This window comes from Cellvibrio japonicus Ueda107 (assembly GCF_000019225.1).
GTDB lineage: Bacteria > Pseudomonadota > Gammaproteobacteria > Pseudomonadales > Cellvibrionaceae > Cellvibrio > Cellvibrio japonicus.
On the sequence record NC_010995.1, the window covers coordinates 1,120,172 to 1,235,514 of the forward strand.

Genomic DNA, 115,343 nt, shown 5'->3' on the forward strand with positions numbered 1-115,343 from the left:
CAAAGGGATGGAATATCCGCTCGATATTTTCCGGGGCTATGCCCTCACCGGTATCGATAAGGGTAAATTCCGCCACCTGGCTGCGGTAGCGCACCTTAAAGGTAATGCTGCCCTGCGCGGTATATTTAATCGCGTTGGACAACAGGTTAATTAAAATCTGGCGCAAGCGTTTTTCATCGGTCTTTACCAGCTCGGGCAATTTATCGCGGCATTCAAAGATAAAATCCAGTCCCTTAGCTTGCGCCTGCAAGCGAAACATATGTACCAGCTGTTCTATCAGCACATTGATGCGAACCTGGTCCTGGTGCAGGTCGAGCCGGCCCGCTTCGATTTTGGAAATATCCAGCAAGCCTTCAATCAAATCGGCCAGGTGTTCGCCGCTGCGGCGAATCACACCCAGGGCTTCGCGCCGGTGCGCTGGCATGCTGGGGTCCATTTCCAGCAATTGCGCATAGCCCAGTACGGCGTTCAGCGGTGAGCGCAATTCGTGGCTGATGCCGGTGAGGTAGCGGCTCTTGGCGAGGTTGGCCGCTTCGGCTTGTTCCTTGGCAATTTGCAGGGCGCGGTCGGTGCGCTCGTGGGCTTCGATTTCCTCCATCAACAAACGGGTTTGCCGCTGTGATTCTTCTTGTGCGACTACGCGGCTTTCGTGAGCCAGTACAAACAGCCAGCTCACCACACCGGTAATAATCACCAACAGGAAAAATACTTTCCAGAGTGTGGCCTCTAACAGCGCGGCGGTTTCGGGCGCATCGATCGGTGTCTGGAAATAAATCAGTGAGAGCAAAATAGCCGAGAGACCGTTGATGACCAGCACCAGGATAATGAAATGGCCAAGGCGGGAATTGATGTTGGCACTAAAGTGCTGTGGCAAAAAGCGTTTGAACATCAGTGCCAGCTGTTGTGAATAATTAGCGCCGGGCTTGCAATAATCCTGGCAGCGCGCATCCAGTGAACAACAGAGCGAACAGATATGGCCGGCATAAGCGGGGCAGTGGGTCATATCTTCGCGCTCAAACCTATGTTCACAAATACAACAGGTCACTGTGCCCTGCAGGCTTTCGAGGTCACTGGTATCGACCACCAGCGGACGCGCCAGGTAATAGCGGCTTTTGGTGGCCCAGGCAATGCAGGGCGCGGCAGTCAGCGCGGCGGCCAGGGTCAAAAAGTGTGACAGCGCCTGCGCAATAGCGCCGCAAATACCGCTGTGGAACAGGATGCCCAATACCGAGGCGATCAGCATGGCGCCCACACCGGCGGGATTAATATCGTAGAGGTGGGCGCGTTTGAATTCGATATGGCGCGGGCTCAAGCCCAGCGGTTTATTGATCACCAGGTCGGCCACCAGCGCGCCCAGCCAGGCAACGGCAACGATGCCGTAGTAGCCGAGGGTTTGCTCCAGGGCGCGGTAGACCCCCAGCTCCATCAACAGCAGCGCAATCGCAACATTAAACACCAGCCAGACAACCCGGCCGGGATGGCTATGGGTCAAACGCGAGAAAAAATTCGACCAGGCAATGGAACCGGCGTAAGCGTTGGTCACATTGATTTTAAGCTGGCTGATAATGACAAAAATGCCCGCCACACAGAGCGCAACCTCCGGTGAACTGGCAATGTAGCTGAAGGCAACCATATACATACGCGTCGGATCGGCAGCATCCTCGCCGGTGATGCCGTGATTCACGGCCAGCACCGCGAGAAACGAACCGGCCAGGATTTTAATAGTGCCAATCACAATCCAACCCGGCCCGCCTGCAATGAGTGCCGCCCACCAGCGCCAGCGCTGGCCCGGCTTGGGGGTGGGCAGGAAGCGTAAAAAATCCACTTGCTCGCCAATTTGGGCAATCAATGAAAACACCACCGCAGAGGCGGCGCCAAAAAATAAAATATTCAATCCCTGGTGTTGGTTATCGCTGCCGGCAAACTCGGTCCAATTTTCCACAGAGCTGGCATCGGCATAGATGATGAACACAAAGGGTATGAGTTGCAGCAGCACCCAGAAGGGTTGGGTCCACAACTGGAAACGGCTGATAAAGGTAATGCCGTGGGTAACCAGTGGAATAATCACCACTGAGCTAATGAGGTAACCCCAGGCGAGCGGGATATCAAATAATAATTCCAGGGCCATGGCCATGATGGCGGCTTCGAGGGCGAAAAAAATAAAGGTGAATGACGCGTAGATCAGGGAGGTGATGGTGGAGCCGATATAGCCAAAACCCGCACCGCGCGTCAGCAGGTCTATATCGACACCGTATTTGGCGGCGTAGTAGCTGATCGGGATAGCCGTGAGAAAAATAATCAGGCTGACCGCGCAAATGGCAGCAACGGCATTACTGAAACCATAGTGCAGGGTGATTGCTCCGCCAATCGCCTCAAGCGCAAGAAAGGATATTGCACCCAATGCCGTGGTGGCGACGCGCGCATTGGACCAGCGGCGCGCGCTCTTGGCGGTAAAGCGCAGGGCGTAATCTTCCAGGGTTTGGTTGGCAACCCATTGGTTGTAATTACGCCTGACGCGGAATATGTGCTGCTTGGCAGTCATAGGGCTGGCGCATCTCGGTTAGTCAATGTCCATCCTGGCCGCAGATCCTGCGAAACTCCTGCTTAATGTATGTAAGGGGCGCTATAGCTGAGCCCTTGAGGTTTTTGCGCTTTTGTTGTGCGCTGCTCCGGTATGTTTGTTTGATTTGGTGCAATTTTTCCGACGTCACGGTTTTTTCGGTTGTGCTGGTGTGGCACTGAAACCGCTTTCCTGCTGTTCCTCCCATTTACTCTCAAATGCTGTACCAACTTTTATGTTCGCTGGCATGGCGCGCTGGCAGAGAGCAACCTTTCCTTGGCAGAAGAAAATACGTAGCTGCTGCGCCAAGGGCTATGCGTTAAATGACGTAGTGCTCTGGGGCATTTATCGAATGGTGCGCCCGGCTGCGCATCCCTAGAGTGACCAGTGTGGCGAACGGCCAGCTTCAGGCCGATCGTTGAATGACTCAGTGGAATGGCTTTGCGACCGCTTGTGTACCACATCCGTTAATTCAACACTCTGGGGATAAACCATGAAAACGACCATGCTAAACGCGCGACCCTTTTTAAATTGGAGATCGGGCATGAAACAATGCCTGCTTGGCCTTGCCGCCTCTGTGGCTTTTTCATCCGCGGTGATGGCAGAGGTCAATACCACCGGCCTGGCGGTGACTGATACTACCGTCAAGGTGGGCATACTCCACTCGGTAACCGGCACCATGGCAATCAGCGAAACCGGCTCTGTACAAGCCGAGAAACTGGCGATTGAGCAGATCAACGCGATGGGCGGTGTGCTCGGCCGCAAAATTGAATTTATCCAGGAAGACGGCGCCAGCGATTGGCCTACCTTTGCGGAAAAGTCCAAAAAATTATTAGTGAACGATAAGGTGGCGGCCGTGTTTGGCTGCTGGACCTCGGCATCGCGTAAAGCGGTATTGCCGATTTTCGAGCAGTACAACGGTATGCTCTATTACCCGACCTTCTACGAGGGACTGGAACAATCGCCCAATGTGATTTACACCGGCCAGGAAGCCACCCAACAAATTATTGCCGGTATTGACTGGGTGGTAAAAAACAAGGGCGCCAAGTCTTTCTACCTGTTGGGTTCTGATTATATTTGGCCGCGCACCTCTAACAAGATTGCGCGCAAACACATTGAAAAGCTGGGGTTAAGCGTGGTGGGCGAGGAGTACTACCCATTGGGCCATACCCAATTCAACTCAGTGATCAACAAGATTAAGTTGAGAAAACCTGACGTGATCTATGCCATTGTGGTCGGCGGTTCCAACGTGGCTTTCTACAAGCAATTGAAAGCCGCCGGTATCGATATGACTAAAGAAAAGCCCCTGCTGCTGACCATTTCCGTGACCGAGGATGAAATCCTGGGCATTGGCGGTGAGAATATGGTGGGTGCTTATGCCGCCATGAAATATTTTCAAAGCCTGCCCAACGACAACAACAAGAAGTTTGTGGAAGCCTTTAAAGCCAAATACGGTAAAGACATCGTTATCGGCGACGTAACCCAGGCGGCCTATCTCGGTCCCTGGCTGTGGAAGGCGGCAGTAGAAAAAGCCGGCTCCTTTGATATCGATAAAGTTCGCGCGGCATCACCCGGCATTGAGCTGACCACTGCGCCAGAAGGCTATGTGAAGATTCACCCCAACCATCACCTCTGGTCGAAAACCCGCATAGGCCATGCACGCACCGATGGCCAATACGATGTGGTGTTTGAAACAGAAGAATTGATCGAACCCAACCCCTTCCCCGAAGGTTACCAATAATCGCCCTGAACACTGCCAGCCGTGCGGCTGGCAGTGTGCTTTGCAGCCCGCTGTTGTGTTGTTAATAAATTGTTGTGTTACCGATTAACTGCCAATTCGCCATCGAGGGGGCACCGCCATGTTCGCTGAATACAGCACTTCGGAATTGTTATCGATCTTCGCCATGCAGGGCGTGGCCGGTCTGATTCTGTTTTCGGTTTTTGTGTTAATGGCCCTGGGCCTTGCCATTATTTTTGGCCAGATGGGTGTGATTAATATGGCGCACGGCGAATTTATGATTCTCGGTGCCTATGTGACCTACCTGACCTCCAATGTGTTTGCGAGTTATTTTGCCGACCTGTTTAGTATTTACTTCATCATCGCCATGATCCTGGCCTTTATCGCCGCTGCCCTGCTTGGCGCCCTGGTGGAATGGGCGATGATTCGCCATTTGTATAACCGCCCCCTGGATACCCTGCTGGCGACCTGGGGTTTGAGTTTGATTCTGCAACAACTGTATCGCAGCGTATTCGGCGCGCGCGAAGTCGGTGTCACCCTGCCGGATTGGCTGATGGGCTCCTATCAATTAACCGATAGCATCGAATTGCCTATCAACGGTTTGTTTGTGATGTGCCTGGCGCTGGGGATTTCCCTCACCATCGCCGTTTTAATGTACCGCTCGCGTTGGGGCACACAGGTGCGCGCAGTGGTGCAAAACCGGGCGATGGCCGGTGCTGTCGGTATTAATACCGCGCGCGTGGATCGCATGACCTTTGCGCTGGGTTGCGGTATTGCCGGTGTGGCGGGCAGTGCCTTTACCATGATCGGTTCCACCGGCCCGACATCCGGTCAACTGTATATTGTCGATACCTTCCTGGTCGTTGTCTTTGGCGGTGCATCGAGTTTGCTCGGTACTATTGCCTCGGCCTTCAGTATTTCCCAAGCCCAGTCGGCGATGGAGTTTTTCCTGAGCGGCTCCATGTCCAAGGTGCTCACGCTCTTGTTTGTGGTGTTCATCCTGATGTTGCGCCCACAAGGTTTGTTCACCTTGAAAGTGCGTCGTTAAAGAGGAGTCTTGCATCATGTCTTATCAAGGTTTGGGTTCACTCATGCCCAGGAACGACATACTCGGTTTTATCGTCCTGGCGCTGATCCTGTTGGTGGTTCTCCCTTTGTCGCTGGATATTTTCCGCCTTAACCTGGTGGGCAAATACCTGACCTACGCCTTCGTGGCGGTAGGCTTGGTGCTGTGCTGGGGGTACGGCGGTATCTTGAGCCTGGGGCAGGGGGTATTCTTCGGGCTGGGCGGTTACACCATGGCAATGTTTTTAAAACTGGAAGCCTCCGACCCTGAGAGCACCAAAATCCAATCCACACCCGGTATCCCCGATTTTATGGATTGGAACCAGATTACCGAATTGCCATTTTTCTGGGAGCCCTTCCACAGTTTCGGATTCACGCTCCTGGCGATTATCCTGGTGCCTTGCCTTTTTGGTTACATCATTGGTGTGGCTATGTTCAAGCGCCGCGTCGGTGGTGTGTATTTTGCGATTATTACCCAGGCACTGGCGGCTATCCTCACCATTCTGATTATCGGCCAGCAGGGGTACACCGGGGGTGTCAACGGTATTACCGATTTGCGCACCCTGCAGGGTTGGGATATACGCACCGACAGCGCCAAATATTTTTTCTATTACCTTTGTGTGGTGCTGTTGTTCGTATGCCTGTTTATCGCGCAATTTATTCGCAAGAGTAAATTGGGGCGCTTACTGGTGGCCATGCGCGATAAGGAAGATCGTGTGCGCTTCTCCGGTTATGACGTGTCCAACTTCAAGATCTTTGTGTTCTGTATCGGCGCTGTCTTTGCCGCGGTTGGCGGTGCCATGTTTACCCTGCAAGTGGGATTTATGTCGCCGACCCTGGTGGGCATTGTGCCTTCGATTGAGATGGTGATTTTCTGTGCGGTAGGTGGGCGCTTGTCAATTGTTGGTGCCGTCTACGGTGCCTTGATCGTTAACTACGCTAAAACCTCGTTCTCGGAAAGTTTTCCCGAGCTGTGGTTGTTTGCCATGGGTGGATTGTTTATCGCCGTCGTCATGGCCTTCCCCAATGGCCTGGCCGGTTTATACAACACCTATGTGGGGCCGAAAGTGGACGCCTGGCTGGCCGGCCTGGGTAAGCAAAAATCCGCTGTCTTACCAAGGCCACCGGAAAATCCCGGTTTGGGGAATAACCCGGCACCGGTAAAACCTGCGGCACCTGTCCCGTCTTCATCCTTACCCCAAGGAGTCCTCCATGAGCCCCAGTAATACCGACTTTGTGCTGGCGGTGGAAAACCTCACCGTTTCCTTCGATGGATTTAAAGCGGTCAACGATCTCAGCTTTTATGTCGATGAAAATGAAATCCGGGTGATTATCGGCCCTAACGGGGCCGGTAAAACCACGGTGCTGGATTTGATCTGCGGGCGCACCAAAGCCACAGAGGGTTCGATCAAATTCCGCAACCGGGAACTCACCAGGCTGCGCGAACATGACATTGTAAAAGCCGGGGTAGGGCGCAAGTTCCAAAACCCGTCCATCTATGGTGACCTGACGGTGTTTGAAAACCTGGAGATTTCATTTCCCCGCGGGCGCTCGGTATTTGGTGCGCTGATGTTCAAACGCGATGCCGAGGTGATCAGCAAGGTGCGCGAAGTGGCCGGGAAAATTTTCCTGGCCGATTTCCTCGATACCCAGGCAGAGCTGCTAAGTCACGGGCAGAAGCAATGGCTGGAAATTGGCATGTTGCTGATGCAAGACCCGCAGCTGCTGATGCTGGATGAACCGGTTGCCGGTATGTCGGTGGGTGAGCGCCAGCAAACGGCGGAACTGTTGCGCAGCATCATTAAGGATCGCTCGGTGATTGTGATTGAGCACGATATGCAATTCGTTGCCCAGATCGCCGATAAGGTGACAGTGTTGCACCAGGGCAGGATCCTCGCCGAAGGTTCGGTGGATAAAGTGAAAAATGATCCCAAGGTGGTTGAAGTTTACCTCGGCCATTAATGCTGACAGTGGAGAGCCTTTTATGTTAACCGTCTCGGATTATCGTGTGAGTTATGGCCAGAGCGAAGTGCTGCACGGACTGAATTTCACGGTTAAACCGCGTGAAATTGTCGCTGTTATGGGGCGCAATGGCATGGGTAAAACCACCTTGATGAAATCGCTGATGGGGGTTATCCCGAGCAGCGGCGGCAGCGTCAAACTGGAAGATAAGGAAGTAAGCCAGTTAAAAAGTTTCCAGCGGGTTGCCAACGGTTTTGGTTTTGTGCCGCAGGGGCGAATGATCTTCTCCAGTATGACGGTTAAGGAAAATATCGAAACCGGTTTGACCACCACCAAACGCAAGAGCGTGCCACCAGAACTGTACGATATGTTTCCGGTATTGCTGGAAATGCGCAATCGGCGCGGCGGCAACCTGTCGGGTGGACAACAGCAACAATTGGCAATTGCGCGCGCCCTGGCGAGCGATCCCAAATTGCTGTTGCTCGATGAGCCGACAGAGGGCATACAGCCATCGATTATCCGCGAGATGGCGCGCACCCTGAAAATGATTCGCGACCAGCGCGGCCTGTCCATTGTGGTATCAGAACAGGTATTGAGTTTTGCTCTGGATATTGCCGATCGGATTTTGGTGATCGAAAAGGGCGAGATAGTTCACGAGGAATTGCGTGAGACAGTTAATGAAGCCAAGGTGGCTTCCTATTTATCGGTATAACCGTTTGTTGCATAAACACTCACCCAGATAGGGCTGTTTTTGACCGGTCAGCGCGTCTCTCGGGCGCTGACCGGTTTTTTTACGCGGGTAATTTACGCATCGCCATTGTCACGCGGCGGGCGTTGATGTGGTTCGGGCATATTGTCGGGGCGGCAGGCCAGTGTCGCGGTATCGGTGTTACGCGGTGGTGTCGCGCACTGGCCGGCCAGGGTTTCACTGTTGCGCCCGGTAAAACTGCACACATCACCCTCGGCAAGTCCGCTACAGGCATTGATGGCTTCTGGCGGTGGACCAAAGCCATGGTCTTCCCGCGGCGGGCGCTGTTGGTCGGCGGCATATACTGTTGTTGCCAGGCAGTTGAGCAGGATACCGGCGATCCCGATCACTTTTACCCATCTTGTCTTGGTGTTCATAAATAACCTCGATGTTTGTTTAAGTCACCGATGAGACTTGGGCCCTGGGTTGAGGTTCATCACCTATGGCAAGAGTCACAGTCTTTGCACAATCGCATCATGAATCAACGACACAGAAACCGGGCATGTGTTTGTCTATACGTTAAATGGCGTAGTGGCGCTGGCTATTTGTCGTATTGTTGGCCCGGTGATGCGCGCGGATACTGGCATGGTCGAGTGACACCCTTGTCCAACCCTCACCAGGAGTCAGTACCATGGCTGAAACAATTATCAAAATAGATTTGAAAAAATCGCCTTACGAAAATCCTATGATTCACAACCGCTGGCATCCGGATATTCCCATGGCTGCAACGGTGAAACCCGGTGATGATTTTATTATCGAGTGCTACGACTGGACGGGCGGCCAGATTGCCAATAATGATTCGGCGGACGACGTGCGCGATGTGGATTTGTCTCAGGTGCATTTCCTGTCGGGCCCTGTCGGTGTGGAGGGAGCGGAGCCGGGTGATTTGCTGGTGGTGGATATCCTCGATATTGGTGCCTTCCAGGAAAGCCTGTGGGGCTTTAACGGTTTCTTTTCCAAGAAGAATGGCGGCGGCTTCCTGACTGAACATTTTCCTGAAGCGCAAAAATCCATCTGGGATATTAACGGGATGTTTACCAAATCCCGCCATGTGCCCAATGTGGAATTTGCCGGATTGATCCACCCCGGACTGATTGGTTGCCTGCCTTCCAAGGAGATGTTGCAGGAGTGGAACAAACGCGAAAAAGAACTCTACGATACCGAGCCTGATCGCGTACCGGCGCTGGCGACCTTGCCCTATGCCGATACCGCACACATGGGCAAGATGGCAGCTGACTCAGCCAAGTCCGCTGCCGCGGAAGCAGCGCGCACCGTGCCGCCGCGCGAACATGGCGGTAACTGCGACATTAAGGATTTATCGCGCGGTTCCAAAATTTATTTCCCGGTCTATGTCAAAGGCGGTGGCTTGTCTGTCGGCGATTTGCACTTTAGCCAGGGCGATGGCGAGATCACCTTCTGCGGCGCTATCGAAATGGCCGGTTGGATTCATTTGCGCGTGAGCCTGATCAAAGACGGTATGGCCAAGTACGGGATTAAAAACCCGATTTTCAAACCCAGTCCTATGGCACCCAAGTATGACGATTACCTGATCTTCGAAGGGATTTCTGTGGATGAATATGGCGAGCAACATTACCTGGATGTACATGTGGCCTATCGCCAGGCGTGCCTGAATGCCATCGAGTATTTAACCAAGTTTGGTTACTCAAAAGCCCAGGCTTACGCGATCCTCGGTTGCGCGCCGGTGCAGGGGCATATTTCGGGAGTGGTGGATATTCCCAATGCCTGCGCCACCCTGTGGTTGCCGACGGATATCTTTGATTTCGATGTGAATCCCAGTGCAGAGGGGCCGACCAGGAAAGTAACTCCGGGCATGGATGTCCCTCTCTCGCCAGACAAGTCATAAACAGCGCGTGCTGCTGTATTCCCATGGGCATGTTGTAGCGGCGCCCGTAAGGTACAGCAGCATTTCACTGCTTGTTAAGCAATAATCTTCCAGTGGGATTTTGAGGGGAAAAAATGCCTGTCTACGACTACAAGTGTGCTGACCATGGTTTATTTTATGAATTGGCCTCGATGGAGGATTCCAATAAGCCTATGGCGTGCCCGAACTGTGGCAAACCCTGTGCCCGCGTCATTATGCTGGCCCCGGAGTTCCTGGCCATGAAACAGGAATTGCGCGCAGCCCATACGCGCAATGAAACGGCACAGCATGCGCCGGTATTGTCGACACCGGATTATCGCGCCGAGCAACAAGCGCGGCGCGAACACAAACATGGGAAGGGTTGTGGTTGCGGTGATAAACCTATCCGTAAATCCAACCTGATTTACACAGCCGAAGGCAATAAAATGTTTCCGTCCATGCGGCCCTGGATGATTAGTCATTAAGGTTGCCGCCAATGCAATAGGCCCCTGCCAAGGGGCCTATTGCATTGGGGCACTTAACAATAAACGGTGTAACAATAAAAAGGGGCTATTTAATGGGAATCGCAGCAGGGGCGGGCGCGCAGCTCGTCCACATAGGCGCTGAGGCTGGCAAATAATTCGGGGAGCATATCCGTAGACTGCATGCACTTGGCTGTTCCCATAATGCCCTGGTAGCAACAGTGCATGAACAGGGCTGTTTGGCGCGGGTTGAGATCGCGGCGCACAAAGCCATCTTCCTGGCCCTTGGCGAGGGCAGCGGTTACGGCACCGATAACTGTTTCTACCAGGTTTTTCAGCCGCTGCTGGAAACCTTGGTCCAACGCGCACATTTCCTGGGTCAGGTTATTGACCGGGCAACCATTAAATTCAGCTTCTTCCTGTAAATGTTCGGTTTTCCACGCAAATAATTTTTGCATGGCCGTGAGCGGGTCGCGCTCTTCGGCGATAAAGCTGTTCCAGGTGTTTTGGAAGTCGCGCATCAGGATTTCTTCCACCACGGCATATCCCAGCGCCAGCTTGTTGGGGAAGTGATGGTAGAGGGCGCCTTTGGCGAGGTTGGTTTTCTGCAGGATGGCTTCGATGCGCATACCCTGGTAGCCGTTGAGATAAATCTCCTCACTGGCAGCTTCCAGGATACGGGTGCGGGTTTGTTCAGCGTTGCGTTCAGTGGCCATGGACAGGGCTCGGGTTAGAAACCAATCCACCAATGCGCAGCCATTGCCAGACACAGAGACAGGCTGCCCATCAGGAAGAAAAATTGTGCCACGGAACGGACACGGCGATGACGCATTTCTTCTTGCCAGGCAAACCCCTGTAAGTCGTCACGGGGGCAATCGTAGCTGGGTGCTACCGCTTTTTTCATGATGGTCCCTCCTGGCAGGGGTATTGCGATACGGGTGGTGTCGGCTGTGCGCGCGCTGGTGTCGGTATTCGCCGCTTCCGGCTGGCTATCGGTTGTATAGGCGTCAATCGTGGTGGATTTCATGAGCTGGCTCCCTTCATTGACTAACCGCGATGGATCAGTAACCGCGTCTCAACAGGCAAAACCTGTGTGAAACAGGGCGGCATTAAATTACAGACCAACCAGTCTGTCAAATAACATCTTGTAATGAAATGTTGATGCCTAAAGGTTATTCGGATGCCTGTGTGGCCCATTATTTGGTGTTGTCTCCGGCGTTAGCTATGCTGCCGGCTATTATTGGGTGCTGGCATGGGCAATGGACTCCAGCGTTATCTAGTGATTTCTTCCATTTGCGGGATTTTTATGCGACACCATGAGATACATACGTCACAGCGGTTGGGTTGGTTGCGTGCCTCTGTGTTGGGGGCGAACGATGGCATTATTTCTACGGCCAGCCTGATGATGGGGATGGTCGCGGCGGGAACCTCGGCATCCTCGGTATTGTTGACCGGGGTTGCCGGTTTGGTGGCGGGTGCCATGAGTATGGCCGCGGGGGAATATGTATCCGTACACTCCCAGGCCGATACCGAGAAGGCGGATATCCGCCGGGAAATTCGCGAACTGGAAGAGGACCTGGATGCGGAGCACCGGGAGCTGGAGGAAATTTATGTCGCACGGGGGCTAACCCGTAATCTGGCGAAAGAGGTGGCGCGCCAGATGATGGCTCACGATGCCCTGGCGGCCCATGCCCGCGATGAACTGGGAATTACCGAGCATTCCTCTGCCCGCCCGCTGGAAGCGGCATTGGCTTCGGCTGCCAGCTTTGCCCTGGGGGCGACAATCCCCTTGCTGGTGGTGATGTTTGCGCCTATCCAATGGATGCAGGGGGTTTTGTTAGGTGTGTCCCTGGTGGCTTTGGCATGTTTGGGGGGCTTGGCGGCGCGGGTAGGGCGGGCATCGGTATTACAGGGAGCCTTGCGGGTTTGTTTCTGGGGCGCCGCCGCCATGGGGCTGACGGCGCTGGTGGGGCATTTCTTTAGTGTATCTGCCTAGGAACCTGATTATCCGGGGCCTGTTAACGGCCTGCAAAGATAATGTTGATGACCTCGCTCATGGCCTGGTTGATTCGCTCAAAGCGCTCGGTGTTACCGAGTAGGCTGGCAGCGTCCTGGCTATAAGTGGAGCCGTCCAGGTCATCCGCGCAGTTTTCAACCAGGGCGCTGGCAGACGCCAGTGTTGTCTCCAGGTGGAATTGGAAGCCCCACACCTTATCGCCGTAGCAGAACGCCTGGTGGGCACAGGCCTGGCTGCGTGCCAGCCATTGGGCGCCGGGGGGAATTGCAAAGGTATCACCGTGCCAATGGAAGACCTCCGGGTAGCGCTCCAGTACCAGGGCAACCGGGTTTTGTTCAGCACCGGGCACCAGGCTGAGTGGAAACCAGCCGATCTCCTTATGGGGATTGCGTGTAACCGGGCCGCCCAGCACATCGGCAATCAACTGTGCGCCCAGGCAGATTCCCAGCACAACCTTACCCGCCTGGATCGCCTCCCTGATCAGTTTTTTCTCCTCGGCCAGCCAGGGGTGGATAGCCTCATCGTAAATTCCCATGGGGCCGCCCATAACGATCAGTGCATCGAAGCTATCCAGTGCAGGCACCGGGTCTCCGCGATACCAATGGGTCGTAAACACCGGATAGCTACGTGCGTCAAAATCCTGCGCCATACTGCCGATATCTTCAAAGGGGACATGCTGTAACGACTGGATACGCATAGAAACTCCTTGATGAGGGAAGAAAAGAAGCGGAAAAGTACCCACATTCTAACGCTGGAACCCCATGATTGTCTGACGATTCGTGTATACTCGCGCAACATTTGAGCCGCCAGCCGCTGGATGATCGATAGGCTTCCAGCCGGCCTCTGCCATTCATTTTGCAGCCTGCCTGCACAGATCACCGGGTGACAAGATTGATCGGAAAATTTTTTAAGAAACTCATCGGATCGGGTGACTCTCCATCGGATGCTGCCAAGGCACCGGGAAAAACACAGAAGACCGCAGACCAGGGCAAGGGTGGCGGTAATCGCGACGATAAGCATCCGCGTAACAAGAACCGGGGCAACAAGGGGCGTGGGGCCAGGCAAGCCGGCGCCAGGCAGGCGGGCGTCTCGCCACCGGCTACCGACAGGTTGCCGCGCTCCGAGAAACCTGGCGCTGAGGGCTCCAGGGCCGAGAAACCCAGGGATAACCCTGCCAACCCGCGTCCGCCACGCCATACCAGGGTTGCCAAACCACCGGTGCCGGCAGCGCCCTGGGATATCAGTGAGTTTGCTGTAGAGCCTGTCGATGGCAAAACCCGCTTCCATGACTTCGACTTGTCCCCCGAATTGATGCACGCCATCGCCGATGTGGGATTCAAATATTGCTCGCCAATCCAGGCTCAATCCCTGCCCCATGCCTTGCAGGGCAAGGACGTGGTCGGCAAAGCCCAAACCGGTACCGGCAAAACAGCCGCCTTCCTGGCCGCGATTATCGATGACCTGCTGAAAAACCCGATCACGGAAAAACGCTATGCCGGCGAGGCGCGCGCACTGGTGATTGCGCCCACGCGCGAACTGGTGATCCAGATTGCCGAGGATGCCAAGGCACTGTGCAAATATACAGATTTGAAAATACACACGCTGGTGGGTGGTATGGACTACACCAAGCAGCAACGCCGCCTGCATGAAACGCTGGTGGATATCCTGGTGGCGACTCCCGGTCGATTGCTTGATTTCTGTGGCAATAAGGATGTGTACCTGGACCAGCTTGAAGTATTGGTTATCGACGAAGCCGACCGGATGCTTGATATGGGCTTTATTCCCCAGGTGCGCCAGATCGTGCGCCAGACACCGCACCGGGAAGATCGCCAGACCCTGTTTTTCTCCGCTACCTTTACCGATGATGTGCACAACCTGGTGCAACAGTGGACCTACAAGCCGGTTACTATCGAAATCGAACCCGAGTCGGTCGCCAACGCGCGTGTGGATCAACATGTCTATCTGGTCTCTACCGAAGAAAAATACACACTGCTCTATAACCTGATCCAGCAGGAGCATGCGGAGAGCATGATTGTGTTTGCCAATCGCCGCGATGAATGCCGCGATCTCTACGAAAAGTTACTGCGCCATGGCATCAAGGCGGGACTGCTCTCTGGTGAGATTACCCAGAATAAGCGGGTGTCCACCCTGGATGCCTTCAAGAATGGTGATATTAAGGTGCTGGTGGCCACCGATGTGGCGGGTCGCGGTATCCATATCAGCGGTATCAGCCACGTAGTGAACTTCACCCTGCCGGAAGAGCCGGAAGATTATGTGCACCGGATCGGCCGCACTGGCCGTGCGGGCAAGAGTGGTACCTCCATCAGCTTTGCCTGCGAAGACGATGCCCTGCGCCTGGAGCCCATCGAAAAACTACTGGGCAAGCCCATTAAATGTGAGCAGCCGCCCGAGATCCTATTGCTATTGCCGCCTGAGCTGCCGGCCTTGCCGCCGCGCTCGCGCCACCAGGAACGTTACAGCAATCGCTCGGTGGGCAATCGCCCTGGCGGCAATCGCAGCCGCCGTCCACGTCATTAATCTGACTGACCCCGCCGCGGCGGGGTCTTGCGTTTCGGAATATTGAATGTCATCGCATAAGTCTGCCTGGATATCACTGCATCTGACGGCCTTCCTGATGGGGGCCACCGGGCTTTTTTCCAAAATTATTGCCTTGCCCGCCTGGGATATTACCGGTTATCGCACCTGGATTGCCGCGCTGGTACTTTTTGCCTGGGTCGCCTGGCGCGAGCGCCATATCCGCCTTAACAGTGGCCGCGATTATTGGCGCATGCTGGTGTTGGGCATACTGTTGGCATTGCATTGGGTGAGTTTTTTCTACTCCATGCAGGTGGCCAATATTGCGGTGGGGATGCTGTCGCTCTATGCCTATCCGGTGGTCACGGTGTTCCTGGAGCCCTGGATCAAGCGCACCCGGCTGGATTGGCGCGATGTGGTCAGCGGCTTCCTGGTGGTAATAGGTATTTACTGCCTGGTGCCGGAGTTTGATATCAGCAACAACATGACCCAGGGGGTCATCTGGGGCGTCATTTCTGCACTGACTTTTGCCGTGCGCAACCTCCTGCTCAGCCATTGGTTCAGCGGTCAATCGGCATCCCGCTCCATGAGTTACCAGGTATTGATTGTTGCACTGGTGATGACCCCGGTGATCTGGCTTTCTCCCCATCAACCCACCAGCCAGGATTGGTGGCTATTGATATTGCTGGGGGTATTTTTCACCGCCATTACCCACAGCCTGCTTGGCCATTCACTGCGTTATCTCAAGGCCAAGACGGTCGGCCTGGTCACATGCCTGCAGCCAGTTTATGCGGTGGGTTACGAAATAGTGATCCTGAATGAATATCCTGACCAGGCTACCCTGATCGGGGGGGCTATTATTATCGGTGCGGCGATTTACGAGTCGGTGCGCGAACATCGCCGCGGTTGATTCCCTGATATCTGCCGGAGGTATGTATGGCACAGGTAATGCCCGTGGTCTTTGTTCCCCATGGCGGTGGCCCCATGCCGCTGTTAGGCGATGCCAATCACCACAGCCTGGCGGCGTTTTTACGCAACCTGTCCCATAGCCTGCCTGAGCCGCAGGCGATCCTGGTGATTACGGCGCATTGGGAAGCGCCCCTGGCGAGTATTTCCAGTGCAGCAGCCCCGGGCATGCTCTACGACTATTATGGCTTTCCCGCGGAATCCTATGAGTTTCACTACCCGGCGCCGGGCAGTCCGGCACTGGCGCAACAGGTTCTTGATTTATTGCGATTGCAGGGGATTGCGGCGCAGCTGGACGCTGAGCGCGATTACGACCACGGTACCTTTGTACCGCTGATGTTGGCTTATCCCGCGGCACAAATTCCCGTAGTACAGCTATCACTGGTGCATTCACTCGAACCGGCACTTCATATTGCCATTGGCAAGGCCTTGGCTCCCTTGCGTGAGCAAGGCGTACTGATACTGGGGTCGGGGATGAGTTTCCACAATATGCGTGCATTCTTTTCGGGCGACCCCGCGGTCACTCCCAAGAGCCTTGCATTCCACCAATGGTTATCCGGGACCATGGGCGAGACCGATGTCGCCGTTACCGAGCAGCAATTGGTGCACTGGCAGGCGGGACCCCAAGCCAGATTCAGCCATCCGCGCGAGGAACACCTATTGCCATTACTGGTGTGTTTTGGTGCGGCCAGTGCGGCGGGGCAGCCTGCACAACAGGTTTATGAGGGATTGTTTTTCAATACCTGGATTGCCGGTTATCGCTGGGGCTAAATGCGTTCTGGCGGATTTTGGCTACACTCAATAAACCCTTGTGGTCGTTTGTTGAGTAAATAAATAATGAAAAGAATCCTGATCGTTGAAGATAGCGATATGGTGATGAAAGTGTTGCGCCATTTAGTGCAAAGCGCCGCGCTGTCTTACGAAGCCCTCTATGCCACCAGCCTGGCGCAAGCCCGGGAAATATACGACCAGTTCCCCGGCGAATTTTTTGCAGCATTGGTTGATCTCAACCTGCCCGATGCCGCCAATGGTGAAATTGTGGATTTCACCATTGGCCATAAAATTCCCACGATTGTGTTGACCGGCAGTTACGATGAACAGCGTCGCGAGCAGCTCTTTGCCAAAGGTATCGTGGATTATGTTACCAAAGAGGGGCGTTATGCCTACAGCAAAGCGGTAGGAATGATCCATCGCCTGGAAAAAAACCAGCAGATCAGCGTGTTGGTGGTGGATGATTCCGATGTGTCGCGCAAGCATATGGCCAATTTGTTCAGGCGCCATTTGTTCAGGGTATTGGAGGCGGTTGATGGTGTAGATGCTATCAAAGTCCTGCTCGATAATCCGGACATTAAACTTTTGATCACTGACTACAACATGCCGCGCATGGATGGCTTCGAGCTGGTGCGCAACCTGCGTTACAAATACGACAAAACCGACCTGATCATGATCGGGGTATCGGGTGAAAGTAGCGAGGCATTATCGGCCAAGTTTATCAAGCATGGCGCCAATGATTTTTTACGCAAGCCATTCCACCCGGAAGAGTTTTACTGTCGGATTATCCACAACATTGAAGCGCTGGAATTAATCGAACAGATCACCTATAGCGCCCAGCGCGACCATCTCACAGGCCTGTATCACCGCTCCTATTTTTTCAATTCGGCACGCGAACTCTATCGCCAGGCACAGGAAAAATCGGCTCCCCTCTCATTGGCAGTGATCAATATTGATCACTTCAGTGACATTAACCGCCGCTATGGCAACTATGGGGGCGATCAGGCATTGAAATACATTGCTGGCCGGCTTGAACAGATGTTGGGGCGCTTCCTGTTGGCACGTGCGGATAGCGATGATTTTTTTGTGGTTATGCCTGGCCTGGATCATGAAAAGGCGGTCGCCTTTTTAAGCAAGGTCAAGCAGTTGTTGGCCGCTGAGCCACTTTCTATTCAGGGCGAAATGCAGCACTTCTATTTCAGTGCTGGCGTGACTGCCCATTTGGGCAGCAGCCTGGATGAACAGATTGCGCTGGCCATCCAATACCTGGATCGTGCCAAGGAAGCCGGTGGTAATGTCATCGTCGATGATGGTGACGACGACGAGGATAATTAATGGCTGGTATCCAGATGGCGCAATTCATCCACCCAATAGCGAGTGGCACCTGCCACAGCAATCGGGGTGACCACTATATTGATCAGTGGAATCATGCTCCCCAGCAAAATCAACCCACCATAGGAGTAGCTGGTCAGTGGCAAGCGGTTGAGCTTACGGCGCAGGGGGCGGAAGCCAGTTTTATGGTTGTCTGCGGGATAATCCACATACTGCACCGCCATACACCAACAGCTCCACAGGGTTGCAATAAAAACGCCGAGCAGGTTCAGGCCAGGAATAAAAAACAACACAATAAAGACCAGTAATACCAGCAATCCCCTGCTGATAAAATACCAGAGTTTGGTCAGCTCCCGCTTGAGCGTGCGGGGAATCAATTCGCCCCAGGGTTCATCGGGTGGCTCCACGCCGGTGAGGTGTTTCTCCAGCCTGCCGGCCAGTATTCCGAAAAAAGGGGCAGCAATAAAATTGGTGATGACATTAAAGCTATAGCCGTAAATCACCAAAAATAAAAAGGCGACCAGGGGCCAGAGTATCCAGGTAAACCAATGTAGCCAGCCGGGTGTCCATTCCAGGATTTGTACAAAGAAATCCTGGAATGCATTAAACAGTGCGATGGTTAGCACGACAAAAATCACCAGATTGGCGAGTAGGGGAATCAAAATAAAACGGCGAAACCCCGGTTTACTGATCAGCCGTGCGCCTTCGAGGAAATAATCAATAGCATTGCCAGGCGAACCCTGCATCTTGTGCCTCCTTAATCTTTTGTTGTCGATGAAATCCTGTAATCAAGCAATTCATAAATAATGGCGATAAGCACACCGGCACAGGCGCCATACACATGTGAGTTTACAGCGACGGGAACGGGGAGCATCGCTTGCAAATCAGTGGCCTGATAACCGGGGCTTTGCTCTTGTACCAGCTTGGCAATCACAATGGCGAAAGCGGCCAGGCGCAACCAGAGGGGATGGGCACGGCTGTGAATGATACCCGCCAGGATCAAGCCATGCATTACCCCGGAAAAACCGGCATAGCTTCCATAATCACTGTCCAACAACCACATTCCCAGGCCGACAGACAAGCTACAACTAAGCACCAGCAGGGCAAAGCGCTGCCAGGGATAATCCAGGAACAGCGCATAACTGCCCACCAGCAAGGCAGCCAGGTTCATCAGGGTGTGGCTCCACCCATAGTGAACCAGGTTGGCCGTAAGCAGCCGCCATAACTCGCCATCGCTGACCCGCACTTTTTCCAGTTTTAGCCATTCGAACAACCAGGTATCCAGGCCTGTCAGCACCAGCATTAACAATGCCAGTCCCAGCGCCAATAACTGGCTGGGGCCGGGGCGCACAATGGCTGTGAAGAGTGGATGTTTCTGGTGGGGAGCCTCAGGCATGGGCATTCGTCCGGGAAGTCGCGAGGGGGCATCTTAGAGACCATTCCCCTGGCTGGCAACGATTCTCTCTGCTTCACCCTCAGTTAGGTAAGGGCTGTATTTTACTGACTTATCTTTAGTGAACTGTGACACAGGCGGTTCTTGGTTGACTGGACAAAAAAGTAGTTTCTGTTATCTTTGGCGCCACTTTTGGCTTGAGCCAAAGATTCATGGTGGTCAAGCTAGGATTTTTTGTACCTCTGTCTTTTGAAAAGGAAACAACATGGGATCGTTATTCGTATCCAGGAAAATGCTTGCTGCATTTTTCTTTCTCGCTATTAACTTCGTATCATCAGTCGCCATTGCATCGGTAGAGGTCGGTGTTACTTGGCTCAAGTCCAGGCAAGGTGCGCATGGTGAGTTTTACTCACCACAAACTCAATCCAGCCCTCAGCTTTCTACATTGGAAAGTCTATCAACACTGGTTTTTTTAAATAAGACGACGGGTATCAATCTGGTAGCGGCAAATGAGTTTGTTGCTCCATCGCCAATCAATAACAGTACAGAGCATTTGGCAAAAACCATTCTAATAAAACATGGAGTGGGTGCGGCGTATGCTTGGGAGTTGTCGTCTTTGGCTCAGCGCCAAATGCCTTACTCCGGCTTTGGTTATGATGTTGGTTATGAAGCTGATCCTTTAAGTACAGCGCTTGCGCTTGAGGTCGTTGCCAAAGTGGGTTCTGAAAATCCAGGAATTGGTTATGCAATTCAATACCTGCTGGATACACAAAAACCTGATGGTAGCTGGTCGCTTGAAAACAACATATCGAATATCACTCTGACTGCACAGGTCATGAAAGCCGTGTGGGGGTTTAGAAATATTTATGCGGTCAGTGGTGCGTTGCAGAAAGCCAATAATTACTTGTTGGCTGAACGTGTGTCAGGCGGACTTTGGCCTGAACTCAATACAAGTGCCCATGCGTTAATTGCGTTATTAAATTATAACAATGATCGTTCGGGATTGACTGCCAGTGTTAACGCCTTGTCTGCTGCTCAGTTAAACGATGGCAGCTTTAATGGAGATGTTTATACAACAGCGCTCGCGTTATATGCGTTGCATCTGGCCACATTACCCGCTCCCGATGAAATTACATTGTCTGGTAAATTAATTGATGGACAAAGTGGGAATCCATTGGTTAGTGCGACAGTAGAAATCACAGGTGTTTCCAATGAATCCCTGTTGACTGATACAACAGGTGCATTTGCTTTCAAAAACCTGGCAGCGGGTAGCTATTTTGTTAAAGCATCCGCACCGGGGTATGGTTCCATAACGTTAACGACGCTGGTTTTCAAAGGCTCCAAGCCTAATTTGGGGGTATTGAAATTAACAAAGCTGGCTGTAGATCCCGTCACGGGTAATCCTGTCACTACAGGTACGGTGCGTGGAGTAGTGACGGATCGTCGTACAAGCTCACCCATTTCTGGTGTTGTGGTTGGTATTCCTTCACTGGGATTATCGGCTACCACTGATGCCAGTGGTGCTTACCAAATCAGTAATGTCGCTGCGGGGAATTTGTCGCTGATTGTTGCCAAATCCGGTTATACCGACGTGTCTGCTACTGCGCAATTAACGGCACAACAAACGCTATTATTTTCCCCGTCATTGCAAGAATATATCGCGCTGGGAGTGAGTATTAGTGGTGTAATTTCTGAATATAGTACAGACACTCCTCTTGTCGGAGCCAGAATAGATATTTTAAAAGAGGGTGTTGTTGTTGCTTCAGCACTCAGTAACGTTACTGGTCAATATGCAATAAAAGATATAGCGGCAGCCGATATTGAAATTAAAGTTTCTTTAGTTGACTATCATCCGGTTTCAGCATCTGCCAAACCGAAGGACGGCAACAGGCTTGAATTCTCACCAAAACTAACACCGGTTTCTCAGCCACCTGTGCTTACGACAGGTGGGATTATCGGTACAGTAGTCGATTCTGTGACTGGTCGAGGTATTGAAGCTGTTTCAATCATAGTAACTTATGATTCCGGTGCGGTAATAAATCATGTCACAGGAATGGATGGTGAATTTTCGATAACTGATATGGCATCAGGGAACATCACTATTGAGTTGGCCAAGCCTGATTATCAATCCATGCAGGCGCAATTAGCTATCGAAAGTGGCTTGATTCAGGATCTTGGAAATATTCAATTTAACCCGGTATCTGCTATTACTTCAGGCAAGCTTTTGGGGTATGTAACTGATGTGCGTACAGCATTGCCAGTTAACGCTGCCATTGTTTCAGTCAAAAACACGGTAACAAACCAATTGCTTGAAGTTATCAGTGGTAATGATGGAACATTTAACTTCCCCGTAGTACCTGCCGGAGACTATGCAATCACGATTAAGGCAACCGGATACACACAAATTGATTTCACGTCCATTATTTCAGCGGGTGATGACATTGATTTGGGCAATGTGTTGATGCGTAAGCCAGGCATTGATGCCTTGATTCCAGATGTTGCTGTACTTGCCATTGATCGCTCTGCTTTAGTGTCCGATGTGGCAAGTTTTACCGCATCAGGAACTATCGATGTAACTCTGATAAACAGGGGCAACGCGAGTGTAGAAATCCCCTTCATTATTTATGCGTTTGAGGATCTGAATAACAATGGTGTTTATGATGCTGCTGATACCTTGTTGGGGCAAGTCTCCCCTGTAATCAGTTCGGCGTTGCCGTTAACTGTCGATGGTACGCTTAACACATCTATTGCAGTTTCTGGCAATCTTTCCTTCCGTGATGCGCCGATTAGTATTCTGCTGGATGCGACTAACGTGTTGGTTGAACTATCTAAAGCGAATAATTTGAGTTCCACCGCAGGTTTATGCAGCAATCAGCAAAAGCCCAATGTAGATTTGGCTCTGTGTATGGATTCCTCTGGCAGTGTTAGCGCAGCTAATTTCCAATTGCAATTGGAAGGAACTGCGCAAGCGATTGAAAATGTTGTTCCGCGTGATGGTACGGTTCGTGTTTCTGCCTTGCAGTTTGCTAGCGCTGCAACTGTGGAATTGAATCCAACAATCATTGAAGAAGATAATGTCCAGGCAATTGCCGATAAAATCCGGGCTATTCGGAAAACCGGTGGTGGGACTTCCATTCATGCCTGTATTGATAGCGCAACAACCTTAATAGCCAATGCCTTACCTGCAAGCTCGATGCAGATTATTGATGTCTCCACAGATGGGCAATCTACCCAATCCCAGGCTGTTGCAGCATCAAACCGCGCTAGAGCAGCGGGTATCGATGTGTTGAATGCGATTGGTGTCGGAACGGGAATCAGTACGGCATTGCTGAATGCGATTGTATTCCCCCAGCCTGTTGGCGGTGACCGAGGGTTTGTGTTGACGGTAAGAAATTACCAGGAATACATGGATGGGATTACCAACAAGATTCAGCGTGAGACCAAAATCGCTGACCTTACATTAGGTGGAGCCAGGCTTATTGATAATGGTTTTGGCTCCAATCCTGATGCCACAGTAACAATCGGTAATGCCGGGGCGACAACGATCACAGAATCGATTGTAGTAAGCATTTATGACGCACAGCCTGAATCGGGCGGTCAGTTGATTAACTCGCAAGTGATTGAAACCGATTTACCCTCTGGTAGTCATTTGGATGTTGCTTTCACCAATATTGATCCTGCCCAATTCGTCACAGGAAAAATGGTTGTTGTTGCAAAATTGTCGGGTGATTTCCCTGAATGTAATAGCAGCAACAATCGCCAGGAAATTCCGGTAGCGTCCAAGCGTGGTGCTATTGACTTGTCACTCAATGCCAATAAGTTTGGCCCTAATGTTGATGTACACTTCTTGAAAGTGGTTACCAACCTCGGGGCACTGAATGGCCATTACTCAGTTTCTTTAATCATTAAAGATGCTGCTGGTATTGAGGTGCATTCCTTTGCAGCGAATGAAGTTAACAACTTGTTGCCCAATACATCCGCTAATCTGCCAGATCAATGGAATACCGGATTAACGGCTGCCGGACATTATTCTGCTACGGCATCCCTGTTTGATGCGCAAGGTGTATTGTTAGATAGTGATACGGAAGCATTTGTGATTTCTGAGTTGGATGACAATGGCCAAACCGGAAGTGGTGATCCGTTGGGTCGTGTTTCACCATTTACTGATAAACCTCAATACCATATAGACGACCGGGTTGTGGTCGGGTATTCCATTGAAAATATCACCAAAACTCACACCATCAATAATCCAACAGTGTCATTAATCGTAAATTCACCAACCGGCGTAACGGTTTATGAAGATACGATTCCTTATACATCTTTACTGCCAGAACAATTATTGCAATGGCAACAAAGTTTTGATTTGAACAGGGCAGCAACCGGAACCTATCAGGTTATTGCAACACTCAAGGATGCCAGTAATGTTGTGTACGGCGTGGGTGCCAGCACATTTGTTGTTGAAAGCAATCCTGAGTTGGCGTTACGTGGTAATGTCATTGTCAAATTTACAGAGATTGATTCTGGTGGTGAGCAACAATGTGATTTTACTGTAATTAACTCTGGTAGCTCTTTGCTGCAAAACCAGAACATTCGGTATAGCGTTGTCAATGTGGATGATCAGTTGGTTAAATCCGATGAAACAGATTTGTTGAGTCTTGGAATTGATGAACAAATTTCGCATGTCAAAAACTTCTTTGCATCCGGTTTCTCAGCGGGTACTTATGCTTGTGTAATCGAAGTCCTTCGTGGCTCGGGTGCTGTTGTTCTGGCTACGGCAACCTTCACAGTTAAAGAGTCGTCCATTCAATTAATCGGTGATGTTTATGTGGGTGAAAAGGCTCGCTTGCTGGTGCTGATGGATGCTTCATTAACTGAACGCGCTTATTTGGAAGACCTGCTCACCCATGCCGGATGGTTCTACACCATTGTGGATAATGCGGCAGCCTTTGCAACGGAATTGAACCAGGGTGGTTATGGTGTCTACGCACTGCTCAGTGAAAACATCACACTGGATCAAACTACGCAAAACCTGCTGGATATGAACGTGGCAGCGGGCGATGGCTTGATCGTGGCAGGGGCAACGGATCGCCGCCATCAAACACTCGAACAAGCGTTGGGCATTAAAGCCCGTGCGAATGAAGCTTATGCCAAAGGTATTGCTGTACAAGACAGTGAACTTGGCCTTGCCTGGGAGCATGTGTTTAACCAATCTGTCCGTGTACTGAATTTCACCGCGAATGGTGCAACCATCATTGGTGAGTACCGCAATGACTTGCCGGGTGCCGATCCGCAAACGGTTCTCGATGCCTTGGGTGCCGCCGGTCGTTACGGTAATTTTGTGTGGGATAACTTCACCTCATTGTCATCCACAATAGAGGGGCGTATTGCTGTGGGTGGCAATTTGAGCCTGCAAAATTTCAGCGTGGGTGACAAGCTCGATCCAGGCAAACTGCACGATGTTGTTACCGTGGGCGGCAATGTGACTTTCCCATCCGGTCGCATCTATTACGGTAATTTGATTGCCGGTGGCAGCGTGGCGGGCGTGGGCGATGCTGTGCGCTTTGGTATGGCGCCGGGAGCGGTGATTCAAGGCAATGCTGCCATGCCAATCAACTTCACTGGTGAGCGCGAATACCTGCAAGAACTCTCAAGCAATCTGGCGAATTTGCCAGCTAATGGCACCGTAACCATGCAGTGGGGCGGCTTGGAGTTGAAAGGCGATTGCAGCAGCAGTTCACAAGTGTTCAATGTCAATGGTGCAGACCTCGGCATTGCCCATACCTTTGCCGTGAGTTGTATTCCTGCTGGTGCGACGGTGGTGTTCAACGTGTCTGGCCAGAACGTCAGCATCAAGAGCATGGGGATGCAATCGCTCTCGGCTTTCCGTGACAAAGTGCTGTTTAACTTCCCGCAAGCAACCGCCTTGAGCATGACTTCTGTCGGCATCGAAGGCAGTATCCTTGCGCCCTTTGCCCAGGTTGATCAACCCGCAGGTCGTATCGATGGACAAGTGATGGTGAAATCCTGGTATTCCACCAACTGGGGTTATATGTCCATTCATAACCGTTTCTTTGGTGGTGACTTGTCGGCGGCTATCGGGCCAGCTAGTAAAAATGCGCTGTCGATTTATCAATACGAGCAAGGTAAATCGGTATTTGTAGGCTTTGATTTGCTGGCTCAAGCAACTGCCCTGGGTGTTGGCAATGACAATCCATTCGCACACCTGTTGTTGTCGGCATTGGAGCATGTGAATCCAGTACCGATTACCGCCAGAGCTGGAAAAACCATTCCGGTAGTAGTGACCTACGAAAACACTGGTGGCCAAGTAGCAACAGGCCAGGTGAAATTATCGTTGGGTAATAACATAAGCGTTATCCAGGCAGGTAATTTCAATCCTGTTGCCAACAGTACTGACTGGACATTACCGCTCAACCTGGATGCCGGTACAAGCCAGAGCCAGCTTATCTATGTGAAATTACCTGCTAGTGGCAGCAGTGGTATCCAGTTGCAACTACAAACGGGTACGGCTCCTGATTGGGCAATCCGGTTTGAAAAGTATCTGGATTTATCCCTGTAGCAAATTCCGTTTGACCAACCCTGCTAGAAGCAGGGTTGGTCAATACCCCATTTTCTTTTTTGAATATTGTTAACAGTAAGGCCAAAGGTAAACACTATGACCCAAGGAATACAAACTATCACCATGGACAGCTTTCGTGGTGGCTTCTTTACCCGCGCAATTGCAACACTGACCTTATTCTTTTTTACCTTTGTGTTCTATGCCAACCCGGTAGCAGCAGCGGTTGCCAACGAGCTTAATAATGAAGATCAGCGTGAGGCCGCACTGGAAGCGGCGATAGAAACTACGCCTGAGAAAAAACTCAGCCATCGGTTGGCAAAACTGCGCGATAAAATTGTGCTTGAATTACCGCAAGCGATTGCGCAACGGGATGCAGAGCAAAACTGGTTCCAGCGTGCTTTCGCCAGTATTTTCAGTGATGGCCCACTCACCAGTAGTGAATTGACTGAATTGCAGAGCCTAAAAGCCAGTATTGATGATGCTTATCAGGAAGCTATCACCGCTTTTGAAACCGAGGCCGCGCAATTTGAACAAGATGCCACTGCCGCCGGTAATGAATTAAGTGCAGACGTAAAACAACTGATCCAGTCACGCCATGCCGAAGCACTGGAACATATCAAAAATCGTTACGCGCAAACCCAGCAGCAATTAACGGTATTGATCAACGCGCAATCCGCCAGTGCCCAAGAGCAAGCATTAGAACAATTAAACCAATCACTGGAACAAGAGCAATTCAAACCTACGCATACACCTGCTACGCCAGATAGTCTTCCGTGGAAAGCCCCGGATGAATCTGTGCGTGAGCCGGTGGACAACCCACAGGATTTGCAGGTCAATTTAGGTATTAATCCCTACGCTAAATATGCTCAACTGGCACAAGCCGGTGACACTGATCCTGGTCTGATTGCACAAGCGATGGCTAATGCTGCCAATGCTGAATTGCAAGCCGCATTAACGGAAAATATTGAAGTCCAGTTGACACCGGAAATCAGAGCGCTTGCTGCTGAACTCAATAATAACAGCATCGAGATTTACACCTGGGTACACAACAACATCCGTTACATTCCCAGTCATGGTTCCATACAGGGTGCACAGCACACTCTGGAAACCAAACAAGGTAACGCGATTGATACAGCGAGCTTGTTGATCGCGTTGTTACGTGCAGCCAACATTCCTGCGCGTTATGCCTACGGCACTGTAGAAATGCCAGCAGAAAAAGTAATGAACTGGGTGGGTGGTGCGCAAGTACCCGAAGCCGCTCAAGGTATATTGGGTATGGGTGGTGTACCTACTATAGGAATAATTGAAGGTGGCAAGATTGCCAAATTCAAATTGGAGCATGTGTGGGTAGAGGCATACGTTGATTACTTTCCCAGTCGTGGCATGGTGGAAAAAGTCGGTGATAGCTGGATTCCGATGGATGCGAGCTTCAAGCAATACGATTTCACTGAAGGTATGAATGTGGCAGAGCAGATGCCGTTTGATACCGAAGCTCTTGTTAACACTATTCAAAACAAAGCTATTGTAAATGAGGAGGAGGGCTGGATACAGAGTGTACCACACGCTGATATTGAGATTCAGTTTGCTCAATTTCAGGAGCAGTTAAAAAGTTATATTGAAAACCAGAATCCCGAAGCAACATTGGGTGATGTTTTGGGATTGCAGAAAATTAAAATTCTCCCACCAAGGCCACTAGCTGCTGGTTTGCCCTATAACCGCATTATTACCAGCCAAACTTTCAGTGAAGTACCTAACAACCTTCGTCATAAATTTAAATACACATTGGCTACTGAGAATTACGGTTATTCGGATTCGCCATTTATTACTATTGAAGAACCCACAGTAAAACTGGCGGGTAAAACTCTGGCATTAAGTTTTAAGCCTACTGCAAAATCGGATGAAGACATTATTAAGGCTGCGATACCTACACCTGATGAGAATGGCTCTGTTGATCCAAAAAAACTTCCTAAAACATTACCAGGTTATTTGATTAATATGACCGCAGAGTTCACAGTTAACGGTGAAGTTGTTCATTCCGGTGTTGCTGGAAAAATGGGGGGTGAGCTTTATGAGACTATGGGTTTGTGGAGTCCGAAGGATAGTTGGGAGAGCAGTGTTAATCATCCAATAATCGGTGAATATCGAGCTATTGGTTTGAACTTGCAGGGTATAGCAACTCATCAAGTTGCCAAATTAAAACAAGACCTTGAAAATGTAAAAAATAAATTACAAGGTTCGGATGCTGATCAATTAAATTCAATTTCTCGGCATGAGCTGTTGGGGAATTTATTATTTGGAACCGTTTTGAATTATTTTGCTTTGAATGATCTGCAAGATCGATTGGCTGCACAGAATTCAAATATGTTGACATATCGTTTGCCAAGTTACGGAACATTTAGCACTGTTGTATCTCCACAATATTGGTTTGGTATTCCAAGGAATGTTGGTGTTGGTGGCCTAAATATGGATATTGATCATGTTAAGCAACATCGTGTTAGTAAAAGTAACAATAATTTAGATGCCATTACTTTTAGTAAGAATGTAGGTAGTAGATGGAGTGCTATGGAGCATTTAGTTCCAGAACAAATGTTTGGAGCAGAGTCGAACAATGTTCAGGGGGTTAGTGCTATAAAAGCGTTAACAGTTGCCTCTAATCAAGGACAAAAAATTTGGACTATATCCAAGTCAAATTTAGGAATTGCCTTAAATAGAATAAATATCAATGCTGCGGCAAAAAATGATATCCGTAATGCTGTAAACGCAGGGAAAATTGCTACTGTACATGAGGGGCGTGTGTCTGTAGGTAATTGGATCGGTGAAGGGTATACATTAATTGATCCTAAAACTGGTGCCGGTGCTTATATGATATCAGGTGGTGCAAATGGTGGTTTTTTAAGTGATGAGTGGTCATCGTATTTGACAATAGGTGGGTTGTTAATTGGAGTTGCGGGGTTATTATTCACTGCGCCACTGCTAATATTTGCATCTGCTATTATTTCATTGGTGCTTGCGCTTGATGGTTTTTTAAAATTCGAGGAGCAAATTGAAGGAACAAAATGTGAGAATAGTGGAGCATTGGAACTGTATGCGGGGTTAGTTATAGGTGCTGCGATATTAGGATTTCTACTTGCTGGGCTTGCTGGGTTTGCAATTTTAGCTTGGATTGGCTTCCTTGGTGGAGGTGCTATCGCTGGATCATTTTTGCCAAAGAAAGGTATTTGTACTTAATAGGTTTATTTTATGTCAAATTACTTTTTTTACATAAGTGTTATTCTTTTTGCCATAGCCGTATATGGACTGTGGTCAGGAAAGACTTGGTATGGCGGTAAGGTATATTATAGAGAAACTGCAAGAATGAATTACTATTTGGGGATTCTTTCATATATTGCTATTGCAGTGTTTGCATATCTTTTTGGGCGTGAATTGTAATGCTCAAGATTTTTGTTGCAGCTATTGTAATTTTGCTGATTTTAATAGTGCTGGTTTCATTGTTTACAGGAAAATTTTTACCAATTTATAAGCGTCCCATATCGAGAGATAAAGATAGTTTTGTTTTTTACTCAATATTGGCAGTTTTTATTTTTCTTATATTGGTTTTTATTAAAATTTTTATGAAAGTATAAATATTAATAAAATGGATAGGTCTGCTTCCTTTGTTTTTGGCTTGGTAGCTCTTATTTGGGGGGCTACTGAGTTTTTTTGGGGATCAGCCTTTACTTTGAGTTTAAAAACACCAGCCAATTTGATCCATAAATATGGTTCTTTTCGATAGCAACATTAGCTCTGTCGATATTTTTCACATTGCTTGGACCAATGGGAATATTAGTCTCGATTATGATGTCAGTGTTGCTTCAGAGTTTAACCACCTATATAGGAAAAGAGGTTAAAGATGCCTGTTGAATATGAGCTAAAGGTTAAGAATTTAGATAAATCTGAATTACTACCTCAGATTTTTTGGGGTAGTTTATTTTTACTATTAGGAGTACTTTTTTCCTTTATAAGTATTATTTTGATATTTCCATTTTTATTGGGAGTTGCATCATTTTATGGTTATATTTTTTTTAGAAAATCCAACGAAAATGAGATGATAAAAATAGAAAATAATATATTGAAAGTTTATAAAAATAATAAGATTTTTTTTCAAAAAATATAAAAGAAATAAGTGATATAGATATTGATAGTTATTCTCCCTACGTTTCTTTAAGAGGTCAAACGATGATTGTTTTTTATTTTTTGACAGGCGAATCGTTATCGGTGAGTTATGTTAATTATGAATATAAAGATCTAGAAATTCTTAAAAAGATTGTCATATGTAATAAATAACGGAAGAAATCACCATTAAATATAGTGTGGCGGAGAAAATTGGTTTGGTTTTGCTCGTAATGTCAGTTTCAGTGGTTTATCCATGGGCATGGATAAACTGAAACAGCACCGTGTGAGTAAAACCAATAATAATCAGGAGGCGATTGCATTCAATCAAAGAATTGGTGCGCGTATGAGTGCAATGGAACATTTGGTTCCGGAACAAATGTTCTCGACTGAGACTGACAAGGCGCAAGGGATCTCAGCCGTTAAAGCATTGGCAATTGCATCGCAGCAAGGGCAGAAAATTTGGACAATTAACAAAACCAACCTAAATCTTGCTCTCAGTAGAGTTAATCTCGGTGCTGATGCGGAAAACGATATTCGCAATGCAGTGAATGCAGGGAAAATTGCGACTGCACATGAAAATCGAATTAATTTCAATGGATGGGTTGGAGAGGGTTATATTTTGATGGATCCAAAAACGGGTGCTGGTGCCTATATGATTTCGGGAGGAGGTAATGGAGGGTTTTTAAGCAAAGCTATGTTTTGGTTGGGTGCTTTTATTGGCTTTTTAGAAAGCAAACCCATCCGGGGATTATTATTTGATGGGTTGTTGGCGGGAATCGGGGCTATCGTAGGAGCTGTTTTAAATATAGTAGAACTTATGTCTAAGTGCCATATGGGGTTCGCAATTGCGGTAACTATTATTTTGTTAATTGTGACTATAATTTTTGAAGCGTTGCTTATAATGTCGGGAGTGGGGTTTTTCTTGGGATTACTTTTGGGAGTGTTATTGGGGCGATTGGAATCTATGTTCGTTGATCATCTTTTGGCAACGACGCCTCTATGCAATCAAGAATGAGTGTTACTAAGATGAAGTGTTATAAATGCAATAACGTTGTTAAGTGGGGAAAGCTGTTTTCATTTAAGCTAGGTCAAATGGAGGTCAGGTGTGATTTTTGTAATACGGAAATAATTAAAAAAGAAGAGTTGTTGTTTTCTAAAATATTAGGCTCATTGTTGGTTGTTTTTTATTTGGTATTAATTAAACTATTTGATTTTTCACTTGCAAAAGAGCTTTGTTTGATATTATTTTTGGTTTCTTTTTTTATCATTTTTTATTCCATTATTTTCACCAGACGATTAACTAAGTAAAAATTAAGGATATTTTTTGTTGGAATAATGTTTGATTGGGTATTGATCTTGACCAGAAGGGTTGGTTCAGCATAATAAATTAGATATATGAAAAGGATGCTGGCTGTGCTTAGTGAAGCTTCTCATAATGTTTTTTTTGTTGTTTTGTTTGCTGTTTCTATAGTTGGCTTATTTTTTTTCTTTGTTTTGTTTTATCGAGGGAAGATACTCAAGGAAGAATTAAAATCTATCTACAGTTGCAGTCTATTTGATGGTGAATTAGAAGGATCATATGAAAACAATTCGCCGTATATGATCCATGAGGGCGGGAGCGTTTTGGCTCATATCAAAATTGACGATGCAAATGAGGTTTTAATATATCAGTTTATCGTTAGTGGGCAGATAAATATGATGAGGTTTTTGGTGCATGTTCAGCATGGTGTGGGGTTGGATGATGCAATATATGGAAGTGGTCATGTTGCTAGAGAATGTAAGGCACACAAATTGTATAAGGACTACCTACATATCTCTAAATTACAAGATGAAGTTAATTATTTGGGTGGCGCAATTAGTGTAATAGAGGTCTGTAAGGGAGTTGCCTATTGTTATTACAGATTAAACTCCTTCATTGGGTCTTATCCAATGAAAGATTTGTTTTTAAGAATCAAAGAAAATTAGATTTAATTTTCTTTGAAATTCAACCAAGTTAAAGCAGTTATTGGTTTTTATAAATTAAATTTTATTGGCGGCTGGGTTTGTTTATATTTGGTGCTATTTTATAGGTAAGGTATTTCTGCTTTGGCCGTTATTACAACAATTATTAATTTTGTGAGAGAGCTTTTTGTATCTGCTGTAATTGCATCTTGTGATGCGAGAAACGAAGGTTAGATATTCTATGAAAAAGAAGCCATGCTTTTCCAAGAAAGGAAATACTGAGGGCTTCGATTACGTTAAATATAACGTTAGAGTAATGCTTTTGTTGATACCTATTTTGATTGTTATATTTTTGTTGTATGAGTTGGTTGAGTGGCTGGGTTTTGTGTAGTTAAGGGGTGATTGCGATTTGACCTGATTTATGTAATGTTTAAAGCGGCAGCTAAAATTTTTACTGCGTATGGGCGTCTATTGGGACGCCCATTTATTTTTGTAGAGATCCCAAATAATATGAGTGAATCAATTCTGGATAAATCCAACCAATATTGGAAGTTTAGGCTGTTCTTTGTAGGGCTAATTTTGTCTTTTATTGGAATGTCTTCAGGGTTGTATCTAAGGATGCAACAGCGAATATTTTTTTGGCTGGTTGTTGCATCATTGATTGCTGCCGTAGTCATTTTTTTGCGGCTTGTCTGCTTATTAAATGCCCGAATTGTAATGTCAAATGGCTTTGGCTTTCTGTTACTAAAAATGATCCTCCAGGAGGAATGGTTTGGTTGTTCACAACGTCGCATTGTCTGATGTGTAAAAAAGGATCGTTCAATAGACATTAGAACGCATAGGTAATTGCATGAGGCTTTTATATGGCGGATGACGGTGATAAGAAGAAGTCAAAATTTATAATGGGATTCCTTTTTAGTTTGGAAGGTATAATTACTATTATTTTAGGGGTAGGTATTTTGCTTTATGGATTGTTTGGTAATGGTTAAATATTTTTGCGAATTTTATCTGTTGCTTGGTTGATGATTATGTTTAACAGTGGTCGATATGTTTATTGGCTTTTTCAATTTAACTGTATTAATTATGGCATTGATATATGCAATATAGTTTAACAATTATTGTAATTGTTTTGGTCTTTTCCTATGTGATATATAGGGCTGTAAATTATTATCGAAAAACAAGTAGATATTTTATTAATGTTAATGATGATGTTATAAGAAGCTTTTGTATTGATAATAATTGTCATTTTCCATTTGATGAGTTTAAATCTTTATGGGTTACGGTATCCAAAAACTTGGGCTGCCCAGATGGAAAGATGATCGAAAATTGTAAAATAAGGCTTCTCATGGAAAATTATCCTTTTCCTGAGATATTTGTTGACGATATTTTTATGGATTTTGAAAAATATTCTCAATTTTCTTGGAATAAAGAAATGTTATTTGGGGAATTTATTGCGTCTCTGTATGAGTCAAAAAATAACAATAATGTACCGTAATTTGATATGTGTGATTTTTACTTTGTATGGGCGCCTGTTTGGGTGCCAATTTCATGTGGGTATTGGTGAACATAGATGTAAGCCGTATACGGTAATATTGAAATGAAACGTTACTTTTCTTTGCTTGGTTTATTGCCTTTCATATATTTTATTTATGTGGCGTATATATTTTCTAATAATATTTTCGGCGTAGAAAATTTATGGATTATTTGGGCTTTTGTTTATTATTTGATCTTTTCGGCAGGGATCAATTTTACCGCTGATATATCCAATGATTCATTTAAGGGACTAAACCATGGAGCTGTTGGTATTCAATTATTTATTGCTATTACTTTTATGCTTTGGGATATGGATTTTAAGCAAATCATTATTGCATGGGGGTTGTTTCTTATTTTTTTTATTTTCAAGAGAGAGTTTTTTGTAATATGGAAAGTGATTGGCTTTCCATCGCAAAAAGGCTTTCAGAAAGGTGTGCAGGAAAGGACAATCAGCTCTGACAAGAGCGTAAATATCGTTATATTTTATATTATTGTGTTTGTCGCATCCTATTTATCCCATGTTGTACCTCGGATTTTTATGGAACATTAAAATTAAAGTGGTCTCCGTGCAAATTGAATAGTTTGCACGGAGATGAGGGTGAACAGGATTACAGCATGTGTAGTAATAACAGTTAAAGCAAGGCTGTAATACCTATTTTGTGCTGGATATAAGTACCTATTTCGTTCGACATCTGGTGAAATTTGCCAGTTACTCCCGCTGCTGCCCCTAGTTGATGCTAAAAAAATAGCATAGGGGGCTTGACCTGACATCAAGATGTGCTAATTTTGTAGCATAGTGCTAAAAAATTAGCATAGGCATTTGCTGATAGATCAGGCATTCAATCATGAGTAAAACCGCTAAACCCGCCCCGGATACCCAACTCAGTCGCCGCGAGCGACAGATTATGGATGCATTGTTTGAGGCTGGGGAACTGTCTGCGCAGGAGGTGCGCGATGCGCTCCCCGATGCACCGGGCTATTCCGCCGTACGTGCGCTATTGGCCAAGCTGGTGGAAAAGAAGCTGGTGGATTTCCGCGAGGATGGTCCGCGCTATATCTACTTTCCTGTTATTGCGCAGGAAGAGGCGCGTACCTCGGCATTGCAGAAGCTGCTGAAAACGTTTTTTGGCGGTTCCACGACAGCGGCTGTCAATGCCCTCTTGGGGATGAACCAGGAAAAGCTCAGCACCGAGGAGATCGCGCAGTTACAGGATGCGATCAATAAGGCCAAACAAGACCAATAACATATTGTCGATGTTGTGGAGGTATCCATGGATGCCCAGACAGCTAATCACCTGTTAGTCAGTTTGCTGGTTAAACCCCTGCTGATGCTCGCCCTGTTAGGGATGCTGTACGGCATTATTCGCAAACAGTCGGCTGCCTTTAAACATTTTGTCCTCCTGCTTGGCATATTGGGTTTACTAACTATACCAATATTGGCAGCGGTATTACCGGGTATTGATTGGCATCGCCTGCCCTGGGTAGGTGATCTGGCGCTGGCGATGGATCAACACCTGCTTGCCTGGATGCAGCTACTGCCTTCCTGGTTCGGTGAGAATGTCGCTTGGCTGCTCGGTATCTATTTCTTGGTCGCCTTGTGGATATTTTATTACCGCGCACTGGGATGGATTGCGCTGGCTTACCAATCCCGGCGTGCACAAGAAGTTACAGATACGGCGCTCTGTGAGCAGCGTGACCAACTGTGTGAACTGCTGGAGATCCAGCGCAAGGTGAGCCTCAAAATAGCGCGTGATATTAACTCTCCCCAGATGTGGGGCGATTGGCATCCTGTGATTTTGTTACCCCGCGAAGCCCTCCTGTGGGAACCGGATAAGCAATTGTCCGTGTTGTTGCATGAGCTTGGGCATGTTGCACGCCGCGATTGGCTGAGCAGCCAGGTGGTAGCGATGACCTGTGCCGTGTTCTGGTTTTTGCCACCGCTCTGGTGGTTGGCAAACACACTCTACGATCAGGCGGAAATGGCCTGTGATGATTTGATCTACCGCTTGCGCGACAAACACCTGGCCTATGCCCAAAGCCTGCTGCAATTGGCTGGCGGAGAGACCCCTGTGAGTGATGAGCCAGTGCTGGGAATACGCGGCCATTCGGCGATTTATTGGCGTATACACGCGGTGTTGGACAAGCGCCGCCCGCGCCAGCCAGTTGCGATGGAGTCTGGGCAATACTGGTTTTTAAGTGCAGCCTTTATCCTTGTGTTTACTGCCAGTATTCAGATTATTCCGCTGCAACCGGTACCGGGCCTGGATGAATCCCGCAGGGAAGAGATACCGTTACCGCTGGATGTACCGGCAGCGGTTGCTGAAGAACAATTTGATTGGCAGCATCTTGCCCGTTTGCGCCAGGTTCAAACGCCTGTACCTGCGCCAATACCGGTGGAAGAAATTCATATTCGGGTAGAGCCTGCGGCGTTTGTAACGCAGGAATCTATGGCCCTGGAGCGCACACCGCTGAATCGTCCCGTTATTCAGGTGCAGGGATATTTGCCCATCCAGACCCATATCCCCGAATACCCGCCTACTGCCTTGGCGCGCGGATTGGAGGGGCGGGTAGTGGTGGAGTTTACGATTGATACTGCCGGGAATATCCAGGACCCGCAGATTATCGAGCGTCCTGATACCTATGCCTTTGATAAGACAGTGTTAAGCGCCATTAAAAAGTCCCGCTATCAACCGCAGATGTTTGATGGCCAGCCGGTCATTCTGCGTGGCGTTACCGAAGAATTTATCTTCCGCCTGGAAGATCCCGCGCCCAAGCGACGACGCTAAACCCTCCCTCCTTCTCCTTTGCTGATGTAGTGCTGCCCAATGCCGGGACGGGTAGTGCCATGCTGTAAAAAAGCCCGGTCTTACCCATTCTCTTTCTCGATGAGGAAATAACCATGACCAGTCCGCTGCTCAATACTGCACCTTATTCACCTGCTGAATATCCATGGGCATCCCCTATGGCTCGTTTACTGATGCCTCTGCCGATGGCTGGCCTGGCAACACTGTTGTTGCTCTATGCCATGCACTCTTTGGTTCACACAGGAATCCCTGATATTAGCAATGAACCACGGGTTGAAATACCGGATGTTTTGCATCGCTACCCGGATAAAATCCCAACGTTGCCGGAACAGGAAAAACCGGTAAAACCCATGGAGGTTGAATTGCCGCCAAGCGTGGATATAAGGGAACCGGTTGAGCATCGTATCGACGAAACCTTTACCAACCCTGGCATTCGCATGTCAGAGATCCTGATCAAAACCTCGCCCGGCTTAAACCTGGGTGACCAGCCCATGCCCATTGTGCGGATTAACCCGGCGTACCCGGCCAGCGCTGTTAGCCGTGGTGTGGAGGGGTATGTCGATGTTCTCTTTGATATAACGTCCATGGGGACCACCAGCAATATCCGGATTGTCGGTTACTCGCCGTCCAAGGTTTTTAATAACAGCGTACTTAAGGCTGTTCGCGGGTGGAAATACAAACCGGCAGGTGAGGGCGAAAGTGCCAAAAAAACGGTGGATGTGCGCGAGCGAATTACCTTTGTGATGGAGAAATAGTTCAGCCTGCACGCGCCCCGCGCCAGCGGGGCATGGCAGTAAACGCCACGGCATTCTTATGGCACAATAGGCGCCTGTTCAAACCCGGTCTGTGTGTCGTCCATGTTATCTATCCCCCTTGTTTGTTCCTCTGACTTTGCTCCCGCTGCGCAGGTGTTGGCGCAGGAGTTCAATCTTCCCATTCGTGTGGGTGAAGTACCAGAAACCATCGGTGATTGTGAATTTGTACTGGTACTTGATGAAACAGGGCTGGCCTTGCAGCAAACCGGGCGTAAGGCTCCTGGCGCTGTCCGTGCAGAGTTCACGGAAGGCGCGGTAGACCATCGGCGCAAATTTGGTGGTGGTAAAGGGCAGATGATTGCCAAAGCTGTGGGCGTGAAAGCGGGATTTTCCCCTCGGGTTCTGGATGCTACCGCCGGCTTGGGACGCGATGCATTTGTGCTGGCGACACTGGGGTGTCGATTACAGATGATCGAACGTTCTCCGTTAGTATTTGCGCTGTTGCGCGATGGGTTGGCGCGGGCACACGCCTTTGCACACGCGCAGGATCGCGAACTCCTGCAGGTGGTTGAACGTATGGAGTTGGCGGCACAGGACAGTAAAACCTATTTGCAGGGCTTGGCACCGGAACAATTCCCCGATGTTATCTATCTTGACCCCATGTTTCCCGAGCGACAAAAGTCAGCCGATGTGAAAAAAGAAATGCGCGCGTTCCATTCCATTGTGGGGACAGATGAGGATGCCGATGTACTCTTGCCCTTGGCATTGGAGCATGTACGATTTCGCGTGGTGGTCAAACGTCCGCGCAAGGCGCCGTTCCTGAATAATCAAATACCCTCGTATCAACTCGAAGGCAAGTCCAGCCGCTATGATATTTACACGCGCAAAAAATTACCGGATTAAATAGAATTCACCTCAAATGTTTGAGATAGCTTCTGGAAACCCGCTAGATAATTTTCGAATAGCGGATCTGTTCGCCAGTCTGTAAGTATTCGTCAAACACCATGCAGATGCGGCGAATTAACATGCGTCCCGCATTATTGACTTGCAACCGCTGCTCATCAAGGCAGAGCAGTCCATCCTCCACCATGGGGGTTAGGCGTTCCAGTTCGCGGCTAAAGTGATGACGGACATCCACACCGAATTGATGCAGCACCTCGTTGAAGTCCAGGTGGAAATGGCAGATGAGCTGGTTGATGATAAAGCGGCGTAATTGATCTTCGGTATTCAGGGTAAAACCCCGTTCAAACGGCAGCATGTCCATGTCCAGTTTTTGCTGGTAGCTATTCAGTTCCTTGGCATTTTGTAAGTAGACATTATCGATGCGGCTGATAGACGATACCCCGAAGGCCAGCAGGTCGCAATCGCCGTGGGTTGAGTAGCCCTGGAAATTGCGCTGCATACGGCCTTCGCGCTGCGCAATCGCCAGGTCGTCATCGGGTTTGGCAAAATGATCCATGCCGATATACACATAACCTGTTGCCTGTAACTGCTCGATAGATTGTTGCAACATGTCCAGCTTTTCACTGGCGTCAGGTAAGTCTGCTTCGTGGATGAGCTGTTGGCTTTTAAACAGGTGGGGCAGGTGGGCGTAGTTAAAAATCGACAGCCTGTCGGGTTGCAGGTCGATCACTTTGTGGAGCGTGTCCTGCAAACTGCGCAGGCTTTGCATGGGCAGGCCGTAGATTAAATCCATACTGATAGAGCGGTAATGTTGTTCGCGCAGGGCATTGACCAGGCGGCTGACCTGGTCAAGGGTGTTATAGCGGTTTACCGCGACCTGGACCCGCTCGTCGAAGTCCTGCACGCCCATGCTGACGCGGTTAAATCCCAACTGGCGCAGATGCCGCATGGTGTCAATGCTGACGCGCCCGGGGTGGATCTCCACCGAAAACTCGCCATCGTCGACCGGTGCCAGGGTAAACAGGCGGCGTGTGGATTTCATCAGCAAGCTCATTTCGTCGGTGCTGATAAACGTGGGGGTACCGCCGCCCCAGTGCAGTTGCTTGACGGTGCGTCCCGGTTCGACCAATTCTGCATAGAGTGCCATTTCCTGGATCATCCGATGCAAGTAGGGCAGGGCGCGGTTTTTGTTGTGGGTAACCACTTTGTTGCAGCCGCAGTAAAAGCACAGGGTGTCGCAAAACGGGATATGGAAATACAGCGACAGGGGGCGGCGCGACCGGTTACTGCGATCTATGGCGTTGCGCAGGGCTTTCTCGGAAAATGTATTGCGAAATTGTGGAGCTGTCGGATAAGAGGTATAACGCGGCCCGGCCATGTCATACTGGCTGAGCAGGTTTTTGTCCCAGGGGATCGGGTGTTGAAACAGCGACATCATTCAATTTCCTGCAAATCAAGGCGCCAGACCGTGTTCTGGCGATAATATGGTTCAAGGTTATTCTAGGCAGTGGCCAGTGTCGCCTGTTGATGTGTATCAAACCTGTGGCAGTTGCCTGGGCTATGCTGTTGTTTCCTGTGAGTGTTGTGATTGTTATGTCGTTTACGTTTGCGGATTTTGAGTCCTGCCTGGACAAACTGGCGGAAGCCATACACAAGCAAGGGTATCTGGTGCTGGATGGTGCCTTGCCTGCCCATTTAAGCCAGGCATTGCTGGATGAATGGGACCAGCACTTTGCTGTACACCTGCAATCGGCAGGTGTGGGGCGAGCTGGGGATTACCGGCAAAGTCCGGATATTCGCCGCGATAAAATCCTCTGGCTGGAACCGGAGACCCCGGCTGTCACGGAATTTTTATCCTGGATGGATAAACTGCGTACCGGGTTAAACCAGCGTCTATTTCTTGGCCTTTTCGATTACGAAAGTCATTTTGCGCTTTATGAGCCAGGTGATTTTTACCAGAAGCACCGCGATGCCTTTCGCGACACCAATGCGCGGGCGGGACGCAAACTGTCTACGGTCTATTACCTCAATCCCGATTGGACATCACTGGATGGCGGTGAATTAGTGCTCTACGATGAAGCAGACGAACATCTGCTGGAAAGGGTTGCACCAAAACAAGGCAGGCTGCTAGTGTTTTTGAGTGAGGATTTTCCCCACGAAGTGCTACCTGCCCGTCGTCCACGTAAAAGTATTGCGGGTTGGTTCCGGGTAAAGCCTGTTTGATTGGTGTTTTAAGATCATAAAAATTCGGGGATATAACAGAAAACTCTTGTGGCAAACAATTAGTGCAATCCGATGCCAGGCCATTTTGGGGTTGGCAATGAAATTGCAGGATGGATTTTGCGTTCGCTGGCGCGCTCAAGGAGTGAGTAACGGAGAGCCAGGCAAGGCTCCAGCGGGCATTCAAGATACGCCCGATACTACCTGGCCAAGTGGTATTGATTCGGCGATCTCATGCAGAATCTTAAAAACAAGCGAGGCTCAGATGCTAAAGGAAGTCACCATGGGTGAAATGAAAATAGACTGGCTGGACTACAACTCCGGTCATTTCTATGACGAGATTATCAGTGCTCCCGGAATACCCCGCCCCGAAACCCGACACCTTGCGCGCTACCTCGCTTCCCTCTCCGGCGATGAATTACAGGAACGAAAACTCTCGGCAGAACTTGCCATCAAAACCATGGGGATCTCGTTCACCGTCTACAGTGACGCCGGCAATATAGATCGCGCCTGGCCCTTCGACATCATTCCGCGCATTATCCCGCAGCGGGAGTGGCAAAAAACCGAGCGCGGTTTGATCCAGCGTTTAACGGCGCTTAATTGTTTTATCAACGATATCTACAACGACCAGAAAATTATCAAAGACAAGGTCGTGCCTGCTTACCTGCTTGAGGATTCGGTCAATTTCCGCAAAGAGTGCATGGGCATGAAGCCCGCCTATGGAGTCTGGTCGCATATCTGCGGCAGCGATTTAATTCGCGACAACCAGGGCGATTTCTATGTACTGGAAGACAACCTGCGTGTGCCCTCCGGTGTGTCCTACATGCTGGAAAACCGCAAGGTCACCAAGCGCGTGTTTCCCGAGTTATTCGAGAATCACAACATCGTACCGGTAACGGACTACCCTAACCAATTGTTCGATACGCTTGCGTCGCTGTCGCCACGCAAATCCGAGCGTCCGGAAATTGTGGTGCTGACGCCGGGAATTTATAACTCTGCTTATTTCGAGCACTCTTACCTCGCCCAGCAAATGGGAGTGGAGTTGGTCGAAGGCAGTGACCTGGTTGTCGACAGCGATGACTGTGTGTACATGCGCAGTATCGATGGCTTAAAGCGGGTGGATGTGATTTACCGCCGCATCGATGACTTATTCCTCGACCCGGATATGTTTAACCCGGATTCGGTCTTGGGGGTGCGCGGCCTGATGCGCGCCTGGCTTAAGGGCAATGTCGCCCTCGCCAACGCACCCGGTGCCGGTGTGGCAGATGACAAGGTGATCTACACCTATGTGCCCGCCATGATCAAATATTACCTGGGTGAGGAGCCCATCCTGCCCAATGTCCCCAGTTATCTCTGTGTTGATAAAAAACAATGCGATTACGTACTGGCTAACCTCGACAAGCTGGTGGTCAAACCGGCGAATGAGTCTGGTGGCTACGGCATGATTATCGGGCCGCAGGCCAGCAAAAAAGAATTGGAAGAATTTGCGGCGCGTATTAAGGCGAATCCGCGCAACTATATGGCCCAGCCATTAATTTCCCTGTCTACCGCGCCCATCCTCACCGAGGGCAATGCCGAGCCGCGCCATATTGATTTGCGTCCCTTTATTTTGCAGGGCAAGGAACACCATGTCACACCGGGCGGCCTGACCCGTGTGGCGATGCGCAAAGGCTCCTACGTGGTGAATTCCTCGCAGGGCGGTGGCAGTAAAGACACCTGGATTGTGGTGGAGGATTAAGATGTTATCGCGTGTTGCAGAACGTATTTATTGGTTGGGCCGCTACATGGAGCGCAGTGAAAATACCGCGCGCCTGGTGAATGTAAACTCCAACCTGCTGCTGGATTTGCCCAGTGGTGTGCGCGTGGGTTGGGGATCGCTGATCGATATCAGTGGAACGCGCTCCTACTATGAACGCGACACCCAGCAGGCCGATGAAAAAACTGTCGTGAATTTTATCCTGGCGGATAAAAACAACCCGGCGTCGCTGATTAACTCGCTCAGCTTTGCCCGTGAAAACTCGCGTATTACCCGCGAGATCATGCCTATGGAAGCCTGGGAACTGGTGAATGACCTTTACCACTTTATCCGCGATCGTGTCGATAAGGTAACCTCGCGCCGCGATCGCGCCACTATCCTCCTGCATGTGATCAGCAATGTGCAGCAATTCACCGGGCTACTTGCCGGTTGCATGAGCCACAACAATGCCTATGACCTGATCCGTATCGGCCGCAACCTGGAGCGCGCCGATATGAGTACACGTATTGTGGATGTGGGCCTGGTCAACCTGCTGCCCCATTTGTCGATTGGTGGTACGGAAGTATTGGAGCCCTACGACAATATTTTGTGGATGAGTGTGTTGCGCTCACTCAGTGGTTACCAGATGTATCGCCAGCAGGCGCGCGATCGGGTCAATGCCAACGCGGTGGTGAAATTCCTGTTGCAGAGCGAAGACTTCCCGCGCGCAGTAGCCCATTGCCTCAAGCAACTGGAGTTGTGCCTATGGGGGCTACCCAACAGTGAAAACGTATTGGCCTGTATTGTCAGCTTGCAGCAAAAAATTGAACTGGCGAATCTCGATGAGCTGCTGCAACAGGGATTGCATGAATACATTGATGAGATCCAATTGGAAATTGGTAATCTCCACTTCCGAATTGCCGAAACCTGGTTTTTACCCCAGGTGATGGCTCCCGTGTCAGCTGCCTGATTAGTTCCGCGCTAGTTAGCCTGACGTTTGTCTCTGAGCTTTAGCCCGCGTATGCGGGCTTTTTTATGGCGTCCTATCCCTGGCTGCCACCCTTCGGGCCGTCGCTGCACGACGTTGAAAATGGCTCCCGGCCATTTTTTATGGCGTGCCATCCCTGGCCGCCACCCTTCGGGCCGCCGCTGGCGCGGCGTTAAAAATTTCTCCCGGAAATTTTTTATGGGTATTTGTCAAGGTGTGTAAGGTTTTGTTTGACAACGTTGTCTCTTGGGCGTAAGTTACGCTATCGCGGTTAGTGCTGGGCAAGGGACGATGGATATCGTCAACAATAAATTTCAGTACCCGCCGGTGGCTGCCATTGCCCGACAGAGGCAAATCACACCCTAATCTCCATGCAGCCCCCCATTCCAATATGTATGACTTTTTTCACGTCAGTGAAGGATCTTGTGCTGCCTGAAAAAAAGCAGGGCCTTGCCCTGGCCTCAAGGAGGCTACTGGTTCCAGTAGTGATGTACCCGGGAAATTCGATAAAGCAAAGGGATCACAACAACAAACTTGAATAGACACAGGTACATGTGTCTTTAACGACTGGAGAAAACCATGAGAAAGATCTTCACGCTGGCCATGTTAGGCTCGGCTGCCCTATGGGCCGCGTCAAGTCAGGCCTACGATTGCACGAATGTACCGCAATATGCCAATGGCAGTAGCTATGCCACAGGCGCCATTGTTAAAAACCAGGGCAATGCCTATCAATGTACAGTAGGTGGTTGGTGTACGGTTGGCGGCCCTTATGAACCGGGTGTGGGCTGGGCTTACACCAATGCCTGGAGTGGTCTGGGCGCTTGTAACAGCACGGGCAGCTCTTCGGTGGCCTCCTCTGTTATTTCTTCCGTTCAATCCTCTTCTGTCCAATCCTCGGTGATATCGTCTGTTAGCTCAGTGAGTTCATCCGTTGTGGTTTCATCGTCCGTTGTTTCCTCGGTTATTTCATCCAGTTCATCGTCGATTGCATCGAGCTTGTCGAGCGCCAGTTCGAGTGTGATTGTGTCGGGCAATGAGGCCTGCCGACCCGATGGCTTGTATCGCACGCCGGGGCAGGATGTTCCCTATTGCTCGGTGTACGACAGTGAGGGCCGTGAAAAAATGGCGATTGATCGCCGCATTATCGGTTACTTCCCCAGTTGGCGCCTGGGGGCTAATGGCACACCGCGTTACCTGGCCAACAATATCCCCTGGGGCAAGATTACCCACATCAATTACGCGTTTGCGCATATTGAAAACAATAAAATTTCGGTGGGAGATGTGACCAGTCCCAGCAACCCATCGACAGGTCTCACCTGGCCTGATGTACCCGGTGCAGAGATGGACCCAAGCTTGTCTTATAAAGGGCATTTCAACCTGTTAACCAAATTTAAAAAGCAATACCCGCAAGTGAAGACCATGATTTCTGTCGGCGGTTGGGCGGAAACCGGCGGTTATTTTGACGGCAACGGCGAGCGTGTTGCGAGTGGTGGTTTTTACACCCTCACCGACAGCCAGGCCAATATCGATACCTTTGCCGATTCTGTCGTGGCGTTCTTGCGCACCTACCATTTTGACGGGGCCGATATCGATTACGAATATGCTACCTCGATGAAAGATGCGGGCAATCCGGCTGACTGGTCCATTGCCAATGCGCGCCGTGCAAAACTCATGAGTGGCTATGTGGCGTTGATGAAAACCCTGCGTGAAAAACTGGATGCTGCCTCGGTACAGGATGGCAAACATTATTTGCTAACCGTTGCGGCCCCATCGTCCGGTTACCTGCTGCGCGGTATGGATATGTACCAGGTGACCCAATACCTCGATTACGTGAATATCATGAGCTACGACCTGCACGGTGCCTGGAACGAATTTGTCGGTCCGCAAGCCCCGTTGTTTGACGATGGCAATGATGGTGAATTGCAAAAGTGGAGCTTCTACAGCGCTTACGGTATCGGCTATTTGAATACCGATTGGGGCTACCACTATTTCCGCGGCTCCATGCCTGCCGGGCGCATTAATATCGGTGTGCCTTATTACACGCGCGGCTGGCGCGATGTCAGCGGTGGCACCAATGGCTTCTGGGGTAAATCGCCTACCAGCAACCAGTGTGCGGTTGGGTTAACCGTGTGCGGTAAGGGCGCTGTCGGCATCGACAATATTTGGCACGACATAGAAAACGGAGCCGAAGTTGCAGCAGGTGCAAACCCCATGTGGCATGCGAAAAACCTGGAGCGCAATATTGCTGCCAGTTACCTGTCGGCATACAACCTGAGCGCCGCAAATCTGGTTGGTACCTACCAGCGTTTCTACGATCCGGTGACGGTAAGCCCCTGGTTGTGGAATGCCACTACCAAAGTCTTTATTTCGACCGAAGATGAAGAATCACTGCGCACCAAGGCTGATTATGTGATCGATAAAGGCATTGGCGGCATTATGTTCTGGGAGTTGTCCGGCGACTTTGCCTGCCCGAATGATCCCACTCAGGCGTGTACGGTAGGGGATACCATGACCACGGTACTCTACGAAAAATTTGCCGATACCAGTGTTTACGGGGCGCGCAAAGCCAATCGCACCATGCCGACAGAAACGCTCGCCATGAGTTTCAGCTTGGGTGATTACCCGGTGGGTGACAGCAATTTCCCGATTACCGGAAAACTGACACTCACCAACAATTCCCCCCTGACCATTCCCGGTGGTGCGGTGTTTGAGTTTGATTACGGTACCTCTGATACCGGTAATATTGGCGATCAATCCGGACTGGCTATTCAAAACATTGAGGTCGGCCACACCGGTAATAACATCGGCACAGGTCTGGATAGCGATTTTAACCGCGCGCGTTTCAGCCTGCCCGGTTATGAAACCCTGGCCCCCGGTGCGAGCAGAACCTTTACCTTTACCCAAAAGCTGCCGACCAGTATGTATTCCAACTGGACGGTGACCTTTGGCGGTAAAACCTATGCCTTGAGTTTTGATTATGCGCGCGGTGCGGTGCTGGCAACCTCTTCCAGCAGCTCATCATCAAGCAGTTCAACAGGTAACAGCTCTTCCTCCAGCTCCAGCAGTACCGGCAGTTGTACGGACGGTGTCAATGTCTACCCCAACTGGCCACAGAAAGATTGGGCGGGCAATCCCTCCCATGCCGTTGGTGGTGACAAGATGGCTTACCAAGGCTCGGTGTATCGCGCTAACTGGTGGACCAACTCGATTCCGGGAAGTGATGGTTCCTGGACGTTTGTGTGCAGCGATTAAATCGTGCTGCTATAAGGTGTTGTAATAGGTTGTTGTAAAAGACACCATCCCAAAAGGCCAGCAATTGCTGGCCTTTTTTACAGGGCATAATTTATTCATCAACCCGGATTTTTTTACCCGTTATAACCGATAGTTTTTGCTGCGTTCGACTTGGGTGCATTTGCGCATCGGCATTTACCAAAATACACAATAGGCGGATGGGTTCGTACTGATATAAGTCCGTTAAATCAATGGGCTGAACAAGTGGGTAATATTTTCCAGCAGGCGTGAAAAACGCCCGCGCTGTTGCCAGCGATGCAAGTCCAATCGTTTGGCCTGGTGACGATAATCGTTCACGATCTGGGCCAGGCGTTTGGCTGTGGGCTTGTCATAAATAATCATGGTCATTTCAAAATTCAACCAGAGGCTGCGCAAGTCCATATTGACCGTGCCAAAAAAAGCCAGCTGACGGTCGATAATCACACACTTGGTGTGCAGCAGCCCTTGTTCAAATTGATAAATATGCACACCGGCTTTCATCAATTTATCAAAGTAAGAATGGCCTGCATGGCGCGCCAGGAATGAATCGACTTTCCTGGGTAAAATCAGGTTGACGCTAACCCCGCGGCGCGCGGCAATAATCATCGCCTGTTCGAGCGCTTCACCGGGAACAAAATAGGGCGTGACTATATCCACCTGGCGTACAGCCGAATAAATGCCCTGTAACAGGCTTTGCAGGATACTGTCATCCAGGTTATCTGGCCCTGAGGGCGCCACCTGGGCGACAGTTTTATCGCGGCGAATGTCTATCTTGTGCTCCACCAAGGGAAGTTCCTGCTGGGTTTCTATATTCCAGTACCAGCGAAATACCGCATCAAATACATTGACGATGGGGCCCTGGATTCGCGCCATTAAATCGATCCATTCCCCTACATCCAGAGATTTTTTAAACAGGCTGGGATCAATCAAATTAAAGCTGCCCATATAGGCGACACGATTATCGATGACCAGGGTTTTACGATGGCTGCGCAGGTCATAGCGCGCGAGCTTGGCGGGAATCAATCGAATCGGGCAGGCTTTGATTAGTTCGATATTGGGGTGCACCAGTTTTTTCACCAGCGACGATTTAAAAAATGCAGCGCTGCCTACCGCATCGAGCATGATACGACAGCGGACACCACGCCCTGCAGCGTCCAGTAAGGCATCGGCTACCTGGTCTGCGATACCACCGGGATGCCAAATATAAAACTCCATATGGCAGCTAATTTCTGCAGTGCGGATATCGGCACACATGGCATCAATAGTGGTTTTGGCAGATTGCAGGAATTCCAGGTCATTCCCACCCAATACCGGAATGCCTGCGGTTTGAAACTCCAGCCTGGCCAGTGCCAGGCTGGCCGGGTGGAAGTTATGCCAGGCTTGCTTGATGCCATCCATACGGCGCAGCGCTGGAATTTGCTGCGTTTGCCTTAATCGTTCGCGGCGATGGACATGGCGCACACCCAGGTAGCGCTCCCCAAACAATAAATAAAGTCCCACGCCCAGGTAAGGTAATAGCGCCAATACCAGTAACCAGGCCAGGGATGCTCCCACCGGTAAACGCTGCATAATCACACGCACAGCAAAAATAATCACCAAGGCAAAGTGCAGCAGGATCATGGCTTGTTGAATGATGCTGATCAGCATCCAGATGGAGTCACGCATATGATCCCTATTGGCTATTCTGTCGTGATGATATCTGTCGGGTTAATCGAAGGTCAGACCGGTACTGAGATAAAGGTTCCAATAATTTGCCTTGCTTTCCCCCGGGCGACCAAAATGCTGCCAGTCGATACCAATACCGATCAACCAATGTTTTACCGGTTGTAAACCAAACTCTGCATTGCCTTCAAAGAAATATTCGTCATCGTCTTTTAACGGATCTTTAAATCTAAACGAACCATGTCCAAGGCCCAGGGCGCCGATAATGTAGGTATTGGAGGAAAAAATTTCCGGATTGTGGACAATACCGGCAAACCCTGCTGAAAATGTTCTTACTTTGGCATCCGGTATGGGGTGGTCAATCTGGGTGATATTTTCCTGCAGGCTGATATAAAACGGTGACGCGATCAGGCGGGCACCGATGCTGCGCTCAAAATGCATGTCGTATTTCTGATAAGTATTATCGTAAAGCGCAAACTCGTCTTCATCGGCATCGATAAAACCCCAGGGGGCATATTTCACTTGCAGAACCACTGCCCCGGGTGAAGGAGTATATTCCTGGGCCCAGGTTGGTACTGCCCAGCCCATCAGGACGATAAGGAAAATAGTGCGGTGTAAACCCGACATGGGTAAATCCTTGGACGTTTGGTATTCATGGCCTATGTTAGCAGGTTTATAAAGTTGGCCTAAACCGGCAGGGGTGGTAGCCGTTGTGGCGTTATGGCGTGTATATTGCCATGACTGCTTTAACTCATTGGTTCCCTTCTCTTTGGTTTTCACAGGAATATACATCATGCCTGGCACTGAGCGATCCCTGACCCTGCGTTTTTTGGCAGAGCCGACCGACATTAATTTTGGTGGCAAAGTACACGGTGGTGCGGCCATGAAGTGGATCGACCTGGCGGCTTATGCCTGCGCATCGGCCTGGAGTGGAAAATATTGCATCACGGCTTATATGGGCGGCATGCGTTTTGTGAAACCTATCCATGTCGGGCATATGGTGGAAGTGGATGCAAAAGTGATCTACACCGGGCGCACCTCCATGCACCTGGGGATTGAGGTGCGTTCAGGGCCTCCGACCTCCGTTACAAAAGAGCTGACAACCCATTGTGTAGCGATCATGGTTGCAGTCGATGAACAGGGGCGCCCGACACAGGTGCCGGAATGGGTGCCGCAAACCCAAGAGGATATTGCGATGCGCGAATCGGCGATTCGCCTGATACAAATGCGTGCACAAATCGCCGATGAAATGCAGTCGTACTTATCCAGTGTTTAAGCTGGCGGGTTTTAGCGGGCGAGGTTCAACGCCATAAAAACACTGTAGAGGTCTTCTGTGTAATTGGCTCTGCTATTGCGTTAGAGAATTGGGAATATTGTAGAGCGTGTTAACGGTTTCCCGTATCAGCCCTGGCCAATTCTCTGCACATCGACAGACACGGTCAATTGCGGTGCCTGGCCGCCGCCGAAGATGACACCTTTGAGGGGGGATACATCGGAGTAGTCGCGACCCCAGGCGGTAGTGATGTGTTGCTCGCTGATCATTTTGTTGTTGGTGGGATCGAATTCGTACCAGCCTTCGCCGGGGGAGTAGACTGCAAACCAGGCATGGGTTGCGTCGGCACCGACGAGCTTTTCCTGGCCGGGTGGCGGCAGGGTTTCAAGATAACCGCTGACATAGCGTGCGGGATAACCGAGGGAGCGCAGGCAGCCAATGGCGAGGTGGGCGAAGTCCTGGCAGACACCGCGCTTGTGCTTGAGCACATCGGCCAGTGGTGTGGCGACATCGGAGAACTGTGGGTCGTAGGTGAAGTCGCGGAAAATGCGCTGGGTCAGATCCATCACCGCGGATAAAAAGGGACGGTCGTCGCCAAAGGAGCTCTGGGCATAATCAGCGAGATCAGCATGCTGCTGTACCATGGGCGAGTTGAGCATGAATTCGCGCGCGCTCAATGTTTGCAAGTCATGGCTATTTTTCAGCAGGTATTTGACATAGGTGCAAGGGTTGCCGAAATCGAGGTTAATATTGGTGACGGGCTCCTGCACCTGAAGATGGCTGGTAACAGTCAGATCCAGTTCCTGGTGATCCTTCTCGATGGAAAATTGTAAAAAGGCATTGCCAAAATAATCGTGCCGCGTGTTGTGCATAGTGGCGTTGGGCGAAATGTTGATTTCACTTTTTTCCACCAGCTGGGTATTGGTGTCGCGCGGTAATACATAGGCGAGGTTGTAGCAATTGCTGACCGGCAGGGCGTATTGGTAACGGGTGCTGTGGCGGATAATGTATTTCATAGCTGCTCCTGCCACTCGGTATTTTTCACCAACAGTTGTGGGCCCTGAGTGTGGTCGAAGTAGCGTTGGCTGATAGCCTTGGCGGCGCTGCTAATCAGGTATTGTACACGCGCAAGCAGCTGATCCAAATCTTCACGGACACCGCTTTTACTACCCACCAGTTTTTTAATATCACTTAATTGAATAGCGGTGGTGGCTTCGAGCAGGAATTTGCTTTCCTGGCTCAGGCGATCGCGGTTGCCGGGCAGGTCACTGAAGTGCATTTCCAATTGTGCCAGCTGGTAAATCAGCGAGCGTGGGTTGCGGCTGTTGAGCAAGATCATTTCGAGTCCGTTTTCGATATTAATTCCGTTTTGATAGTAGCGGCGGTAATTGATCAGGGCCTCGCCGCTGAGCAGGGCGGACTCAATCAACACTTCTTGGCCCAGTTCATCAAAGCGCGGTGTGAGCAGGGAGCGCAGGCTGCTGACAATTTGTAAGGCGCGCTCCATGCGGCGCCCCATTTCCATAAAGTGCCAGCCATTGTCGCGCGTCATGCTGTCATGGATGAGCCCGGTCAATGCCAGGAGTGATGTCACCAGGTGCGCCTGTACTTCTTCTGAACTGGCGAGGCCGCTCTCGTTGATCAGGTTGCGCATTTGTTCGAGCCGGTCGCCAATGTCGTTGATAACCCGCTGGGTATCACTGGAGAGCTGTTCTTTTACCTGCTCAGAAGAGCGAATCATCGCAATCAGGTTATTGGCCACACTGCCAATGCGCTGGTTGTCGATCAGGATTGACATCAATTCAGGTTCCGGGCTATCGAACAGGGTGGGGTTCAGGCTGGCAAAACCCGGATAGGTTGACGTGACATGGGTAATAGCACTGAGCAGCGCACAACAAATATTTCCCGGTAAGGCTTCGGTGCGATTGAGCTGTAGGGCGACGGTGCGCAACAGGCGCAGGGCTGATTCAGCGCGTTCGGCGTAGCGGCCCATCCAGAACAGGTTTTCGACAACGCGACTGGGGAGTTCGTTGCTGTTGTCGAGCGGGGTTTGCAAATCGGGATTGCGCAGGCTAACGCGCTTTTCCGGCTCCGATGCCAATACCCAGGTATCCTTGGAAACGGAGCCGCGCTGGTTGGAAATAATTTTATTGCCTGCATCCAGGTTGACCCGTGTTAATCCGCCGGGCATTACCGCGTAGCCGTTGTCGGTGGCAACAGCAAAGGTGCGCAGGATAGAGGCACTGGGTTTTAGTTGCCCCTGGTGCCAACTGGGTGTTGTGGAGCAGGGGACGTATTCCTGGGCAACAAACTGGTAGGGGTTTTTGCGGATGCGGTTTTGCCAGGCTTGCAGTTTGGTGTCGTCCAGCTCTGCACCATACACTTCATAAAGGCCGGGGCGGCGATAAGTGGGTTTGATCAGTAAGTTTTTTAAATTGGCGCAGACATATTCCAGGTCTTTGCTATCGCCACACCACCAGGTTTTTACACTGGACATTTTCAATTCGCGGCCAATCAGTGCGCGCGCGATATCTGGCAGGTAGCGCAGCAGTGCGGGGTTTTCCAGCACATTGGAACCGAGCGGGTTGGCAATTGCCACATGGCCCATGCGTGCAACTTCCAGTAAACCGGGAACACCTAATTGTGAATCGCCTTTTAACTCCACCGGGTCGCAATACACATCATCCACGCGCCGCAAAATAACATCGACACGTTTTAGACCGTCCAGGGCTTTCATCCAGACATAGCCATTGCGGACACTCAGGTCGCTGCCTTGTACCAATTGGAAGCCGAGGTAATTGGCGAGATAGGCGTGTTCGAAATAGGTTTCGTTATAGGCGCCGGGGGTGAGCACAACAATGCGCGCCAATCCGCCATTGGGATTGAGCGCCTGCAACTTTTGGCGCAGGCGTGCAAAAAATAATGAGAGGCGGTGCACATGGCTGTCGCGAAACAAACTGGGAAACACCCGGTTCATCACCGTGCGGTTTTCCAGGGCATAACCCGCACCGGAAGGCGCCTGGGTTCGGTCGGCCATTACGCGCATATGCCCATCGGGGCCGCGCACTAAATCCACACCGTGCAAAATTAATTGTTGTGCACCGGGCAATTTGATCTGGTTGCAGGGGCGCAGGAATCCCTGGTGGGAAAATAATAATTCCGGTGGAATGACACCCTGGCGAATCAGTTTCCGGTCACTGTAAATGTCTTGCAGCAATAAGTTAAACACGTCGGCGCGCTCAACCAGCATGGCTTCAGTTGTTTCCCATTCATCGCTGCTGATCAGCAGTGGTACCGGGTTGAGTTGCCAGGTTTGGTTGGTGTTGGGTTCGTCATAAACTTTATAGGTAGCACCGTCGTCACGCAGGATACGACTGGCTTTTTGCTGCCGTTCGTTGATCTGCTCGGGGCCCATGTTATGAAGGCTGTTGAGCAGGTATTCCCAATGGGCGCGAACGTGCCCCTCCCTGTGATATGCCTCGTCCACGCCCTGAATCAGGGCAGGGTATTCTGCTGGGGGCACTGCGGGTGTGCTCAAGCGTACTAAAGGTGTATTGACCTGGATTTCCATAAGGCGGAATAGATTCTTATCAATGGAGCCTGTACGGGGCAACATAGCCTGACAGCACAGGTCTCTACACAGTGAATAGTCAAAGTCATTAAACGGAAACTACCGTGAAATGGCAAGGATTAACTGCACAGATTGTTCCAGGCAGACAGGTGTATACCTATTCGGTGCAATCCGACGGGTATAACACTTGCGCCAGGCGGCAGTCCTCATAATAGCCAGTGCCAATACCAGCGGAAAAAAGTCGAACCTCGAATCCAGGAGTTGCAGTTCACGGATTACGCAAACTGGGACTGGCCATTCTGCAATGATTATTTGATGATTTACGAGTACCTTCCTGCGTAACCGGACGCATTTCCCTTCGACAGGGATTATCAGGCAGGAGGGTTCGCTTCCATTTTATTCCATAACAATAATTGAACTGGACACGCAGCTCATCCAGAGGACAAGTGCCTGGGACTTGGCGCTCACGATTAAACTAATGAGGACAACAACCATGCGTACTTTTCTAACAGGTTTACAACAATATTACTCGCGGCTATTCATCGCCGGTTTCCTGCTTTGGGGGCTTGCCCTCCCTTCACAGGCAGTGGTGTTCCAGGCCGAGAACTATACGAATTTCTACGATACCAGCCCCGGTAATAGTGGCGGTGCCTATCGCAGCGATGCCGTGGATATTGAGATCACCAATGATTCGGGGGGCGGCTACAACGTCGGCTGGATAGAGGCGACAGAATGGCTGGTGTACAGCGGCCTTTCGATTCCTGCCAGCGGTAACTACACCATTCGCTTGCGCGTTGCCAGTCCCTCGGGCGCTACGGCCTCCGTGGACTTAAATGGCGGGGCGATCCAGTTGGGGAATTTTTCAATCCCGGCAACCGGAGGCTGGCAAAACTGGACCACGGTTAGTCGCACGGTCTATATCAATGCCGGTACCTACAATCTGGGGGTTTTCGCCCAGACGGCAGGTTGGAATTTTAACTGGATTGAAGTGGTTGGCAGTGGTGGCGGTACCACCGGCCTGGTAACGGTTTACGAGCATTGCAACTACGGCGGTTGGTCGGCTGGTTTCAATACCGGCTCCTTTGATGTCAATGCTATGACTGCCCTGGGCGCGCGCAATGACCAGGTATCGTCGATTCGTGTTGCCGCTGGTTATGAGGCGGTATTGTTCGAAAACTGGGATTTCTCCGGTGCGTCGGTGACGGTCAGGGGCGACAGCAGCTGCCTCAGCAATTTCAATGATCGGACATCCTCCATCATCGTGCGTGCAACAACCGGCAACCCTCCGGCGACCGGGTTTAGCGCTATTGTGAGCGAAGCCCAGTTCAACCAGATGTTCCCCAATCGCAATCCCTTTTACACCTATGCAGGTTTGGTAGAGGCCGCAAAAACCTATCCGGCATTTGCAGGTACGGGTGATACAGCGATGAAAAAACGTGAAGCGGCGGCGGCACTGGCGAACTTCTCGCACGAAACGGGCGGACTGGTTCATGTGACGGAAATTGCCCAGGGCGAATACTGTGGCGATTGGGATGGCAACCCGGCAACCTGCCCCTGTGCACCGGGCAAGCGCTATTACGGTCGAGGCCCAATCCAGTTGAGCTGGAATGGCAACTACTGCGCGGCAGGTGATGCCCTTGGTTTGAATTTGCGTGCCGATCCCGATTTGGTTCAGCGCGATGCCAAGGTGGCCTGGCAGACAGCACTCTGGTTCTGGATGACGCAATCCGGTGCCGGTTTCCGCCCGGCGCATAGCTCCATTGTGAATGGTAATGGTTTTGGTGAGACCATCCGCACCATCAATGGCTCGTTGGAATGCAATGGCGGTAACCCTGCCCAGGTGCAGAGCCGTATCAATGAGTTCAACCGTTTCCTGAATATCCTGGGCACGACTGCGGGGGCGGGCAATATCGGTTGTTAACATAATTCAGTGGCAGTGAACCCCGGGGTTCACTGCCACTGCTTCCTGTGTTTACCTTTGCAAACCTTCCGGTGAGACTCTGTGGTATCCATTTGAATTTGGTAATAGTGATGGCGGGCTGGATCAGCGACTGCTATTGCAGACGAGTGGTATTGAGTTCATGGAGTGAGGGGCGTTTAATGGACGCTCCGTTATACGGAGTTATTGGCCGTTGCTCCCTCACATTAATTCGATATCTGGAAGGAATGTTGCAATGTCACCTATAAAAATAATTACCATCATCGCGACCGTGTTCTTTGTTGTAGCTTGTGGAGGTTCTGGTGGCAGTTCCGGTTCGGGGACTTCTTCTTCAGCACAGGTTATATCCTCTGTGTCTTCTGCAATAAATAGTAGTTCCAGCGTCACATCCTCGTCATCTTCTTCCGTAAGCAGTCTTTCCAGTGCGACTGTATCGAGCAGTTCGCTTTCGTCTATATCGTCCAGTAGCAGCCAGTTATCCAGTTCAAGTAGTGTGATCAGCTCATCCAGCGCCAGCAGTTCATCCAGTGACAGCTCTGCGCCGGTGCGGGTTGAATCGGGTTTGGCTACACGTGCTGCCAACAACAGCTGCCACGCGCCGGAGATACCGCCGTCTGCATTGGGCAATTACAGTTTTGAATGGGTGACTGTGCCCTCCGGAGTCAATGACCCGATTTATTTGGCCCAGGCACCCGGTGTGGATGATCGCTACTATGTGGTGGAAAGACCCGGACGTATTCGCAGTTTTGTATTGGGTGATGCAAATGCAAGCCTGGCGGTCGATTTTTCCAGCCAGGTTGTCACCACCGGTGAGGGTGGTGCCCTGGGATTGGCTTTCCATCCGGATTTTGCAGCCAATCGCTATGCCTATGTTTTTTTCACCGCCTCGCGCCAAACCTACAACATCAGCGATAGCAATGTGTCCATGGTGAGTGTTGTACGCCGCTATACCGTGTCTAGCGACGGCCTCAGTTTTACCCAGCCGGTTGATATATTGGCTCCGTTGAATGCAAGTGATACACGCTTGAATCAACGCTGGACCAACCACAAGGGGGGATGGATTGGTTTTAGCCCTATCGATGGCTATCTCTATATTGCGCTGGGCGATCGCGGGGAGGGGCCGGGTGGTGTTCCCCTCGCCAATAATTTTGCGCATATCGCACAGGATGTAACGTCACTACACGGAAAAATATTGCGTATTGATGTCGACACAGGATCGCCCTATGGCATTCCGGCGGATAATCCCTTTGCCCATGGTGGCGGTGCGGCAGAAATTTTTGCCTGGGGTTTTCGCAATCCCTGGCGCTCCAGTTTTGATCGCCTGACCGGTGACCTCTGGGTGGGAGATGTCGGTGAAGGCGAGCGCGAAGAAATCAATAAAGTGGTGCTGGGCGGCAATTATGGCTGGCCATTCCGCGAGGGCAATTATGACCGTTGCAATAATTGTGTTAATGGCCAGCAATCCCTGGCACCGGTTGTGGATTTGTCGCACAGCGATGGTTGGGTAGCGGTTATTGGTGGTTATGTATATCGCGGCGCCGCCATGCCGGAGTTACAGGGGCGCTATATTTTTGGTGATTTTATTCGCTCCGGTGTAACGACGATTTCCTACGATAATGACGGCGAACCTTTTGCCGAAGATCTGGTGCCTTCCGGCGGTTCGTCCCCCGGTTTTTCCGAAGACAATGCGGGCAATATCTGGCGCATCCATTCCTGGGGTGGCTTTGAACGCCTGGCGCGTACCAGTGCGCCTGCGGCGGATAATTTTCCTGAGCGCTTGAGTGAGACAGGGTGTTTCGAACCGCAGGATATACACACACCGGTGCCCGGTGTGGTTGCCTATGATATCAACAGCCCACTCTGGTCTGATGGTGCAGCCAAGGAGCGCTATTTCGCGTTGCCGAATGACACAGAGATCAGTATCCAGGAAAACCATGATTGGGCCTTTCCTATTGGCAGCGTGTTAATTAAAACCTTTTTATTGCAAGGCAGCCCGGTTGAAACGCGCTTATTGGTCAGGCACAGCAACGGCCAGTGGGCGGGGTATTCCTATGAGTGGAATGACGCGGGAACCGATGCGGTTTTACTGGCATCGGGCAAAACCAAATGGGTAGCAGGACAATGGTGGCACTATCCCTCGCGCGCCCAATGTATGAATTGCCATACTGCACCCAATGGCAACCCCGCTGCTGAGCGGGTACTGGGATTGGAAACCGCGCAAATCAATCGCGATTTTATTTACCCCGGCAACCTGATCGCCAATCAAATCCAAACCCTGGCGAGTGTTGGCTACTTCGCTGAAAATCCGGGCGCGCATGGGGAGCTGGTGCAAATGCCCAATCCGTTATCAACGGATGGTGATCCGGGTACGCGTGCACGCGCCTATTTACACAGTAACTGCGCCAACTGCCATCAGCCCAACGGGCCGGGGCGCGGCGGTATGGATTTCCGCTATACAACGGATTGGCTGGCAGGACATTATTGCAACCAGATTCCATCGTTTGGCAATTTGGGTATTGCTGATGCGCGTTTGTTAAAACCGGGGGTGGCAGGTGAATCGATTATCCCCTTGCGCATGGCGCGCACCGATGCCCATCGTATGCCGCCCTTGGGGGTGAGTATTCCGGACGACCAGGGCATAGCGGTGGTTGAAGGATGGATTAATAGTTTGAGTGGTTGTTTATAGTGTTTGCGGGTTTTGTGGCGGGACAAAAAAATAACGGGCTTATGGACCCGTTATTTTTTTATGGCGAATAGGTTTTTCCCTGTAGTGCTAGGCCGTTGGCGGGCGCCGTAAATCCAGCGTGTGCGGGTATTCGCCGGCGGCTTCCTCCGGTGGTGGTGCCATGGGTCGCGGCGGGTGTTTGTTTTCGAAAAAATCGCGCAGGATTTTTCCCGCGGGTGTTGGTGGCAACAAGCCGGGCGTGTGGTTGAAATCGAAGAACCGATTGCCGCGGCGCGATTCCGCCTCGTTGGCGTTGACCGGGAATCGCTCGTAGCTGCGTCCGCCGGGGTGACTCACATGATAGGTGCAACCACCGATACTTTTGCCCGTCCAGGTATCGATCAGGTCAAATACCAAGGGCGCATGTATACCAATGGTGGGATGCAGTGCCGAGGGGGGCTGCCAGGCGCGATAGCGCACACCGGCGACAAACTCATTGAGCTTGCCGGTGGCGATGAGCGGTACCCGACGACCATTACAGGCGAGCAGGTAGCGTCCGGGGGTTAATCCGCTGACGCGCACCTGCAGGCGCTCCATCGACGAATCCACATAGCGCGAAGTACCAAAGCTGCTGACCTCTTCTCCCAGCACATGCCAGGGCTCTATGGCCCAGCGCAATTCAATTTGAATATCGTCCAGTTGCACACGGCCGTAGTGGGGGAAACGGAATTCCTCAAAGGGCGCCAGCCATTCCAGTTGGAAGGGATAGCCATGCTCGTTGAGGTCGCGCACCACATCGCGCATGTCTTCCCACACAAAGTGGGGCAGCATGAACTTGTCGTGCAGCAATGTGCCCCAGCGTATCAGCGGCTTGCGGTAGGGCGCTTTCCAGAAGCGACTGATCAGGCAGCGCAACAGCAGGATTTGCACCAGCGACATGCGCGCGTGGGGCGGCATTTCAAAACCGCGGAATTCCAGGATGCCCTGGCGGCCACTGGCGCTACCGGCAGCGTAGAGCTTGTCGATACAGAATTCGGCGCGGTGGGTGTTGCCGGTCACATCGATGAGCAGGTTGCGCATCAATCGATCCACCAGCCAGGGCTGGTCAACAATGCCATCGGGCATTTGCTGGAAGGCAATTTCCAGTTCATAGAGCATTTCATCGCGGCCTTCGTCTACCCGTGGCGATTGGCTGGTAGGGCCAATAAACAAGCCGGAGAACAGATAGGACAAGGCTGGATGGTGCTGCCAGTAGGTGACCAGGCTGCGCAGCAAATCGGGGCGACGCAGGAAGGGACTGTCGGCGGGTGCAGCACCGCCAAAGGTAACGTGGTTGCCTCCGCCGGTGCCGGAGTGGCGGCCATCGAGCATGAACTTTTCGGTGCCCAGGCGCGATTGGCGCGCGTCTTCGTAGAGCGCCAGGGTATTGTCCACCAGTTCGCGCCAGTGATTGACCGGGTGGATATTGACTTCGATCACACCCGGGTCGGGCGTGATCAGGAACTTTTTCACCCGGTAGTCCCTGGGCGGCTCATAGCCTTCGATGACCACCGGCATATTCAATTCGGCAGCGGTATCTTCAATGGCTTCGACCAGCGCCAGGTAGTGTTCCAGGTAGGTGAGCGGCGGCATAAACAGGTGCAGGCGGCCATCGCGCGCCTCAAAGCACAGGGCGGTACGGATCACATAGCCGGCTTCTATGTAGTGGTTGTAGCCCTGGTTAGCCTTTGGCGATACCGTTTTTTTGGCGTTGGGAGCAACCTGCGGGCTGGTTGTCTGGGCCGGTTTGGCGCTGTAGGCCGTGTGCTGGTTGACATCATGGCCATGGGTTAGCCGGTTGAAGATAGTGCCGCTGGCAGGCAGGGGCTCCTGTTCGGCCAGGGGGTCCACTTCCGGCAGGTAGCGCTCGTAATCATGCTCGGGAAAACTGAGTGAACCCAGCGGCAGGCGCAGGCCCAGGGGCGAGTCGCCGGGAATCAACAACAGCTCCTCGCTGCGCAGTTGCCAGCGCCCGGTCAGCCAATTGTGGTGCAGGTAGTTCCACTCGATGGGCAGCACAAAACCTGAGGGTGTGTTGAGCCCGCGGGTGAGCAGCCTGGCCAGGCGGCGACGCTCCAGGTCATCCTTTAGATCGGCGGTACGCGGATTGACCTCGGGGGGCAGGCGCTGCTCGGTCATCAGGTAATAAACCGGGTCCTCGTAGGCAAAAACCAGGTGCTTGGGGTTGACCAGAATCCTGTCGCACAAGCGCTGGGCAAATTGCAGGGCGTGTTCGTGGGTATGGTCATAGTCTTTATCGACCCGTGCCAGCAGTTTGGGGTTGCGCCACAGGGGCTGGCCATCGGTGCGCCAGAAACAGCCCAGGGCCCAGCGCGGCACTTCCTCGCCTGGGTACCACTTGCCCTGGCCATAGTGGAGCAGGCCATTGGGGGCAAAGGTGTTGCGCATGCGCAGCAGCAGGTCTTTGGCCAGGCGCAGCTTGTCAGCGCCCAGTGCGCCGGTGTTCCACTGCTCGGATTCCATGTCATCAATGGACACAAAGGTGGGTTCGCCACCGGTGGTCAGGCGTACATCCTGCTCCCACAGCGCCTTGTCCACCGCATCGCCCAGGGCGTTAATGGTAGCCCACTGTTCTTCGGTGTAAGGCTTGGTGACGCGCGGATCTTCCAATACGCGGATCACTTCATTGCTATAGCTGAAGCTCACCTCACACTTGCTGGTTGCGCCGGTAATGGGGGCGGCGGAGATGGGGTCGGGGGTACAGGCGAGCGGGATATGGCCTTCGGTGGCCAGCAGCCCGGAGGTGGGGTCGAGGCCGATCCAGCCTGCGCCCGGCACATAGATCTCGGTCCAGGCATGCAGGTCGGTAAAGTCGGCCTCGGGCCCGCTGGGGCCATCCAGGGCTTTGATATCAGCGGTGAGCTGCACCAGGTAGCCCGAGGCAAAGCGGGCGGCATAGCCCAGGTGGCGGAACACCTGCACCAGCAGCCAGGCGGTATCGCGGCAGGAACCTTTGGCCAGGCCCAGGGTTTCCTCACAGGTTTGCACACCCGGCTCCAGGCGTATGCCATAGGCAATGCGCTGTTGCAGTTGCTGGTTAACCTGCACCATAAAGTCATTGATATGCCAGGGTTGATCACTGAGTTGGCGATGGCGTATGTCGGCGCGGATGTTATCCACCAGTTGGCGCAGCAGCGGGCCGCTTTCGGTCACTTCCAGGTAGGGGATCAGCTCGCGCTTAAGCTGGGTGTCATAGTCAAAGGGCACATGCTCGGCATAGTCTTCCACAAAAAAGTCGAAGGGATTGATCGTGGTCATCTCGGCGATGACTTCTACCTCGATACTCAGTTTTTGCGTCTGCTCAGGGAATACCAGGCGCGCCTGGAAATTGCCGAACGGGTCTTGCTGCCAGTTGATGAAGTGTTGCCTGGGCTCGATGTTAAGCGAGTAACTGTGGATTTTGGTGCGCGAATGCGGCGCAGGCCTCAGGCGCAACACATGGGGGAAAAGGGTGGTCAGGCGATCGAATTCATAGTGGGTCTTATGGTGAATGGCAACGCGGATAGCCATGGGTCTTTGCCTTCCTGCAGCGGGTGGAGGTGTGTTTCATACTGGTGCATGTGAGTATGCGCCTGTTTTCAAACGGGGCAATCGATTATGGCAAATATCTGCACGGTTACTGTGACAGCCTGTGTTTTCCCTGTCGGATGCCTGTTGAATACCCAGGAGGTGCAGCAATAAGTGCACCAGTCTGCACCCTGTCCGGGTTTTGGATGAACCCGGTTGTTGTTGGAGCGTCAAACAGCATTTACGGCAATGGCTGCCAGTTTATACTCCGCACTCTTTCCCTCTTCTCACTGACAGGATGGCAAAACTCCATGCTGAAGATATTCCAACAGTGGCTTGATCGCTATTTTTCCAACGAAGAAGCACTGCTGTTATTACTGTTATTGGCGGCAGCACTATTGGCCATACTCACGATGGGGCAGGTGTTGGCTCCTATGATGGCGGCAATGGTGATTGCGTTTTTGATGCAGGGTATGGTGACCCGCTTGCGCCAGTGGGGCATGGGGCACAACCTCGCCGTTACCATTGCCTTTGTGGTGTTACTGGTATCCCTGGGGGCCTTGCTGCTGTTCATCATGCCCATTATGTGGAATCAGCTGGTGCGTTTTTTTAACGAATTACCGCGGATGGTGATTGAGGGGCAGGAGTTGCTGATGGGATTGCCGGAGCGCTATCCGCAATTTCTCAGTGAGCGGCAATTGGAGCAGTTGTTTGCATCGATGACTGCCGAAATCAGCGGTATGGGCCAACGGGTGCTGAGCTTTTCGGTAACCAATATTCCCATGCTGATCGGTTTGATGATTTACCTGATTCTGGTGCCGATCCTGGTGTTTTTCTTTCTCAAGGACAGCAGCCTGATCATGGCCTGGTGTGCCAGGTTCCTGCCCCACCATCGCCCGGTCATGGCTAAGGTCTGGCAGGAAATGAACCAGCAATTTGCCAATTATGTGCGCGGCAAGGTGATTGAGATTGTCATTGTCGGTGCGGTTTCCTACGTCGCGTTCATTTGCCTGGGGCTTAACTATGCCGCCCTGTTGGCGATTGCTGTGGGGTTATCGGTTGTTATCCCGTTTATCGGCGCGGCTGTGGTCACACTTCCGGTTGCCCTGGTCGCTTACTTTCAGTGGGGTTGGTCGGCACCGTTTATTTATCTGATGCTGGCGTACACCATAATCCAGGTGCTGGATGGCAATGTGCTGGTGCCCCTGTTGTTTTCCGAGGCTGTTAACTTGCACCCGGTCGCCATCATTCTCGCGGTATTGGTATTTGGCGGCTTATGGGGGTTTTGGGGCGTGTTTTTTGCTATTCCACTGGCGACGCTGGTAAAGGCCATTCTCTATGCCTGGCCCATTGCGGTACAGGAAGCCTCTCTGGTCCAGGAGCGGGAAAAAACCTGTGAGGCAGCAGAATGAATTCTGCTGCCAGCGATGGATTACCCCTCCTGGGGCGGGATATAACCAACGGGAGGCAACTGCAAAAAAGCCTCCACAATTAATTTGTCCCAGGATTTAGTCAGGGAGCGCAGGTACTCGTTATCGGCATCAAAGACACTGTGCTGCATAAAGAAGCTGTCAGTGGCACAGGTCATCAGCTCAATCGGCGGGCCAACCGTCAGGTTGGAGCGCATGGTGGAGTCCATGGAGACCAGGGCGCAGAGGGAGGCGGTATCCAGCCCGGTTTCAGGTTTGAGGATACGATCCAGGATAGGCTTGCCGTACTTGCTCTCGCCAATCTGCAAATAGGGGGTGTGGGCCGAGGTGGTGATGTGGTTGCCCTGCGGATAGATCAACACAATGCCAGGCGTTTCCTGGTCGATTTGCCCTCCCAGCAGGAAGCTGGCTTCAAAGCTGACATTGGTGTTGTTATTGGCGTGCTTTTCCTGGATGGCAACGCTGATCTCACCGACATAGTCTGCGGCTTCATTAAGGTTCTCCACCGAGGCCAGGTTGGGGGTGGCCCCGTCCTTGATATCTTTGCGCAGGCGCGCAATCACCGCCTGGGTCGTAGCCAGGTTTCCCGCTGACGTGATGATTAACTGACGGCTGTTATTGATATTAAAGTGATACATCTTGCTGTAGGTGCTTACCTGGTCTACGCCCGCATTGGTACGGGAGTCGGAACAGAACACCAAACCGGCATCCACTTTGATGGCTACACAATAGGTCATGAACGGGATCTACCAGGGCAAAAAGGGCGACTAGGTTAAAAGTAGGTCGTAGTAGCGTCAAGGTAAAAAGCAGGCTTGCGGCACAAAATGAAAAGCCCCTGATAGGGGCTTTTACGCTGGGGACTGGGGGGATTTATTGATCCAGGCGATTGAGGTGCACATCCATCTGCGGGAAGGGGATGCTGATGCCATTGTCGTCAAATGCCTGCTTGATGGCTTCCGTCAAGGCGAAGCGGACCGGCCAGAAGTCCCCGGCCTTTACCCAGGGGCGCACGTAAAAGTTGACACTGCTTGCTCCCAGCTCACCAACGGCGATCAGCGGTTCCGGCTCTTTGAGGATACGTTCATCGGCAGCGATAATGTCTGCGATGATGTTGCGTGCCTTTTTCATATCATCGCCATAGCCAATGCTAAACACCATGTCGATCCGGCGGGTACCCAGGGAGGAATAGTTAATGATATTGCCGCTGTAGATCGCACCGTTGGGGATAATCACCTGCTTGTTGTCCCCGGTGTGCATGGTGGTGGAGAAGATGCCAATTTTGTCGATATTGCCGGATGTGCCGGCGGCCTCGACAAAATCACCGGCTTTGAAGGGGCGGAAAATCAGCAGCATAAAACCGGCGGCAAAGTTTTGCAGGGAGCCCTGTAGCGCCAGGCCAATGGCCAGGCCGGCAGCGCCCAATACGGCAATCACCGAATTGGTATTGACGCCCAACTGGTCCAGTGCGGCAACGATGACAAACACCATCAACAGCGCATTTATCAGCGAGCGGATGAATTCGATCAGGATCTTGTCGAGCCTGGTGCGGCTCAGCACCTTGCTCACCAGGCGAGCAACCATCTTGGCGATAAACTGCCCGATAAAAAAGATCAGCAGCGCAAAAAAGACTTTAATTCCCCATGGCACCACGTACAGCTCATACATCTTCAGTAGACTTTCGTCATCGAACATAAACTGCTCCTTGAATCGGGGGGATGCTAGCTTACAGCACCGGTAGTGCGAACACGTTTACTGCCTGTGGATACCGCTGTTTTACGCGCATCAGCGCGCTTTTTCAGATGGGCGTCGATGGAGTTTTTGGCCGCAATTAACATGCCGACCACAATAAAGGCACCGGGAGGTAACAGGGCAAAAATAACGTTGGGGTAGTCTGCCCCAAAAATATTCAGCTGCCAGCTGCGTGCGCCTTCACCAAAAATCAGGTGCATATCGCCAAACAAGTGGCCTGTACCCAACAGCTCGCGCACTGCACCTACGGCAACCAGTACCAGCATAAATCCCAAACCCATCATAAAACCGTCAACAGCTGAGGGAATAAGCTTGTTTTTGCTGGCAAAGGCATCCGCCCGCCCCAATACCGCGCAGTTGGTGACTATCAAGGGGATAAACAGTCCGAGGATTTGATATAGCTCGTAAGTAAAGGCTTTCATGAGCAGTTCGGTGCAAGTAACGGCGGAGGCAATAATCATCACAAACGCTGGCAGGCGTACTGCATCGCTCACCTGGCGGCGAATCAGCGAGACAAACGAGTTGGATATCACCAGTACCAGCAAGGTGGCTATTCCCAACCCCAGGGCATTCACCACGCTGGAACTGACTGCCAACAACGGACACAAGCCCAGTAATTGCACCAGGGCCGGGTTGTTGCTCCACAGGCCTTTGGCGGTGATTTCTCGGTAGCTCACATCGCTCATTGCTCACCTCCGGTTGCGGTGGCTTCATTAAAGAGGTTGTCCTGATTGGCGGCCACAAACTCCAATACCCGTTTGACCTGGCCGACAACTGCGCGCGGGGTGATAGTCGCTCCCGCAAATTGGTCAAATATGCCGCCATCCTTTTTGACTTTCCACTCTTCCAGTACAGGGACCAGCAGGCTCTTACCGTTAAAGCTTAAAATCCATTGGTGCTTTTTCAATTCAATTTTATCGCCCAGGCCCGGGGTTTCCTTGTGCAGGGTGATACGCACACCGGCAATGGTGCCATCGCGCTTGACCCCCACAATCATGTCGATATTGCCGGAGTAACCATCGGGTGCCGTAGCGGGAACAATCAGCGCGATGATTTCCCCGGCGCGACGCGCCCGGTGAATCTTGCGTTCATTGTTGCTCAGCCCGAGCGCTGGCCATGCTGAGGGGGGGATATCCAGGGTATCGGTTAACAGGTCGTTATCGTGGTCACTCAGCGGGACAATGTCATAGAGTGCTTTTTGCTGGGCAGCGCGCTCGGCATTGGCAATACGCTCCTGGGTACCCAGGTTAGTGAGCGCCAGGGTGCCGGCTGTTGCTATAGCAAAGGCGGCCAGGATTAAACTGTTTTTGCTGATGGACTTACCAAGCATCGTCTATTCCCCCCTCAATGGCCATTGCGTGGTGTGCTATCGGTCGCACGGCGCGGCTTTTTATGGCCATAGGTTCGCGGAGTGGTGTAGTAATCGATAAAGGGCGCTGCAAAATTCATTAACAGCACGGCAAATGCTACACCATCCGGGTAGCTGGAGCCCCAGGTGCGTATGACATACACCAGCATGCCGATAAGGGCGCCGTAGATCACCCGCCCCTTGGTACTTACGGTTGAACTGACCGGGTCGGTCACAATAAAAAATGCGCCCAGCATGGTAGCGCCGGTCAGTAGGTGGAACAGGGGGGAGCCCGAAGAGCTGGAGCTGCCGCTGTCATAAAACAGGGCGGCCATCAGGGCCAGGGCAAGCAGCATGGAGACGGGAGCATGCCAGGTGTACACCTTTTTGTAGAGCAGGTAGAGCCCACCGAACAAAAACGCAATATTCACCCATTCCCAGCCAGCACTGGCCCAGCGGCCTTCCGCCAACAGGGGTTGCTGCTGGTAGAGGTCACCCAGTACCAGCCCTTTGTTCTGCTTGATGATATCCAGCGCTGTGGCGCCGCTATAACCATCGATCGGCGCTCCCGAAAATACCTTGGCCAAAGTATCCATCAAGCCGGGAAGTTGCCCGTCAACCCATAGTGGCTTGGGTTGCGCCCATTGGGTCATCTCAACCGGAAAAGACACCAGCAGCAGGGCATAGGCCACCATCGCGGGGTTGAATGGGTTAAAGCCCATACCGCCGTACAACTGCTTGGCGAGGATAATGGCAATAAAACTGCCGCTGATTAGCAGCCACCAGGGGCAATAGGGCGGGAGTGATACACCAATCAATACGCCGGTTACCAGGGCGCTGAAATCGCGCAGGTAAAAGCCGACCGGACGCTGGCGCGCTTTGATGGCCAGGGCTTCGAACAGCATACAGCTGATGCTGGCCAGCAGCACATTGACCAGTACCCCCGGCCCGAAAAACCAGGTCATGGTGAACATGCCGGGAATGGTCGCGTAGACCACCAGCAGCATCAGGCGGCTGGTGCGATTGGCCCCCTGGGCATGGGGTGAGGTGATATTCAATAACGCCATTTATGCAGTGGTGTCCTCAACTTCTTTCAATTTTTCTTCCAGCTTGCTGACTCCGGTGCGGAAGGCTTCGATATTGGCATCGCCTTCTGCTTCGGCTTTTGCCAGGCGCTCGCGGGCTTTTTCCAAACGCGTTTTAAGGGATTGCACTTGCTCAATGCGTTTTTCTGCTTCGCTCATGTTGGCAAGTGCGGCTGCCTTGGCCTTGGCTTTTTCAATGGCGGCTTGGGCGGCGTTTTGCTCGGCGTTGGCCGGTGCTTCCGGCGTCACTGATGCTGGTGTTGCTGCCGGGGCTGTTTCCAGGCCAAGTGCCTTGAGCTCAGCTTCTGCTTCTGCCACTTTTTGTTGGAGCTTCTCAACGCCTTGCTGTAAGGCATCGGCGGTAGCGCTGCCCTCGGCTTTGGCTGCATCGGCTTTCTCCTGGGCTTTGGCCAGGCGCGCGCGCAGGGATTCGAGGTTGGCTTTGGCCTTTTCCCCGGGGGGCATGGCCAATTTAGCCTGGGCCCGGGCAATGGCGGCAGCGACCGGGTCGTTAGGATCAGCTGCCGCAGTGTTGGGTACCGGTGCCGGGGCACTGGCCTGATTGGCGATAAATTCAGCGAGTTTTTTCTCCGCCTCGGCAACTTTTAACTCAGCTTGCTTGATGCGCGCTTTTTGTTTTTCCAGTTGCTCTTCGCTGATTTCTGCTCCCGCCTCGTTAACTACCAGGGGTTTTTGTGCGAATTCCAGTCCGTTTTTCGCCGCCGCTAATAAGCGCTCAAACTTGGCTTTTTGCTCTTCCGGAGACGGTTGGGCTGCGCTGGCTTTGGCGACAGCGGCACTGACCACATCGGTGGCTGGTGCTGCAGTTGCGGGTTCGCTGCTGGCTTTCTCGGCCAGTTTCTTTTTGGCCTCTTCGGCCGCTTTTTGCCGTGCAAGGCGCTTGGCCTCTTTCTCGGCTTCTTCCTTGGCGATGCGCGCCTTGCGAAATTCAAAGCGCTGGCGCGAGCGATCCGACTTTTCCTTTTCCAGTTCTTGCAAATGAATGCTGCCTTTGGCAGCGCGGTAATACTGTACTAGCGGGATACTGCTGGGGCACACGTAGGCACAGGCACCGCACTCGATACAATCGAACAGGTTATGGGATTCAAGCCGTTCGAAATCTTCAGCCTGGGCATACCAGAACAACTGTTGTGGCAGCAGGTCCACCGGGCAGGCTTCGGCGCAGAGGCCACAGCGAATGCAAGCCTGTGCGGGCGGCGGCAGCGGCATTTCCGTGTCACTTGGCGCTAACAGGCAGTTGGTCGTTTTGATGATGGGAGCCCGCAGGTCGGGCAGGGTAAAGCCCATCATCGGGCCGCCCATAATGACGCGCGAGCCCTTGCGGGCATCAAAACCGTGTACTTGCAACACATAATCAATAGGGGTGCCCAGGCGCACCTCGATATTGCGTTGGGTATCCAGTGCTTCACCGACAAGGGTGGTGATGCGTGAAATCAATGGTTCGCCATAGCGTACTGCACGCCAGGCAGCGACAGCAGTGCCCACGTTAACGCAAATCACCCCTACATCAGCAGAGTGATGGCCGCTGGGGATTTCACGCCCGGTGAGGATTTGGGTGAGTTGCTTGGCACCGCCCGAAGGATATTTGGTGGGAATGGCCACTACCTGGATATTGGCAGCCTCCGCGCGGTTGAGGCGCAGCTCCAGCAGGGCCTCCTTGAGCGCGGCGATCGCCTTGGGCTTGTTGTCTTCCACGCCGACCAGCAATTGCCTGGGGTGGTGCAGGATGTGACTAATGAGCAGGGTACCTTCAAGCAATTCACGCGCGTTGACCTGCATGAGTATGTCGTCGGCGGTAATGTAAGGTTCGCACTCGGCGCCGTTGATAATCAGGGTATCAATGACCTGGGTGGATTTGGGGGCGAGTTTGATATCTGTGGGGAAACCGGCACCGCCCAGTCCTGCCACACCGGCGGCACGGATTTTGGCGAGCAGCTCCAGGCGGTCCAGAACCAGGTAATCACTGCATTCCTGGCGCTCTATCCATTCGTCCCGGCCATCGGTTTCAATGACGATGCACTCGCTGGCCATCCCCGAGGCGTGCGGTATGGCATGAGGCGCTATGGTAACAATCCGGCCGGAACTGGAGGCGTGCACATTGGCGCTGAAGGTGCCGTCGGCGGCGGCGATTAGCTGGCCGGTCAACACCTGGTCGCCCACCTGCACAACAGGTTTGGCGGGAGCGCCTATGTGTTGGTTCAGGGGCAGTATCAATTGTGTTGGCAGCGGGATCTGCCCCAGCGGCAACGCCAGGGATTGGGCTTTGTTTTGTGGCGGGTGTATGCCTCCGGGCAACTCCCAGAGCTTGATCAGGCTAGTCATTTACGCGGCTTTACCTGTTTTATCGGCGTCTTTATCGGTGTCAGCAAAAGCCTCGCCCCGCCCCAGGTCAGTAGCAATCAGGTCGGCGACTACCTGGAACTTGGGGGTCTGGTTGGTAGCGGGCAGCTCCCACTTCCAGGTATCCAGGCCAGGGACCACCGGAATCATCTCGATACAGTCAACCGGGCAGGGTTCCACACACAGGTCACAGCCGGTGCATTCATCGGCAATAATCGTATGCATTTGCTTGGCGGCGCCGAGGATGGCATCCATGGGGCAGGCCTGGATGCACTTGGTGCAACCAATGCATTCGTCTTCGCGGATAAAGGCTACCTTCTTCACATCGGAGTGTTCGCCGTGTTCTGTATCCAGGGAAGGAGCCTCCACATCCAGCAGGTCTGCCAGTGCATTAATGGTTGCCTGGCCACCGGGAGGGCATTTGTTGATAGCCTCGCCACCGGCGATAGCCTGGGCGTAGGGCCGGCATCCCGGATGGCCGCATTGCCCGCACTGGGTTTGCGGCAGGAGTGCGTCTATCTGGTCAACAATGGGATCGCCTTCCACTTTGTAGCGCACGGCGGCAAATCCAAGGATGGCGCCGAACAGCGCTGACAAGCTGCCCAAGGCGAGCAGGGCGCTGAGGATAGGATTGTTGGTAATAAACTCGATCATGGCGTGCTGTTCGCTGTTGGAGCCTTATTGGAGGCTGACCAGGCCGCTAAAGCCCATAAACGCCAGGGCCATAATACCGGCGGTAATCATGCCGATAGACGCACCGCGAAACGGGGTTGGCACATCGGCAACGGCCAGGCGCTCGCGCATGGCAGAAAAAAGTATCAACACCATGGCAAAGCCCAGGGCGCCGCCAAAACCATAAAGGGTGGACTCTATAAAGTTGTGGGTTTTCTGCACGTTCAGCAGGGCCACACCCAACACCGCGCAATTCACTGTAATCAGGGGCAGGAAGACGCCTAAAACCCGGTATAGCAGCGGGCTGGTTTTTTCCATAAACATTTTGACGAATTGCACCACGGCAGCAATGACCAGGATGAACGCGATGGTGCGCAAATAATCCAGGCCAAGGGGAGCCAGTACCCAACTGCTGACCAGATAGGTACAGATAGATGCCAGTGTCATCACAAAGGTCGTGGCACCCGCCATACCTATGGCGCTTTCCAGTTTGTTGGATACGCCCATAAAAGGGCAGAGCCCCAAAAACTGGGCCAGCACAAAATTATTGACCAGTACAGTACTGAGCAAAATAACGGCGACTTCGCTAAAACTCATGGTGTTTCCCTGGGAAGGGCCAGCACAAAAAACAGCCGGACACAGTCAAAAGGTTGCGTATTATCGGAAAGCCGAGAGGTATTCTCAATAAAAAAGCAATAAAGCGTTAGGTTGAATAAGCATATCCTTATGGGCAATCTCCCTCCCTGTTAGAAAAGCGAGGGAGATCGACAGAAAATCACATCACGCGCTGGCCAGGCCGGGCGCCAGCGTGCGGCTCCAGCAGGTAAATTTCCCCGCCGCCGGGGCCTGCCGCCAGCACCATGCCTTCGCTCATACCAAACTTCATTTTGCGCGGCTTGAGGTTGGCTACCATCACCGTGAGCTTGCCTATCAAGTCCTCGGGTTTATAGGCGCTCTTGATACCGGAGAAGACATTGCGCGTCTCGCCGCCCAGGTCCAGGGTCAAGCGCAGCAGTTTGTCGGAACCCTCTACGTGTTCGGCATTGGCGATCAGGGCAACGCGCAAATCCACCTTGGCAAAATCATCAAACCCGATTTCGGCAGCGATGGGTTCAATGTTGGATTCCACCTTGGCCGTGGGGGCCGGTGCAACTGCTGCCAGAGCCTCTTTACCGGCGTCGATCATGGCATCTACCTTGTCTTTTTCAATACGGGTGAGCAGGGGCTTGAACTCGTTGATTTTCTCGCCGGTGCGGAAACTCACCGGCTGGGTCCAGCTCAGGGTTTCCCCGAGGAATTCTTCCGCTGCTGCGGTCAGCGCGGGCACTACCGGTTTCAGGTAGGTGAGGATGGCGCGGAACATATTAATACCCAGGGTACAGACCACCTGGGTTTGTGCCTCTGCTCCCGCCTGCTTGGCCAGTTTCCAGGGTTCCTGGGTGGCGATGTATTCGTTGGCCGCATCGGCCAGGGCCATGATTTCGCGCATGGCTTTGCTGTAGTCGCGGCTTTCGTAGTGGCTGGCGATGGTTTCACCGGCATCGACAAACTGCTGCCACAGGGCTGGATCGGCCAGGTTACTCGCCAGCACACCGCCGGCGTTGGTAATGAACTTGGCCGTGCGGCTGGCGATGTTCACCACCTTGCCGACCAGATCCGAGTTAACCCGCTGGATAAAGTCCTCCAGGTTCAGGTCAATGTCGTCCACATTGCTGGTGAGCTTGGCGGCAAAGTAGTAGCGCAGGTACTCGGGGTTCAGGTAATTCAAGTAGGTGCGCGCATTGATAAAGGTCCCGCGCGATTTACTCATCTTGGTGCCGTTCACGGTCAGGAAACCGTGCACGCAAATCTTGCTGGGGGTGCGCAAATTGGCCGAATGCAACATGGCGGGCCAGAAGAGCGCGTGGAAGTTGACTATGTCTTTACCGATAAAGTGATACACCTCGGTGGTAGAGTCCGGCTTCCAATACTCGTACCAATCCTTGCCCTGCTTATCCAGCAGGTTCTTCAAGCTGGCGATATAGCCGATAGGGGCATCCAGCCACACGTAGAAATACTTGCCGGGTTCGCCGGGAATCTCAAAACCGAAATAGGGCGCATCGCGGGAGATGTCCCACTCCTGCAGCCCGGCATCCAGCCACTCGGCCATCTTGTTGGCCACTTCGTCTTGCAGGTGGCCGGCGCGCGTCCAGGCTTTTAAAAAGTCGCTGAACGCGGGCAGGGTGAAGAAGAAGTGTTCTGACTCCCTGGCAACCGGGGTCGCGCCGGAAATCGCGGACTTGGGGTTGATCAAATCCATGGGTGAATAGGTCGCGCCGCACTTTTCGCAGTTATCGCCGTACTGGTCTTCGCTTTTACATTTCGGACAGGTGCCCTTGATATAGCGATCCGCCAGGAACAGCTGCTTCTCCGGGTCATAGGCCTGGGTAATACCGCGGGTGGCAATATGGCCATTGGCTTTTAAACGCTCATAAATCAGCGTGGACAGCTCGCGGTTTTCATCCGAATGGGTGGAGTGGTAGTTATCAAAGCCAATATTAAACGCCGCAAAGTCGGCCTCGTGTTCGGCTTTCACGTTAGCGATTTGCTGCTCGGGTGAGTGGCCCAGCTGTTCCGCTTTGAGCATGATCGCCGTGCCATGGGCATCGTCGGCACAGACATAGGTACAGTCCACGCCACGCATTTTCTGGAAACGTACCCAGATATCCGTTTGGATATATTCCACCAAATGGCCGAGATGGATAGAACCATTGGCGTAGGGCAGGGCGCTGGTTACCAGAATTTTGCGCGGGGACGTATTACTAGCGTGGGTCATAAAATCCTATACCTGTCTGAACCTTGTAAATCTGCTCAAAAAATCATCATTGGGCGCTAAAAGGCGGCGCACTATAGCATTTTTTTGCTTTCCTTTGAGGGAAAGCTGGACTATGAATACTTCTCATGTAAGGGTTTTGTTGTTTGTATCGAGGTTACAACGGCATAATCAAGGCGCTACCCACCTGCGATGATGCAGGGATAATTTACCGACCTTAGGGGAATTGAGTATGGAAAATCCGGAAAATACAACGCAAAACACCGTGTCTACTGTATCCCAGGACACGAAAAACCTTGCCTTATTGCTGTGGTTGGGGACCATCTTCTTCGGTTTTATTCCCAGCCTGGTACTGTATCTGGTGAAAAAGGACGACGCTTATTTACTGGATCAGAGCCGCGAAGCACTCAATTGGTCTATTACCGTTGTCCTTGGCATGTTAGCTGGCTTTCTCCTGGCGATTATCCTGATCGGCATCCTGGTGATCTGGGTGGTGGCCATCTGTAACCTGGTGTTCTGCATTATGGGGGTTATCGCGACTTCCAGCGGCAAACCCTTTCGAGTACCTTTTGCACTCCGTTTAATTAAGTAATCTGTCGCCCATAAAAAACGGCGGTGTGCCTATGCCCACTGCCGTTTTTTATGGCGGCTAGTTTGGGTTTGGATTCAATAAGGTGACCTGTGCGCACACCACTAATTACCCGGCAGGGTTTTGACGATTTACAAAAAGAACTGGATGAACTCTGGCGGGTAGAGCGCCCCGATGTCACCAAAAAAGTGTCCTGGGCTGCCAGCCTGGGAGATCGCAGTGAAAATGCGGACTACCAGTACAACAAAAAACGCCTGCGCGAAATCGATCGCCGCGTGCGCTACTTGCGCAAATGCCTGGAAAACCTGAAAGTCGTGGAATACCGCCCTGAACAGGAAGGCAAAGTATTTTTTGGTGCCTGGGTGGAAGTGGAAAACGACGAAGGCAAAACCCTCACATTTCGCGTTGTCGGCTACGACGAAATTTTTAATCGCAAAGACTACATTTCCATCGACTCACCCATGGCACGCGCGCTACTTAAAAAAGCCGTGGATGATGAGGCCATCGTCGCCACCGAGGCGGGTACAGTGACCTGGTATATCAATTCGATTTGGTATGAAAAATAACGGCTTAATGCAGTTTTAAATCCCTTCCTAAATCTCTCCCAACTTCTCTTTGCTAAAGAGGAGCAGTAGTTTTTTTGGTGTTCAGTATTTTTATTTTGTAATGCCCGGCAGGCTGACGGTTTGGAGCTGCAAAGCGGCGGAAAAGTGGCCATAGTGCTACCGCTTGTTATGGATTTACCTCTATTTTCATGCTAAATTGTACCGAAATCCCGTACAACTGGTGATAACTATGGATACTGTAAGTGTAAATCAATTCCGAGATAACCTAAAAACCTATGTAGAACAAGTAGTTAGCAACCACACCCCTATAAAAGTGACTCGCCGCGCAGGCGAGGCATTTGTGGTGATCAGTGCCGATGACTGGGAACGGGAGCAGGAAACGCTGCATGTTCTACAAAGCAAAAGCCTAATGACGCAAATCGCTGATTCTCTCGCGACGCACACACAACAAAAAGGTTATACCCCAACTGACGAGGAAATGAATGAGATCACTCGTATTTGAGGGTAATACATGGGCTACATATGAAGAACTGCGTGAAAAGGATAAGGTTCTTCATAAAGCACTATGTAAATTACTTAAAGAAATGCTTCGTAGCGACCCTGCCACAGGATTGGGAAAACCAGAGCAGCTCCGACACAACTTAACAGGTTTATGGTCAAAACGTATTTCACAGAAAGACCGCTTAATTTATAAATTTGATGAAAAATATATTTACATTTTTGCTATCGGTGGGCACTACGATCAGCACTGAGTCGCACGACCATAACGCCGTGCGCATGGGCGCAAGTTTACGAGCGTCCCGCCGACGCTTGCGGCGGCGTAATGCCGCACTTTGTTAGGCACAGGCATTGAGGAACTGCCTTACTTGATGCCAGCCATTTTGATACTTTTTGTACTCTGGAATGTCCTTCAGAACCACTTTTGGCATTTTTCCGCCACGATGAACTTCTTCTAATAGTTTTGCAGGAAAGACAAAATACTCCACCACTTCATCTTTTGTAGTTTGCGTAATGTCTTCTAGGTTGAGCTTGGCAAATACGATGAAATCACAGTCAAAGCGGCTGATTAAAAAGCCAGTGGCCTTTCTTGTCCATCGGCTTTTTACCTGAATTTTAGCTGATGTATTCCGTTCTGGATTTGTTGCAACCAGGTCATAGCCAGGCATATTGGTATACGTTTTATATGTAGCTATTCCGTTAATGAGCAAATTGCCCAATACCAAGAATTCAGCGCCCTCAGATTCCAATTTTGTATTTTTTATTGCCATAAGCTTAAATTTCACTTTTGCCTAACATTTATCCTTAAATTTATTTTAAAAGCCAAGCTTAACCAATTGAGTGGTCAGCATTTTAAGCCTTTTCCTCATGTCTTTCATCGGTGCAAAACGCGCATGCGCGTTTTTCTGCTGGCGGTTTGCTCGTTATCATTCTGTACTGATCAGATAAGCATCTGACTATAAAGCACTTTTTGCGGAATTCAAGAGGGGTAACGGGCGCTCCTTGGCTGATTAATGCGCATGCAACTGGTGAATCGCCAAATATACTGTGTTTATACATTGTTGAGGTTGTTTGACGATGCAGTAAAAGCCTTTTTAACTTGTTAGATTCATTTAATGCGCCGCTTTAGTTCTCGTCGAGCGTTAACCTTCAAATACATCCAAATAAAATTTCAATTCTTCTTCCAGTGCCCGCTGAATATTGGCCGCCTGGCGAAAGCCGTGGCCTTCGCCTTCGAAGCTGATGTAGCGGGTTTTAATGCCTTTGGCTTGTAGCGCTGCCACCATGGCTTCGGCCTGGATAGGGGGGACGACTTTGTCTTGTAGGCCCTGGAAGAAAATAACCGGGCATTGCAATTGGTCGATGTGATGGATTGGTGATCGCTCGCGATAGCGCGCTGCCTGTGCCGGGTATTCACCTACCAGGCTATCGAGGTAATGGGCCTCGAATTTGTGGGTGTCACGCGCCAAGGCTTCCAGGTCGCCTATGCCGTACAGGCTGGCGCCGACTTTGAAACGATCACTAAAGGTAAGTGCTGCCAGCACGGTAAAACCGCCAGCACTGGAGCCGCGTATGGCGACTTTATTGGGATCTACCTTCCCTTGGGAAGCCAGATAATCCACGCCGCTACAGACATCGATCAAATCAATGACGCCCCATTGTCCCTTGAGCTTGTCGCGGTAACGGCGGCCATAACCGGTGCTGCCGCGATAGTTCACATCCAATACCGCAAAGCCCCGACTGGTCCAGAATTGGATTTTGAGGTTGAACGAGCTTTCACAGGCGCCGGTAGGGCCGCCGTGGGCCATCACCAGCAAGGGCGGTTTGCTGTTAGCTGGCGGTGTGACCGATGGATTGGTGGGTGGGTAGAAAAAACCGTGGGCTTCCTGGCCATCGGGCGTGGGGTAACTCACGCTTTGTGGCTGTGCCAGGTAAGTGGAGGGAATGGGCAGGCTGGCCGGCGTCACGCTGGTAAAGCTGGCTTGGCTGCAGCGATACAGTTGTTGTGGATGGGCGGCACCGGCAGCAAGGAATAGGGCTTCGCCATTGTGGCAGTGGATATTGCTGATATCGCGAAAGGGGCTCTGGATGCGCGTCAGCTCGCCGCTCTGGCTGTCCACCAGGCCCAGGTGCCATTGTCCACCCTGGCTGTAGGTGCAGAAAATAATGCGCTCGCTGAGGAAGCCGTAGCTGCTCATACCGAATACCCATTGCGGGGTGGCGAATTCTGCCGGTTGGGCACACAGCGGCTCCAGGCGTTGTTCGTGCCAGCGATAGAGGTTCCACCAGTTGCTGCGATCGGATACCAGGTAGAGCTCACCTGCCGGAGACCACTGGGGTTGGAAAATGGATTCGCTATTGCCGCCAGCGACGCGTACCTCACCGATAATATCCCCCGCTGCATTCAGGCTGGCACAGAAACACTCACTGCCATCCCAGGGCATTTGCGGGTGGTTCCAGCGCAGGTAACTGAGTTTGCTGCCATCGGGCGAGAGGCGTGGATTGGAGTAGAAATCGGCCCCCTCGGCACGCACATGGATCTGGCCTGTGCCCAAATCAAGCGCCACTATGGCACTGTGAGGGTGCTGCTCGTCGGCCGTGTAATCCTCGCGCACAACCAATAACTGGCGCCGCTTGGTGTCGTAGCAAAAATCGGCGTAGCGATAGGGGCCTTCCGGGGACACCGGAGTCAGTGAGCCTTTGGCAAAGGAATAAAAATAGATACGCTGGTTAACATCCAGCACACAGAAGATACCTGTGCGTGTCGCCAGGTAACTCCCTCCACCATATTCCTGTGCCCGGGTGCGCACCGAATGGGGGGCGGGTAACAGATCCTGGCGCTCGCCGCGGTATTCACACACCAGGGCTGTTCGCCCCTTTTCGGCGGGTCGGCTCTCCAGCCAGAAAATCCGCCCGGCGCAGGATTGGGGCTCACTGAGCCGGATACTGCCCGCCGTTAGCAGCTCGGGTGTAACCGGCGATGGCCAATGGCCATAGGCAATAGCGGGGCGTGTCATATCGGGCTGACTATTCATAGTGGGTATGTCCTGAGCGCGCGTTTTATCGTTGTGATGTAAACATTGTGTAGGGGGGCATTGTGCCCATGCTGGCAAAACTTCGGCAAGGCCGGGTTTTTATTCCGAAGCGATTGGGTTTTAATGGCGCGAGCTTGCGAGATCCCACCATGACTTTCACACCCGAACAATTACTGACCCATCTACCCCAGCCAGACCCTATGGCACCATCGCGCTGGTGGGTGGGATTTAGTGGCGGCCTGGATTCTGCGGTATTGCTGCATGCGCTGGTGCAACTGCAATTGCCGGTGCAAATCTGCGCCTTGCATGTCAATCACCAAATCTCTCCGCATGCGGATGATTGGCAAGCCCATTGTGAAGCTCTCGCGGCGCGCCTGGGAGTCGCGTTTTATGCAGAAAAGGTTTGGGTGATTAACCGGGGTAAGGGTATCGAAGATGCCGCACGCCAGGCACGCTATCACATCTTTGAGCAATATCTGGCACCCCATGATTGCGTGTTGACGGCACACCATGCCGATGACCAGGCTGAAACCCTGCTCTTGCGCCTGATGCGCGGTACTGGCCCGCGCGGCTTGGCGGCAATGGCTGGCAAACGGCCCCTTGGGCAGGGGTGGTTAGTTCGTCCGCTGTTGTCCTTCAGCCGCAAACTGCTGGAGGATTATGCCCGCATCCACCGACTGGTGTGGGTGGATGATGAGAGCAACACGGATCTGCACTATGACCGCAATTACCTGCGCCAGCAGTTACTACCTTTACTGCAAACACGCTGGCCGGGTTTCCAGCGCAAATGGCAACAAACTGCGGAACTCTGTGCAGCCAATGAACAGTTGCTGGAAGAGCTGGCGCAGGAAGACCTGGGGTGCCTGGATGAGCGCGCCGAGCGCTTGGGGCGCAGTATTTCCCTGGATAAGTGGCTGGCCATGAGTGAAGCGCGTCGCCGCAACCTGTTGCGCTATTGGTTGCGTATCCAGCATTTTGCTGTGCCCGAGCAACTCCACTGGCAGCAACTGCAACAACAACTCACCCTGGCGCGCGAGGATGCCCAGGTACATATCACCTGGGATCAGGTTTCCCTGCGCGTGTATCGCCAGCGTCTTTATGTGATGCCTAAGCATGCCAAACCAGGGCTCCTGCAATGGTGCACTGCCAACCAGGGGGCTGGCCGTTTACGCGCGGATTTGCCGACACTTGATATCCGCCTGCGCCAGGGAGGTGAGCGCTGCCGGCCAGCGGGGCGATCCCACTCCCAAACACTTAAGAAACTGTTGCAGGAAGCCGGGATAGAACCCTGGTTACGCGAGCAGTTGCCATTGGTGTACAGCGGTGAAGAACTGGTTGCGGTGGGAGATTGTTGGATTTGCGACGGGTTTGAGGCAGAGGAAGGACAGCCGGGTTATCGATTGCAATGGGTAATGCCATCGGCGAGCCGGCAATAACCCGGTTTGCAATAACCTATTCTTCACTAACGGAAACCGCTAACAACAAGGGGATGCCGAAGCATCCCCTTGTTACGCTAAATGGCGTCCGAGTGTTCTAGTAGAGGTACACCGCGCCGGAAGCTTCGGCGTCGTTGTTTTCCTGGTCGCCATTGACGCCAGTGGCATTACTCGATTCGCGATGGGCGCCCACGGCCATGGTTGAGCCGTCGGCATCCAGTTTGACCGCAATACCAAAGCGATCCAGTTTTTCCGTGTTGCTGGCTTTGACGTAGTTGGTCTTGCTCCAGCTATCGCCATCGCGGCGATACACAAACACCGCCCCTGCATCCTCGGCGCTGGTATCTCCTGCATCGCCATCGATACCCACCGCGTTGCTGGTATCGCGATAGTGTCCCACTGCCAGCATATGGCCATCGCCGCTGAGGCTCAGGGTTTCGCCGAATTGCATACCCGCTGCTACGCGATCCGCTTTGATATAGCTCTGTTGTGCCCATGCGGTTCCGCTGCGACTGAACACATAAACGGCACCGGCATAGGCATTTTTATAATCCACGCTGGCAGGGTTGGCGCCCACACCAGTGCCTGTGCTGGTGTCGCCAACAGCGCCCACCGCGAGGGTATTACCATCGCCGGAAATACTGATGGATGAACCGAACAGGGTACCCACGGTGATGGGGGTATAGCCTGACAGGTAATAGAACCCATAGGCATGGGCTGGTTTCAGGTAGGCCTGTTGGGTCCACTGGGCGCTCTCACGTACAAACACATAGGCAGCGCCACTGTTCATATAGACACGGTAGCCATAGACGCGTTTGCTGCACTCGCTATCCACGGTAAAGCTGTCGCTATCCGAGTTGTAATTGATACAGGCGTTGATTGATTGATCGCCATTCACACCTGTGGCGGGACTGTCTTCGCCAATAGCCCCTGCCGCCAGGGTGTTGCCATCGGTGGAGAGGCTGACACTGGCACCAAAGCCATCGCCGGCTTCTGCATTGGATGCTTTCAGGTAGGCTTCTTCTTCCCAGCCATTTTCACCTTCGATGTAGATATAGATCGCTCCGGACAGGCTGCCACCGGTATAGGACGAGGTTGAACTGGTGCTTGATGAACTGGAAGAACTACTGGACGAACTGCTTGAGCTGGAACTGCTGCTGGACGGATAGAACTCAAAACAGCCCAGGCTGCTGGACGTACTGCTGTTGTACTGGATAACCCCGGCATAACTCATGCTGTCGGTAGTGGCCCCTACCGCCAGGGTTTTGCCGTCGCCGGACAGGGCCAGGGCTTCGCCAAAGCGCATACCCTCGCTAACGCTCAAGTGGCTGAGCGAGTAGCGAGGCTTGATGTAGGCATCCTGGTACCACTCGCTGTTCTCACGTTTGAAGACATAAACGGCGCCCAGGTTGTATTCCACCGCGGCATAGTTGGTCAGGGATGGATCTGACGAGGAATAGTACGTAATGCGCTCGTAATTGCGCTGGTCACAGTTAATGCCATAGGAGGGGCTATCTTCCAACAGGGCCGTGACGGCCAGGGTATTGCCATCATCGGACAGGGCAACCCGGTAGCCAAAGCGGTCGTTAGGCAGGAAGCGCGCCGGATTGATATTAGGCTGCTCGGTATTGGAGGCTTTCAGGTAGGCTTGCTGCTCCCAGAGACCCTGGTCATTCTTGATAAAGACGTAGACCGCACCCGAGTTGGTGCTTTCATTATTACTCTGGTCGCCATTTGCGCCCACAGCCTTGGAATCTTCCGCCGGTGCGCCTACCGCCAGGGTTTTACCATCGGCAGCCAGGGCAATGCTCCACCCGAAGAAATCGCCCGTATCGGTATTGGAGGCTTTGAAGTAACCAATAGCCTTGATCATTTCCGTCGCGGTGAATGTCTGGTCTGATTGAACCAGGTCGCACCCGCTATCGTTACAGGCGTCGACCATATAACGGGTGTTGATCCAGTCGTGGACATGGACACTGATCTCATCCGTTGCCGTGGTGCCGGTAATATTATCCCCGACTTGTACATATCCGCCGGTGCCGCCCTGTTGTTTCATCAGCTTGTAGTAGGTAGCCCCTTCCACCTCTGTCCATTCAAAGCTCAGCGCCTTGGTGCGGTTGGCCGTGACCTTGACACTGGGCCAGACGCCTGTGCCATTGCCCGGAACGGAGGCCGCCGAGTAGCTGCTGGAAGAGGAAATACTGCTGCTGGATGAACTGGAGGAGGACTTGCTGCCACCGCTGCTGCCACCGCCACAGGCGGTAATCAGCAGGGCACTGGCTGTGAGTGCCAGCAGCACACGGGAGCGCTGCACAAACAGCGAGAAACGATCAATATTCATTCAGTTTATTCCTGGGGTTTCAAACTGGTCGGTGATTCTCTGTGGCGCCGCTGCCGGTGTCAATCAAATAACCCCGAAGTCTGGTTGGGAAGCTCAATTGGTATTGCGGCGACCGGTGCGCTTACAGACCTGAGCGGGCGCGAATGGTTCATTATCGACTCTAAACCTGAAGGCCAGTGTAATGTGCGTTGGCGACGTTGGTCTGTGAGGATTTGTCAGCCCGATGCCAGGTGTGCCATCGGGCTTTTTGTTACGGGGCTGCTTGTGATGGCATTGCGGTTACAGCGTTTTTAAATACTCAACCAGCGCCAGGCGCTGGGTTTCGCTGATTGGCGGTAAGTAATAGACAAGGGGCTTGCCTTGGGCATCTTTCAAGGGTTTTCCCTGGCTATCCCGTTTAATGACGGGCGTAATGCCGGCTGCGTATTCATGGCCAGTGTTGGCATTACCTGGCAAATGGGTATCAAACACGAAGAGCCCCGGATATTGCCCGGCATCGCGCTGTACAAAGCCGACCTTATCGGGGTCGAACTCCCGGCTGCCCAGGGTAAAGCGATTGGGGCGGCAGCGCTTGCCCTGGGCGATCTCGGTGTCGCTGCAACTGGGCAATAGTAATTCATAGAGGCTGGGTACAGAGCCGTTGTGCAGGTAGGGTGCTGTGGCCCAGATGCCATTCAATGGTCGCGCTTTATAGGCGAGGAAGCCGACCGGGTTGTCTTTATCAATTATTTCGAAGTCCAGATGTCGTTCAGTATTGTCATAAGGCCTGTGACCTATCGATGCAAAGAGATCGTAGATTTTTTCCAGCCAGCGGCGAACAGGGCTCTTGTCGTGATCCGGTTCTGCTATGGCTCCCGCTGTTGCGAAGCTCAATGCTGGCAGTACTCGGGTTTGTTCCTTAAAGGGAGGGGCATCCGGGTTACCCCATTTTGCCGGCCTGCCTTCAAACCATCCACTTTTACCCTGATATTGCAGTGCGTTCCTGGCCATGGTGGGATCTGTACCTATCAGCGCGAGGCTGCTAAAGCGCGCGGTGATCCGACGTGTGCGATCTGTGCGGTCTATATCCTGATGGCAAGTGTGGCATTGGTAATCCAGGTAAACCTGGCGCCCCTGGTCGGCCAGGGTTTGGTCAATGGCAGGCAGGACTTGTTGCCTGGCCAGGTCTTCCCAGCGTGGTGACCAGAGGCTCTTGAGATGATTTTCCATACGCACCAGGTTGCGTACATCAATCGATGACCTGAAGCCAGGATCACCTGGGTGTTGTTGCAAGCTATAGGTAGCAAATACTCCCAAGGCCTCACCGGCATTGCGCTTTAGTGGGCCATCACCGGCGTTATCGCCAATACCGTTCCACTGGACATGGTCATGTTGGGGGGTATCCCAGAGCTGGGGGTAGCTGATGGGCGCATTGGCCGGGTTGCGATTGGTTTGCCCGGGTGTAAGGTGCGTCAGTATACGGTTGTAGATGCGCCCGAACGCATCCAGTCGCCCATAACCATAAGCGACATATTGCGCTCCATGGGTTGAGGCATTGATCGTGTTATAGCGGTCGAGTTTGTCCGCCCATTGCTGGAGGTCTGCACGAAATTGTGAGCGCACTTCTGGCTGGGTAGAAATACCGAGCTTTTGCGCGAGGCGATCAAATTTTGCGGCATCTTTAGCACTGGCATCCAATGCGGCTGCCAGGCGGGTCATCATTAATTCCATATCCGCCAGGGGCGGTGCACCATCAATCCTGATCGCCGTACCGCGATAATTGATTTGACCTGTGTGGCAGGCGGCACAGGTGAGGCCTATATAGGCCTTGCCCTGGTGTTCATCCTTCACCCAGCCGAGCGGCAGTCCGTCGGGATTACTGAAAGACGCTTTCTGGGGCAGGTAGCGCAGGCGATTCATATGGTCATCGCTGCGGAACAGTGCCGGGCTATCGGCAGTTTCCAAATGCAGGAAAACGTCGTAGGGCAGCAAGGTCGAGCCCTGGGTGGTGTTATAAAACCAAAGGCTGTCTGCGGCACTCCAATTTTGTTCCGGGTGAACGACACTTAAGGCGCTATCGCCGAAATAGTCGCTGGCAGCGAGGCTGGCATAGCGATCCTGGCTGACCCATATACCCTGGGAGATAGAGGTGCAGCCGGATAGGACTAACAATGAGGGAATTAACAGGCGTGTGAATGCAATAACAGCGGGTGCAGGTCGAGACATATGGGCTTCCTTTTCACGATACTAAATAAAGTTGCGGTATAAATATAAAGTCGTGGCACTAAAAAGTAACGGCGCTAAAAACAAAGGTTTTTTCCGGTTGCGATGCAGGCAGTTATCGATGCTGTTATCCGGTAGTTTGGGCGTTGGATTGCTGTTGGTTCCAGGGCCTGGGGCAGCCATTGAAAATAATCGTAAACCGCATCGTTTGGCCGGAACTATTTGTTAGGCTATTTGCCATAAACCCGGTGGCTTTTGCGCGGGTGTTAGATATTTGGTGTAGAAAAGTCATACTGTTACCCAGCTAAATGGTTAAAGGGGATTTCAGTAACACATATTTTTCCAAAACAGGATTTGCAGGCTCCACGGGCACTTTTACTTGAAGTGTCACAAATTGTGCGTAGACTGCCGCCCGGTCGCTTTTTGAGAGAGTCGGGGCGGATTAATCAACCAAAGTTCTGTGTGTTTTTTGTACAGATCTGCATAAGAAAAAGCACAGTGGGAAATCAAATGTCAATCCATGCCTTTACTGACCTGTTTGTTAAACACAACCTCAGCAATCGTCTGGGGCAGCCCGTACAACTTCAGGTTCTTTCCTTGCATCACCAAGGGCGTGATTATGTATTTATCACAGCACCTTTGCAGAATCCCAATTTTATTGGCAAAAATGCTGAAACCTTTGCGTTTCAGCTGCGCGACTATTTTTCGCTCGATGCCCGTCGCTTCGAATTAATTGAAGTGCGCGAGGCGGATGAGCCCGAGTTTATTCGCTGGCGCTTTGAATGGGTCGGCCACTCCCCCCTATCGGCACGCGCTGAGCCGGTCGTCTCCAACAGCCAGCGCCAACTGCTACAGGGGCTTGTGCAAGCGCCGCGTATTGCGGCGGTTGCCAATGGCTGAAGCCGTTAACGCTGCCAAAACCAGCGCCTGGCAGACAGGGTAAATTTGCTTAATTGCTGCGCTTTGTGTTCCTCATCGGTAAACCAATAGTAGTCATTGCGGATCTTGGGTTTAAACCAGCTGTTGATCTGGGCGATATGCTCCAGATGCAATTTAGGCATCCCCAGCTTGCGATCAGCGTTAAAACTTTGGTTCCAGTGCACTAGCAGGTCCCGTTTTGCTATGGCTACCGCCATGTCTTCGGTGCTGGCGCGGATCAGTCGGCAACTGATAAAGCCGATAATCGGGTCGGGTGCTCCCTTCTCCGGTTGGGCGCTGACATTTTCAAAAAAAATCTGGTCGCCCGAGAGTACAACTTGGTAATACATCATGATCTTGCGCGTTGCTCAGTCCAATTCGGTATCAGTGGTGTCTTTGAGTATAGGCTGCACCTGAGTTTGCGGTAGTTTGCAAAAGCGTTTGCTGAAATGCTGTTGCACGCGCGCAAGATCCATCAGGGACATACTGCTCGAAAATCCAAACCACACATACAAGCCATTTAAATTTTTAAACATGGGTGGCAAATATTTGGGTGGCGCGATAACACCATCCAGATAGCGCTCGTACAGCAGGGGGACATCATCCAGCGTTACCTTGCCAACAAATAGCATGGGAATAATTTCCGGCACGCCGGTGTGAATGGCAGCGCGCAGGAAGTTAACATTTTCGACAAAACCTTTGACGTAGGAAATATCCTTGGTAAATACCGATCCACCGGTCAGGGTGCCACCGCGAAAGACTCGCTGGGTGACGCGATAACTGTCATGTTCGCTAACGCCCCGTTCGAGGAAGTAGCGGTAAACCTCGCAAAAATCGGCGCCGCGCTCGGCCAGGTCTACGGCGACGACACGGTCGCTGATACGCCTGGCACGTTGGGGAAAGGAGCTGAAGGTCAATGTTTCCATTAATACCGCCATACCTTCCTGGATGGCGGTGATACGCGGTGAGCCAACACTCAACCAGGTGGCCCAGGGTTGTGCGCGTCCATTCAGGGTCGTGCCTATATGCACCCATCCCTCATGGACTTCCAGCACCTGCAAATCCAGTTCGGAGAAGTGGGCGCGACGATTAATTTTTATACAGTCCCCGCCCGCAGAGGCATCGGACACTATGTCATCGCTGATTTGCACTCGCACTTCGCCCGCACCAAAATAATCCTGCATGCGTTGATGCAAAATCTGTACAGCGGAATCGGCCGGAATATGGTTGGGGTAGGGGCGATTGAGATTCTCCACCGCAGGCAGGGAAAAGATATGGCACAGGCGTTCACCCAGCTGGCGCAGGGTCTTGCGATCTCCGCGCAGGTTGTCGCTGGCTGAACCATAGAGCTCGCGACTGAATCGACCAAACTCAGCTGTTCCCCGATGTATGAGCAACTCAATAACCAGCAGGTATTGATCGATGGTTGCTTGCAAAATCCGCCCCAGCGCATCGCTGCGGCCGAGTTGGCGGCGCACATCCTGGCGCAGTTCGCGCAAACGCTGTTTTAGCTGGGGGGGATCAAACGACAGGGTGTAGCCCTGGTAGAAATCTGCCTCCAGGGCAGGTAACTCCCGCCCCCGGGCAGCGCGAAATTGGGCTTCGACGGACGCAGGCCATTTGATGGCATCGAGGATCCGAATGGGTTTTTGCAGTGCCACCAGCTGGGTGGAGAGGGATTTAAGTCGCTCTAGGTAGGCTTGTGGAACCATGGCTGATCGGACACCGGGCAGGGATGGCGGCCATTTTAGCGGGTTTCCCCCTGATCGTGGCGGAGAATTTTTTGCCTTGGCTGGCCAGGATGAAGCCGCTGTGTAACGCTTAACCAATCTATTCTCATCACCAACCCGGGCTATTACCTTTACGCTTCTATTGAGAGCTTGCACCATGGTTTATCGCGAATTGGCCAAGTTGCATCAGTTATACGACGGTTACCGCCAGCGGGTACACCTGGCAGGTGGTGAATGGTTATTATTGCAGGAGGCAGGCAAACTCTATTTGATCGGGAATCGTTGCCCCCACCGCGGTGCGCCCTTGCATAATGCCAGCCTGGTCGGTGAGTGCAGCCTGCGCTGTCCGCAGCATGGTTTGCTGTTTGATTTGCGGACTGGCCTGGCCCAGGGATGCCCGGATCGCCTGCCGTATTTACCCCTGGTGTATGAGGGCAATGGGGTAGGTGTTTATTTGCCGGGATAAGTGTCTATTGGTTTGGATGATAGGGGATGTGTGTTAATGCGTTTGCTTTGGGCATTGGGAATTATGTCGTCTATTTACAAACAGGATATGTGCCCTTGCGCGACCTGATAGATCGCGGATTGCCATCCTTGGGTGTACCCGATGGGCTTAAGCAGGAACTGGGCAAGCTGGTTCAGGATGCCAGACGTATGGGGGCTGATGTGGGCAGTGAAAAGCCGATAGCCGTTAAGGTTTACAAATGGACCGATGCCAAGGGCGTTGTTCACTACGGTGAGCAGCCTGCAGGTACCAATGCCGAGGAGGTCATCATCAACCCTAACCGGAATCTATTGCCTGCTGAGCCGGAGCCTGGATCGTCCGCTGCCGCAGCGGGCGGACCAGATGCGCAAACCCCTATCGAAAAGGCGCGGGCTGCGGCTGAATTGATGAAAGCCCGTATTGAAAATCAGGAATCCTATTGATTCATTGGTTATGTCGAGTCGCACAGGAAAACGCCAGTTCTTTCACACTATCAAGCGCTTGCTGTGGTGGGCCTTCTTATTATTGTTGGCTTACCAATTGTGGATTTTTGCCCATGTGGTGGCCTGGAAATGGATCAACCCTTCCCAGAGCAGTTTTATGGCGTTGCGGTTGGCGGAGCTGCGTGAGCAGAATCCCCAGGCGCAGTTGCAACATCAATGGGTGGATTACACACGAATGTCGGTTCACCTGAAACGGGCCGTGGTCGCGGCAGAGGATGATCGCTTTATGGACCATTGGGGGCTGGATACGCGGGGAATTGAACTGGCATTGAAGAAAAACCAGCGGCGCGGCCGGTCGGTGGCGGGCGGCTCCTCAATTACCCAGCAGTTGGCTAAAAACCTGTTCCTTTCTCCGACGCGATCCTATGTGCGCAAGGCACAGGAGGTGGTGATTGCGCTTATGCTGGAGCTGGTGTGGGACAAGCGCCGTATCCTGGAGGTGTACCTCAATATGGTGGAGTGGGGGAATGGCATTTTTGGTGCTGAAGCCGCTGCGCGTCATTATTATGGTACCGCCGCCGCTGACCTGGGGCCTGCCCAGGCTGTGCGCATGGCGGTGATGCTCCCCAACCCACGCACCTATCAAAAAGCCATGCCTGCCTGGGTGATGAAACACGCGGCACGGGTTCAGGCGCGGATGCATCATTCGAGAATTCCCTGAAGTCCCCTTTAAATTTTGGGGCTAATGCCCATATTTCCTCGCCGTAAGTCCCTGGCGCGCGGTTCTCGCCTTGTGGCTTTTGCGTTACAATCGCGACCCTTTTGGGGTTCAACCTTCTCATTACCCATCTGAAGACCTGAGGTGATAGTCGTGCCTTTCTATGAATATCAGTGCGAATCCTGTGGCCATGAGTTGGAAGCTTTACAAAAACTGAGTGATGCCCCCCTGGTGGATTGCCCGGCTTGCCGTAAATCGACCCTCAAAAAGCAAATTTCTGCAGCCGGTTTTCGCCTGTCGGGTGGCGGCTGGTACGAGACCGATTTTAAGTCGGGCAAGAAAAAGAATTTGGCCGGTGACGCCTCCAGCTCGGGTAGCAGCAGCTCCGCCGCTGGCAGTACCAGTACGGCCAGCACCGCCAGTTAGCGGGCGGCTACATTTATCGATCAATAACGGGAAAAACCTATGCGCAGCCAATATTGTGGCGCTTTAAATGCCTCTCACATTAACCAGGAAGTCACCCTCTGTGGCTGGGTAGATCGTCGTCGCGACCACGGTGGCGTGATCTTTATCGATCTGCGCGACCGCGAAGGCATTGTCCAGGTGGTATTCGACCCGGATGGCAAAGACAATTTCGCCCTGGCCGATAAAGTGCGTGGCGAGTATGTGCTGCAAGTAACCGGCAAGGTGCGCGCCCGTGCCGCTGCGACGGTTAACCCCAATATGGCGACCGGTGAAATCGAGGTGTACGGAACCGCGCTCACCATCCTCAACGAAGCGCAAACCATTCCCTTCCCACTGGACTCCTACGCCAATGTGGGCGAGGACGTGCGCCTCAAATACCGCTTCCTCGACCTGCGCCGCACCGAGATGCAGAACAACCTGCGCTTCCGCGGCAAGGTGACCAGTGCTATTCGCAATTACCTGGATCGCCACGGTTTCCTCGATGTGGAAACCCCGATCCTCACCCGCGCTACCCCCGAAGGCGCGCGCGACTACCTGGTGCCCTCGCGCACCCACGACGGCAAATTCTTTGCCCTGCCGCAGTCGCCCCAGTTGTTTAAGCAATTGCTGATGGTGGCCGGCTACGACCGCTACTACCAGATCGCCAAGTGCTTCCGCGATGAAGACCTGCGCGCCGACCGCCAGCCGGAATTTACCCAGATCGATATTGAAACCTCCTTCATGAGCCAGGATCAGATTATGGCTGTGACTGAGGGTATGTTCCGCGAGCTGTTCAAGGACTTGATGAACATTGAGTTTGAAGAAATTCGCCACATGCCGTTCAGCGAAGCGATCGCCAAGTACGGTTCAGACAAGCCGGATATGCGCATTCCACTGGAGCTGGTCGATATTAAAGACCTGGTTACCGACGTGGATTTCAAAGTGTTTGCCGGTCCGGCCAATGATCCCAAGGCCCGAGTTACCGCACTGAAGGTACCTGGCGGCAACGAAAAACTAACGCGCAAGCAAATCGATGACTACACCAAGTTCGTGGGTATCTACGGTGCGAAGGGTTTGGCGTATATCAAGGTCAATGACAAGTCAGACCTGGAAGAGGGCCTGCAATCGCCTATCGTGAAAAACCTGCCGGTACCGGTGCGCGCCGCTATTCTGGAGCGTGTGGGCGCTGACAATGGCGACCTGATTTTCTTCGGCGCCGACAAACACAAAGTCGTTACCGAAGCTCTGGGCGCCTTGCGTTGCAAGCTGGGTGCCGATCTCAACCTCTACACCGCCCAATGGGCGCCGCTGTGGGTGGTGGACTTCCCCATGTTTGAAGAGGACGACAAAGGCGGCTGGACTTCCATTCACCACCCCTTCACCTCGCCCAGTTGTACCCCCGAAGAATTGGTGGCTAACCCGGGAGCGGCCCTGTCGCGCGCTTACGACCTGGTGCTCAACGGCGTGGAATTGGGCGGTGGCTCGGTGCGTATTCACTCACCGGCAATGCAGCAGGCGGTGTTTAAAATCCTGGGAATCAGCCCGGAAGAGCAGCGTGAAAAGTTTGGCTTCCTGCTCGATGCCCTCAGCTACGGTGCGCCACCACACGGCGGCCTGGCCTTTGGTCTCGACCGCCTGGTGATGCTGATGGTGGGTGCCAGCTCCATCCGCGATGTCATCGCCTTCCCCAAAACCCAGAGTGCCGCCTGTGTGATGACCGACGCACCGGGTACCGTGGATGAGCTGCAACTGCGCGAACTGCACATTCGCCTGCGCAACCAGAAGAAAGAGCAGCCCGCAGCCGATGCCCCTGAATACGGTATGTAAATAGTCGCTGGTTAAAAGGGTGGGCAATTGCCCACCTTTTTTTTACAGGGCTTTTGAGTTGATTTTATTGACGATATAAAGAGATTGAGTGGAGTCGCTAAATGGCCGGACATTCCAAATGGGCGAACATGAAGCATCGCAAGGCGCGCCAGGACGCCAAGCGCACCAAGGTTTTTACCAAAATCATCCGCGAGCTAAGCGTGGCGGCCAAAAACGGTGCCAACCCCGATGACAATCCGCGCCTGCGCGCCGCGGTGGAAAAAGCCTACCTCAATAACCTGAAAAAAGATGTGGTTGAGCGCGCTATTGCCCGCGGAGCGGGCACAGCGGAAAGTGAATCCTACGAGGAACTCACCTACGAGGGTTACGGCGTAAACGGCGTGGCCTTTATCGTGGAGTGCATGACCGATAACCGCAACCGCACCGTGGGTGATGTGCGCCACGCCTTCGACAAGCGCGGCGGTAACCTGGGCACCAACGGCTCGGTTTCCTACCTGTTTACCCGCAAGGGCCAAATCAGCTTTGAGCCGGGATTTAATGAAGATGCGTTGATGGAAGCGGCGCTGGATGCGGGTGCCGATGATGTGGTCATCAATTCGGATGGCTCCGCCGATGTCATGACCGCATTTGAAGATTTCTTCGCGGTAAAAGATGCCATTATAGCGGCCGGCTTTAAGCCCATCTCTGCCGATTTCGCCATGGTTCCCTCTGTCACCGTATCACTGGATAAAGACGCGGCGGAAAAAATCATCAGCCTGATCGACGCCCTGGAAGACCTGGATGACGTACAAAACGTCTACACCAACGCCGATATCCCGGAAGACATCATGGAGCAATTGGGATAATCCTCGCTTAACCAAAACTGCCGGTGCACTTATCGCATTGGCAGCCTTGTCATGTGGCCGGCATCGTGCAACACTGCCATCATCGATACTGTATATAGATACAACTATGGCGCTTATCCTTGGCATAGATCCTGGCTCCCGTAAGACCGGATTCGGTATTATCAACCTGCTTGGCGGCAAATCTGAATATGTCACCAGTGGCGTGATTCGTATGCGCGATGATGATGAGCTGCCGGTGCGACTAAAAGTCATCTTTGATTCCCTTACCCAGATTATCGAGCGTTACACGCCCCAGGAAATGGCTATCGAACAAGTATTTATGGCCAAGAACGCGGCCTCGGCACTAAAGCTTGGCCAGGCGCGCGGGGCAGCTATAGTGGCGGCTGCGGCGCAGAATCTGCCGGTATCAGAATACGAAGCGCGCAAGGTTAAACAGTCGGTGGTGGGCAATGGTGCTGCCGATAAGTTGCAGGTGCAGCACATGGTAAAAACCCTGCTGCGGCTGCCAGCGGCGCCGCAGGAAGATGCTGCAGATGCCCTGGCTGTCGCGCTCTGCCATGCAAATACCCAGCAACACCTCATTCGTATGGCCGGCTCAAGCAGCTTCCGTCGCGGTCGTATCATCTAATTTTATTTTCACAGGTCCAGGTATGATCGGTCGCTTGAAAGGCATCCTCATCGAAAAGCAACCTCCTTATTTATTGCTGGACGTCAATGGTGTCGGCTACGAACTCCAGGCGCCCATGACCACCTTCTATCGTTTACCTTCACTGGGTCACGAAGTTGTGCTACACACGCACCTCTCCATTACAGAAAACCTGCACCAATTATTTGGTTTTGCTGAACAGCGCGACAGGTCTTTATTCCGCACCCTGATCAAGGTGAATGGTGTAGGCCCCAAGCTGGCCGTTGCGATTTTGTCCGGGATGGAATCGGATGATATTGCCCGCTGTGTGCGCGATAACAATATTAAGGCGCTCACCAGGGTGCCGGGGATTGGCCAGAAAACGGCGGAGCGCTTGGTTATTGAACTGCGTGATCGCCTTAAAAACTGGGATTTGCCCCAGGGCGATATGCTTGCTCATGGTGAAATTCAGGCGATTGCCAGTGATAACGATATCTATGCCGAAGCGGAAAGCGCGCTGATTGCACTCGGCTACAAGCCGGTGGATGCCGCTAAAATGGTGGCATCCGCTGCCAAGCAGAAACCTGAGGCGCGCAGTGAAGAACTTATCCGCATCGCTCTGCGAAGCCTTGCCGGTGTATAAACCATTCAGCCGAAATTCAGTTTTTTCAACGCAAGATGCCCGGGCTTTATCATGATTGAAACTGATCGCTTAATTGCACCCACTGCCAAAGAACGCGAAGACCAACTGGATCGCGCCGTGCGCCCCAAGGTACTGGCGGATTATGTAGGCCAACCTGCAGTGCGTGAGCAGATGGAAATTTTTATCTGTGCGGCTAAAAAGCGGCGTGAAGCGCTGGATCACACCCTGGTGTTTGGTCCACCCGGTTTGGGCAAGACTACCCTGGCCAATATCATCGCCAACGAAATGGGGGTATCGCTCAAGAGTACATCGGGGCCTGTGCTGGAAAAAGCCGGTGATTTGGCCGCAATGCTGACCAACCTTGAAGCGGGCGATGTGTTATTTATCGATGAGATTCATCGACTCAGCCCGGTTGTGGAGGAAATCCTGTATCCCGCCATGGAGGATTTCCAACTGGATATCATGATCGGCGAGGGGCCGGCTGCCCGTTCGATCAAACTGGATTTACCACCCTTTACATTGGTGGGAGCCACTACGCGAGCGGGTTTGCTAACATCCCCCCTGCGCGATCGGTTCGGGATAGTACAGCGCCTGGAGTTTTACAACGTAAAGGACCTGACCCATATAGTGGCACGCTCTGCGGCTTTGTTGGGTGTCAGCATGGAAGAGTTGGGCGCTGCTGAAATTGCCAAGCGCTCAAGGGGTACGCCGCGTATCGCCAACCGACTGTTGCGCAGGGTGCGCGACTTTGCCGAGGTGAAAGGCGATGGCCGGATTACCTCCGAACTGGCGGATAAGGCACTGAATATGCTTAACGTTGACGAGCGCGGATTTGATCATATGGATCGCCGCTTGTTGTTGGCGATGATCAACAACTTTGACGGCGGTCCGGTGGGAGTGGAAAGCCTGGCGGCGGCTATCAGTGAAGATCGGGGGACGATAGAAGATGTTATCGAGCCCTATCTGATCCAGCAGGGATTTATGGCTCGAACCCCCAGGGGTAGGGTGTTAACCACGAATGCCTATCTGCACTTTGGATTGTCTATGCCCAAGCGTTTGCAGGAAAGCCAGGGGGGAGAAGGGATAGCGTAACCGGGAGTTACCCTGCATTATCCCGAGCGAGTTTATATTGAGGATACGGGTGTGGACGGAATCGTCTACTACGTAAATTATTTAAAGTACATGGAGCCTGGCCGTACAGAATTTCTGTGGGCTTTAGGCTATGATGGGCCCGCTATTTTAGCGGGTGGTTTACGGTAGGTTGTGCATTCTGTGCAGGCTAATTCTCAGCAGCCTGCACGCGTGGATAACCAGTTGCATATCACAGCTTGTTTACAAAAGCTGGCTTGTACTTAATCCAATACCTGCACATATGCACAATCGCCTTAAACACCCTATTCAACCGATGAAGTAAGAGTTTAGATACCTATGTCAGCAACGGATAATAGTCTGTCCATTACCCACCTGATTCTCCAGGCCAGTTTTTTGGTGCAACTGGTGATGCTGATTTTGGTATTGGCATCGGTCATTTCCTGGGCGATGATTTTCCAGCGCGAGCGCTATCAGCGTAAGGCGTCGTCAGCGTTTAGTTATTTTGAAAAGCAATTCTGGTCGGGTATCGACCTCAACCAGCTTTATCGCCAGGGCAATGGCCGCACTGACCTGGCCGAGGGAATAGAAAATATCTTCCGTGCCGGCTTCAAAGAGTTTACCCGCTTGCGTCAAACGGCCGGTGCCGATTCCGATGCAATCATGGAGGGGTCAATGCGTGCCATGCGTGTTGCTCTGGCACGTGAGCAAGAAAAGCTTGAGGAAAACCTGCCTTTTTTGGCTAGCGTCGCCTCCGTGAGTCCTTATATAGGTCTTTTTGGAACCGTCTGGGGCATCATGGTGTCCTTTCTCAATATTGCTAATGCGGGCCAGCCCAGCCTTGCCACAGTGGCGCCTGGTATTGCCGAGGCGCTGATTGCAACCGCAATGGGCCTGTTCGCTGCTATTCCAGCTGTTCTGGCGTACAACAAATTTTCTGCCAGGGCAGAAAGCTTGTTGAGTAACTATCAAACTTTTGCAGAAGAGTTTTCGGCTATTCTCCATCGCCAGGTTCACAGTAAGTGATGCTGGCTAGGCACGGATTAAACAATCGAGTTTGATGTATATGTCTGGATTTGGATCGCCGATTAAAAAGAAGCTTAAGGCTGAAATTAACGTAGTGCCGTTGATTGACGTTATGTTGGTGCTACTAATTGTGTTCATGATCGCAGCCCCTATGATGAATCAGGGGATCAAAGTCGAACTGCCAAAGGCAGCCGCTGATCCTGTTGAAACAAAAGAGGATGAACCCATTACTGTATCCATTAAAAAGGATGGTACTTTCTACATAGGGGTTGGTGGAGATCCGGAAAAGCCGCGCCCATTGGCTGAAATCAAATCTCTTGTGAGTAAAATCCTGGCCGAAAAGCCTAATACCCCGGTTTTTGTGCAGGGGGATAAGAGTGTTGAATATGGTGCAGTAGTGGCATTGATGGGTGAGCTGAAGATGGCGGGGGCTCCCTCGGTGGGATTAATCACCGAGCCAACGCGCTAGCGGAGGCCGGGCTTCGTATGGTTCTGGATCAACGTTTTACACTACCTGTGTTGTTCAGTGTTGTGTTACATGCACTGATATTGGTGCTTTTTTTTGGCGACTGGGGCTTTTTTCGCACTAAAGAACCTGAGCCTGTTCCGCCGCGTTATGTCACTGCGACTTTAGTGGATTTGCAACCCAAGGCCAAGGCAGCGCCACCACAACCCAAGGAGCAAAATCTGGATGCCAAGCGTTTTGAGGACTTAAAAAACCTCAAAAACCGTGAGGAGCAAAAGCGCAAAGAGGCTGAGGCGCAGGTTCAACGGCAAAAAGAACAGGCTGCCAAAGAGGCCGCTGCCAAAGAGGAAGCGTTAAAGCAGCAAAAGCTGAAAGACCAGCAGGCTAAAGTGGCCCGTGAAAAGGCGGAGGCTGAGCGCAAGAAAAAGCTTGAAGAAGAGCGCCGTAAGGCAGAAGCCGAGCAAAAGCGCAAGCGTGAACAAGAGGCACAAGAGGAAATTCGTCGCCAGCAGGCCGCTTATCAAAAGGAAGAGAAACACCTGAGTGATACGGCAGATGATGCCAGTGTTATCAGTTACAACGAGTTGTTGGCGCGCCGGGTTGGGGAAAACTTTAGTCCACCGCCTTCTGCCCGATTGGGTATGGTCAGTGTGTTTATTATTGATATGCTGCCCAATGGCCAGGTTGTCGGTGTGGCCCTGTCCCGGTCCAGCGGCAATGATGCTTTTGACCGGGCAGCAGAACAGGCGATTCGTCGTGTCGATCGCTTTGTTGAAATTAAAGATATTCCGATAGATGTTTTTGAAAGAAACTTCCGTCGATTTACGTTTACTTTTGATCCTAAGGATTTACGCCTGTGAGATACCTAGTTTTTATCCTGTTCAGTGTGTTTGCCATGGTTGCTCATGCACAAATGAACAACGTGATAGTGACGCAAAGTGTGCAAAACCCTATCAAGATTGCCGTTGTGCCCTTCGATTGGGCAGGGGGGCGTCTTCCTGAGGATGTATCTTCCATTATTCGCAATGACTTTCGATTTTCCGGTCAGTTCGATCCCATAGCACCAGAGCGGATGCTGTCTTTCCCCGTGTCTGAGGTGGGCATTCATTATCGTGACTGGAAGGTTTTGGGGGCGGAGTATCTCCTGATTGGCTCACTTACGCAGCAGGCTGGTCGTTACTATGCCAGCTATGAGTTGTTTGATGTTGTTAAGCAACAGCGTGTCTTTGCCAAATTAACAGTTGATGGTACGGAGTTGCAGTTACGGGATATTGCCCACCATATTAGTGACAAGGTCTATGAAACCATCACGGGTATTCGCGGTATTTTTTCTACCAAACTCATTTATGTGGAAGCCTATCAACACCCGCAGCGTTATCGTTTAATGTTGTCTGACATAGATGGTGCTCGCTCGCGGGCACTGCTGGACTCGCGCTTCCCAATCCTATCCCCTGTTTGGTCGCCCAATGGGCAACGGGTTGCTTATGTATCGTTTGAGGCTGAAAACAAGCCCGCCATTTACATTATGGATATAGCGACGCAACGCCGTCAGCAGATGACTAGTTTCAGGGGGCTCAATGGCGCACCTTCCTGGTCACCGGATGGGCAAAAGCTGGCTATGGTCTTGTCTAAAGATGGCAATCCGGAAATTTATGTAATGAATGTGCTTACGCGCCAGCTTGATCGCGTGACCAACCACTTCGCAATTGATTCCGAGCCCAGTTGGGCTGCAGATGGCGCGTCGTTATATTTCACTTCGGATCGCGGTGGTAAACCCCAGATTTATCAGGTCAATCTTGCTACCAAGCAACAGGAGCGTGTAACCTTCGATGGTGATTACAATGCACGTAGCCGGGTTTCGCCTGATGGTAAATACTTGGTTGTTTTGAATAAACGCCCTGGTGGTAATTACCATATTGCCGCACAGGATTTAAAAACTGGCAATTTGCGCATTTTGTCAGAGACAAACCTTGATGAATCGCCTAGTATAGCGCCCAATGGCGCTATGCTGATGTATGCAACTCGTTCTGGTGGTAAAGGAGTATTGGCTGCAGTCTCTCTGGATGCACGCGTCAAAATTCTCCAACCTCCAAAACAGGGTGATGTGCGGGAGCCCGCATGGTCGCCATTTTTTAACTAGTTAGTTCCCTGTAAAAACACTTGATCACAACTTCATTGGAGTTACACACACATGATCACTAAAGCAATCAAGCAAGGTTTGACTTTTGCTGTAGTTATGTCTTTCCTGGTCGGCTGTTCCGGCGCCAGCAAAAAGCCTGTTGAAGAAACCACCCAAACTAGCACTGCTCCTGTTCAACAGCAGGTAGAAGCTCAATTGGCTCACGTTGTGTACTTCGACTTCGATCAGTACGCCCTGACTGCGGAAAGCCGTGCAGTATTGTTGGCTCACGCTGACAAGCTGAAAGGTGCTTCTGTTGCTGTGCGTTTGGAAGGTCACGCTGACGAGCGTGGTTCACGCGAGTACAACATGGCACTGGGTGAGAAGCGCGCTAATGCTGTTCGCGATTTCCTGGTTACCCAAGGTGTGAGCGGTTCTTCTCTGGAGGTTGTAAGCTTCGGTGAAGAGCAGCCAGTTGCTCTGGGCCATGACGAGTCTGCTTGGTCTCAAAACCGTCGTGTTGAAATCAAGTACTAAGAGTCTGAACCCTTTATGCGAAAGAACTTGATCGCTGTCGTTTTGTTGGCAGTAGCTCCAGTATCAGTAGCACAAGTAAGGGTTGTGGAATCTTCACCCCAGGGCCTCGGCTCTGGGGTGTCGCGTCCCGCAGTCAATGCTGTTGTTGAACCTGATGTGTACAGTCAAATTCGTGCTTTACAGGAAGAAATAGCTACACTGCGCGGCCTTATTGAAGAGCAGGCTTATGAGTTAAAGCAACTCAAGCAGCTGCAACTCGACAATTATATGGATATTGACCGCCGTTTATCTGGACGAACTGCTAATGATGCAGCTTCGGCTCCAGTACAGAGTCAATCCATTCCATCCTCATCGGCTATAAAGCCATCTTCCTCTGCTCCTGCGGCAGTGTCGGTTTCTTCTGTTGATGATGCAGAGTTATACCGATCCGCTTATGATTTGCTCAACCAGCGTCAATACGATGCATCAGCAGCAGGTTTTCAGGATTATTTGAATTTGCTCCCGAATGGTACCTATGCCAGCAATTGTTATTATTGGCTGGGCAAGATATCCATGCTTAAACAGGATTATCCCCAAGCAAAAACGTGGTTTAGCGATTTAATCAGTCGTTTTCCAGACTCGTCAAAAGTGGCGGGAGCGCAATTGGATTTGGGGAGGGTATTTTTCTTTATGGGTGATACTGCTCAAGCCAAAGCCTTGTTGACCCAGGTTGCTAATGGCAATTCCGAAGCTGCGCCTGTTGCCAAGAAGTTCCTGTCCGATAACTTTTAACAAAAATAAGTATTTTGTTGAATGGATACTTGGTTGGTTTTGGCAGGTGATTATTTATTGATTTTGTATAAATAAAAGAATGGGGCGCGCTTGCGCGGCCCCCATCGGTCGTTCCTGAGATCGGATTAGCGATAATTTCCCTCTTATCACCCTGGCATCCTGCCTGAGCCCATTCTGGTCGATGTATTCCCGGTTGATTCCCTCTCCCGGTCATACGTCTGACTCCGTTCAGACCTGTGCAGTCAATCCGCTTTTCGATCCTGAAGAGCGCCGAATTCCTTTCGTGATTTTCTGCTGTTTTGCCCTTTCCCTGTGCTATCTGTTCATATTCCTTTGAACTTCCTGATTGCCGCAACATATCCCTGGTTGCGCACCCATTGGCCAATCCTGGCCGATTCACATCACTGTCACCTCCTTGTTGTGATTATTCTCTCGTTTTGCGTATGCGCTTAACAGTGGCATTTTTCGCATTGTTTTGTAGGAAATTGACTACAACGCCCTTAGGTTTTTGTCTCTATGGCCCCCTATAATGGAGGTAATTGGGGAATGTTATGGATGCTTGTATGTCGATAAGAGTGTGCTTTTACTTGAATATGCTACAGCTTTGGGGAGGTAAGAGATGAGTGTAATGGGTGTGAAGATGGGACGCATAGTCTGCTTTTTAAGTGTTTTGTGCTGCTGTATGCCAGTTGTTGCCATGGATAAACTGGCATATACCACAGACTTTGTTGTGGCCTTGGACCCAGAACGCAAAGGCGCACAGGTGACGATTAATGTAGAAAGTCGCGGGCTTCTGAAAGAGATGGTGTTCAGGAACAATAAGTCTGCCTATTCGAATATCAGGGCGAATGGCAAGTTGGTGATTACCGATAAAGAAGTTAGCTGGCAGCTGCCAGAGTCGGGGGCAAAGTTAAGTTTTTTTGTCAAAATTAATCGCGCCAAAGGCGAAGGCAAGTATGACGCTTATATAAATCAGGATTGGGCCATTTTTCGCGGCGATAATATTATTCCTCCGGTACGTACTACCGAGGTTGATGGGGCATACTCCATCGCAACCTTGGAGTTCATGTTGCCTAAGGGGTGGAAAAGTGTAGAGACTGGCTGGCCAAGGGCATCGGCGACTACATTTACCATCGATAATCCGGAGCGCCTTTTCGATCGTCCTACGGGATGGATGATTGCCGGGAGATTGGGCTCTCGCCAGGCAAAGGTGAAAGGAACCCAAATTGTTGTAAGTGGACCTGTGGGTGAAAGTTTTCGCCGTATGGATGTTCTGACTTTCCTTAATTTTGCGTGGCGGGAAATGCACGATGCATTTGATAAGGCTCCGCCCAAATTATTGGTGGTAGGTGCTAACGATCCTATGTGGCGAGGGGGATTATCCGCACCTAATTCATTGTTTTTACATGCTGACCGCCCCATGGTTAGTGAGAATGGCACCAGTCCGATTATTCATGAATTGACGCATATGGTGACGCGTATTAGCGGTTTTGAGTCGCCAACAGCGAATGATGACTGGATTGCAGAGGGCATTGCAGAGTTCTATTCATTCGAGTTGCTCTATAGGGCTAAGGGGATGACCAAGGCACGGCGAGCAAGAATCATTAAAGGGCTGGCCGATTGGGGTGAAGATGTTAAGCATTTACGCAAGGGGCCTTCGGCTGGAAAGATAACGGCGAGAGCGGTGGTCTTGCTGGATGAGTTGGATCAGGAGTTGCGCACCCTGAGCAAAAATAAGCACTCACTGGATTCTGTGGTGCGGATTTTGATAAAAAAGCGCAAAGTCTCCCTGGAGGATTTACAAAAAGCCGCTGAATCATTAGTGGGAAAGCCGTTGAAAGCCCTGGATTCCCCCCTGTTAAAGTAGTGCTTTGTCGGTACCCTGATTCTGGCACATGCTAGATAGCGCGTGCCAGAATCAAGCTGCCCCACAACAAATCCCGCTTGCCGTCGCCTTCGCGAACCTCGGAGGTGTGACCGCGCAAAACATAGCTGATTCTGTAACCATTACCGAAGCCAATGGTGTAACCCAGCCAAGCTTCCACTAGCAGGCTATTCAACTGGTTGCGCTCATAGGTAACGACTGAATCGCGAAACTGTCCTTCCATAAAGGCGTTGTAAGCTCTTGCTTTGAAAGCAACGCCACCCCAGAAATAGTGCTCAATCACTTTTCCTGTACTGCCATCAAATGAAGCTTTCTCTCCATAACTGGTGAGGTCTGGATTAAAAGAAGACCAGGGTGAATTTATTGTGCCTTTGCGAAAGCTCAGGCCCCAGCTGGCTTCTGTTAAATAACCCGCAGATACTTGCGTGGTGGACTTTAATTCAAAATCAGCGCGCCCGGTATCCAGTTGTTGTTGATAGGCAACCTGGTAGCGCGCGGTAAGTTCGCCACCATCGCTGATTTGGTTTTCCCAACCTCGGGCAGGGGTACTGCCTGTGTATTTATGGATTTCATTTTGGATTCTCCCTACCAGGTCCGTACCGAGCAATCCCAAGGTCAATGTGGTCTTGATAGCACTATTAGTTGACCAGTCGATTTGTTCGCGGGCACTGGAAAAATAAATAAGGCTTGCGTAGGGGCGATCTCCGGCGTTGGCTTGACTGATACTGATATCCTCCGGCGTAAACGCAAAAGCCCCGAGTTCCCGGCTGTACCTTTCCTCCCTCGACAGTGCCTGAGTGTGTAAACCAAACAGGTTATCCAGGGCGAGTAAAGGCCGATTGAGCGTGACTTTGGCATTCACAAGCTCTGGGCTGGTTTGGGTCAGGTTGATGCCATAGGTGTAATCCTGGTCACGGTTGCCGGGAACAAATACATCATTGTCCAGGGCTAATGCCCATGACCGTTGCTGGCTAATGGGCTTTGCATGGATAGATGACCAGGGCATTTTTTCATCGTCTATTTGCCGGGCCAGTTGCATCCAATCTGTGTGCGGACGATTGCGTACAACAGTGGCAATCTCTGTCGGCCCATCATCGTTGGTTGCTGTGAGCGGTTGGCTGAATCCTATATGGGCATAGGCCAGTAATGGGGCTAATAGGCCAATATGGATGAGCAGCTGCTGTACAAAGGTGAGATGGGGCTCCCGGGGTTCATATCCGGTCTCATCGATATTTGTAGTTATTTTTCTAAAAAATGACTGGTCGTCTTGTTTTTTGTCAAAAACCATTGTGTCAGCTCCTCTTTGTTCCTATAAAGTTTAATTTTTAAATTGACCAGTCGTCTTTAAGTGCGCCAAAAATACAACGCAGAGTGATTGGTATTGGATTTCGTTAAAGGTGAATCCTGTTATTGGCCGTGATGGGTAAAGCGCAATCTATGCGGTTAATCGTTAAAGAGTTCCGGTAAGACCGCCAGGAATACATCCAGTGGCTCCCGGCATTTGGTGGCTTTCATTCGCATCAATGTGCCTTCCCAGGCATTAAACATAAACTCTGCAATGACCTGGGAGGACAAGTTGGTGGTTAATTTGCCATCAAGACGGGCCTCTTCCAGCAAGTCTTCAATTGCCTGGGTGTTGTTGCGCAACATCTGGCGTACTTTCAAGCGGATAGCTTCGCTGGATTCCGCCATTTCCTGGCACATATTGCCAATAAAGCAGCCGCCATTCAGGTTGTTTTCACAGCCGCCGATGTTTTCCTGGAAGTAGCGGGTCAGGCGCTCCAGGGGAGGTACACTGCGATTTCCAAGCAAATGGCGGTTGTGACGCAGGCGCTCCTCGGTCACTTTCTCCAAGGCTTCAAGAGCAAAGTCTTCCTTGCTTTTGAAGTAGGTGTAGAAAGAGCCCTTGGGGACATCGGCGGCGGAGACGATATCCTGGATACTGGTGCCGTTGTAGCCACGGGTTGCCATGACTTTCAGGCCTTCATCAAGGATATGCTCTTTTTTCAGTTCACGTTTGCTCATGGATATAGAGTATGACCAGTCGTCTTGTTTTTCAATGTTTTGCTTAGACCTAATAGTCAGGCAGTGCCTTGGATTATGTCATAAGTGGTTATGTTGCCCATATTCAGGAATCTTGTCGATGTTGCTTTAGATGGGCAAGCAGCTGTTTTTTGAGTGCTGTCGGGATGCTTTTGATCATGAGCAGGTCGCGCTCGGGATCGTACTCGATGTCCCGTCCCAGGCAGTCTGAGGCGAAGCTCATGCTGAGTGAATCGGTGCGACCACTGAGGCGTACATAGCTGCGAACCTGGCCTGCATGGGGGATGAACTCGGCCTTGATTTCCGGTTTTTGTGTTGCGACAAAGCGTTCGAAGGTTTCCGGTTCATAGCCCTTGGTTTCTGTCGCCAGGGTGTGCGCCAGCTCATTAATGGCGACAGGTTTTCCGGCTTTATTCTGCTCCAGGCAATAATCGGCCACACGGGTACGAGTCAAACGGGCGACAGGCTCATCCAGGGTTTGGGTAAAGTTCTCGACAACCTCAAGGAACTCTTTGGTTTCGGTTTTAACATCGTATTTATCGCTGAATCCTGTCAGGGCGCCAAAGGCATCGGCAAAGTCTTTATCGCTGCGGCTGCGCATCAGGGTGAGGTAGGTTGCTGAATTGCCGGCATCCCAATCGGCACAATTGATTTTGGCGGCCAGGTTGAGGTTTGCGGTATCCAGGTAGACGGAATCTGTTAATTGCAGGTCTGCATCCAGATAAAGCCCTGATTCATGTTCCACCACAAATAGATACAGGTACTGTCCTGCTTCTATTTGCTCTTCTATTACAAATAGAAAAACATCAAACAACGAGGGTGCGGCCTCAAGCAACTGCTGGAAGTGCTGCAGGTTTTTTTGGCTGAAACTGGCAAAGCCCAGGCGACCCTGGCGGTAATCCTGTAACCAGGCGGCAAAGGGGAATTCGCCGGTATCGCTCGAAAAGCGGCCATAGCTTTTACCGCCCTTGCGGATAAATTGGGTTTTTAGCGCATAGGCCAATTCTTCCAGCTTGCCATTCATAGGCAGAAGGTCTGCGCGCGCCTGGGTTGTGACTGTGTCTTCCGGGCGGTGGCGGTAGAGGCGGTGGGCGATGATAGCGGTTAGGGCCATAGTTTTTCCGGAGCCTTGGGCAAAAGGTCGTTATTATAGGCGTCGATTTTATCTTGCCTAGTTGAGAGTTCGCCGAATGAACATAGATCGTTACAACCCCTGTGCGCGCTGGTCCGATGCCACCCTTTATCAGGGCATTGCCCATTTTGTTGAAGTGCCTGCCGATACATCGACCGGATTTGAACACCAACTGGTACAGCTGTTGGCACAGGCAGAGCAGACACTGAAGGCGATAGGCAGCGACAAATCCCGTCTCCTATCCACCACTATCTATATAACAGAGCGGGCTAATGTCTCCTGGTTAAATCGTATATGGGAACAGTGGTTGCCCGACGGCTGTGCCCCTTCCCGCGCTTGCGTCAAAGTAGAGCTCATCGACCCGGCCATGCTGGTGGAAATGGCCTTTGTGGCAGCGGTGGATGCCCGGGTGGTGTGAGTCCCAATAAGGTTGCCAGGCCCTGGCCTATACTCAGGTTTCGCTGGGTAGAAGATAGATATTGTCCAACCGCCACCCACTCATTGGGGGGAGTTAAGCCTGGAAAAATTGATGATGAGCCGGATACATGAGCCTTAAACATATTGAGCATTTGTTAAAGCCGGGTTCGATAGCCGTTATTGGTGCATCCAACCAGCCCAATCGTCCCGGTAACGCGGTGATGCGCAATTTGTTGCAGGGTGGGTTTGATGGCCCGATTATGCCGGTGACGCCCCATTACAAATCTGTCAATGGTGTATTGGCCTATCGCTCGATTGATGAGTTACCCCTGGTGCCGGACCTTGCCGTTATTTGCACTCGCGCCACACGGGTGCCCGCCATTATCTTGCAATTGGGGCGCAAGGGAACACGCGCTGCAATCGTCATTGCCGCCGGGTTGAACCGATTGCATACGGCGCAGGGCACCAACCTGCAAGAGCAAATGCTGGCTATCGCCAGGCAATGGGGGGTGCGAATTCTGGGCCCCAACTCGCTGGGCCTGATGGTGCCGGGAATCGGGTTGGATGCGAGCTATGCCCACACCCGCGCCCGCGCAGGAAAAATTGCGTTTGTATCCCAATCTTCGGCGGTATGCGTGACCTTGCTCGATTGGGCCAAGCGGCGCCGTATCGGATTCTCCCATGTGGTTGCCCTGGGCGACGGCACCGATGTGGATTTTGATGAGATGCTCGATTATCTCGGGCGCGATGCCAATACCAGTGCGATCCTTCTCTATATTGATCATATTCACCAGGGGCGCGCATTTATGTCTGCTGCGCGCGCGGCATCGTTTAATAAACCCATTCTTGTTATCAAAACCGGCGCCCAGTTGGAAAACCAAATGCTTATTTCGCACCTGCCGATGGAGCAGTTGGGTTTGGATGCGGTGTACGACGCAGCCATCAAGCGTGCCGGTATGTTGCGTGTGGGCGATTTACGCGAGCTGCTGGCGGCGGTGGAAACGCTGGCCAATGGCAAACCGATCCAGGGTGAACAATTGGTTATCCTGGCTAATGGCAATGCCCCCAGTGCCATGGCGCTGGATGTCCTCAGCCAGCGCGGCGGGCGCCTGGCAGTGCTGGAGCCTGGCATTGTCGATGCGCTGCACGCAGTTATCCATAACGGTGGGCGTGCCACCAATCCGATTAATTTGCTGGGCGATGCCAGCCCGGAGGATTATCGCCAGGCATTGCAGGTATTGTTGCGCAGCAATGCCATCGACAACTTACTCATTATGCACGCACCATCCGCACTGATCCCCGGTGAGACCTATGCGCAGGTAGTGATTGATACCCTGCGTGAACACCGGCAAAAAAATGGTGCACGCCTGCCGAATGTGCTGGTGAACTGGATGGGGGAGGACGCAGCGGTTGAAGCGCGCCAGCGTTTTGCCGATGCCGGTATTGCCTCTTTTCGCACACCGGAAGGTGTGGTTGGCGCGTTTATGCATATGGTGCAGTATCGCCGCAACCAGAAGTTATTATCGGAAACCCCCGAGTCCATCAGTGACTGGGCGCCCCATCAGCCGGAAGTCGCACAGACGTTGATTGACCAGGCTTTACAGGAGAGGCGACATTTATTGGCAACTAATGAGGCCGGGCAATTGCTGGAAGCCTATGGCATCAGCACCCAGCCTATCCAGGCTGCGCCGGAGCTTGCTCCTGTGCCTTTACGTATCCAGGTGCAGCAGGATCCGGTATTTGGTCCGGTGATTTTATTGGGTGAGGTGGCCAGCCATTGGTCTGTTGCCAAAAATGCAGTTGTCGCACTGCCGCCCCTGAATATGGCGCTGGCGCGTTATCTGGTTATACAGGCATTGGCAGAGGGAAAAATCCGCGAGCGCGACCACTATGCGCCCATTCATTTGCCATCACTCTGTGTGTTACTTACGCGCATTAGCCAGATGATTATCGATAATCCGCGCTTGCGTGGTTTGTGCATTAACCCGGTGTTAGCCCATGGTGAGGATATTCGTGCCCTGGATACGATGATTGAGTTGGTGGTTGATGAGCCTTTGCCTGTCCTGGCGATTCGCCCTTATCCCAAGGAGTTGGAAGAATCATTTCGTTTGCACGATGGTCAACAATTATTGTTACGTCCTATTCGCCCCGAGGATGAATTGCGCCTGCAGGCGTTTGATAACGCCCAGAGCCGTGAAGATAGGTACAAGCGTTACTTTGGTGAAATGCCGCCGTTCTCCCATGAGCAAATGGCGCGCCTGACGCAAATCGATTATGCCCGCGAAATGGCCTTTATTGCTGTGGATAGCCTGGGTGATATCCTGGGTGTCGTGCGCGCACAAGCCGACCCGGATAATATCGAAGCCGAGTTTGCCATGGCGATTCGCAGCGATTTAAAGGGCAGGGGCTTGGGCGCGCGGCTGCTGCAAAAAATGATCGATTACTGCCGTGTCCAGGGAACGCAGCATTTGCGCGGTTTTACCATGCTGGACAATGCCGGCATGGTGAACCTGGCGCGCAAGCTGGGTTTTCGCGTGAGTATTAATCGCGATGACGAGGTGATTGACATGCGCCTCGAATTACAGGCGCATATGGCGTCATCGCTATAACTTGGCCAGGGCTTTGATGTGTACTACGGCACAGCGCCCCAAACCATCCAGATCGTAACCTCCCTCCAGGCTTGAGACTATGCCGTGGCAGCGTTCACTGGCGACATTGCTTTGGCTTTGATCAACCAGCGCTCGCAAGCGCTCGGTAATCCAGGCGTAATCCTGTTCTACCAGGCTAATGGACGACATATCGTCATTGATATAGGCATCGAACCCGGCCGAAATCAGCAGCAATTGTGGTTTGAAGGTTTCCAGCGCCGGAAACCAGCGATCTTCTATCGCGGTGCGAAATCCCTGGCTGCGACAGGTAGCAGGCAAGGGCACATTAATAATGTGTTCCGGTACGTCATCGATGTCTGTATGGGGATAAAAAGGGTATTGGAAACTCGAACAAAAGAGTACGCGCGGGTCGTTGAAAAAAATATCCTGGGTGCCGTTGCCGTGGTGCACATCAAAATCAACGATAGCAACGCGTTCCAGTGAATAGGTTTGCAAGGCATGCGCAGCAGCAACAGCAATATTGTTGAATAGGCAAAAGCCCATGGCTCGCTCTCGCTCGGCGTGATGGCCGGGCGGTCGCACATTGCAAAAAACAGCATCAGTTTTTCCCTGCATCACCAAATCGACCCCCAATACCGCTGCACCGGCTGCATGGCGTGCAGCATTGAGCGTATGGGGTGATAAATACACATCGCTGTTAAAAAAATGGATGCCATTTTCCACTTGGGCATTCATGAGTCGTTGCAAATGGGCTGCGCTGTGTACGCGCAATAATTGTTCGTCTGCAGCGGCGGGCGCTTCATAGTGCTGCAGCAGGGCATCGATACCACTGGCCATCAGGCGATTGTTAATCGCGTCCAGGCGCTCTGCACATTCCGGATGGCCGGCGGGCATCTGGTGTTGGTGGCAACTGCTATGGGTAATCAGGGTCGCAAGCATGGTGGACTCACACGGGATTGGGCATGGGGAGTCTAGCAGGAATGCCGCGCGGCTGTGTTCGATGTCAATATTTTCCCCTGGCACAGTAAATGGCTGGCGCGAAAAAAATACCTGGCCAGGCTCAGGGATAATTTTAAGTTTGGCTTAAGTTTCTCCTGTTTGAATAGGCGCCCACCAAGGAATCAGCCGCAGATAGCTATGAGTAAGCCTCCTTCCTTTTCCCGTCAAATATCCTCCACCGTGTCATCGCTCCTGGCGGCCTACTATGCAGGCCCCTATGTGTTGCTATTGCGTATGGCCCTGTTAGCGATCCTGCTGCTGAGCATCAGCCGACTGGGATTGATTGCCTGGCAATGGGACAGGGTGAGTGCGACAGGGCAGGTTTTCGACATGCTCCTGCAGGGTATTCGGGCCGATATGATTATGATCTGCCTCTGGCTGTTACCTGCGGTGTTGTTAACACCATGCCTGGCTAAAACGCGAATCTGGCTGCCACTGTCCTATGCCTGGGGATTAGCGGGGCTGATACTTATGTTGTTTATGGAGCTGGCAACCCCTTCCTTTGTGATGCAATACGATTTGCGTCCTAACCGTTTATTTATTGAGTACCTGGAGTATCCCAAAGAAGTGTTTGCCACGCTCTGGGGCGGGTTTCGTGTGCCGCTCCTGCTGGGGATAGGCCTGTGTATTCTGGTGGGTTATGGTTTTGCCCGCGCTATGCGAGTTCGCCCGGCGTCTGTGCGCACCTGGCCGCTCTGGCAACTCTGGGCTACCTGGCCATTGGTTATTGTCGTGGTTGCCATGGGTATCCGTTCCACGACGGGACATCGCCCGGCCAATCCGGCCCTGTTTGCCATTACCGGTGATGCCCTGGTGAATTCATTGGTGATCAGCTCGTCGTACTCCGTAGTGTTTGCTGCCTACAACATGAAACACGAAGCCCGCTCCAGTGAAATTTATGGTTCCCTGCCTGCTTCCAGGGTCATTGAAGAAGCGCGCCAATGGCCCTGGTTTACGGGCGTGAAGTTCGATAGTCAGTTACCCACCTGGCATCAGCAGGACGCTGTGCGCAGGCGCGAGCGCCCGTTGAATTTGATTATCGTGCTGGAAGAGAGCCTGGGCGCTACCTTTGTGGAATCCCTGGGCGGATTACCGGTGACACCGCGCCTTGAGGCATTAAAGGATAAAGGCTGGTGGTTTGAACAACTCTATGCCACAGGCACCCGCTCTGTACGTGGTATAGAAGCGGTAGTGTCCGGCTTTATGCCGACACCGGCACAGAGTACGGTTAAATTATCGCGCTCGCAGCACAACTTTTTTACCCTGGCGGGTTTACTCAGTGACCAGGGCTATCACACCGAATTTATTTATGGTGGCGAAGCGCACTTCGACAACATGCGCAGCTTTTTTACCGGCAATGGTTTTTCCCAGGTGATTGATATCGACGATATGCCCAATGCGCAATTCGTCGGCAGTTGGGGCGCCAGTGATGAAGACTTATTTAACCATGCCCACCAACACCTGCTCAGCTTGCACGCAAAGCAGCAGCCTTTCTTCAGTCTGATTTTTACCTCATCCAACCACGAGCCGTTTGAGTTTCCCGATGGGCGTATAGACCTGCACGAAGAACCCGAGCAGACCGTTAACAATGCCGTGCGCTATGCAGATTATGCCTTGGGTGAATTTATGGATAAGGCAAGCCAGAGTCCCTATTGGCACAATACCCTGGTGCTGATTGTGGCCGATCACGATAACCGCGCCTATGGTCCCAGCCTGGTTCCCGTCGATAAATTCCATATTCCCGGTTTGATTCTCGGCGCGGACATTGAACCGCGTCGTATCAAACCGATTGCCAGCCAGATTGACCTGGGGCCTACATTGCTATCGCTCATGGGAGTTTCTGCCGCCCACCCGATGATGGGGCGAGATTTCGCCCGCGATAGCCATAGTCCCGGGCGCGCCCTTATCCAGTTTGATGATTATTTTGCCCTGCTGGAAGATAACCACCGGTTAACAATCCTGCGCCCGGAAAAAGCACCGGTTGCAGCAGTTTACGATCCTTTACAAAAACGCGTCAGCCTGCTCAATGAACCGCCCGGGGATACCGCTGTTGAAAAGGCCTTGGCACATGCACTGCTCCCCTCTATCCTGTATCGCGAGCAGAAATACCCGGGACGTGGCCCTGCCATGAGTTCGGGTACCAGTACACTTTCCCAATCGCCTTGAGACGGATAATTGTGAACTGCTGCTCACCTTCAGGAGTTGTTAAATCACGAATAGGCTGGGCAAGCAGGTCACTATGGATAAAGAGAGGATACTCCGCGAGCTGGAGAAAGGTGCAGGTTATTGGAACCAGTGGCGTAAACATCAGGCAAACCAGGAAATTGTCCTGGATGGTATTCACCTGTCGGGTATGGTCCTGGATGATTATGACCTTTCCAAAGTCCTGTTGCGCAATAGCCATATTGCCCACTGTAGTTTCCGCAATGCAGATTTGATCCTGGCGAATTTCCAGGGGTCGCAATTACACAATAACGATTTCTCTCACGCGAAATTAATTGCCGCCAACTTCAGTGGCGCTACCCTCCATGCGTGCAATATCCACCGGGCGAATATGCTGACGGCCATTACACGCAATGCCCGGCTGGAAAATATGGATTTTAGTGGGCATGACATCAGCGGTTTAGTCCTGCGTAATATTTCCCTGGCAGGCAGTAACCTGGCGGGACAAAACCTGAGCCGGGTAGATTTTTCCAACTCCAACCTGGAAGGCGTCAATTTTGAGGGGGCGGATTTAACCCAGGCCCTGCTCGCCGGGGCTAACCTGGTCAATGCACGTTTTAAATTTGCCAAACTCAATAGCACGGTTTTTAAGGGCGCCGATTTACAGGGTGTGGATCTGGGCGGCCTGGATTTATACAAGGCTGATTTTACCGGGGCCAACCTGGTCCGTTGTGACCTGCGTAATGCCCAGTTAGGTAAAACCAAATTCAATAACGCCAATATTTCAGGTGCACGCCTCTGGAAAATAAACAGCCAGGGCTGGGCTATAGATCGTATTGTGTGCGACCACGCGTTTTGGGATGAAGCCGGCAAGCAAAAAACAACCTATCGCCCCCATGAGTTTGAGCGCATTTTTGCAGAGGCCATTACGATAGAACTGCGCTATCCCTATCGACTTTCCGATCATGAGTTGGCGACCTTGCCGATTTTTATCGAACATCTGGCCGCCGTACATTGGGGCACTATTCTGCGTTTGAAATCCATTACCGATGTGGCTGGCGGGGCACTGGTGAAATTTGTCGTGGAAGAGCTGGGCAGCCATAGTCCCACCGAATTGAAAGAGCAGTTGCAATCCGAGGCAGAGCGTATTCAATTGGCGCAATTAACCTTGCGTACCAACACCCAGCTGCATATGCAGCTCAAGGAAAAAATTGGTGCGATCCGCGAAGAATTTTGGCCGCGCTTGCTGGAGTTGGCGGCCGACCATGAGAAAGACCAGGTGCGCAACCTCACCATTTTATTTATGGACCTCAAAGGGTTTTCCCGTTGGTCCGAGGAGGAGTTGTCGGAGCGGTTGTCGCTGTTTCGCGGACTGGTAAAACCTGTCCTGAAAAAATGGTCGGCGGATCACCCCAATATGGAGGGTGACTCATTGCGTGTGACGTTTAAGAACGCTACGGCGGGTGTCTCCTGTGCCTGCATGATCCGCAGTATATTAACCGCGGCCGGTTTCCAGATGCGGATAGGTGTGGAGTTGGGCGAAGTCGCGGTAATCCACAACGAGATTACCAATATTCCGGACCTTGAAGGGATAGCGGTCAGTATGGCCGCCCGTATGGAGGCAGCGGCTGATCCGGGCGAAGTGCTGGTGAGCCAGCGTGTGCGCCACCATGCAGAACCTTCGGGGCTTTTTTCATTTGCCCCTCGCCGTGTTCCCCTGAAAAAAGCTATAGGTAATATGGAACCGGGTGAATGTGTAGAATGCTTTGCGGTTGAGGCACTGGGCAACTTGCAAGAGCTTTCCGGTTAAGCTGCTAAAATCTTTTTGAATATGTCAGCTTGATCGCCGATCAAGCTGAATGACGTCAACAGGTAGAAGCATAAGTGGCACGAGGCTATTCATGACAATTCCATCAAGCGAAACAGCACCCGATAAAACAGCACACAGCAAAACCAAAACCAGTTTTTATCGCCGTATTTATGTCACCTGGTTAATCACCCAGGGGATCAATACCGTTCCCAAAATAATGGCTGCCACGGGAATGCCGCGCCGCACGGCACAGGATACCCTGGCGGCTATCCATGAGTTAGCCATCCAGTTGGAAAACCACAATGGCACTCATCGCCTGGTTGATTGGGGAGCAGTCAATCCGCACTGGGTGGAGGTGAATATTGCACAATTGAAAGCGGTATTGGAGTATCCCTGATTGTCGATAAGCGGGGATGCACAGGTATTGATTTGACAGCAGTTGCGCTTGGCGAAATACTGCCGGGCCCTGCTGCTTACCTCCCGGCGCCCTATGAATATCCTGTTGCCTCCCAATAGCCTGTTGTTCTGGTCAACCCTGTTGGCCATGTCGGCTATGTTGGTGGCGGCATTGTGGTTGGCGCCCTGGCGACAATTGGCGGCCAGCCAATCGCGCCAGCATGTTTTCTTTGCAGCCATTATTGCGCTAAGCCTGCTGTGGTTGTTGCACGTCAGGGTGCAGGGTATTTTTGCATTCCATCCGATGTTAATCACCGTGATTACCATGGTGTTTGGGCTCAGCCTGGCGCTATTGATCGGCGTATGTGCACTGGTATTGCTGGAGTTTTACCAATTGGCCGTGCGCCATGTGCAATTGGATTGGCATGGTGCGTGGCAGGCATTTGATTTGCGGAGCATCCCTGTGGATTTTTGTGTGGGGATTGCCGTTCCCGCGGCCTGGGCCTGGTGTGTGCTGTGGCTGGTGAATGGCTGGAAATTTAAAAATCCGTTTACCTATTTCCTGGGGGTTGGCTTTTTTGGCGCGATGGTGGGTTGCCTGTTAATGGGTAGCAGTGCCTGGCTGCTATTTACGCTGACCAACAGCCTGGCCCACCAAATCGTGGTTGAAGAGTATTTCTTTGTCTTTTTCCTGATGACCTTTCCCGAGGGGTTTATCAATGGAACTATCGCAACGGCGCTTACGGTGTTGGCACCGGATTTGGTGAAAACCTACCGCGATGACTGGTTTTTGAAGGACTAGTGCCGGGACGCGGCTCAACTCCCTCGCATGGCCTTTAACAGGCTGCGGGTGTCAGGCAGTATGCTGCTTAGATGATTTTTGATCTTCTCGTTTTCCGCCAGTCGTCGCGCAAACATGGCGGGTTCGTCAGCGGGCCCATAGTGGTGTAATTCCGGCGCGAACCCCATACCGTACAAAATATATTGGTAGCTGGCTGACGGAAATACTTCTTCCTTGTGTAAAAAGTCTTTCTTGTAGGGCACATGGTAGCGCCACAGCGCCAGGGACTCCCTGAGTGATTCGGGGATGGTGTGCGGCTCCCGGTTATCTATCCAGAAACGCGTATTGCGCTGACTCAGGACATAGTGCAGTTTGAGAAACTCAACAATGCGCTGCCAGCGATAGGTTTGCAATTCATTAAAGCGTTTGGCGACGATAGGCAGGACACTTTTATGTTGTGGCAACTGGTCGCGAATATAATTAGCCGCCAGCTCAACCATCACCAGTGCAGAGGCTTCCAGCGGCTCGATAAAGCCGGCTGACATACCAATGGCGACACAGTTTTTGAGCCAAAAACATTCGCGGTACCCACAGGGAATCTCCAGCTTGCGTGGCGATAATCCGGCGAAATCCTTACCGACATAATCCTGCAGAACATGGGTGGCTTCGTCTTCTGACATGTGCCGACTGGAATACACATGGCCTATGCCTTTGCGGCTGTAGAGGCCTATCTCCCAAATCCATCCCGCGGTTTGTGCGCTGGCCAGTGTATAGGGGAGTATGGGCGTGTCTTCGCTGGCGTAGGGAACCTGTACGGCCACGGCGCTATCAATAAACAGCTCGTCACTTTTATCAATAAAACGAGCACCCAGGGTTTCACCCAGTAGCAGGGACTTGAGCCCGGAGCAGTCGATAAACAAATCCGCGCTGAGTTGTTGCCCTTCGGTGGTTTCTATGCTGGCGATACCATTAGCATTCTGCTTGACCTGGTTGATGGTCCCGAGCACATGTTGCACACCGAGTTTGCTTTTGCAGTGTTCGCGCAGAAAGCGGATAAATTTTCCCGCATCCAGGTGGTAGCCATAATTCACATGGGATTTGTATTCGGGCGTATCCCGGGTGCGCGGTGCCAGGTTGTTTTCACACAGTTTTTCCTGGGCGCAAACTGCATCGGCAAAAGAGCTTCCTTGTGGTTCCCTCAGCCAATGCTCCGCCATATTGCGTTCAATAAAACCCACTGGCAGGGAAAAGGGATGGTAATAAAAATCCTGCTGTTCACCGGTTTTCCAGTGATTGAATTTAACGCCCTGCTTGAATGATGCATCGCACTCGCGAAAAAAATCGGTTTCCGCAATGCCCATGTCTCTCAGGGTATTGCGCAGTGAGGGCCAGCTGCCTTCACCCACACCGATGGTGGCAATATCGGAGGATTCGATCAGTGTGATCGCCATGGATTTGCCATAGCGTGCCGCGATAATGCCTGCACTCAACCAGCCGGCGGCACCACCGCCCACAATCAATATGGAGGTAACGGGATCGATACTCATACATTCTCCGAACTTAAGCGGAAGCCAATAAACAAAAAGGCCATTCAGCGAATGGCCTTTTTGCTAGTACACAGGGTTATGCAACAGGGACAGATTAGAAGCTGGCCCTGACCCCCAGTGCATAACGACCAACGCCTTCACCACTGTAGAACATGTGGTTGCTCTCACGACCGTGGAGGCGTGAACCCTCTTCGGTGACATTGATACCTTCGAGGAAGATGCTGACATTGTCGGTCAAATCATAGCTCATGGAAATGTCGATTTGCGCATAGTCTTCTACCACAACCGGCTCGTTACTGGTGCTGGAGTAGAAGTACTGGAAGCCGCGGATAAAGGAATCGCGCCAGTTGTAGGCAATACGAATCTGGAATGGACCATTTTCATAGAAACCTACCAGGTTGGCGGAGTCGCTCACCCCTACAACGGCATCTGCCTTGGGCACTTCACCGAGCGGTGTGAAATAGTCGTACTCCGGATCGGCAAACACAAAGGTCGCGTTAGCAATAACCCCAAAGCCGGTGTCGCCAAAAATGTGTTGTCCACCGATTTCGATACCGCTCACTTTTTTGGTATCGAGGTTACGTGGACGTCTCATTTCATAGATAACGGCATCGCCGATTTGTGGCGAGACACTTTCCGGCATGGCTTCGGTTACGACGAAGTTATCAATACTCTTCCAGAAGGCGCCGATAGACACATAGTCGAAGTCGTTGATATACCACTCGGCAGACAGGTCGAGGTTATCGGAAGTAAATGGCTTGAGGTCGGGGTTGCCCGCACTGCCAATACCGCTTTGCCCCTCTCTTATCTCTCCCAGGGTACGCGATGATTTCATATCGTTGAGTTCAGGGCGGGTAATGGTGCGCGAAGCCGCCAGGCGAACCACAAGATCATCGGCCAGGTTATATTTGAGTGCGATGTTAGGTAAGAAGATGTCGTAACCATCACCATCGGTATAGGCGGTGCTGCCTGAGAAGTTGAGGGTATAAGCTTCCCCTGGAACTGCCGGTGGTGTCAGGGATTGCAGGTTTTGCTCCAGTGACGTGGAGTCGACGCTGGTGTCTTCGTAACGCAGGCCGCCGACAATGGTCAACTCGCGATCCCAGAGGTCGAAGAAGGTGGTGCCTTCAACGTAGAACGCCATGGTTTTTTCGTTAATTTCAGACCAGTTGTCCTGGCGTACCAGGGTTGAGTTGTCGGCATCTTGCTGGGCCGGCGTTGCGCCCGGATCTTGTTGCGCATAGCTGGTCCAGCTGTCAAACGCCAGCGGATCGAAATCGAAATATGCCAGGCGGCCCAGAATCGCGTGGTTCATGTACTTCACGCTGTAGCCGGCATTGGTTGCATCGGCCAGGGTGCGATAAATACTGGTAGAGGGATCTGTGCCGACAAGGTTGTATTTACCTTGCAACACGGTGCCGGCTTTGGCCATGTATTGCTCGATGGTTTTGGTTTGGTCGGTAAACATCAAACCGGTTTTCACGCTGAAACGGTCATCGCTGAAGGTGTAGTCAACACGCGCCTGGTCAATTTCATCCTTACGCGGGTCGGAATAGCCGTCGTATTGCCAGATGCGCGCATTGGCGAGGGAAATTTGCGAGTTGTCGTAATAGTGGCTGGCAACATCGCCTTTCACGTCAAAGGTGAATGACAGCGGTGAGGCCTGCAGGTCGGAGCGACTGATATTGGCCTGGTGATCCGGTTGTGCTTCAGCGGTTGAATGGCTGTAGGCAAACAGCAGGTTGGAGGTGTCGCTGATATCCCAAT

96 protein-coding genes (2 of these 96 running past the window's edge) are annotated in these 115,343 nt (G+C 51.8%); 61 read left to right on the top strand and 35 right to left on the bottom strand.

From position 1 onward, the window contains the following. Positions 1 to 2,542 carry the 5' portion of a hybrid sensor histidine kinase/response regulator gene (locus CJA_RS04680; protein ID WP_012486602.1) on the bottom strand. Its footprint begins 890 nt before the window's first position, so 2,542 of the gene's 3,432 nt are visible here — the first part of the coding sequence; the start codon lies at positions 2,540 to 2,542; the stop codon falls past the left edge of the window. A gap of 562 nt (positions 2,543 to 3,104) precedes the next feature. On the opposite strand from CJA_RS04680, the gene urtA reads away from it, so the two are divergent. The 5 genes from urtA (at position 3,105) to urtE (ending at position 8,037) form a co-directional block, all read left to right on the top strand. Continuing rightward, positions 3,105 to 4,301, top strand: a complete 1,197-nt coding sequence (gene urtA / locus CJA_RS04685) for an urea ABC transporter substrate-binding protein (protein WP_012486604.1) — start codon at positions 3,105 to 3,107, stop codon at positions 4,299 to 4,301. Positions 4,302 to 4,419: 118 nt separating this feature from the next. Then, positions 4,420 to 5,346: an urea ABC transporter permease subunit UrtB gene (gene urtB / locus CJA_RS04690; protein WP_012486605.1), complete on the top strand. Its 927-nt coding sequence runs from the start codon at positions 4,420 to 4,422 to the stop codon at positions 5,344 to 5,346. A gap of 16 nt (positions 5,347 to 5,362) precedes the next feature. Further along, complete coding sequence (gene urtC / locus CJA_RS04695) at positions 5,363 to 6,589, top strand: urea ABC transporter permease subunit UrtC (RefSeq protein ID WP_012486606.1); 1,227 nt, start codon at positions 5,363 to 5,365, stop codon at positions 6,587 to 6,589. Continuing rightward, a complete protein-coding gene (urtD, locus tag CJA_RS04700) occupies positions 6,576 to 7,325 on the top strand; it encodes an urea ABC transporter ATP-binding protein UrtD (RefSeq protein ID WP_012486607.1) in 750 nt (249 codons plus the stop codon). The genes urtC and urtD overlap by 14 nt, the downstream gene beginning before the upstream one ends. A gap of 22 nt (positions 7,326 to 7,347) precedes the next feature. Further along, positions 7,348 to 8,037: an urea ABC transporter ATP-binding subunit UrtE gene (gene urtE, locus CJA_RS04705; RefSeq protein WP_012486608.1), complete on the top strand. Its 690-nt coding sequence runs from the start codon at positions 7,348 to 7,350 to the stop codon at positions 8,035 to 8,037. Between the two features lie 92 nt (positions 8,038 to 8,129). Here the strand turns inward: urtE and CJA_RS04710 are convergent, their stop codons facing one another. Continuing rightward, entirely contained in the window at positions 8,130 to 8,450 is a 321-nt protein-coding gene (locus CJA_RS04710; RefSeq protein ID WP_012486609.1) for a hypothetical protein, read from the bottom strand. 254 nt (positions 8,451 to 8,704) lie between these two features. On the opposite strand from CJA_RS04710, the gene fmdA reads away from it, so the two are divergent. Continuing rightward, entirely contained in the window at positions 8,705 to 9,937 is a 1,233-nt protein-coding gene (fmdA, locus tag CJA_RS04715; protein WP_012486611.1) for a formamidase, read from the top strand. Positions 9,938 to 10,050: 113 nt separating this feature from the next. Further along, a complete protein-coding gene (locus tag CJA_RS04720; RefSeq protein WP_012486612.1) occupies positions 10,051 to 10,419 on the top strand; it encodes a zinc ribbon domain-containing protein in 369 nt (122 codons plus the stop codon). A gap of 89 nt (positions 10,420 to 10,508) precedes the next feature. Here CJA_RS04720 and CJA_RS04725 read toward each other — a convergent pair whose 3' ends face one another. Together CJA_RS04725 and CJA_RS04730 are read right to left on the bottom strand one after the other, a co-directional pair. Continuing rightward, positions 10,509 to 11,132: a TetR/AcrR family transcriptional regulator gene (locus CJA_RS04725; RefSeq protein WP_041551095.1), complete on the bottom strand. Its 624-nt coding sequence runs from the start codon at positions 11,130 to 11,132 to the stop codon at positions 10,509 to 10,511. A 14-nt stretch (positions 11,133 to 11,146) separates the two neighbouring features. Further along, positions 11,147 to 11,443: a hypothetical protein gene (locus CJA_RS04730; RefSeq protein ID WP_041551097.1), complete on the bottom strand. Its 297-nt coding sequence runs from the start codon at positions 11,441 to 11,443 to the stop codon at positions 11,147 to 11,149. A gap of 279 nt (positions 11,444 to 11,722) precedes the next feature. Between CJA_RS04730 and CJA_RS04735 the strand changes: the two genes are divergently transcribed. Beyond that, on the top strand, positions 11,723 to 12,412 hold the full coding sequence (locus CJA_RS04735) for a VIT1/CCC1 transporter family protein (RefSeq protein WP_041552002.1): 690 nt from the start codon (positions 11,723 to 11,725) through the stop codon (positions 12,410 to 12,412). Positions 12,413 to 12,434: 22 nt separating this feature from the next. On the opposite strand, the gene CJA_RS04740 is transcribed toward CJA_RS04735, so the two are convergent. Further along, positions 12,435 to 13,130 (bottom strand): type 1 glutamine amidotransferase, encoded by a 696-nt coding sequence (locus tag CJA_RS04740; RefSeq protein WP_012486615.1) that lies wholly within the window; start codon positions 13,128 to 13,130, stop codon positions 12,435 to 12,437. A 194-nt stretch (positions 13,131 to 13,324) separates the two neighbouring features. Between CJA_RS04740 and rhlB the strand changes: the two genes are divergently transcribed. From rhlB to CJA_RS04760, 4 genes are all read left to right on the top strand, one after another. After that, positions 13,325 to 14,971, top strand: a complete 1,647-nt coding sequence (rhlB, locus tag CJA_RS04745; protein WP_392397690.1) for an ATP-dependent RNA helicase RhlB — start codon at positions 13,325 to 13,327, stop codon at positions 14,969 to 14,971. A gap of 46 nt (positions 14,972 to 15,017) precedes the next feature. Beyond that, on the top strand, positions 15,018 to 15,878 hold the full coding sequence (locus CJA_RS04750; protein WP_012486618.1) for a DMT family transporter: 861 nt from the start codon (positions 15,018 to 15,020) through the stop codon (positions 15,876 to 15,878). 26 nt (positions 15,879 to 15,904) lie between these two features. Further along, the gene (locus tag CJA_RS04755; RefSeq protein WP_012486619.1) at positions 15,905 to 16,705 is read left to right on the top strand and encodes a DODA-type extradiol aromatic ring-opening family dioxygenase; all 801 of its coding nucleotides are present in this window, start codon (positions 15,905 to 15,907) and stop codon (positions 16,703 to 16,705) included. 66 nt (positions 16,706 to 16,771) lie between these two features. Then, complete coding sequence (locus CJA_RS04760) at positions 16,772 to 18,040, top strand: response regulator (RefSeq protein ID WP_012486620.1); 1,269 nt, start codon at positions 16,772 to 16,774, stop codon at positions 18,038 to 18,040. Here the strand turns inward: CJA_RS04760 and cysZ are convergent. Further along, positions 18,037 to 18,783 (bottom strand): sulfate transporter CysZ, encoded by a 747-nt coding sequence (gene cysZ, locus CJA_RS04765; protein WP_012486621.1) that lies wholly within the window; start codon positions 18,781 to 18,783, stop codon positions 18,037 to 18,039. The two genes, CJA_RS04760 and cysZ, sit on opposite strands and share 4 nt — an antisense overlap. An 11-nt stretch (positions 18,784 to 18,794) precedes the next feature. Continuing rightward, positions 18,795 to 19,433, bottom strand: a complete 639-nt coding sequence (gene rrtA, locus CJA_RS04770; RefSeq protein ID WP_012486622.1) for a rhombosortase — start codon at positions 19,431 to 19,433, stop codon at positions 18,795 to 18,797. 262 nt (positions 19,434 to 19,695) lie between these two features. Here rrtA and CJA_RS04775 point away from each other — a divergent pair, with 262 nt between their 5' ends. The 13 genes from CJA_RS04775 (at position 19,696) to CJA_RS04830 (ending at position 38,095) form a co-directional block, all read left to right on the top strand. Then, positions 19,696 to 26,007, top strand: coding sequence for a choice-of-anchor A family protein (locus CJA_RS04775; RefSeq protein WP_012486623.1), 6,312 nt, complete (start codon positions 19,696 to 19,698; stop codon positions 26,005 to 26,007). A 96-nt stretch (positions 26,008 to 26,103) separates the two neighbouring features. After that, a complete protein-coding gene (locus CJA_RS04780) occupies positions 26,104 to 29,235 on the top strand; it encodes a transglutaminase-like domain-containing protein (RefSeq protein ID WP_148208802.1) in 3,132 nt (1,043 codons plus the stop codon). Positions 29,236 to 29,896: 661 nt separating this feature from the next. Then, positions 29,897 to 30,160: a hypothetical protein gene (locus CJA_RS04790; RefSeq protein ID WP_041551101.1), complete on the top strand. Its 264-nt coding sequence runs from the start codon at positions 29,897 to 29,899 to the stop codon at positions 30,158 to 30,160. Between the two features lie 252 nt (positions 30,161 to 30,412). Continuing rightward, positions 30,413 to 31,174, top strand: a complete 762-nt coding sequence (locus CJA_RS04795) for a hypothetical protein (RefSeq protein WP_041551103.1) — start codon at positions 30,413 to 30,415, stop codon at positions 31,172 to 31,174. Between the two features lie 398 nt (positions 31,175 to 31,572). Further along, the gene (locus CJA_RS04800; protein ID WP_148208803.1) at positions 31,573 to 32,124 is read left to right on the top strand and encodes a hypothetical protein; all 552 of its coding nucleotides are present in this window, start codon (positions 31,573 to 31,575) and stop codon (positions 32,122 to 32,124) included. Positions 32,125 to 32,502: 378 nt separating this feature from the next. Next, entirely contained in the window at positions 32,503 to 32,901 is a 399-nt protein-coding gene (locus CJA_RS04805) for a hypothetical protein (protein WP_148208804.1), read from the top strand. A gap of 62 nt (positions 32,902 to 32,963) precedes the next feature. Continuing rightward, positions 32,964 to 33,089 (top strand): hypothetical protein, encoded by a 126-nt coding sequence (locus CJA_RS19845; protein WP_262369355.1) that lies wholly within the window; start codon positions 32,964 to 32,966, stop codon positions 33,087 to 33,089. Between the two features lie 107 nt (positions 33,090 to 33,196). Next, positions 33,197 to 33,595 carry a hypothetical protein gene (locus CJA_RS19300; protein WP_148208805.1) on the top strand — a complete coding sequence of 133 codons (399 nt, stop codon included), beginning with the start codon at positions 33,197 to 33,199 and terminating at the stop codon, positions 33,593 to 33,595. Between the two features lie 102 nt (positions 33,596 to 33,697). Continuing rightward, on the top strand, positions 33,698 to 34,183 hold the full coding sequence (locus tag CJA_RS04810; protein ID WP_012486627.1) for a hypothetical protein: 486 nt from the start codon (positions 33,698 to 33,700) through the stop codon (positions 34,181 to 34,183). 295 nt (positions 34,184 to 34,478) lie between these two features. Next, the gene (locus CJA_RS04815) at positions 34,479 to 34,877 is read left to right on the top strand and encodes a BlaI/MecI/CopY family transcriptional regulator (RefSeq protein ID WP_012486628.1); all 399 of its coding nucleotides are present in this window, start codon (positions 34,479 to 34,481) and stop codon (positions 34,875 to 34,877) included. A gap of 27 nt (positions 34,878 to 34,904) precedes the next feature. Beyond that, positions 34,905 to 36,419, top strand: a complete 1,515-nt coding sequence (locus CJA_RS04820; protein ID WP_012486629.1) for a M56 family metallopeptidase — start codon at positions 34,905 to 34,907, stop codon at positions 36,417 to 36,419. Positions 36,420 to 36,532: 113 nt separating this feature from the next. Beyond that, positions 36,533 to 37,192, top strand: coding sequence for an energy transducer TonB (locus CJA_RS04825; protein WP_012486630.1), 660 nt, complete (start codon positions 36,533 to 36,535; stop codon positions 37,190 to 37,192). A gap of 102 nt (positions 37,193 to 37,294) precedes the next feature. Then, the gene (locus CJA_RS04830; RefSeq protein ID WP_012486631.1) at positions 37,295 to 38,095 is read left to right on the top strand and encodes a class I SAM-dependent methyltransferase; all 801 of its coding nucleotides are present in this window, start codon (positions 37,295 to 37,297) and stop codon (positions 38,093 to 38,095) included. A 43-nt stretch (positions 38,096 to 38,138) separates the two neighbouring features. On the opposite strand, the gene hemN is transcribed toward CJA_RS04830, so the two are convergent. Next, a complete protein-coding gene (gene hemN, locus CJA_RS04835; RefSeq protein WP_202944179.1) occupies positions 38,139 to 39,533 on the bottom strand; it encodes an oxygen-independent coproporphyrinogen III oxidase in 1,395 nt (464 codons plus the stop codon). 122 nt (positions 39,534 to 39,655) lie between these two features. Between hemN and CJA_RS04840 the strand changes: the two genes are divergently transcribed. The 4 genes from CJA_RS04840 (at position 39,656) to CJA_RS04855 (ending at position 46,290) form a co-directional block, all read left to right on the top strand. Then, positions 39,656 to 40,318 (top strand): 2OG-Fe(II) oxygenase, encoded by a 663-nt coding sequence (locus CJA_RS04840; protein ID WP_049765505.1) that lies wholly within the window; start codon positions 39,656 to 39,658, stop codon positions 40,316 to 40,318. A 289-nt stretch (positions 40,319 to 40,607) separates the two neighbouring features. Further along, a complete protein-coding gene (locus tag CJA_RS04845) occupies positions 40,608 to 42,053 on the top strand; it encodes a circularly permuted type 2 ATP-grasp protein (protein WP_041552005.1) in 1,446 nt (481 codons plus the stop codon). Position 42,054: 1 nt separating this feature from the next. Then, on the top strand, positions 42,055 to 43,020 hold the full coding sequence (locus CJA_RS04850) for an alpha-E domain-containing protein (RefSeq protein ID WP_012486635.1): 966 nt from the start codon (positions 42,055 to 42,057) through the stop codon (positions 43,018 to 43,020). A gap of 597 nt (positions 43,021 to 43,617) precedes the next feature. Continuing rightward, the gene (locus CJA_RS04855; protein WP_012486636.1) at positions 43,618 to 46,290 is read left to right on the top strand and encodes a glycosyl hydrolase family 18 protein; all 2,673 of its coding nucleotides are present in this window, start codon (positions 43,618 to 43,620) and stop codon (positions 46,288 to 46,290) included. Between the two features lie 222 nt (positions 46,291 to 46,512). Here the strand turns inward: CJA_RS04855 and cls are convergent, their stop codons facing one another. Both cls and CJA_RS04865 read right to left on the bottom strand, forming a co-directional pair. Continuing rightward, a complete protein-coding gene (gene cls, locus CJA_RS04860) occupies positions 46,513 to 47,973 on the bottom strand; it encodes a cardiolipin synthase (protein ID WP_012486639.1) in 1,461 nt (486 codons plus the stop codon). A 42-nt stretch (positions 47,974 to 48,015) separates the two neighbouring features. Continuing rightward, positions 48,016 to 48,765, bottom strand: coding sequence for a hypothetical protein (locus CJA_RS04865; RefSeq protein WP_148208806.1), 750 nt, complete (start codon positions 48,763 to 48,765; stop codon positions 48,016 to 48,018). Between CJA_RS04865 and CJA_RS04870 the strand changes: the two genes are divergently transcribed. Further along, positions 48,764 to 49,246 carry an acyl-CoA thioesterase gene (locus CJA_RS04870; protein WP_012486641.1) on the top strand — a complete coding sequence of 161 codons (483 nt, stop codon included), beginning with the start codon at positions 48,764 to 48,766 and terminating at the stop codon, positions 49,244 to 49,246. The two genes, CJA_RS04865 and CJA_RS04870, sit on opposite strands and share 2 nt — an antisense overlap. A 125-nt stretch (positions 49,247 to 49,371) precedes the next feature. Here the strand turns inward: CJA_RS04870 and CJA_RS04875 are convergent, their stop codons facing one another. Together CJA_RS04875 and CJA_RS04880 are read right to left on the bottom strand one after the other, a co-directional pair. Next, positions 49,372 to 50,259, bottom strand: a complete 888-nt coding sequence (locus CJA_RS04875; RefSeq protein ID WP_012486642.1) for a transglutaminase family protein — start codon at positions 50,257 to 50,259, stop codon at positions 49,372 to 49,374. Next, positions 50,256 to 52,859 carry a circularly permuted type 2 ATP-grasp protein gene (locus CJA_RS04880; protein WP_012486643.1) on the bottom strand — a complete coding sequence of 868 codons (2,604 nt, stop codon included), beginning with the start codon at positions 52,857 to 52,859 and terminating at the stop codon, positions 50,256 to 50,258. The genes CJA_RS04875 and CJA_RS04880 overlap by 4 nt, the downstream gene beginning before the upstream one ends. Positions 52,860 to 53,307: 448 nt before the next feature. Between CJA_RS04880 and CJA_RS19710 the strand changes: the two genes are divergently transcribed. Beyond that, positions 53,308 to 54,735, top strand: a complete 1,428-nt coding sequence (locus CJA_RS19710) for a glycoside hydrolase family 19 protein (protein ID WP_012486644.1) — start codon at positions 53,308 to 53,310, stop codon at positions 54,733 to 54,735. Between the two features lie 219 nt (positions 54,736 to 54,954). Here the strand turns inward: CJA_RS19710 and CJA_RS19445 are convergent, their stop codons facing one another. Then, a complete protein-coding gene (locus tag CJA_RS19445; RefSeq protein WP_012486645.1) occupies positions 54,955 to 55,335 on the bottom strand; it encodes a hypothetical protein in 381 nt (126 codons plus the stop codon). Here CJA_RS19445 and CJA_RS04900 point away from each other — a divergent pair. After that, positions 55,316 to 57,439 (top strand): PQQ-dependent sugar dehydrogenase, encoded by a 2,124-nt coding sequence (locus tag CJA_RS04900; protein ID WP_158304052.1) that lies wholly within the window; start codon positions 55,316 to 55,318, stop codon positions 57,437 to 57,439. The genes CJA_RS19445 and CJA_RS04900 overlap by 20 nt on opposite strands. Before the next feature lie 87 nt (positions 57,440 to 57,526). Here the strand turns inward: CJA_RS04900 and CJA_RS04905 are convergent, their stop codons facing one another. Beyond that, positions 57,527 to 60,988, bottom strand: a complete 3,462-nt coding sequence (locus CJA_RS04905) for a transglutaminase family protein (RefSeq protein ID WP_012486647.1) — start codon at positions 60,986 to 60,988, stop codon at positions 57,527 to 57,529. Between the two features lie 308 nt (positions 60,989 to 61,296). Between CJA_RS04905 and CJA_RS04910 the strand changes: the two genes are divergently transcribed. After that, positions 61,297 to 62,397, top strand: a complete 1,101-nt coding sequence (locus tag CJA_RS04910; protein WP_041551113.1) for an AI-2E family transporter — start codon at positions 61,297 to 61,299, stop codon at positions 62,395 to 62,397. 20 nt (positions 62,398 to 62,417) lie between these two features. On the opposite strand, the gene CJA_RS04915 is transcribed toward CJA_RS04910, so the two are convergent. The 9 genes from CJA_RS04915 to metG all read right to left on the bottom strand — a co-directional run bounded on the left by CJA_RS04915 (position 62,418) and on the right by metG (position 72,445). Continuing rightward, positions 62,418 to 63,152, bottom strand: a complete 735-nt coding sequence (locus CJA_RS04915) for a proteasome-type protease (protein WP_012486649.1) — start codon at positions 63,150 to 63,152, stop codon at positions 62,418 to 62,420. A 133-nt stretch (positions 63,153 to 63,285) separates the two neighbouring features. Beyond that, complete coding sequence (locus CJA_RS04920; RefSeq protein ID WP_012486650.1) at positions 63,286 to 64,107, bottom strand: mechanosensitive ion channel family protein; 822 nt, start codon at positions 64,105 to 64,107, stop codon at positions 63,286 to 63,288. Between the two features lie 26 nt (positions 64,108 to 64,133). Continuing rightward, positions 64,134 to 64,850, bottom strand: coding sequence for an electron transport complex subunit E (locus CJA_RS04925; protein WP_012486651.1), 717 nt, complete (start codon positions 64,848 to 64,850; stop codon positions 64,134 to 64,136). Beyond that, positions 64,847 to 65,494, bottom strand: coding sequence for an electron transport complex subunit RsxG (gene rsxG / locus CJA_RS04930; protein WP_012486652.1), 648 nt, complete (start codon positions 65,492 to 65,494; stop codon positions 64,847 to 64,849). Before rsxG ends, CJA_RS04925 begins: the two co-directional genes overlap by 4 nt. Before the next feature lie 14 nt (positions 65,495 to 65,508). Further along, the gene (gene rsxD, locus CJA_RS04935; RefSeq protein WP_012486653.1) at positions 65,509 to 66,579 is read right to left on the bottom strand and encodes an electron transport complex subunit RsxD; all 1,071 of its coding nucleotides are present in this window, start codon (positions 66,577 to 66,579) and stop codon (positions 65,509 to 65,511) included. Further along, complete coding sequence (rsxC, locus tag CJA_RS04940; RefSeq protein WP_012486654.1) at positions 66,580 to 68,940, bottom strand: electron transport complex subunit RsxC; 2,361 nt, start codon at positions 68,938 to 68,940, stop codon at positions 66,580 to 66,582. It abuts the gene before it with no gap. After that, positions 68,941 to 69,612 carry an electron transport complex subunit RsxB gene (rsxB, locus tag CJA_RS04945; protein ID WP_012486655.1) on the bottom strand — a complete coding sequence of 224 codons (672 nt, stop codon included), beginning with the start codon at positions 69,610 to 69,612 and terminating at the stop codon, positions 68,941 to 68,943. It abuts the gene before it with no gap. Positions 69,613 to 69,636: 24 nt separating this feature from the next. Next, positions 69,637 to 70,227 carry an electron transport complex subunit RsxA gene (gene rsxA / locus CJA_RS04950; protein WP_012486656.1) on the bottom strand — a complete coding sequence of 197 codons (591 nt, stop codon included), beginning with the start codon at positions 70,225 to 70,227 and terminating at the stop codon, positions 69,637 to 69,639. Positions 70,228 to 70,405: 178 nt separating this feature from the next. Further along, complete coding sequence (metG, locus tag CJA_RS04955; RefSeq protein ID WP_012486657.1) at positions 70,406 to 72,445, bottom strand: methionine--tRNA ligase; 2,040 nt, start codon at positions 72,443 to 72,445, stop codon at positions 70,406 to 70,408. Positions 72,446 to 72,674: 229 nt separating this feature from the next. On the opposite strand from metG, the gene CJA_RS04960 reads away from it, so the two are divergent. The 4 genes from CJA_RS04960 to CJA_RS04975 all read left to right on the top strand — a co-directional run bounded on the left by CJA_RS04960 (position 72,675) and on the right by CJA_RS04975 (position 74,349). Beyond that, entirely contained in the window at positions 72,675 to 73,034 is a 360-nt protein-coding gene (locus tag CJA_RS04960) for a DUF4870 domain-containing protein (RefSeq protein WP_012486658.1), read from the top strand. Between the two features lie 89 nt (positions 73,035 to 73,123). Continuing rightward, the gene (gene greB, locus CJA_RS04965; protein ID WP_012486659.1) at positions 73,124 to 73,597 is read left to right on the top strand and encodes a transcription elongation factor GreB; all 474 of its coding nucleotides are present in this window, start codon (positions 73,124 to 73,126) and stop codon (positions 73,595 to 73,597) included. A 229-nt stretch (positions 73,598 to 73,826) separates the two neighbouring features. After that, complete coding sequence (locus CJA_RS04970) at positions 73,827 to 74,099, top strand: type II toxin-antitoxin system Phd/YefM family antitoxin (protein ID WP_041551116.1); 273 nt, start codon at positions 73,827 to 73,829, stop codon at positions 74,097 to 74,099. Beyond that, positions 74,080 to 74,349 carry a Txe/YoeB family addiction module toxin gene (locus CJA_RS04975; protein WP_012486661.1) on the top strand — a complete coding sequence of 90 codons (270 nt, stop codon included), beginning with the start codon at positions 74,080 to 74,082 and terminating at the stop codon, positions 74,347 to 74,349. Before CJA_RS04970 ends, CJA_RS04975 begins: the two co-directional genes overlap by 20 nt. An 84-nt stretch (positions 74,350 to 74,433) precedes the next feature. Here CJA_RS04975 and CJA_RS04980 read toward each other — a convergent pair whose 3' ends face one another. Both CJA_RS04980 and CJA_RS04985 read right to left on the bottom strand, forming a co-directional pair. Beyond that, entirely contained in the window at positions 74,434 to 74,865 is a 432-nt protein-coding gene (locus CJA_RS04980; protein WP_041551119.1) for a hypothetical protein, read from the bottom strand. Between the two features lie 372 nt (positions 74,866 to 75,237). Then, complete coding sequence (locus CJA_RS04985; protein ID WP_085953151.1) at positions 75,238 to 77,130, bottom strand: S9 family peptidase; 1,893 nt, start codon at positions 77,128 to 77,130, stop codon at positions 75,238 to 75,240. A gap of 149 nt (positions 77,131 to 77,279) precedes the next feature. On the opposite strand from CJA_RS04985, the gene tilS reads away from it, so the two are divergent. Next, positions 77,280 to 78,566 carry a tRNA lysidine(34) synthetase TilS gene (tilS, locus tag CJA_RS04990; RefSeq protein WP_148208807.1) on the top strand — a complete coding sequence of 429 codons (1,287 nt, stop codon included), beginning with the start codon at positions 77,280 to 77,282 and terminating at the stop codon, positions 78,564 to 78,566. Between the two features lie 97 nt (positions 78,567 to 78,663). On the opposite strand, the gene CJA_RS04995 is transcribed toward tilS, so the two are convergent. Continuing rightward, positions 78,664 to 80,907: an FG-GAP repeat protein gene (locus CJA_RS04995; RefSeq protein ID WP_012486665.1), complete on the bottom strand. Its 2,244-nt coding sequence runs from the start codon at positions 80,905 to 80,907 to the stop codon at positions 78,664 to 78,666. Between the two features lie 279 nt (positions 80,908 to 81,186). After that, a complete protein-coding gene (locus CJA_RS05000) occupies positions 81,187 to 83,112 on the bottom strand; it encodes a di-heme-cytochrome C peroxidase (RefSeq protein ID WP_012486666.1) in 1,926 nt (641 codons plus the stop codon). A 507-nt stretch (positions 83,113 to 83,619) separates the two neighbouring features. On the opposite strand from CJA_RS05000, the gene CJA_RS05005 reads away from it, so the two are divergent. Beyond that, entirely contained in the window at positions 83,620 to 84,009 is a 390-nt protein-coding gene (locus tag CJA_RS05005; RefSeq protein WP_041551122.1) for a hypothetical protein, read from the top strand. Between the two features lie 5 nt (positions 84,010 to 84,014). On the opposite strand, the gene CJA_RS05010 is transcribed toward CJA_RS05005, so the two are convergent. Beyond that, entirely contained in the window at positions 84,015 to 84,380 is a 366-nt protein-coding gene (locus CJA_RS05010; protein WP_012486669.1) for a hypothetical protein, read from the bottom strand. Between the two features lie 15 nt (positions 84,381 to 84,395). Further along, the gene (locus CJA_RS05015; RefSeq protein ID WP_041551124.1) at positions 84,396 to 85,739 is read right to left on the bottom strand and encodes a flavohemoglobin expression-modulating QEGLA motif protein; all 1,344 of its coding nucleotides are present in this window, start codon (positions 85,737 to 85,739) and stop codon (positions 84,396 to 84,398) included. Between the two features lie 175 nt (positions 85,740 to 85,914). Between CJA_RS05015 and CJA_RS05020 the strand changes: the two genes are divergently transcribed. The 16 genes from CJA_RS05020 (at position 85,915) to CJA_RS05095 (ending at position 99,661) form a co-directional block, all read left to right on the top strand. After that, positions 85,915 to 86,223, top strand: a complete 309-nt coding sequence (locus CJA_RS05020; RefSeq protein WP_012486671.1) for a Rieske (2Fe-2S) protein — start codon at positions 85,915 to 85,917, stop codon at positions 86,221 to 86,223. A gap of 95 nt (positions 86,224 to 86,318) precedes the next feature. After that, complete coding sequence (locus CJA_RS05025) at positions 86,319 to 86,684, top strand: DUF4124 domain-containing protein (RefSeq protein ID WP_158304053.1); 366 nt, start codon at positions 86,319 to 86,321, stop codon at positions 86,682 to 86,684. Between the two features lie 10 nt (positions 86,685 to 86,694). Next, positions 86,695 to 87,405 carry a monofunctional biosynthetic peptidoglycan transglycosylase gene (gene mtgA / locus CJA_RS05030; RefSeq protein ID WP_041551126.1) on the top strand — a complete coding sequence of 237 codons (711 nt, stop codon included), beginning with the start codon at positions 86,695 to 86,697 and terminating at the stop codon, positions 87,403 to 87,405. A gap of 150 nt (positions 87,406 to 87,555) precedes the next feature. Continuing rightward, the gene (locus tag CJA_RS05035; protein WP_012486674.1) at positions 87,556 to 87,828 is read left to right on the top strand and encodes an FmdB family zinc ribbon protein; all 273 of its coding nucleotides are present in this window, start codon (positions 87,556 to 87,558) and stop codon (positions 87,826 to 87,828) included. 39 nt (positions 87,829 to 87,867) lie between these two features. Then, positions 87,868 to 89,673, top strand: a complete 1,806-nt coding sequence (gene aspS, locus CJA_RS05040; RefSeq protein ID WP_012486675.1) for an aspartate--tRNA ligase — start codon at positions 87,868 to 87,870, stop codon at positions 89,671 to 89,673. A 101-nt stretch (positions 89,674 to 89,774) separates the two neighbouring features. Then, the gene (locus CJA_RS05045; RefSeq protein ID WP_012486676.1) at positions 89,775 to 90,518 is read left to right on the top strand and encodes a YebC/PmpR family DNA-binding transcriptional regulator; all 744 of its coding nucleotides are present in this window, start codon (positions 89,775 to 89,777) and stop codon (positions 90,516 to 90,518) included. A 106-nt stretch (positions 90,519 to 90,624) separates the two neighbouring features. Continuing rightward, positions 90,625 to 91,146 (top strand): crossover junction endodeoxyribonuclease RuvC, encoded by a 522-nt coding sequence (gene ruvC, locus CJA_RS05050; RefSeq protein WP_041551128.1) that lies wholly within the window; start codon positions 90,625 to 90,627, stop codon positions 91,144 to 91,146. A gap of 22 nt (positions 91,147 to 91,168) precedes the next feature. Next, positions 91,169 to 91,786 (top strand): Holliday junction branch migration protein RuvA, encoded by a 618-nt coding sequence (ruvA, locus tag CJA_RS05055; protein WP_012486678.1) that lies wholly within the window; start codon positions 91,169 to 91,171, stop codon positions 91,784 to 91,786. 51 nt (positions 91,787 to 91,837) lie between these two features. Next, positions 91,838 to 92,878 (top strand): Holliday junction branch migration DNA helicase RuvB, encoded by a 1,041-nt coding sequence (ruvB, locus tag CJA_RS05060; RefSeq protein WP_012486679.1) that lies wholly within the window; start codon positions 91,838 to 91,840, stop codon positions 92,876 to 92,878. Between the two features lie 336 nt (positions 92,879 to 93,214). After that, positions 93,215 to 93,901 (top strand): protein TolQ, encoded by a 687-nt coding sequence (gene tolQ / locus CJA_RS05065; RefSeq protein WP_012486680.1) that lies wholly within the window; start codon positions 93,215 to 93,217, stop codon positions 93,899 to 93,901. Positions 93,902 to 93,941: 40 nt separating this feature from the next. Then, positions 93,942 to 94,370: a protein TolR gene (gene tolR / locus CJA_RS05070; protein ID WP_041552013.1), complete on the top strand. Its 429-nt coding sequence runs from the start codon at positions 93,942 to 93,944 to the stop codon at positions 94,368 to 94,370. Between the two features lie 17 nt (positions 94,371 to 94,387). Next, complete coding sequence (locus tag CJA_RS05075; RefSeq protein ID WP_012486682.1) at positions 94,388 to 95,227, top strand: cell envelope integrity TolA family protein; 840 nt, start codon at positions 94,388 to 94,390, stop codon at positions 95,225 to 95,227. Positions 95,228 to 95,262: 35 nt separating this feature from the next. Beyond that, positions 95,263 to 96,507 carry a Tol-Pal system beta propeller repeat protein TolB gene (gene tolB, locus CJA_RS05080; protein ID WP_049765507.1) on the top strand — a complete coding sequence of 415 codons (1,245 nt, stop codon included), beginning with the start codon at positions 95,263 to 95,265 and terminating at the stop codon, positions 96,505 to 96,507. Positions 96,508 to 96,558: 51 nt separating this feature from the next. Continuing rightward, complete coding sequence (pal, locus tag CJA_RS05085) at positions 96,559 to 97,023, top strand: peptidoglycan-associated lipoprotein Pal (RefSeq protein WP_012486684.1); 465 nt, start codon at positions 96,559 to 96,561, stop codon at positions 97,021 to 97,023. An 84-nt stretch (positions 97,024 to 97,107) separates the two neighbouring features. Next, positions 97,108 to 97,794, top strand: a complete 687-nt coding sequence (locus CJA_RS05090) for a YbgF trimerization domain-containing protein (RefSeq protein WP_238526822.1) — start codon at positions 97,108 to 97,110, stop codon at positions 97,792 to 97,794. Between the two features lie 697 nt (positions 97,795 to 98,491). Next, positions 98,492 to 99,661 carry a M61 metallopeptidase family protein gene (locus tag CJA_RS05095; RefSeq protein WP_148726074.1) on the top strand — a complete coding sequence of 390 codons (1,170 nt, stop codon included), beginning with the start codon at positions 98,492 to 98,494 and terminating at the stop codon, positions 99,659 to 99,661. 31 nt (positions 99,662 to 99,692) lie between these two features. Here CJA_RS05095 and CJA_RS05100 read toward each other — a convergent pair whose 3' ends face one another. The 3 genes from CJA_RS05100 to CJA_RS05110 form a co-directional block, all read right to left on the bottom strand. Next, positions 99,693 to 100,967: a lipid A deacylase LpxR family protein gene (locus tag CJA_RS05100; protein ID WP_012486687.1), complete on the bottom strand. Its 1,275-nt coding sequence runs from the start codon at positions 100,965 to 100,967 to the stop codon at positions 99,693 to 99,695. A 155-nt stretch (positions 100,968 to 101,122) separates the two neighbouring features. After that, positions 101,123 to 101,704 carry a TetR/AcrR family transcriptional regulator gene (locus CJA_RS05105; RefSeq protein ID WP_012486688.1) on the bottom strand — a complete coding sequence of 194 codons (582 nt, stop codon included), beginning with the start codon at positions 101,702 to 101,704 and terminating at the stop codon, positions 101,123 to 101,125. 103 nt (positions 101,705 to 101,807) lie between these two features. Further along, positions 101,808 to 102,836: a nucleoid-associated protein gene (locus CJA_RS05110; RefSeq protein ID WP_012486689.1), complete on the bottom strand. Its 1,029-nt coding sequence runs from the start codon at positions 102,834 to 102,836 to the stop codon at positions 101,808 to 101,810. Positions 102,837 to 102,912: 76 nt separating this feature from the next. Between CJA_RS05110 and CJA_RS05115 the strand changes: the two genes are divergently transcribed. After that, on the top strand, positions 102,913 to 103,272 hold the full coding sequence (locus CJA_RS05115) for a RidA family protein (RefSeq protein ID WP_012486690.1): 360 nt from the start codon (positions 102,913 to 102,915) through the stop codon (positions 103,270 to 103,272). A 127-nt stretch (positions 103,273 to 103,399) separates the two neighbouring features. Continuing rightward, positions 103,400 to 105,880, top strand: a complete 2,481-nt coding sequence (locus CJA_RS05120) for a bifunctional acetate--CoA ligase family protein/GNAT family N-acetyltransferase (protein WP_012486691.1) — start codon at positions 103,400 to 103,402, stop codon at positions 105,878 to 105,880. Here the strand turns inward: CJA_RS05120 and CJA_RS05125 are convergent. Beyond that, positions 105,875 to 106,819, bottom strand: coding sequence for a histone deacetylase family protein (locus CJA_RS05125; RefSeq protein WP_041551130.1), 945 nt, complete (start codon positions 106,817 to 106,819; stop codon positions 105,875 to 105,877). The genes CJA_RS05120 and CJA_RS05125 overlap by 6 nt on opposite strands. Before the next feature lie 198 nt (positions 106,820 to 107,017). Here CJA_RS05125 and CJA_RS05130 point away from each other — a divergent pair, with 198 nt between their 5' ends. The 4 genes from CJA_RS05130 (at position 107,018) to CJA_RS05145 (ending at position 112,050) form a co-directional block, all read left to right on the top strand. Further along, entirely contained in the window at positions 107,018 to 109,045 is a 2,028-nt protein-coding gene (locus CJA_RS05130; protein WP_202944180.1) for an LTA synthase family protein, read from the top strand. Positions 109,046 to 109,118: 73 nt separating this feature from the next. After that, the gene (locus tag CJA_RS05135) at positions 109,119 to 110,852 is read left to right on the top strand and encodes a pentapeptide repeat-containing protein (RefSeq protein ID WP_012486694.1); all 1,734 of its coding nucleotides are present in this window, start codon (positions 109,119 to 109,121) and stop codon (positions 110,850 to 110,852) included. A gap of 91 nt (positions 110,853 to 110,943) precedes the next feature. Then, complete coding sequence (locus CJA_RS05140) at positions 110,944 to 111,249, top strand: winged helix-turn-helix domain-containing protein (protein ID WP_012486695.1); 306 nt, start codon at positions 110,944 to 110,946, stop codon at positions 111,247 to 111,249. A 93-nt stretch (positions 111,250 to 111,342) separates the two neighbouring features. Continuing rightward, positions 111,343 to 112,050, top strand: a complete 708-nt coding sequence (locus CJA_RS05145) for a hypothetical protein (RefSeq protein WP_041551132.1) — start codon at positions 111,343 to 111,345, stop codon at positions 112,048 to 112,050. 14 nt (positions 112,051 to 112,064) lie between these two features. Here CJA_RS05145 and CJA_RS05150 read toward each other — a convergent pair whose 3' ends face one another. Together CJA_RS05150 and CJA_RS05155 are read right to left on the bottom strand one after the other, a co-directional pair. Then, positions 112,065 to 113,576, bottom strand: coding sequence for a tryptophan halogenase family protein (locus CJA_RS05150; protein ID WP_012486697.1), 1,512 nt, complete (start codon positions 113,574 to 113,576; stop codon positions 112,065 to 112,067). A gap of 94 nt (positions 113,577 to 113,670) precedes the next feature. Then, positions 113,671 to 115,343: the 3' portion of a TonB-dependent receptor gene (locus tag CJA_RS05155; protein WP_012486698.1), read on the bottom strand. The gene runs 1,054 nt beyond the window's last position; 1,673 of the gene's 2,727 nt are visible here — the last part of the coding sequence; its start codon lies off the right edge, out of view — the gene reads right to left on this strand; its stop codon occupies positions 113,671 to 113,673.

What these genes read in the sequence shown, in the direction of transcription:
- urtA (WP_012486604.1), top strand. Translation starts at nt 3,105, where the DNA reads ATGAAACAATGCCTGCTTGGCCTTGCCGCCTCTGTGGCTTTTTCATCC.
- urtB (WP_012486605.1), top strand. Translation starts at nt 4,420, where the DNA reads ATGTTCGCTGAATACAGCACTTCGGAATTGTTATCGATCTTCGCCATG.
- urtC (WP_012486606.1), top strand. Translation starts at nt 5,363, where the DNA reads ATGTCTTATCAAGGTTTGGGTTCACTCATGCCCAGGAACGACATACTC.
- urtD (WP_012486607.1), top strand. Translation starts at nt 6,576, where the DNA reads ATGAGCCCCAGTAATACCGACTTTGTGCTGGCGGTGGAAAACCTCACC.
- urtE (WP_012486608.1), top strand. Translation starts at nt 7,348, where the DNA reads ATGTTAACCGTCTCGGATTATCGTGTGAGTTATGGCCAGAGCGAAGTG.
- CJA_RS04710 (WP_012486609.1), bottom strand. Translation starts at nt 8,450, where the DNA reads ATGAACACCAAGACAAGATGGGTAAAAGTGATCGGGATCGCCGGTATC.
- fmdA (WP_012486611.1), top strand. Translation starts at nt 8,705, where the DNA reads ATGGCTGAAACAATTATCAAAATAGATTTGAAAAAATCGCCTTACGAA.
- CJA_RS04720 (WP_012486612.1), top strand. Translation starts at nt 10,051, where the DNA reads ATGCCTGTCTACGACTACAAGTGTGCTGACCATGGTTTATTTTATGAA.
- CJA_RS04725 (WP_041551095.1), bottom strand. Translation starts at nt 11,132, where the DNA reads ATGGCCACTGAACGCAACGCTGAACAAACCCGCACCCGTATCCTGGAA.
- CJA_RS04730 (WP_041551097.1), bottom strand. Translation starts at nt 11,443, where the DNA reads ATGAAATCCACCACGATTGACGCCTATACAACCGATAGCCAGCCGGAA.
- CJA_RS04735 (WP_041552002.1), top strand. Translation starts at nt 11,723, where the DNA reads ATGCGACACCATGAGATACATACGTCACAGCGGTTGGGTTGGTTGCGT.
- CJA_RS04740 (WP_012486615.1), bottom strand. Translation starts at nt 13,130, where the DNA reads ATGCGTATCCAGTCGTTACAGCATGTCCCCTTTGAAGATATCGGCAGT.
- CJA_RS04750 (WP_012486618.1), top strand. Translation starts at nt 15,018, where the DNA reads ATGTCATCGCATAAGTCTGCCTGGATATCACTGCATCTGACGGCCTTC.
- CJA_RS04755 (WP_012486619.1), top strand. Translation starts at nt 15,905, where the DNA reads ATGGCACAGGTAATGCCCGTGGTCTTTGTTCCCCATGGCGGTGGCCCC.
- CJA_RS04760 (WP_012486620.1), top strand. Translation starts at nt 16,772, where the DNA reads ATGAAAAGAATCCTGATCGTTGAAGATAGCGATATGGTGATGAAAGTG.
- cysZ (WP_012486621.1), bottom strand. Translation starts at nt 18,783, where the DNA reads ATGCAGGGTTCGCCTGGCAATGCTATTGATTATTTCCTCGAAGGCGCA.
- rrtA (WP_012486622.1), bottom strand. Translation starts at nt 19,433, where the DNA reads ATGCCTGAGGCTCCCCACCAGAAACATCCACTCTTCACAGCCATTGTG.
- CJA_RS04775 (WP_012486623.1), top strand. Translation starts at nt 19,696, where the DNA reads ATGGGATCGTTATTCGTATCCAGGAAAATGCTTGCTGCATTTTTCTTT.
- CJA_RS04780 (WP_148208802.1), top strand. Translation starts at nt 26,104, where the DNA reads ATGACCCAAGGAATACAAACTATCACCATGGACAGCTTTCGTGGTGGC.
- CJA_RS04790 (WP_041551101.1), top strand. Translation starts at nt 29,897, where the DNA reads ATGCCTGTTGAATATGAGCTAAAGGTTAAGAATTTAGATAAATCTGAA.
- CJA_RS04795 (WP_041551103.1), top strand. Translation starts at nt 30,413, where the DNA reads ATGGGCATGGATAAACTGAAACAGCACCGTGTGAGTAAAACCAATAAT.
- CJA_RS19845 (WP_262369355.1), top strand. Translation starts at nt 32,964, where the DNA reads ATGGCGGATGACGGTGATAAGAAGAAGTCAAAATTTATAATGGGATTC.
- CJA_RS19300 (WP_148208805.1), top strand. Translation starts at nt 33,197, where the DNA reads ATGCAATATAGTTTAACAATTATTGTAATTGTTTTGGTCTTTTCCTAT.
- CJA_RS04810 (WP_012486627.1), top strand. Translation starts at nt 33,698, where the DNA reads ATGAAACGTTACTTTTCTTTGCTTGGTTTATTGCCTTTCATATATTTT.
- CJA_RS04815 (WP_012486628.1), top strand. Translation starts at nt 34,479, where the DNA reads ATGAGTAAAACCGCTAAACCCGCCCCGGATACCCAACTCAGTCGCCGC.
- CJA_RS04820 (WP_012486629.1), top strand. Translation starts at nt 34,905, where the DNA reads ATGGATGCCCAGACAGCTAATCACCTGTTAGTCAGTTTGCTGGTTAAA.
- CJA_RS04825 (WP_012486630.1), top strand. Translation starts at nt 36,533, where the DNA reads ATGACCAGTCCGCTGCTCAATACTGCACCTTATTCACCTGCTGAATAT.
- CJA_RS04830 (WP_012486631.1), top strand. Translation starts at nt 37,295, where the DNA reads ATGTTATCTATCCCCCTTGTTTGTTCCTCTGACTTTGCTCCCGCTGCG.
- hemN (WP_202944179.1), bottom strand. Translation starts at nt 39,533, where the DNA reads ATGATGTCGCTGTTTCAACACCCGATCCCCTGGGACAAAAACCTGCTC.
- CJA_RS04840 (WP_049765505.1), top strand. Translation starts at nt 39,656, where the DNA reads ATGCTGTTGTTTCCTGTGAGTGTTGTGATTGTTATGTCGTTTACGTTT.
- CJA_RS04845 (WP_041552005.1), top strand. Translation starts at nt 40,608, where the DNA reads ATGAAAATAGACTGGCTGGACTACAACTCCGGTCATTTCTATGACGAG.
- CJA_RS04850 (WP_012486635.1), top strand. Translation starts at nt 42,055, where the DNA reads ATGTTATCGCGTGTTGCAGAACGTATTTATTGGTTGGGCCGCTACATG.
- CJA_RS04855 (WP_012486636.1), top strand. Translation starts at nt 43,618, where the DNA reads ATGAGAAAGATCTTCACGCTGGCCATGTTAGGCTCGGCTGCCCTATGG.
- cls (WP_012486639.1), bottom strand. Translation starts at nt 47,973, where the DNA reads ATGCGTGACTCCATCTGGATGCTGATCAGCATCATTCAACAAGCCATG.
- CJA_RS04870 (WP_012486641.1), top strand. Translation starts at nt 48,764, where the DNA reads ATGCCTGGCACTGAGCGATCCCTGACCCTGCGTTTTTTGGCAGAGCCG.
- CJA_RS04865 (WP_148208806.1), bottom strand. Translation starts at nt 48,765, where the DNA reads ATGATGTATATTCCTGTGAAAACCAAAGAGAAGGGAACCAATGAGTTA.
- CJA_RS04875 (WP_012486642.1), bottom strand. Translation starts at nt 50,259, where the DNA reads ATGAAATACATTATCCGCCACAGCACCCGTTACCAATACGCCCTGCCG.
- CJA_RS04880 (WP_012486643.1), bottom strand. Translation starts at nt 52,859, where the DNA reads ATGTTGCCCCGTACAGGCTCCATTGATAAGAATCTATTCCGCCTTATG.
- CJA_RS19710 (WP_012486644.1), top strand. Translation starts at nt 53,308, where the DNA reads ATGCGTACTTTTCTAACAGGTTTACAACAATATTACTCGCGGCTATTC.
- CJA_RS04905 (WP_012486647.1), bottom strand. Translation starts at nt 60,988, where the DNA reads ATGGCTATCCGCGTTGCCATTCACCATAAGACCCACTATGAATTCGAT.
- CJA_RS04910 (WP_041551113.1), top strand. Translation starts at nt 61,297, where the DNA reads ATGCTGAAGATATTCCAACAGTGGCTTGATCGCTATTTTTCCAACGAA.
- CJA_RS04915 (WP_012486649.1), bottom strand. Translation starts at nt 63,152, where the DNA reads ATGACCTATTGTGTAGCCATCAAAGTGGATGCCGGTTTGGTGTTCTGT.
- CJA_RS04920 (WP_012486650.1), bottom strand. Translation starts at nt 64,107, where the DNA reads ATGTTCGATGACGAAAGTCTACTGAAGATGTATGAGCTGTACGTGGTG.
- CJA_RS04925 (WP_012486651.1), bottom strand. Translation starts at nt 64,850, where the DNA reads ATGAGCGATGTGAGCTACCGAGAAATCACCGCCAAAGGCCTGTGGAGC.
- rsxG (WP_012486652.1), bottom strand. Translation starts at nt 65,494, where the DNA reads ATGCTTGGTAAGTCCATCAGCAAAAACAGTTTAATCCTGGCCGCCTTT.
- rsxD (WP_012486653.1), bottom strand. Translation starts at nt 66,579, where the DNA reads ATGGCGTTATTGAATATCACCTCACCCCATGCCCAGGGGGCCAATCGC.
- rsxC (WP_012486654.1), bottom strand. Translation starts at nt 68,940, where the DNA reads ATGACTAGCCTGATCAAGCTCTGGGAGTTGCCCGGAGGCATACACCCG.
- rsxB (WP_012486655.1), bottom strand. Translation starts at nt 69,612, where the DNA reads ATGATCGAGTTTATTACCAACAATCCTATCCTCAGCGCCCTGCTCGCC.
- rsxA (WP_012486656.1), bottom strand. Translation starts at nt 70,227, where the DNA reads ATGAGTTTTAGCGAAGTCGCCGTTATTTTGCTCAGTACTGTACTGGTC.
- metG (WP_012486657.1), bottom strand. Translation starts at nt 72,445, where the DNA reads ATGACCCACGCTAGTAATACGTCCCCGCGCAAAATTCTGGTAACCAGC.
- CJA_RS04960 (WP_012486658.1), top strand. Translation starts at nt 72,675, where the DNA reads ATGGAAAATCCGGAAAATACAACGCAAAACACCGTGTCTACTGTATCC.
- CJA_RS04970 (WP_041551116.1), top strand. Translation starts at nt 73,827, where the DNA reads ATGGATACTGTAAGTGTAAATCAATTCCGAGATAACCTAAAAACCTAT.
- CJA_RS04975 (WP_012486661.1), top strand. Translation starts at nt 74,080, where the DNA reads ATGAGATCACTCGTATTTGAGGGTAATACATGGGCTACATATGAAGAA.
- CJA_RS04980 (WP_041551119.1), bottom strand. Translation starts at nt 74,865, where the DNA reads ATGGCAATAAAAAATACAAAATTGGAATCTGAGGGCGCTGAATTCTTG.
- CJA_RS04985 (WP_085953151.1), bottom strand. Translation starts at nt 77,130, where the DNA reads ATGAATAGTCAGCCCGATATGACACGCCCCGCTATTGCCTATGGCCAT.
- tilS (WP_148208807.1), top strand. Translation starts at nt 77,280, where the DNA reads ATGACTTTCACACCCGAACAATTACTGACCCATCTACCCCAGCCAGAC.
- CJA_RS04995 (WP_012486665.1), bottom strand. Translation starts at nt 80,907, where the DNA reads ATGAATATTGATCGTTTCTCGCTGTTTGTGCAGCGCTCCCGTGTGCTG.
- CJA_RS05000 (WP_012486666.1), bottom strand. Translation starts at nt 83,112, where the DNA reads ATGTCTCGACCTGCACCCGCTGTTATTGCATTCACACGCCTGTTAATT.
- CJA_RS05005 (WP_041551122.1), top strand. Translation starts at nt 83,620, where the DNA reads ATGTCAATCCATGCCTTTACTGACCTGTTTGTTAAACACAACCTCAGC.
- CJA_RS05010 (WP_012486669.1), bottom strand. Translation starts at nt 84,380, where the DNA reads ATGATGTATTACCAAGTTGTACTCTCGGGCGACCAGATTTTTTTTGAA.
- CJA_RS05015 (WP_041551124.1), bottom strand. Translation starts at nt 85,739, where the DNA reads ATGGTTCCACAAGCCTACCTAGAGCGACTTAAATCCCTCTCCACCCAG.
- CJA_RS05020 (WP_012486671.1), top strand. Translation starts at nt 85,915, where the DNA reads ATGGTTTATCGCGAATTGGCCAAGTTGCATCAGTTATACGACGGTTAC.
- mtgA (WP_041551126.1), top strand. Translation starts at nt 86,695, where the DNA reads ATGTCGAGTCGCACAGGAAAACGCCAGTTCTTTCACACTATCAAGCGC.
- aspS (WP_012486675.1), top strand. Translation starts at nt 87,868, where the DNA reads ATGCGCAGCCAATATTGTGGCGCTTTAAATGCCTCTCACATTAACCAG.
- CJA_RS05045 (WP_012486676.1), top strand. Translation starts at nt 89,775, where the DNA reads ATGGCCGGACATTCCAAATGGGCGAACATGAAGCATCGCAAGGCGCGC.
- ruvC (WP_041551128.1), top strand. Translation starts at nt 90,625, where the DNA reads ATGGCGCTTATCCTTGGCATAGATCCTGGCTCCCGTAAGACCGGATTC.
- ruvA (WP_012486678.1), top strand. Translation starts at nt 91,169, where the DNA reads ATGATCGGTCGCTTGAAAGGCATCCTCATCGAAAAGCAACCTCCTTAT.
- ruvB (WP_012486679.1), top strand. Translation starts at nt 91,838, where the DNA reads ATGATTGAAACTGATCGCTTAATTGCACCCACTGCCAAAGAACGCGAA.
- tolQ (WP_012486680.1), top strand. Translation starts at nt 93,215, where the DNA reads ATGTCAGCAACGGATAATAGTCTGTCCATTACCCACCTGATTCTCCAG.
- tolR (WP_041552013.1), top strand. Translation starts at nt 93,942, where the DNA reads ATGTCTGGATTTGGATCGCCGATTAAAAAGAAGCTTAAGGCTGAAATT.
- CJA_RS05075 (WP_012486682.1), top strand. Translation starts at nt 94,388, where the DNA reads ATGGTTCTGGATCAACGTTTTACACTACCTGTGTTGTTCAGTGTTGTG.
- tolB (WP_049765507.1), top strand. Translation starts at nt 95,263, where the DNA reads ATGGTTGCTCATGCACAAATGAACAACGTGATAGTGACGCAAAGTGTG.
- pal (WP_012486684.1), top strand. Translation starts at nt 96,559, where the DNA reads ATGATCACTAAAGCAATCAAGCAAGGTTTGACTTTTGCTGTAGTTATG.
- CJA_RS05095 (WP_148726074.1), top strand. Translation starts at nt 98,492, where the DNA reads ATGGATAAACTGGCATATACCACAGACTTTGTTGTGGCCTTGGACCCA.
- CJA_RS05100 (WP_012486687.1), bottom strand. Translation starts at nt 100,967, where the DNA reads ATGGTTTTTGACAAAAAACAAGACGACCAGTCATTTTTTAGAAAAATA.
- CJA_RS05105 (WP_012486688.1), bottom strand. Translation starts at nt 101,704, where the DNA reads ATGAGCAAACGTGAACTGAAAAAAGAGCATATCCTTGATGAAGGCCTG.
- CJA_RS05110 (WP_012486689.1), bottom strand. Translation starts at nt 102,836, where the DNA reads ATGGCCCTAACCGCTATCATCGCCCACCGCCTCTACCGCCACCGCCCG.
- CJA_RS05115 (WP_012486690.1), top strand. Translation starts at nt 102,913, where the DNA reads ATGAACATAGATCGTTACAACCCCTGTGCGCGCTGGTCCGATGCCACC.
- CJA_RS05120 (WP_012486691.1), top strand. Translation starts at nt 103,400, where the DNA reads ATGAGCCTTAAACATATTGAGCATTTGTTAAAGCCGGGTTCGATAGCC.
- CJA_RS05125 (WP_041551130.1), bottom strand. Translation starts at nt 106,819, where the DNA reads ATGCTTGCGACCCTGATTACCCATAGCAGTTGCCACCAACACCAGATG.
- CJA_RS05130 (WP_202944180.1), top strand. Translation starts at nt 107,018, where the DNA reads ATGAGTAAGCCTCCTTCCTTTTCCCGTCAAATATCCTCCACCGTGTCA.
- CJA_RS05135 (WP_012486694.1), top strand. Translation starts at nt 109,119, where the DNA reads ATGGATAAAGAGAGGATACTCCGCGAGCTGGAGAAAGGTGCAGGTTAT.
- CJA_RS05140 (WP_012486695.1), top strand. Translation starts at nt 110,944, where the DNA reads ATGACAATTCCATCAAGCGAAACAGCACCCGATAAAACAGCACACAGC.
- CJA_RS05145 (WP_041551132.1), top strand. Translation starts at nt 111,343, where the DNA reads ATGAATATCCTGTTGCCTCCCAATAGCCTGTTGTTCTGGTCAACCCTG.
- CJA_RS05150 (WP_012486697.1), bottom strand. Translation starts at nt 113,576, where the DNA reads ATGAGTATCGATCCCGTTACCTCCATATTGATTGTGGGCGGTGGTGCC.